At 71.5% G+C, this 104,995-nt stretch carries 96 protein-coding genes and 5 tRNA genes; 43 read left to right on the top strand and 58 right to left on the bottom strand.

The features are described 5' to 3' along the window. The coding region (locus tag Val02_RS38005) for an MEDS and STAS domain-containing protein (RefSeq protein ID WP_203904161.1) at positions 1-787 on the bottom strand (787 nt) is incomplete at its 3' end. 133 nt (positions 788-920) lie between these two features. On the opposite strand from Val02_RS38005, the gene Val02_RS38000 reads away from it, so the two are divergent. Further along, positions 921-2,222: a nitric oxide synthase oxygenase gene (locus Val02_RS38000; RefSeq protein ID WP_203904160.1), complete on the top strand. Its 1,302-nt coding sequence runs from the start codon at positions 921-923 to the stop codon at positions 2,220-2,222. 78 nt (positions 2,223-2,300) lie between these two features. Next, the gene (locus Val02_RS37995; RefSeq protein WP_203904159.1) at positions 2,301-3,953 is read left to right on the top strand and encodes a serine/threonine-protein kinase; all 1,653 of its coding nucleotides are present in this window, start codon (positions 2,301-2,303) and stop codon (positions 3,951-3,953) included. A 6-nt stretch (positions 3,954-3,959) separates the two neighbouring features. Here the strand turns inward: Val02_RS37995 and Val02_RS37990 are convergent, their stop codons facing one another. Beyond that, positions 3,960-4,820 carry an ArsR/SmtB family transcription factor gene (locus Val02_RS37990; protein ID WP_203904158.1) on the bottom strand — a complete coding sequence of 287 codons (861 nt, stop codon included), beginning with the start codon at positions 4,818-4,820 and terminating at the stop codon, positions 3,960-3,962. 107 nt (positions 4,821-4,927) lie between these two features. Between Val02_RS37990 and Val02_RS37985 the strand changes: the two genes are divergently transcribed. Next, a complete protein-coding gene (locus Val02_RS37985; RefSeq protein WP_203904157.1) occupies positions 4,928-6,646 on the top strand; it encodes an ABC transporter family substrate-binding protein in 1,719 nt (572 codons plus the stop codon). Positions 6,647-6,727: 81 nt separating this feature from the next. Here the strand turns inward: Val02_RS37985 and Val02_RS37980 are convergent, their stop codons facing one another. From Val02_RS37980 to Val02_RS37915, 14 genes are all read right to left on the bottom strand, one after another. Continuing rightward, on the bottom strand, positions 6,728-7,912 hold the full coding sequence (locus Val02_RS37980; RefSeq protein ID WP_239153645.1) for a vWA domain-containing protein: 1,185 nt from the start codon (positions 7,910-7,912) through the stop codon (positions 6,728-6,730). Between the two features lie 5 nt (positions 7,913-7,917). After that, positions 7,918-9,087 (bottom strand): AAA family ATPase, encoded by a 1,170-nt coding sequence (locus tag Val02_RS37975; protein ID WP_203904155.1) that lies wholly within the window; start codon positions 9,085-9,087, stop codon positions 7,918-7,920. Then, the gene (locus Val02_RS37970) at positions 9,087-10,634 is read right to left on the bottom strand and encodes an ankyrin repeat domain-containing protein (protein WP_203904154.1); all 1,548 of its coding nucleotides are present in this window, start codon (positions 10,632-10,634) and stop codon (positions 9,087-9,089) included. The genes Val02_RS37975 and Val02_RS37970 overlap by 1 nt, the downstream gene beginning before the upstream one ends. Next, a complete protein-coding gene (locus tag Val02_RS37965; protein ID WP_203904153.1) occupies positions 10,631-12,331 on the bottom strand; it encodes an ankyrin repeat domain-containing protein in 1,701 nt (566 codons plus the stop codon). The genes Val02_RS37970 and Val02_RS37965 overlap by 4 nt, the downstream gene beginning before the upstream one ends. After that, positions 12,328-13,470, bottom strand: coding sequence for a leucine-rich repeat domain-containing protein (locus tag Val02_RS37960; RefSeq protein WP_203904152.1), 1,143 nt, complete (start codon positions 13,468-13,470; stop codon positions 12,328-12,330). Before Val02_RS37960 ends, Val02_RS37965 begins: the two co-directional genes overlap by 4 nt. Next, positions 13,467-14,795, bottom strand: coding sequence for an SDR family NAD(P)-dependent oxidoreductase (locus Val02_RS37955; protein ID WP_239153644.1), 1,329 nt, complete (start codon positions 14,793-14,795; stop codon positions 13,467-13,469). The genes Val02_RS37960 and Val02_RS37955 overlap by 4 nt, the downstream gene beginning before the upstream one ends. A gap of 31 nt (positions 14,796-14,826) precedes the next feature. Beyond that, positions 14,827-14,900, bottom strand: a tRNA-Gly gene (locus Val02_RS37950). 89 nt (positions 14,901-14,989) lie between these two features. Then, positions 14,990-17,455 (bottom strand): M14 family zinc carboxypeptidase, encoded by a 2,466-nt coding sequence (locus Val02_RS37945; RefSeq protein ID WP_203904150.1) that lies wholly within the window; start codon positions 17,453-17,455, stop codon positions 14,990-14,992. A gap of 43 nt (positions 17,456-17,498) precedes the next feature. After that, positions 17,499-18,722, bottom strand: a complete 1,224-nt coding sequence (locus Val02_RS37940; protein WP_203904149.1) for an MFS transporter — start codon at positions 18,720-18,722, stop codon at positions 17,499-17,501. 63 nt (positions 18,723-18,785) lie between these two features. Next, positions 18,786-18,859 (bottom strand) — tRNA-Leu (locus Val02_RS37935). 18 nt (positions 18,860-18,877) lie between these two features. Further along, a tRNA-Gly gene (locus Val02_RS37930) sits at positions 18,878-18,949 on the bottom strand. Between the two features lie 4 nt (positions 18,950-18,953). Continuing rightward, positions 18,954-19,034: transfer RNA gene (locus tag Val02_RS37925), tRNA-Leu, on the bottom strand. Positions 19,035-19,243: 209 nt separating this feature from the next. Then, on the bottom strand, positions 19,244-20,089 hold the full coding sequence (locus tag Val02_RS37920) for an SDR family NAD(P)-dependent oxidoreductase (protein ID WP_239153643.1): 846 nt from the start codon (positions 20,087-20,089) through the stop codon (positions 19,244-19,246). Then, entirely contained in the window at positions 20,086-20,718 is a 633-nt protein-coding gene (locus Val02_RS37915; protein ID WP_203904148.1) for a hypothetical protein, read from the bottom strand. The genes Val02_RS37920 and Val02_RS37915 overlap by 4 nt, the downstream gene beginning before the upstream one ends. Positions 20,719-20,889: 171 nt before the next feature. On the opposite strand from Val02_RS37915, the gene Val02_RS37910 reads away from it, so the two are divergent. Together Val02_RS37910 and Val02_RS37905 are read left to right on the top strand one after the other, a co-directional pair. Beyond that, on the top strand, positions 20,890-21,792 hold the full coding sequence (locus Val02_RS37910) for a hypothetical protein (RefSeq protein ID WP_203904147.1): 903 nt from the start codon (positions 20,890-20,892) through the stop codon (positions 21,790-21,792). Then, positions 21,789-22,292: a SigE family RNA polymerase sigma factor gene (locus Val02_RS37905; RefSeq protein ID WP_203904146.1), complete on the top strand. Its 504-nt coding sequence runs from the start codon at positions 21,789-21,791 to the stop codon at positions 22,290-22,292. The genes Val02_RS37910 and Val02_RS37905 overlap by 4 nt, the downstream gene beginning before the upstream one ends. Positions 22,293-22,298: 6 nt before the next feature. On the opposite strand, the gene Val02_RS37900 is transcribed toward Val02_RS37905, so the two are convergent. Continuing rightward, positions 22,299-22,490 carry a hypothetical protein gene (locus tag Val02_RS37900; RefSeq protein WP_203904145.1) on the bottom strand — a complete coding sequence of 64 codons (192 nt, stop codon included), beginning with the start codon at positions 22,488-22,490 and terminating at the stop codon, positions 22,299-22,301. Between the two features lie 217 nt (positions 22,491-22,707). Here Val02_RS37900 and Val02_RS37895 point away from each other — a divergent pair, with 217 nt between their 5' ends. The 5 genes from Val02_RS37895 to Val02_RS37875 all read left to right on the top strand — a co-directional run bounded on the left by Val02_RS37895 (position 22,708) and on the right by Val02_RS37875 (position 26,596). Beyond that, positions 22,708-23,805 (top strand): helix-turn-helix domain-containing protein, encoded by a 1,098-nt coding sequence (locus Val02_RS37895; RefSeq protein ID WP_203904144.1) that lies wholly within the window; start codon positions 22,708-22,710, stop codon positions 23,803-23,805. Between the two features lie 45 nt (positions 23,806-23,850). Next, positions 23,851-25,173, top strand: coding sequence for a hypothetical protein (locus Val02_RS37890; protein ID WP_203904143.1), 1,323 nt, complete (start codon positions 23,851-23,853; stop codon positions 25,171-25,173). A gap of 66 nt (positions 25,174-25,239) precedes the next feature. Continuing rightward, the gene (locus Val02_RS37885) at positions 25,240-25,740 is read left to right on the top strand and encodes a GNAT family N-acetyltransferase (protein WP_203904142.1); all 501 of its coding nucleotides are present in this window, start codon (positions 25,240-25,242) and stop codon (positions 25,738-25,740) included. Positions 25,741-25,810: 70 nt separating this feature from the next. Continuing rightward, positions 25,811-26,146 carry a hypothetical protein gene (locus Val02_RS37880; RefSeq protein ID WP_203904141.1) on the top strand — a complete coding sequence of 112 codons (336 nt, stop codon included), beginning with the start codon at positions 25,811-25,813 and terminating at the stop codon, positions 26,144-26,146. Positions 26,147-26,176: 30 nt separating this feature from the next. Beyond that, entirely contained in the window at positions 26,177-26,596 is a 420-nt protein-coding gene (locus Val02_RS37875) for an SRPBCC family protein (RefSeq protein ID WP_203904140.1), read from the top strand. Between the two features lie 3 nt (positions 26,597-26,599). Here the strand turns inward: Val02_RS37875 and Val02_RS37870 are convergent, their stop codons facing one another. Beyond that, positions 26,600-28,453 (bottom strand): cellulase family glycosylhydrolase, encoded by a 1,854-nt coding sequence (locus tag Val02_RS37870; RefSeq protein ID WP_239153646.1) that lies wholly within the window; start codon positions 28,451-28,453, stop codon positions 26,600-26,602. A gap of 379 nt (positions 28,454-28,832) precedes the next feature. On the opposite strand from Val02_RS37870, the gene Val02_RS37865 reads away from it, so the two are divergent. Continuing rightward, a complete protein-coding gene (locus tag Val02_RS37865) occupies positions 28,833-29,411 on the top strand; it encodes a hypothetical protein (RefSeq protein ID WP_203904138.1) in 579 nt (192 codons plus the stop codon). Here the strand turns inward: Val02_RS37865 and Val02_RS37860 are convergent. Genes Val02_RS37860 through Val02_RS37850 form a run of 3 tightly spaced genes read right to left on the bottom strand, consistent with a single transcriptional unit; the run spans position 29,340 to position 35,582 of the window. After that, positions 29,340-31,214: a S9 family peptidase gene (locus tag Val02_RS37860; protein WP_203904137.1), complete on the bottom strand. Its 1,875-nt coding sequence runs from the start codon at positions 31,212-31,214 to the stop codon at positions 29,340-29,342. The genes Val02_RS37865 and Val02_RS37860 overlap by 72 nt on opposite strands. Before the next feature lie 40 nt (positions 31,215-31,254). Next, complete coding sequence (locus Val02_RS37855; RefSeq protein ID WP_203904136.1) at positions 31,255-33,027, bottom strand: N-acetylglutaminylglutamine amidotransferase; 1,773 nt, start codon at positions 33,025-33,027, stop codon at positions 31,255-31,257. 20 nt (positions 33,028-33,047) lie between these two features. Continuing rightward, on the bottom strand, positions 33,048-35,582 hold the full coding sequence (locus Val02_RS37850) for a carboxylate--amine ligase/circularly permuted type 2 ATP-grasp protein (protein WP_203904135.1): 2,535 nt from the start codon (positions 35,580-35,582) through the stop codon (positions 33,048-33,050). 218 nt (positions 35,583-35,800) lie between these two features. On the opposite strand from Val02_RS37850, the gene Val02_RS37845 reads away from it, so the two are divergent. Beyond that, positions 35,801-36,475 carry a hypothetical protein gene (locus tag Val02_RS37845; protein ID WP_203904134.1) on the top strand — a complete coding sequence of 225 codons (675 nt, stop codon included), beginning with the start codon at positions 35,801-35,803 and terminating at the stop codon, positions 36,473-36,475. On the opposite strand, the gene glgA is transcribed toward Val02_RS37845, so the two are convergent. Further along, entirely contained in the window at positions 36,472-37,674 is a 1,203-nt protein-coding gene (gene glgA, locus Val02_RS37840; RefSeq protein ID WP_203904133.1) for a glycogen synthase, read from the bottom strand. The genes Val02_RS37845 and glgA overlap by 4 nt on opposite strands. Positions 37,675-37,747: 73 nt before the next feature. On the opposite strand from glgA, the gene glgC reads away from it, so the two are divergent. Then, on the top strand, positions 37,748-38,980 hold the full coding sequence (gene glgC / locus Val02_RS37835; protein ID WP_203904132.1) for a glucose-1-phosphate adenylyltransferase: 1,233 nt from the start codon (positions 37,748-37,750) through the stop codon (positions 38,978-38,980). Between the two features lie 52 nt (positions 38,981-39,032). Here the strand turns inward: glgC and Val02_RS37830 are convergent, their stop codons facing one another. Together Val02_RS37830 and Val02_RS37825 are read right to left on the bottom strand one after the other, a co-directional pair. Then, positions 39,033-41,030 (bottom strand): carboxypeptidase-like regulatory domain-containing protein, encoded by a 1,998-nt coding sequence (locus tag Val02_RS37830; RefSeq protein WP_203904131.1) that lies wholly within the window; start codon positions 41,028-41,030, stop codon positions 39,033-39,035. Positions 41,031-41,161: 131 nt separating this feature from the next. Next, complete coding sequence (locus tag Val02_RS37825) at positions 41,162-42,883, bottom strand: carboxypeptidase-like regulatory domain-containing protein (RefSeq protein WP_203904130.1); 1,722 nt, start codon at positions 42,881-42,883, stop codon at positions 41,162-41,164. Positions 42,884-43,047: 164 nt separating this feature from the next. On the opposite strand from Val02_RS37825, the gene Val02_RS37820 reads away from it, so the two are divergent. Then, positions 43,048-43,629 (top strand): hypothetical protein, encoded by a 582-nt coding sequence (locus tag Val02_RS37820; RefSeq protein WP_203904129.1) that lies wholly within the window; start codon positions 43,048-43,050, stop codon positions 43,627-43,629. 6 nt (positions 43,630-43,635) lie between these two features. Here Val02_RS37820 and Val02_RS37815 read toward each other — a convergent pair whose 3' ends face one another. Both Val02_RS37815 and Val02_RS37810 read right to left on the bottom strand, forming a co-directional pair. Beyond that, complete coding sequence (locus tag Val02_RS37815; protein WP_203904128.1) at positions 43,636-43,995, bottom strand: STAS domain-containing protein; 360 nt, start codon at positions 43,993-43,995, stop codon at positions 43,636-43,638. Positions 43,996-44,158: 163 nt separating this feature from the next. Beyond that, entirely contained in the window at positions 44,159-44,527 is a 369-nt protein-coding gene (locus tag Val02_RS37810; protein WP_203904127.1) for an STAS domain-containing protein, read from the bottom strand. A 321-nt stretch (positions 44,528-44,848) separates the two neighbouring features. On the opposite strand from Val02_RS37810, the gene Val02_RS37805 reads away from it, so the two are divergent. Then, positions 44,849-45,370, top strand: coding sequence for a hypothetical protein (locus tag Val02_RS37805; protein ID WP_203904126.1), 522 nt, complete (start codon positions 44,849-44,851; stop codon positions 45,368-45,370). Positions 45,371-45,630: 260 nt separating this feature from the next. Then, positions 45,631-46,593, top strand: a complete 963-nt coding sequence (locus Val02_RS37800) for a helix-turn-helix transcriptional regulator (RefSeq protein WP_203904125.1) — start codon at positions 45,631-45,633, stop codon at positions 46,591-46,593. Here Val02_RS37800 and Val02_RS37795 read toward each other — a convergent pair. After that, positions 46,590-48,098 carry an alpha/beta fold hydrolase gene (locus Val02_RS37795; protein ID WP_203904124.1) on the bottom strand — a complete coding sequence of 503 codons (1,509 nt, stop codon included), beginning with the start codon at positions 48,096-48,098 and terminating at the stop codon, positions 46,590-46,592. The two genes, Val02_RS37800 and Val02_RS37795, sit on opposite strands and share 4 nt — an antisense overlap. Positions 48,099-48,356: 258 nt before the next feature. On the opposite strand from Val02_RS37795, the gene Val02_RS37790 reads away from it, so the two are divergent. From Val02_RS37790 to Val02_RS37780, 3 genes are all read left to right on the top strand, one after another. Further along, entirely contained in the window at positions 48,357-51,893 is a 3,537-nt protein-coding gene (locus tag Val02_RS37790) for an ABC transporter ATP-binding protein (RefSeq protein WP_203904123.1), read from the top strand. A 145-nt stretch (positions 51,894-52,038) separates the two neighbouring features. After that, positions 52,039-53,403: an Hsp70 family protein gene (locus tag Val02_RS37785; RefSeq protein ID WP_203904122.1), complete on the top strand. Its 1,365-nt coding sequence runs from the start codon at positions 52,039-52,041 to the stop codon at positions 53,401-53,403. A 95-nt stretch (positions 53,404-53,498) separates the two neighbouring features. Beyond that, a complete protein-coding gene (locus Val02_RS37780) occupies positions 53,499-56,390 on the top strand; it encodes an RICIN domain-containing protein (protein WP_203904121.1) in 2,892 nt (963 codons plus the stop codon). Positions 56,391-56,461: 71 nt separating this feature from the next. On the opposite strand, the gene Val02_RS37775 is transcribed toward Val02_RS37780, so the two are convergent. Together Val02_RS37775 and Val02_RS37770 are read right to left on the bottom strand one after the other, a co-directional pair. Further along, entirely contained in the window at positions 56,462-56,656 is a 195-nt protein-coding gene (locus tag Val02_RS37775) for a ferredoxin (protein ID WP_239153642.1), read from the bottom strand. An 11-nt stretch (positions 56,657-56,667) separates the two neighbouring features. After that, positions 56,668-57,861, bottom strand: a complete 1,194-nt coding sequence (locus Val02_RS37770) for a cytochrome P450 (RefSeq protein WP_203904120.1) — start codon at positions 57,859-57,861, stop codon at positions 56,668-56,670. A 289-nt stretch (positions 57,862-58,150) separates the two neighbouring features. Here Val02_RS37770 and Val02_RS37765 point away from each other — a divergent pair, with 289 nt between their 5' ends. The 3 genes from Val02_RS37765 to Val02_RS37755 all read left to right on the top strand — a co-directional run bounded on the left by Val02_RS37765 (position 58,151) and on the right by Val02_RS37755 (position 59,923). Further along, positions 58,151-59,383, top strand: coding sequence for a TRM11 family methyltransferase (locus Val02_RS37765; protein ID WP_203904119.1), 1,233 nt, complete (start codon positions 58,151-58,153; stop codon positions 59,381-59,383). Beyond that, complete coding sequence (locus tag Val02_RS37760) at positions 59,380-59,664, top strand: hypothetical protein (protein WP_203904118.1); 285 nt, start codon at positions 59,380-59,382, stop codon at positions 59,662-59,664. The genes Val02_RS37765 and Val02_RS37760 overlap by 4 nt, the downstream gene beginning before the upstream one ends. Before the next feature lie 103 nt (positions 59,665-59,767). Continuing rightward, positions 59,768-59,923, top strand: a complete 156-nt coding sequence (locus Val02_RS37755) for a hypothetical protein (protein ID WP_203904117.1) — start codon at positions 59,768-59,770, stop codon at positions 59,921-59,923. A gap of 11 nt (positions 59,924-59,934) precedes the next feature. Here Val02_RS37755 and Val02_RS37750 read toward each other — a convergent pair whose 3' ends face one another. Further along, positions 59,935-60,591 (bottom strand): hypothetical protein, encoded by a 657-nt coding sequence (locus tag Val02_RS37750; RefSeq protein ID WP_203904116.1) that lies wholly within the window; start codon positions 60,589-60,591, stop codon positions 59,935-59,937. Positions 60,592-60,677: 86 nt separating this feature from the next. On the opposite strand from Val02_RS37750, the gene Val02_RS37745 reads away from it, so the two are divergent. After that, positions 60,678-61,124 (top strand): hypothetical protein, encoded by a 447-nt coding sequence (locus tag Val02_RS37745; RefSeq protein ID WP_203904115.1) that lies wholly within the window; start codon positions 60,678-60,680, stop codon positions 61,122-61,124. Positions 61,125-61,160: 36 nt separating this feature from the next. Here Val02_RS37745 and Val02_RS37740 read toward each other — a convergent pair whose 3' ends face one another. From Val02_RS37740 to Val02_RS37735, 3 genes are all read right to left on the bottom strand, one after another. Continuing rightward, complete coding sequence (locus Val02_RS37740) at positions 61,161-61,934, bottom strand: SDR family NAD(P)-dependent oxidoreductase (RefSeq protein ID WP_203904114.1); 774 nt, start codon at positions 61,932-61,934, stop codon at positions 61,161-61,163. Positions 61,935-62,086: 152 nt separating this feature from the next. Then, positions 62,087-62,221, bottom strand: a complete 135-nt coding sequence (locus Val02_RS48390) for a hypothetical protein (protein WP_275415649.1) — start codon at positions 62,219-62,221, stop codon at positions 62,087-62,089. An 82-nt stretch (positions 62,222-62,303) separates the two neighbouring features. Beyond that, positions 62,304-62,375, bottom strand: a tRNA-Lys gene (locus Val02_RS37735). Between the two features lie 140 nt (positions 62,376-62,515). On the opposite strand from Val02_RS37735, the gene Val02_RS37730 reads away from it, so the two are divergent. Beyond that, positions 62,516-63,424 carry an ATP-binding cassette domain-containing protein gene (locus tag Val02_RS37730; protein WP_203904113.1) on the top strand — a complete coding sequence of 303 codons (909 nt, stop codon included), beginning with the start codon at positions 62,516-62,518 and terminating at the stop codon, positions 63,422-63,424. Continuing rightward, positions 63,421-64,179, top strand: coding sequence for an ABC transporter permease (locus Val02_RS37725; protein WP_203904112.1), 759 nt, complete (start codon positions 63,421-63,423; stop codon positions 64,177-64,179). Before Val02_RS37730 ends, Val02_RS37725 begins: the two co-directional genes overlap by 4 nt. Here the strand turns inward: Val02_RS37725 and Val02_RS37720 are convergent. From Val02_RS37720 to Val02_RS37710, 3 genes are read right to left on the bottom strand one after another with little or no spacing between them, the layout of a single operon-like run. Beyond that, positions 64,176-64,622 carry a hypothetical protein gene (locus Val02_RS37720; RefSeq protein ID WP_203904111.1) on the bottom strand — a complete coding sequence of 149 codons (447 nt, stop codon included), beginning with the start codon at positions 64,620-64,622 and terminating at the stop codon, positions 64,176-64,178. The genes Val02_RS37725 and Val02_RS37720 overlap by 4 nt on opposite strands. Further along, positions 64,619-65,980, bottom strand: a complete 1,362-nt coding sequence (locus Val02_RS37715; RefSeq protein WP_203904110.1) for a DHA2 family efflux MFS transporter permease subunit — start codon at positions 65,978-65,980, stop codon at positions 64,619-64,621. Before Val02_RS37715 ends, Val02_RS37720 begins: the two co-directional genes overlap by 4 nt. Further along, positions 65,977-66,543, bottom strand: a complete 567-nt coding sequence (locus Val02_RS37710; RefSeq protein WP_203904109.1) for an NADPH-dependent FMN reductase — start codon at positions 66,541-66,543, stop codon at positions 65,977-65,979. Before Val02_RS37710 ends, Val02_RS37715 begins: the two co-directional genes overlap by 4 nt. Positions 66,544-66,613: 70 nt before the next feature. On the opposite strand from Val02_RS37710, the gene Val02_RS37705 reads away from it, so the two are divergent. Next, positions 66,614-67,240 carry a TetR/AcrR family transcriptional regulator gene (locus tag Val02_RS37705; RefSeq protein WP_203904108.1) on the top strand — a complete coding sequence of 209 codons (627 nt, stop codon included), beginning with the start codon at positions 66,614-66,616 and terminating at the stop codon, positions 67,238-67,240. On the opposite strand, the gene Val02_RS37700 is transcribed toward Val02_RS37705, so the two are convergent. Next, positions 67,237-68,337 carry an FAD-dependent oxidoreductase gene (locus tag Val02_RS37700; RefSeq protein WP_203904107.1) on the bottom strand — a complete coding sequence of 367 codons (1,101 nt, stop codon included), beginning with the start codon at positions 68,335-68,337 and terminating at the stop codon, positions 67,237-67,239. The two genes, Val02_RS37705 and Val02_RS37700, sit on opposite strands and share 4 nt — an antisense overlap. Positions 68,338-68,404: 67 nt before the next feature. Between Val02_RS37700 and Val02_RS37695 the strand changes: the two genes are divergently transcribed. After that, a complete protein-coding gene (locus Val02_RS37695; protein WP_203904106.1) occupies positions 68,405-69,160 on the top strand; it encodes a TetR/AcrR family transcriptional regulator in 756 nt (251 codons plus the stop codon). Between the two features lie 30 nt (positions 69,161-69,190). Here the strand turns inward: Val02_RS37695 and Val02_RS37690 are convergent, their stop codons facing one another. Next, positions 69,191-69,655 (bottom strand): MarR family winged helix-turn-helix transcriptional regulator, encoded by a 465-nt coding sequence (locus Val02_RS37690; RefSeq protein WP_203904105.1) that lies wholly within the window; start codon positions 69,653-69,655, stop codon positions 69,191-69,193. Positions 69,656-69,767: 112 nt separating this feature from the next. Here Val02_RS37690 and Val02_RS37685 point away from each other — a divergent pair, with 112 nt between their 5' ends. From Val02_RS37685 to Val02_RS37675, 3 genes are read left to right on the top strand one after another with little or no spacing between them, the layout of a single operon-like run. Continuing rightward, the gene (locus Val02_RS37685; RefSeq protein WP_203904104.1) at positions 69,768-70,229 is read left to right on the top strand and encodes a redoxin domain-containing protein; all 462 of its coding nucleotides are present in this window, start codon (positions 69,768-69,770) and stop codon (positions 70,227-70,229) included. After that, a complete protein-coding gene (gene trxB / locus Val02_RS37680; RefSeq protein WP_203904103.1) occupies positions 70,226-71,179 on the top strand; it encodes a thioredoxin-disulfide reductase in 954 nt (317 codons plus the stop codon). Before Val02_RS37685 ends, trxB begins: the two co-directional genes overlap by 4 nt. Next, complete coding sequence (locus Val02_RS37675; RefSeq protein ID WP_203904102.1) at positions 71,179-71,550, top strand: cupin domain-containing protein; 372 nt, start codon at positions 71,179-71,181, stop codon at positions 71,548-71,550. Before trxB ends, Val02_RS37675 begins: the two co-directional genes overlap by 1 nt. Before the next feature lie 9 nt (positions 71,551-71,559). Here the strand turns inward: Val02_RS37675 and Val02_RS37670 are convergent, their stop codons facing one another. The 4 genes from Val02_RS37670 to Val02_RS37655 all read right to left on the bottom strand — a co-directional run bounded on the left by Val02_RS37670 (position 71,560) and on the right by Val02_RS37655 (position 74,720). Continuing rightward, on the bottom strand, positions 71,560-73,518 hold the full coding sequence (locus Val02_RS37670; protein WP_203904101.1) for an ATP-binding protein: 1,959 nt from the start codon (positions 73,516-73,518) through the stop codon (positions 71,560-71,562). Between the two features lie 34 nt (positions 73,519-73,552). Next, positions 73,553-73,807: a hypothetical protein gene (locus Val02_RS37665; RefSeq protein WP_203904100.1), complete on the bottom strand. Its 255-nt coding sequence runs from the start codon at positions 73,805-73,807 to the stop codon at positions 73,553-73,555. Positions 73,808-73,965: 158 nt separating this feature from the next. Continuing rightward, entirely contained in the window at positions 73,966-74,262 is a 297-nt protein-coding gene (locus tag Val02_RS37660) for a hypothetical protein (protein WP_203904099.1), read from the bottom strand. Beyond that, complete coding sequence (locus tag Val02_RS37655; protein WP_203904098.1) at positions 74,259-74,720, bottom strand: MarR family winged helix-turn-helix transcriptional regulator; 462 nt, start codon at positions 74,718-74,720, stop codon at positions 74,259-74,261. The genes Val02_RS37660 and Val02_RS37655 overlap by 4 nt, the downstream gene beginning before the upstream one ends. A gap of 51 nt (positions 74,721-74,771) precedes the next feature. On the opposite strand from Val02_RS37655, the gene Val02_RS37650 reads away from it, so the two are divergent. Next, positions 74,772-75,551, top strand: a complete 780-nt coding sequence (locus tag Val02_RS37650; protein ID WP_203904097.1) for a maleylpyruvate isomerase family mycothiol-dependent enzyme — start codon at positions 74,772-74,774, stop codon at positions 75,549-75,551. On the opposite strand, the gene Val02_RS37645 is transcribed toward Val02_RS37650, so the two are convergent. Genes Val02_RS37645 through Val02_RS37630 form a run of 4 tightly spaced genes read right to left on the bottom strand, consistent with a single transcriptional unit; the run spans position 75,548 to position 78,885 of the window. Further along, a complete protein-coding gene (locus Val02_RS37645; protein ID WP_203904096.1) occupies positions 75,548-76,525 on the bottom strand; it encodes an MBL fold metallo-hydrolase in 978 nt (325 codons plus the stop codon). The genes Val02_RS37650 and Val02_RS37645 overlap by 4 nt on opposite strands. A gap of 19 nt (positions 76,526-76,544) precedes the next feature. Further along, positions 76,545-77,207 carry a response regulator gene (locus Val02_RS37640; protein ID WP_203904095.1) on the bottom strand — a complete coding sequence of 221 codons (663 nt, stop codon included), beginning with the start codon at positions 77,205-77,207 and terminating at the stop codon, positions 76,545-76,547. Continuing rightward, positions 77,204-78,265, bottom strand: coding sequence for a sensor histidine kinase (locus Val02_RS37635; RefSeq protein ID WP_239153641.1), 1,062 nt, complete (start codon positions 78,263-78,265; stop codon positions 77,204-77,206). Before Val02_RS37635 ends, Val02_RS37640 begins: the two co-directional genes overlap by 4 nt. A gap of 2 nt (positions 78,266-78,267) precedes the next feature. Next, a complete protein-coding gene (locus Val02_RS37630) occupies positions 78,268-78,885 on the bottom strand; it encodes a DUF998 domain-containing protein (protein WP_203904094.1) in 618 nt (205 codons plus the stop codon). 175 nt (positions 78,886-79,060) lie between these two features. Between Val02_RS37630 and Val02_RS37625 the strand changes: the two genes are divergently transcribed. From Val02_RS37625 to Val02_RS37610, 4 genes are read left to right on the top strand one after another with little or no spacing between them, the layout of a single operon-like run. Further along, positions 79,061-79,507: a tautomerase family protein gene (locus Val02_RS37625; RefSeq protein WP_203904093.1), complete on the top strand. Its 447-nt coding sequence runs from the start codon at positions 79,061-79,063 to the stop codon at positions 79,505-79,507. A gap of 11 nt (positions 79,508-79,518) precedes the next feature. Continuing rightward, positions 79,519-80,157, top strand: a complete 639-nt coding sequence (locus Val02_RS37620) for an enoyl-CoA hydratase/isomerase family protein (protein ID WP_203904092.1) — start codon at positions 79,519-79,521, stop codon at positions 80,155-80,157. After that, a complete protein-coding gene (locus Val02_RS37615) occupies positions 80,157-80,615 on the top strand; it encodes a winged helix-turn-helix transcriptional regulator (RefSeq protein ID WP_239153640.1) in 459 nt (152 codons plus the stop codon). Before Val02_RS37620 ends, Val02_RS37615 begins: the two co-directional genes overlap by 1 nt. Positions 80,616-80,648: 33 nt before the next feature. After that, on the top strand, positions 80,649-81,203 hold the full coding sequence (locus Val02_RS37610) for an exonuclease (RefSeq protein WP_203904091.1): 555 nt from the start codon (positions 80,649-80,651) through the stop codon (positions 81,201-81,203). Here Val02_RS37610 and Val02_RS37605 read toward each other — a convergent pair. After that, positions 81,159-81,842, bottom strand: a complete 684-nt coding sequence (locus tag Val02_RS37605; RefSeq protein WP_203904090.1) for a hypothetical protein — start codon at positions 81,840-81,842, stop codon at positions 81,159-81,161. The genes Val02_RS37610 and Val02_RS37605 overlap by 45 nt on opposite strands. A gap of 79 nt (positions 81,843-81,921) precedes the next feature. On the opposite strand from Val02_RS37605, the gene Val02_RS37600 reads away from it, so the two are divergent. Continuing rightward, entirely contained in the window at positions 81,922-83,832 is a 1,911-nt protein-coding gene (locus tag Val02_RS37600) for a PA domain-containing protein (RefSeq protein ID WP_203904089.1), read from the top strand. A 73-nt stretch (positions 83,833-83,905) separates the two neighbouring features. Here the strand turns inward: Val02_RS37600 and Val02_RS37595 are convergent, their stop codons facing one another. Both Val02_RS37595 and Val02_RS37590 read right to left on the bottom strand, forming a co-directional pair. Continuing rightward, positions 83,906-85,555: a GGDEF domain-containing protein gene (locus Val02_RS37595; RefSeq protein ID WP_203904088.1), complete on the bottom strand. Its 1,650-nt coding sequence runs from the start codon at positions 85,553-85,555 to the stop codon at positions 83,906-83,908. A 20-nt stretch (positions 85,556-85,575) separates the two neighbouring features. Then, complete coding sequence (locus Val02_RS37590) at positions 85,576-86,514, bottom strand: MBL fold metallo-hydrolase (protein WP_203904087.1); 939 nt, start codon at positions 86,512-86,514, stop codon at positions 85,576-85,578. A 127-nt stretch (positions 86,515-86,641) separates the two neighbouring features. Here Val02_RS37590 and Val02_RS37585 point away from each other — a divergent pair, with 127 nt between their 5' ends. Next, positions 86,642-87,523, top strand: coding sequence for a glycoside hydrolase family 16 protein (locus Val02_RS37585; RefSeq protein ID WP_203904086.1), 882 nt, complete (start codon positions 86,642-86,644; stop codon positions 87,521-87,523). On the opposite strand, the gene Val02_RS37580 is transcribed toward Val02_RS37585, so the two are convergent. The 4 genes from Val02_RS37580 to Val02_RS37565 are packed head-to-tail and all read right to left on the bottom strand — an operon-like array spanning position 87,520 to position 94,263. Continuing rightward, on the bottom strand, positions 87,520-88,731 hold the full coding sequence (locus tag Val02_RS37580; RefSeq protein ID WP_203904085.1) for a glycoside hydrolase family 26 protein: 1,212 nt from the start codon (positions 88,729-88,731) through the stop codon (positions 87,520-87,522). The two genes, Val02_RS37585 and Val02_RS37580, sit on opposite strands and share 4 nt — an antisense overlap. Further along, entirely contained in the window at positions 88,728-91,259 is a 2,532-nt protein-coding gene (locus Val02_RS37575; RefSeq protein ID WP_203904084.1) for a glycosyltransferase family 2 protein, read from the bottom strand. The genes Val02_RS37580 and Val02_RS37575 overlap by 4 nt, the downstream gene beginning before the upstream one ends. Then, the gene (locus tag Val02_RS37570; protein WP_203904083.1) at positions 91,256-92,803 is read right to left on the bottom strand and encodes a glycosyltransferase family 39 protein; all 1,548 of its coding nucleotides are present in this window, start codon (positions 92,801-92,803) and stop codon (positions 91,256-91,258) included. The genes Val02_RS37575 and Val02_RS37570 overlap by 4 nt, the downstream gene beginning before the upstream one ends. Positions 92,804-92,805: 2 nt before the next feature. Further along, on the bottom strand, positions 92,806-94,263 hold the full coding sequence (locus Val02_RS37565; RefSeq protein ID WP_203904082.1) for a lectin-like domain-containing protein: 1,458 nt from the start codon (positions 94,261-94,263) through the stop codon (positions 92,806-92,808). Positions 94,264-94,419: 156 nt separating this feature from the next. Between Val02_RS37565 and Val02_RS37560 the strand changes: the two genes are divergently transcribed. Next, positions 94,420-95,184, top strand: a complete 765-nt coding sequence (locus Val02_RS37560) for a class I SAM-dependent methyltransferase (protein ID WP_203904081.1) — start codon at positions 94,420-94,422, stop codon at positions 95,182-95,184. Positions 95,185-95,235: 51 nt separating this feature from the next. On the opposite strand, the gene Val02_RS37555 is transcribed toward Val02_RS37560, so the two are convergent. From Val02_RS37555 to Val02_RS37545, 3 genes are all read right to left on the bottom strand, one after another. After that, positions 95,236-95,628, bottom strand: a complete 393-nt coding sequence (locus Val02_RS37555) for an SCO5389 family protein (protein WP_203904080.1) — start codon at positions 95,626-95,628, stop codon at positions 95,236-95,238. Positions 95,629-95,695: 67 nt separating this feature from the next. Then, entirely contained in the window at positions 95,696-96,691 is a 996-nt protein-coding gene (locus tag Val02_RS37550; RefSeq protein ID WP_203904079.1) for a molybdopterin-dependent oxidoreductase, read from the bottom strand. A gap of 2 nt (positions 96,692-96,693) precedes the next feature. Then, on the bottom strand, positions 96,694-97,263 hold the full coding sequence (locus Val02_RS37545) for a hypothetical protein (protein ID WP_203904078.1): 570 nt from the start codon (positions 97,261-97,263) through the stop codon (positions 96,694-96,696). A gap of 63 nt (positions 97,264-97,326) precedes the next feature. On the opposite strand from Val02_RS37545, the gene Val02_RS37540 reads away from it, so the two are divergent. Genes Val02_RS37540 through Val02_RS37530 form a run of 3 tightly spaced genes read left to right on the top strand, consistent with a single transcriptional unit; the run spans position 97,327 to position 100,201 of the window. Next, complete coding sequence (locus Val02_RS37540) at positions 97,327-97,962, top strand: TetR/AcrR family transcriptional regulator (protein ID WP_203904077.1); 636 nt, start codon at positions 97,327-97,329, stop codon at positions 97,960-97,962. Positions 97,963-98,002: 40 nt separating this feature from the next. Then, a complete protein-coding gene (locus Val02_RS37535; RefSeq protein WP_239153639.1) occupies positions 98,003-99,748 on the top strand; it encodes a CehA/McbA family metallohydrolase domain-containing protein in 1,746 nt (581 codons plus the stop codon). Between the two features lie 9 nt (positions 99,749-99,757). Beyond that, the gene (locus tag Val02_RS37530; protein ID WP_203904075.1) at positions 99,758-100,201 is read left to right on the top strand and encodes a pyridoxamine 5'-phosphate oxidase family protein; all 444 of its coding nucleotides are present in this window, start codon (positions 99,758-99,760) and stop codon (positions 100,199-100,201) included. Positions 100,202-100,204: 3 nt separating this feature from the next. Here the strand turns inward: Val02_RS37530 and Val02_RS37525 are convergent, their stop codons facing one another. Both Val02_RS37525 and Val02_RS37520 read right to left on the bottom strand, forming a co-directional pair. Beyond that, positions 100,205-101,329: an AAA family ATPase gene (locus tag Val02_RS37525; protein WP_203904074.1), complete on the bottom strand. Its 1,125-nt coding sequence runs from the start codon at positions 101,327-101,329 to the stop codon at positions 100,205-100,207. Continuing rightward, complete coding sequence (locus Val02_RS37520) at positions 101,316-102,101, bottom strand: RNA ligase family protein (protein ID WP_203904073.1); 786 nt, start codon at positions 102,099-102,101, stop codon at positions 101,316-101,318. The genes Val02_RS37525 and Val02_RS37520 overlap by 14 nt, the downstream gene beginning before the upstream one ends. A gap of 151 nt (positions 102,102-102,252) precedes the next feature. Here Val02_RS37520 and Val02_RS37515 point away from each other — a divergent pair, with 151 nt between their 5' ends. Next, positions 102,253-104,283: an RICIN domain-containing protein gene (locus tag Val02_RS37515; RefSeq protein ID WP_203904072.1), complete on the top strand. Its 2,031-nt coding sequence runs from the start codon at positions 102,253-102,255 to the stop codon at positions 104,281-104,283. A gap of 65 nt (positions 104,284-104,348) precedes the next feature. Beyond that, positions 104,349-104,939 (top strand): hypothetical protein, encoded by a 591-nt coding sequence (locus Val02_RS37510; RefSeq protein WP_203904071.1) that lies wholly within the window; start codon positions 104,349-104,351, stop codon positions 104,937-104,939. The last annotated feature ends 56 nt before the right edge of the window (positions 104,940-104,995 follow it).

The raw sequence follows: 104,995 nt of genomic DNA, 5'->3' as shown, positions 1-104,995 counted from the left end.
GGGCGACGGCGGTCATCCGCCCGCCGTTGCCGAGGCCGAGCGCCGTCTGGACGATGGCCCCGGCGGCGGCGACGTCGATGAACCGCAGCTGAGTCATGTTGAGGAATACGTGTGGATCGAGCCGGACGGCCTCGCCCAGCGCGTTCTGCAGCGGCTCGAGTGCGCGGTAGTCGAGCTCGCCGGCGAGGCGGACCCCGGGCGGGATGTGCTGGCGGCAGATCCGCAGCACCGGGTCGTGGTGGTAGGTGACGGCCGCGACGGCATGGCTGTGCGCCGCGCTGACCCCGGCGAGGGTGACGGCGTCGAAGCACTGGCGGTCGTACTGGCACACGGCCGTCGCGCCGCTGCCGGCGAGCAGCCGGGTGAACCGGCTCTCGTACTCGACGAGCTGTTCGAGGCCGGCGACGGGCCGCAGCGCCCAGCACATGTCGGCGGTGACCCGCAGGCCCGGGTAGCCGGCGGACTGGGCCTCGGCCATGTGCCGCCCCAGGGCCGCGATGACCCGCTCGGCGTCGAACGCCCCGGAGCTGACGAACGCCGCCGCGCTGGTGGTGACCTCCAGCTGCCCGCGGGCGAGCGGCTCCTGCGGGGTGATCCCGCGTTCGACCAGGACGCCTTCCAGCTCGTCGGGGGTGAGGGCGTCGGTCAGGCAGAGCACCTTGTCGCCGCGCTCGAGTCCGTCACGCACGAAGGCGGCGACGATGTCGAGGCGTTCGTCGGGGTCGGTGAAGGTGAGGCACGCGTGGTCGCCGGGCCCCAGATCATCGACCGTCACAGGCTCAGCCACGCGGATCACACTAACCAGGTCGTCGAAGTGCGTGCGACAGCATCGCGGTAGTGGCCGTACCCAGGGCAGGTGAAGGTCAACCATCGGACACGGGGTGCGACGTTCAAGAACAGGAAACCGTTCACAATCTGCCATGCACGTCCCCGGATACCGAAATGCCCCGGCGCCGGCGTGGCACCGGGACGCCGCCGTCGACCTCGCCGAGGCCGAGGAGTTCGTCCGCCGGGTGCACGCGGAGCATCCCGATCTCGGTTCTCCCGACGCCCGTCTCGCGGCGGTCCGCGCGCAGGTCGCGGCCACCGGCACCTATTGCCATACCTCGGTCGAACTGGCATTCGGCGCGAAACTCGCGTGGCGGAACGCGAGCCGCTGCATCGGGCGCCTGTACTGGCGCAGCCTGGTCGTGCGCGACCGCCGGTACGTGACGCGCGCCGAGTCGATCTTCGACGAACTGGTGCAGCACCTGCACACGGCGGGCAGTCCGGCGCGGCGGGCGATCCGGCCGGTACTCACGGTGTTCGCGCCGGCGCGCCCCGGGGTGCCGTTCGCCCGCGTCTGGAACGAGCAGCTCATCCGCTACGCGGGCTACCGCGCCGAGGACGGTTCCGTGGTGGGTGACCCGCGGTACGTGCAGTTCACCGAGGCGGTGACGGAACGCGGCTGGCGCGGCAAGCACAGCCCGTTCGACGTGCTGCCGATCGTGGTGCAGACGCCGGACGAGGGGGTGCGTGTCTTCGAGCTGCCCGAGTCGGCGGTGTGGGAGGTGCCGCTCGCGCACCCCGACCTTCCCTGGTTCGCCGAACTGGAGCTGACCTGGCACGCCGTTCCGGCGATCTCGAACATGCGCCTGTCGATCGGCGGCGTCGAGTATCCGTTGGCGCCGTTCAACGGCTGGTACATGGGAACGGAGATCGGTGCGCGCAATCTCGCCGACGCCGACCGGTACGACCTCCTGCCCGTGGTGGCGCGGCGGATGGGGCTGGACACCAGCAGTGACCGGACGCTGTGGAAGGACCGCGCGCTGGTGGAGCTGAACCGGGCGGTGCTGTGGTCGTTCGACCGGGCCGGCGCACGGATCAGTGACCATCACACGGAGTCGCACCGCTTCCTGGAGCACGTCCGCAAGGAGGAACGGGCGGGCCGCCCCACCCCGGCGGACTGGACCTGGATCGTGCCGCCGATGTCGAGCGCGGCGACGCCGGTGTTCCACCGCTACTACACCGAACTGGACCTGCGCCCGAACTTCTACCCGGACGAGGAGGCGGCGCTGCTGGCCCGGACGGGACGGCCGGAGCTGCTGCGCGACCCGGGCATTCCGCCGACGCTGCGCCTGCCCACGCAGTCCCGCCGGTCGAACGTCCCCGCCCCGGTACCCTCGCCGAGGCTCCCGCTCCGTCCGGCCTGTCCCGTCGAGAACTTCCATCGACGCAGGTAACCGAAGGGGTCTTTCACACTCCGCCGATGGGATAACGACAGGTGCCGCTGTGACGACCACCTCTTAGAGTGGTCCTCGATGAGCGTGTCACCGGCACTTCTGGCCGGGCGCTACCGGCTGCGGGAGGCGCTCGGCACCGGCGGCATGGGCCGGGTCTGGTTGGCCCGCGACGAGGTGCTGCACCGGGACGTGGCCGTCAAGGAGGTCGTGCTCCCGCTGGAGCTGACCCAGGCGGAGCGGGACGAGTTGCAGTTCCGCACGATGCGTGAGGCGCGCACGACGGCCCGGTTGAGCCACCCCAACGTGGTGCAGATCTACGACGTGCTCGACATCGAGGACCGGCCGTGGATCGTGATGGAGTACATCCGTTCGCGGTCGTTGCAGCAGATCCTCAGCGCGGACGGGCCGGTGAGCCCGCGCCGGGCGGCCGAGATCGGGCTGGCGGTGCTGGGTGCGCTGGTCGCGGCGCACCGGGCGGGCGTTCTGCACCGGGACGTGAAGCCGGGCAACGTGCTCATCGCCGACGACGGCCGGGTCGTGCTGACCGACTTCGGGCTCGCGATCTTCGACGGCGGCGAGGGTTCGGTGACGCGCCCCGGGCTGGTCTGGGGTTCTCCCGAGTACGTCGCTCCGGAACGGGCGAAGCACGGCACGTCGAGCGTCGAGGCCGACCTGTGGTCGCTCGGTGCCACGCTGTACACGATCGTCGAGGGGACTTCGCCCTTCGCGCGCAGCACCGCGATGGCGTCGCTGACCGCACTGGCGACCGAGAAGCCGCCGGTCCCGCAGCACGCGGGGCCGCTCAAACCCGTTCTCACGGGACTGTTGAGAAAGGATCCGCGGGCCCGGCTGCGGCCGGCGGACCTGGAACGCGCGCTGCGCCGCGCCGCCGAGCCGGACGGCCGTCCCAAGGGTGCGCGGCCGCCGCGACCGCTGCGCCTGCCGTGGACGAGCAGCCAGCCGTCGCCGGCGTACACGGCCGGGGCGGCCGCGGTGCCGATCGACGCCGACACGGTGCCCGAGCAGGTGACCGAGGTGCTGCCGGCGACGCCACCCGGCGCGCTCAACCCGTCGGTGCCCGCCGAACTCCCCACCGGCGGCGGGCGCCGGATGGCGGTCGCGGCGGCGGTGATCGCGCTGGCGGTGCTGGCGGCGGGGATCGCGTTCGCGGTCAACGGCCAGGGCGCGCGGGCTCCGGGGGCGAGCGTCGCGAGCCTGCCCGCGGCGCCGGCCGCCACGGCGAGCGCGGTCGGGGTGGTGCCGCCGTACGCGGCGATGCCGAGCGAGCTGGCCCCACCGGAGAACTGGGGCATGTACCGGGGCGAGACGTTCAAAATCAACGCGCCGGCCGGCTGGCAGATCGTGCGCAGCGCCACGACGACCGAGTTCCGCGAGGGGGCCAGCGGGCGGCGGCTCGCCGTCGAGGTGATCGAGGGTGCGGGCGGCAACGCCGTGGCCGGCGTGGAGAAGCGCGTGGCGGGCTGGAGCGCGGGCGGCAACGGGCCGGCGCAGTACCGGAAGGAGTCGCTGGCGCCGGTGGCGATGTTCGAGTCCGGGGCCGACTGGAAGTACTCATACCAGGACCCGGCCGGGCAGCGGCTGCGGGTGCTGTGCCGCTGGTTCATCAAGGACGGCCGGGGCTACGTGGTGTCCTGGACCTCGCCCTCGTACGACCTGAGCGAGGACTACTTCAACATCGCGATCGGCAGCATCCGCATCACCTCCCCTTAGGGCCGCTCACGCCTCGAGCAGGGCGGAGCCCAACGGCGTCAGCGTGTGCAGCATCGCGTTGCCCTTGCGGGTGCTCAGGATCAGGCCGGCCCGGCGCAGCACCGTTGCGTGCTGGCTGGCGCCGGCGGGGCTGATCCGCAGGCGGCGGGCGAGTTCGGTGGTGGTGCAGCCGTCGGCGGCGGCGCTCAGCACCCCGGCCCGGGTCTGCCCGATGAGGTGCGCCAGCCCGGCCCCGGCGACGGTCAGCGTGGCCGGCCACGACGCCGGATGAATCAGCAGCGGCGGCCCCTCCGCCGGAACGTGCACCAGCGGGTCGCGTCCGAACACGACCGGCACCACGTCCAGGCCCCGCCCGCCGAGGTGATGGTGGCCGGTGCCGGTACCGATCTCCAGGACCGGCTCCAACCAGCGCACGCTCGCGTGCAACGTGCCCAGGAGAGCGGCGACCCCGCCCTCGGCGAGCGTCCGGCTGCGCGCGGCGCGTTCGGCGTCGAGGCTCGCCTGGAGGCCGGCCCAGCGCGGTGCCACCCCGGTCCGCCAGGCGGGGCCGAGCACCTCGGCGAGCTGATCGGCGCCGGCCTCCCGCAGCAGCGCGGACGCCTGCGGCACGGTGGTCGCCGGGCGCAGCAGCGCGCAGAGCGCGGCCGTCGCGGCGTCGTCCTCGGCGAGCCACGCGGCGACCGCCTGCGCGCGGCGCGGCAGGGCGGCACCGAGCCGGCGCCGCCACTCCCCCGACGGCACGCCGTCCAGCAGGGAGCGGGCGGAACGCAGCCCGCGCAGCGCCAGCACCGTCTCCGCGAACGGCCCGACGGTGCCCCGCAACCTGACCCGCGTCAGGTCGCCTGCCGAGAAGTGCAGTCGCCGCATCACTCTTTAGATTCGCGAGCCGTCCCGAAGGATGCGTCACGGACGGCTATTCAGCGACGGCTGAAAGTCGTTGTCGGCGCACGCGGGGCGGTTCGACGCTGACGCGCATGAGGCATCGAGTCCCGTTGATCATCGGCCTGGTGACGCTGTGCGTCGCGTCGGCGTGCGGCACGGGTGGCGGCACCAAGGACCGCAACTCGGCCGGCTTCGCCGACTGCGACCCGCACCCGAACACGTGCAACACGACCCGCGTCAAGCCCGGCGGCACGTTCGTCGTGGCCATCGAGAAGAAGCTGCCCAACTGGAACACGTTCGACAGCGACGGGAACACGTTCGAGGCCGGGCAGGTGGTGGCCGGGATCGCGCCGGCGCCGTTCCCCGTGCTGCCGGACTCCTCCGTCTCGTGGAACAGGCACCTGTTCGCGGCCGAGCCGCAGGAGACCACCGGCGGCCAGGGTGCGGCGATGACGGTCGTGCTCAAGGTGCGCCCCGAGGCGGTGTGGAACGACAACACCCCCATCGGCGCGCAGGACTTCGTCTACCTGTGGCGTTCCAGCAACGGGCGGGACTGCCCGGGGTGCACCGCGGCGGCGACGGCCGGCTACGACGCCATCTCGGCCATCACCGGCTCGGACAACGACAAGACGGTGACGCTGACGTTCAGCCGGCCGTTCCCGGACTGGCGCAGCCTCTTCACGAACCTCTACCCGGCGCACGTCGCGCGCAAGGCCGGCGACCTGAGCACCCCGGACGGGCTGAAGGCGGCGTTCGACGCGTTCAAGACGACGCAGCCGACCTGGTCCGGCGGCCCCTACCGGATCACGGACGTGGTGCCGGACGTCTCCATCACCCTCGTCCCGAACGACCGCTGGTACGGCAGCGTCAAGCCGACCCTGGAGAAGCTCGTCTTCAAGATCCTGGAGGACCAGCCGCAGCAGGTACCGGCGCTGCGCAACAAGGAGGTGCACGCGCTCACCTCGCAGCCGAACGGCGACATGATCGCCGAGGTCAAGAAGCTCACCGGCGTCAACTACCGCCTCGCCAAGGGCCCCAACTGGGAGCACATCGACGCCAACACCAGGAACCGCTGGCTCGCCGACCCCGTGCTGCGCCGCGCGATCTTCACGGCCATCGACCGCAAGGAGATCCTCGACAAGACCGTCGGCACCTTCTTCGACGCCGCCGAACTGCTCAACAACCACAGCATCATGCCGGGCTCACCGGGCTACCGCGACGTCGTCACGCCCACCGGCCAGGGCAGCGGCGACATCGGGCGGGCCCAGTCGATCCTGCGCGAGGCGGGCTACAAGCTCGACGGCGGCAAGCTCTTCACCAAGGACGGGCAGCAGGTGGCGCCGCTGCGGTTCCGGTTCACGGCGGGCAATCAGCTGCGCCAGCAGACCGCCGAACTGATCCAGATCCGGCTGCGTCAGATCGGCGTCGAGATCACCATCGACCCGACCGACCGGCTCGGCCGCACGCTCGACTCGGGCGACTTCGACCTGGCGCTCTTCGGCTGGGTGGGGACCTCCTTCCTGGCCGACAAGAAGGATCTCTGGACCACCGGCGGCGGGGGCAACTACGGCGAGTACTCCAACCCGCAGGTCGACGCGCTGATCAACCAGGCGGTGGAGACGTTCGACGACGCGCAGGCGCGGGAGCTGTTCAACAGGGCGGACGAGCTGATGACGGCCGACGCGTACAACCTGCCGCTGTTCCAGAAGGCCGTGTTCCTCGCCGTCTACAGCGAGTACGGCAACGTCCGCAACAACCCGACGTCCTCCGGCCCGCTCTACAACTGCGAAGAATGGGGGATAAGAGAATAAAGATCAATTGCTTTGTTGCGACGGTCCGCCGTGGTGCGGACCGTCGCTCCCGCCGGGTCGCTTCGCTCCACGTCCGGGGGTTCACGTCCCCGGGGTGATCACGATGGTTTCGGCCCATGGCGGGGGCTCCGGCGGGGTGCCGCCGCCGAGCAGGCCGATCACCACCCGGGCCCGGGGTTCCGCCTCGGGCCAGGGGGTGTAGCCGTCGGTCAGGACGACCACGATCTGGGGCTTGTCGGGCTGGGCCATCGCCGTGTCGATGCCGACCCGCATGTCGGTGCCGCCGCCGCCGGCCAGCACCACCTGGTCGGCGCTGCTCACCCGCCGCACCGCGTGCACGTCGGCGTCGCAGGCCAGCACGGAGATCCGGTTGGTGCCGACGCCGACGCCGCGCAGCACGCCCTGCACCTCGCCGAGCGCGGCGGACAGTTCGTCGTCGCCCATCGAACCCGACGTGTCGATCACGATCGCCACCCGGGGCAGCGGCCGCCGCAGGCTGGGCAGCACGACACCGCGCATGGCGGCCGTGCGCCGGCCGGGCCGCCGGTAGGTGTAGTCGATCGCGCCGCTCGCCCAGACCACCGCCTCGCGGACCGCCCCGGCGAGGACCCGCCGCCAGTCCACGACCGGTTCGAGCACGGTCGCGGCCCAGCGTTCCCACCCCGCGGGAACGTTGCCGCGGGAGCGCCGGTGCGCCCTGATCGACTCGGCCGTCTGACGCCGCAGCGCCTCGGCCTCCGTCGGACGCACGCCGGGCCCGCCCGCACCCAGTTCCCAGTCCTCGGGAACGCCCGAAGCCCCCGACCCGCACCGGCACTCCAGCTCGACGGTCGGCGGCAGCTGCTGGAGGTACTCCTCGAACAGCCGTCCCGTCGGCAGGTTGAACAGCCCGGGGTGCACCACGGAACCGGGCAGCGACAGCCCGTCGGCCAACAGGTCGTCGTTGATCTCGCAGTCCTGGGCGATGTTGACCCGGCGGTGCTGCGACCGCACCTCGGTGGTGAGCCGGTCGGCCCGCCCGTGATGGTCCCGCAGCAGGTGCGAGACCTCGTGCACCCACACCCCGGCCAGCTCCGACACCTCGTGCGCCGCGACGAACTCCGCCGACACGTAGCACCGCCACAGCCGGTCGACCGCCATCGTCGGCACCGCGCGGCTCTCCACCACGGAGAGCGCGTAGAGCGCGGTCGCCAGGTACGGCCGGTCCCGGGCGGCCCGGAATCGCGCGGCGAGCAGCTTGGTGCGGTCGAGCCGCCGCTGTTCCACGCTCGTCACGGTAGCGCCCCGGACAGCCGCAGCACGTCCACGAACGCGTCCAGGTGCGACGGCGCGGGCCACGCCGGCTCACGCATCACCGCGAGGTCGAACGCCGCCCGCGCCGCCACGTCCGGCACACCGGCGTCGACCGCCTTGGCGAGCACGACCCAGCCGGCTTCCCAGCGGGCCCGGGACGGCTCGCTCTGCACCGCGCTAACCACCGCCGTCAGGAACGCCAACTGCCGGTCGCCCCGCTCGGGCAGGCTGAACGCCTCCGGGTCGGCCAGCACCCGGTTGGGGTCGGGCAGGTCCAGCTCCTCGAGGTAGTTGAGCAGCTCCAGCCCGGCGCCGTCGCCCACGGCACCGACGAGCGCGGCGGCAAGCGCCTCCCGGCTGGCACCGCAGGCGGTGCCGAACGCCAGCAGCCGCAGCGCCATCTCCCAGGTCCGCGGCGACGGCCACGCCCCGCCGCGCGCCTCGGCGTCGGTCGGCAGGTGGTGGGTCAGCCCCGGCCGGGCGGTCAGGAAGCCGGAGACGATCCCCCGGGCACGCGCCACCGCACCGGCCGCCCGGGCGGCGTTGACCTGCGGAAACATGATGTCCGGCCAGGTGCCGGTGAGCCCCCGCGCGACGATGCGCGGGTCGTGCGTCCAGCGCAGGTGGACGAACCGGTTGGCCAGCGGCGGGCTCAGATGCCAGCCGTCGGCCGCGCTCGACGGCGGGTTGGCGGCGGCGACGACGCGCACCGACTCGGGGAGGGCGAGGCTGCCGACGCGGCGTTCGAGCACGACCCGCAGCAGCGCGGCCTGAACGGCGGGCGGCGCCGACGACAGCTCGTCGAAGAAGATCAGCCCGCGCCCCGCCTTGGTGATCCGCACGGCCCAGTCCGGCGGCGCCATCGGCACCCCCTGAACGGCCGGGTCGGCTCCGACGATCGGCAGCCCGGCGAAGTCCGACGGCTCGTGGATGCTCGCGATCACCGTCTCCAGCGGCACGTCGAGCGCGGTCGCCAGCTGTTGCAGCGCCGCCGACTTGCCGATGCCCGGCTCGCCCCACAGCAGCACCGGCAGGTTGGCGGACACGCTCAACGCCAGCGCCTCGAGCTGCGGGTTGGCCCCGGGCTCGGTGCGCGTGCTGCGGGTCCGCTCGATCAGCTCATCGGCTGCGGTCAACGGGTCGGTCATCAACTCTCCTCGCTGGGACGGCGGTTCATTGTCGCCCGCGGCGCGCGTGCGGTCATCGCCGTTTCCGCCGCGACCAGATCGTCGATGAGCCGCTCCCGGCGCCACGCCATCGCGACGCCGATCGGCGGCAGCCCCGACGCGTCGACGGTCGTCGGGTCCAGGCCGGCGGCGAGCAGCCGCGGCAGCAGTTCCTCGTGGTCGAGGTGGGACAGGTAATGCAGGAGCGTGCTCCCGCCGTTGATCCTGGCCTTCGGGTCGAACCCGGCGTCCAGCAGCGCCAGCACACCCGCCGCGTCCCCGTGGAACGCCACGTCGAACACGTGCTGGCGCAGTTCGCGCAGCAGGCGCGGCACCCGGTGGCCGCTGTACCAGGCGGCCCACACCGCCGCGCAGCCGCTGGAGCGCGCCCCGAACGCGCTGAGTACCGCCTCGCGGCGCAGGTCGTCGTCGGAGTGCGGCACCCGCAGCCGCCCGTCGACGACCCGAACGACGTGCCAGTCCGCGCCGCAGCGCACCCGCGCCGGCGCCGTCACGTCCACCCGGAACGGCGCCATGGCGACCGGCCCCGCCGCCGGGAACAGCGCCCGGTGCACCAGCGGGTGCAGCTCCGCCGGTTCGATCATCCCCAGCCGCAGCAGGTCCCAGTCGGGCAGCCGCTGCCAGCGCTCGTCGTCGAGAACGGGCCGGTCCGCCGGGCCGGGCAGGCGCGGGCGCAGCACCGGGGTGAGCCCGTCCAGGACCGCCTCGACGCGTGGCCACGCGGGGCGGTTCACCACGTCGAGGGTGGGCGCGTCGGCCCGGGCCAGCGCGTCGGCGACCATCGGCGGGTTGAGCGGCAGGTCGATCCACTCCGGCTCGGGGTCCTGTGCGACGAGTTCGTAGGTCGCCAGCGCCGCCGCGAAGTCGCCGGCGTCCCAGCGCATCGTCGCCCACTCCAGCCGCGCCGCGGCGTCGTAGGCCGGGGGCGGGGCGGTGGGCAGTTCGGCGGCGGTGCGGCGGCGGCCGTCCGGGTGGAAGAACGCGGTCCGCCGGGCGTCGCCGCAGCGCAGCCGCAGGTCGTCCGTTCGGCGAACGTCCCAGTACTCGCGCGGCATGCGGATCGCCCACGGCCACACCGGGGTGGTGCGCCGGCGCAGCGCGATCCGGGGCACCTGCGGCGCGGTCACCCCGGGTGTGTAGGCGGCGAGCACCAGCCGGTCGCTGCCGGTGCGTTCCCGGTAGTCGGCGAGCACGACCTCGCAGTTGGGTGCCAGTTCGGCGCGGCCGCCGAGCAGCCGGGGCAGGTGCCAGCGCAGCAGGTCGGGGGCGAGGTGCTGCAGGTCGTCGAGGACCGCCGCGGCGATCCCGGCCTGGTGGGCGTCGCGCACGAGCGAGGGTTCCACGTCGAACCGCGCCGCCGCGCATGCCCGCGCCCAGTCGCCCGCGAGGCGCAGCTCCGTGGCCTCCTCGACCATCCGGGCCGGAACGGCGCACCGGCGCGCCCGCCGCCACGCCCCGAGGTGCCGGCGCAGCACCCACCCCGGCCCGCGCCTCGGATGCGCACTCATCCGGCCGCCCGCAGCGCGTCGGCGAGGCGTTCGCAGCGGAACGCCTCGGCGGTTTCCAGCGCGGTGTACCCGGCGTCGTCCCGGGCGTGCACGTCGAGGCCGGCGTCGAGCAGCCGCGGCAGCAGGTCGTGGTCGTCGAGGTGCGGCAGCAGGTGCAGCAGCGTCAGCCCGCCCGGGGCGCGGGCCAGCGGGTCCCAGCCGGCGTCCAGCAGCGCCCGCACGCCCGCGGCATCCCCGTGGAACATCCGCAGGAAGAGATGTTCCCGCACTGTCCACAGTGGACCGGGCAGCGCGCCGGTGCCGGAGTACCAGGCCTGGCGCACGCTCAGGCAGCCCTGCGCGGCGGCGCCCAACGCCACCAGCGTCGCCTCGCGGGCCAGTTCCTCCGCGGTGTGGTCGGCCAGACGCAGGGTGCCGCCGGCCGGCTCGATGCGATGGCTACCGCCGGAACAGGGCACCTGCACCGCGGCCGGCTCCGGATCCGGCATCGTCCACTGTGGACGTTCCGGCGCGTCGGGCAGGAGCGCGCGGCGCACCAGCGGATGCAGTTCGTCCGGCTCGACCAGTCCGTGCCGCAGCAGGTCCCAGTCGGGCAGCCGCCGCCACTCCGAGTCCGGCAGCTGCACGTGGGAACCCCGTTCCCCGCGCGCACCCATCGTCACGCGCCCGTCGGCGACCAGAACCTGGATGCCGAGACCGCCGGCGCCGTACCGGAGCACCGCCCAGTCGACCTCCCGCAGCTCGCGCATCGGAGGCCCGATCCGGTGCGGCGCGACGGGGAACCCGTTCCAGTGCGGCTTGATGTCGACGGCGTCGACCCCGTACGGCGCGAGGGCCTCGGCCGGCTCGCCGCGTTCCCACCGCTCGACCGCGACCTCCAACTCGGCCGCCGAGCCGGGCTGCACCGGGCCGGTGACGGGCCCGGACCGGCTCCCGTCCCGCCGGAAGAACGCCGTGCGCTCGGCGTCCCCGCACCACAGCCGCAACCCGTCGGTGTGCCCGTTGTGCCAGAACTCCCGGGCCAGGCGCGGCATGTGATCCGGCGTGGCCCGGGAATCGCGCACCAACTCCAGCCGGGGCAGCCTGGTCAGGTCGACCTGCCAGGATGCCTGTTCGAGGAACCGCAGCCGGTCCGCCGGCAGGCGCACCACCAGCCGCAGGTAGTCGCCCCGGTGCCCGTACTCCGTGAGCGTCACCACCGACCGGCGGGAGAACTCCGACCAGCCGATCGACGGGTGTCCCATGTCGTGCGGCAGGTGCCAGCGCAGCAGGTCCGGCACGAGCGCACGCAGGTCGGCACGCAGCAGCGCGGCCGACTCGACACCGGTCCAGCCCTGGACGGAACGGTCGCCGGCGTTCCCGTCCGGCGGCGGTACGTAGTCCTCGTCGACCGCGCCCAGGCGGCGCGCCGCCGCCCAGTCGGGCCGCGCGGGTATCCGCGCCCGTACCCCGGCCAGGCTCTCCTCGTACGTGTCGGCCCAGCGCTCGGCCGCCAGGAACTCCTCGGCGAAGCCGTGCCGGTAGACGCGCGCCACGTCCGGCGACACCTCGATCCGCGCGGCCGCGCACGCACCGAACCAGTCCCCGGCGAGCCGGCGCGCGGTCGCCTCCGCGATCATCGCCGGCCGTACCCCGTACCGGCGGGCCCGCCGCCAGGTGAGCAGCTCCTCCCGCTGATCCTTGGTGAGGCCACTCATCGGTAGACGCTGGCGATGGCGCGGATGTCGGGGTGCGGCCCGCTCGCCGGGTGCAGCGCCGCCGCGATCCCCCGTTTGACCCGGCGGGCCACGCCCGCGCCCAACGCCAGGAACTCCAGCCGCGTCCCACCCTCGACCGCCGCCAGCAACGCCTTCGCGCCCCGGCTCGTCACCCCGGTCTGCCGCAGGTCGAGCCGGCGCAGCGGGCTGCCCGGCAGGGCCTCGGCGAGCGTGCGCGCGCCCTCGTCGCCGACGGTGTTCGGGGTGCCGCCGAGCGCCCGTTCGGACGGGGGGCGGCCCAGGTCGAGGGTGTGCAGCCCGCCGAGCGCACCGGCGAGGGCGGCCACGCCGGCCGGCCCGATGCCGTTGCCGCCCAGCCCCAGCACCACCCCGTCCAGGTCCCGCACCGCTTCGGCCAGGCCCGCCGCGCCGTCGTCGCCCAGCCGGTTGACCGCCAGGTACAGTTCGCGCACGCCGCCGTCGCGCAGCAGCCGCACCAGGGCCGGCACGGCATCCGTACCCAAGCCGTTGCCGCCGAGGAACAGCCGGTCCAGCGGCGCCTCGCGGGCCACGACGACGTCCACCAGGGCGCGCAGGCCGTTCGTGGTCAGGCCGGTGTTGACCAGGTCGAGCGTGCGCAGGGCCGGGTTGGCCCGCAGCGCCCGCGCCACCAGCAGCGCGCCGGGGTCCCCCAGCGGGTTGCGCTTGAGCCAGAGCGCGCGCACCGTGCCGTCGTCCGCGAGGCGTTCGAGCAGGGGACGGGCCCCCTCGGCGTCGATGCGGTTGCAGCCGAGATACAGCGTCTCCACGCCGTGCTTCTCCGGCAGCGCCGCGGCCAGCGCACGCGCCCCGTCGGCGCCGAGCGTGTTGGTGCCGAGCAGCAGGTGGCGCACGTTCGGGGAGCCGACCGCGGCGGGCAGGACGCGCGCCAGCCCGTCCGGGCCGAGTCCCTGCTTGCACAGGTCGAGGCGGCCGTCGGCCTGGAGCGTGCCGGTCGGGTATTCCTCGGCCTGCGCGACCGGGCGCGGGTCGGCGAGCCGTTCCAGCAACGGGACCAGCGCGTCACCCCGCTCGGTGACGGGGAACCGGTCCGTCCCGCACCGGATCGCAGTCGGCTCGCTCCCGCCCCACGCGCTCACCAAGCCACCGCCCTGTAGTCCTTGAGGAACAGCCCGTGCACCGGCGCACCCCGCACGCCGCGCACGATCGGGTCGTACACCCGCGCGGCCCCGTCGATCACGTCCAGCGGCGGCCGGAACCCCGCCTCGCGCGCCGCCTGTTTGCCCGGATGCGGCCGCTCGTCGGTGATCCAGCCGGTGTCGACGCTGTTCATGTGGATGCCGTCGCGCGCGTAGTCGGCCGCCGCCGTGCGGGTCAACATGTTGAGCGCCGCCTTCGCCATGTTGGTGTGCGGATGGCGCGGCGTCTTGTGGCGCCGGGAGAAGCTGCCCTCCATCGCCGACACCTGCACCACGTACCGGTCCGGTGCCGGTGCGGCCGCCAGCAGTCCACGCAGCCGCGCCGTCAGCAGGAACGGCACGAACGCGTTCACGACGTGCACCTCCAGCCACTCACCGGGGCTCACGTCGCCGGTGCCGAGCATCCAGCTGTTCACGTCGCGCAGGTCCAACGGTTCGCCGCTCTCGTCGGTCCGCCCGGCCGGGAAGAGAGCGTCCATAGTGGACGGCGGCAGCGCGAGGGCCGCCCCGGAGGAGGACCGTCCACTGAGGACAACGGCCGCCGCACCGCCGGACAGCGAAAGGGTTTCCGCCGCGCGCACCGCCCGGTGGTAGGCCGGCGGCCGGTGCACCGTCTGGGCCGCGTTGTTGACCAGGATGTCCAGGTGGTCCCAGCGGCCGTGCACATGCTCCACGAGCCCGAGCACACCGGGCAGGTCGAGGAAGTCCACGCCGTGGATCGACAGCCGGTCCAGCCACTCGCCGGCGTCCGGCACCGCCGCGAACCGCCGCGCCGCATCGGCCGGGAACCGCGTGGTCACCAGCACCTCGGCGCCGTCGCGCAGCAGCTTCAGCGCCAGGTGGAACCCGATCTTGATGCGCCCGCCGGTGACCAGCGCACGCCGCCCGCGCAGATCGCAGCGGGCCGCGCGGCGCTGCGTGTTCTCCGCGGCGCACGCGGGGCAGAGCAGGTGGTAGTCGGCGTGCACCCGCCGGTACGGCTCCTTGCACACGTAGCAGTTGCGGGCGCGCCGCAGCTCTTCTTCCGACGGGGTGGCGGGCAACGCGGGGACCGGCGCCGGATTCTCGTCCACGAAACGCGTCGACCGCGACAGCAGCAGCCGGTCCGCCGACGCCGAGGCGTGCCGCCGGGACACCTTCTGCCGCTTCTTGCCGCTCTTGTACAGCGCGGCCGCCGCACGTTCGACCCGCTCGGCGGTCGCGTCGTCGACCAGGCCGGCGCGCACCCGCTCCAGCACGCGCAAACAGGTCTCGACATCGTCCACCGGCACCACCCCCGAAGATCGGTACGGGCGGTGGGACCGGCCGGATTCGCACCGGCGTCCTCCGGTTTGGCAGACCGGCGTGTCGACTTCTGCACTACGGGCCCCACCGCTGGGGTGGACCCTACCCCGCACACGCCGGAGGGCCGGCCCCACATGATCCGTGCGGCCGGCCCTCGTGACGTTCCCTCAGATGATCAGCGCTTGCGACGGCGGCAGAAGTCGCCGACGTCGACCGTCTGACCACGGCCGACGATGACCTGGCGCACGGCGGCGATGGAACCGTTGGGCCGCTCGCAGGTCAGCGTGTACGCCTCGGTGACACCGGGCACCGGCGGCTTGGGCGACTCGCCCGTGACGACCAGGCTGGTCCAGTCGTCGTAGGCCGTGTCGTCCACCTGGTCGTAGTTGACCAGCACCGCGCGGTAGTTGCCCGGGACCGGCTCGATGAGCAGGGCTTCCTCGTAGTTGGTCCCGAAGCTGGCCGCCTGGCTGACGACCTCGTCCTGCTCGTTGAGGATGAACAGGTCCCAGTCGTTCGCCGGGTCGGTCCACTCCATCCGCACGCGGACCGAGCCGTTGTCGTACTGCGGCGTGCCCCCGATCGTGAACGGCACGACCTCCCGCGGATCGCTCAACGGGTCGCCGCTGGTGTTCTCCCCGGGCTGCCCCGGCGGGTTGGCCAGCGACTGCGCCGGCTGCGGCGGAGCCGTCGGGTAACGCCCGTAGCGACCGGCGACGTACGGCCGCGTCGACGGGTTGACGTGCCACGTGAACGGCCCGACCGGCCGGATCGTGTTGTCGATGACGTCGGTGTACATGATCGGCGGGGCGGTCGACCCGTCCGGCTGGATCACCGGCGACGTCGGCGTCTGGAACTCCTTGTGCACCCGCAGCGTGTGCCCGGGCGGCGCCTCGCCCTTGATCACCGAGTGGTGCGCGCTGTCGGCGGTCGACTCGAGCATCGCGAAGTACGCCTCGCGGTTGCCGCCCTTGCCGGCGCCGGTCGACGGCGCACGGCCCAGGTACTCGCCGATCACCGCGTCGGCGAACGGCGGGTGGAAGCCGGCGTTGCCGATCTCGAACGTGTAGCCGAGCCCACCGGTCACCCAGTACGTCCAGTCCTCGGTGGTGCCCGTGGTGTCGTACAGCTGGTAGCCGGGGATGTTGGCGTAGCCGTTGTGGTCCGTCATCGACTTGCCGACGGCGGCCAGCAGCGGCTCGTCGACCGCCTGACCCGTCGCGTACACGCCCGGCGGGCGCAGCACGAGCGGGCCGTAGGTGTGGTTGGTGATCAGGTTGGTGACCGCCCGCGAGGAGACCAGTTCGCGGATGTTCTGCGCCTCGGGCTCGGAGAACGGCTCCGACCCGCGGTAGGTGTCCGAACTCCAGTTGGTGCTGGCACCGGGGCCGCCCCAGAAGCCGCCGTAGTTGCGGTTGAGGTCGACGCCGCGCAGCCGTCCGGCCGGGTTGGCCGGGCAGAGGCCGGTCTGGTACTGCGGCGGCGCGTCGTCCGGCTGGCAGTTCTTCCGCTTCATCTCGTAGTCGAACGTCGTGAAGTCGCCGAGCGGCGTCGCCTGCCGGGAGATCGAGAACCCGTCGGGGTTGACGATCGGGACGACGATGTTGCGGGTCTGCGCCACCAGGCGCGTGGTCCGGGCCTCCCGGCCGAAGCCGTTGACCAGGTCGGTCGCCCACTCCATCGCGGACTCGCCGGCCGGCCACTCACGGGCGTGGTGCACGCCCATGTTGAAGAAGATCGGCTTGCCGTCGGCCTTGTTGGCGGCGTTGATGGCGATCTCGACGCCGGTGATGTCACGCCCCTCGACCGAGCGGTGCGGCAGCGCGAACGCCTTCACCAGCAGCGGGTTGCGGCGCGCCAGTTCCTTCATCTCGTAGTCGTAGTCGGCGAGGCGCCGGTACTCGGTGCGCCCGCTGGGCAGGTCCGAGCGGGGCGTCCGCTGCCGGTAGGCCTTGTCGGCCTCCTCGGTCTTCTTCAGGTGGTCGGCCAGGTTCGGGATCTTCACGGTGAACGTGAAGCCGGCCCCCTTCAGCTTGTCCGCGTCCGCCTTCCCGTGCAGCACAACGTCCACAGTGGACTCGGTGGCGGACTCGGTGACGTCCAGCTCCTGCTTGTTGAGCTTCTGCTTCGCCTCGCGGGTCGGCGTGTCGACGGCCACGAGCTGCGCGGGGTCGCTCGCGGCGCGGGCCGTCGCGGCACTGGTGCCCACGAACGTCACCGCGGCGCTGACCGTGCGGGCGTCCCCGCGGTACCGGCAGCCCTGCACCCACAGCGTGGCGCCGGAGGTGACGTTGCCGTCGGCGATCTCGTAGCTGCGCAGCCCGGCCGAGGCCGCCACCAGCGCACCGCTCGCCTTCTCGAAGACGGCTACGTCCCAGTCCTCGTCCTTGTTGCGGGCGTTGGACGGGTCGAGCTGCACCCGCACCAGGCCGGTCGAGGGTGCCTTGATCTCGAATCCGGCGACCCCGCGCTGTCCCTTCGCGACGGCGCCGTGACACTTGCGCACCTGCGACTGGGCAGCCGTCAGGGTGCGCTGCTCCGCGGCGGACGCCTCGGTCTGGCCGGCCACCGCCGCCCCTGTGACGGCGAGCAGTGCGGCCGAGCCGGCCACCTTCCACTTGCGTAAGAACCGTTGTGCCATGCGTACCTCCCCCATACGTGACCCCACGGTTCGCGGGAACGTATCACCGGGCACCAGTGAGCGATGTGGATTTTTCCTCCGGCGAGGGCCGGGCGAGGGACAGTTTCCGGACCGCTGGGGTCAAAAGGAGCGCCACGCAGCCGCCGACGCCCACGGCCACCGAGCCGAGCAGGAGGCGTTCCGGGCCGACCGCACCGGCCACCGGGCCGCAGAGGGCCTGGCCGACGGGCAGGCTGCCGTCGGAGCCGAGGACCTCGTAGGCGGTCACCCGGTTCAAAAGCTTCGGTGGAACGTGGGTCTGCACGCTCGTCTGCCACATGATCGACCAGAAGGCCCACGCGGCTCCGTTCACGGCGGCGGCCGCCAGTAGGGGTACGAGCGCCGCGTGCAGCGCGATCGCCAGTGGAAGCAGCGCGTAGCCGAGCATCACGGCCGCGCCGACGGCCAACGGGTGGGCGGGTTTGAGCCGCAGCGCCGCCAGCCCGCCGAGCACCGTTCCGGCGCCGACGGCCGACTGCATCCAGCCGTACGCGGGGGCGCCGAGGCGTTCGCTCACGAGCACCGCCCCGAGCGGGATCAGCGGCCCGAACAGCATGATCCCGTACACCACCCACACCAGGATCACGCTCCAGATCCAGGTGCGTTCGCGGAACGCCCGCCAGCCCTCCACGAGGTCCCGCCAGGGGGAGGCGCTCCGGTCGACGACGGGCTTCGCGTCGAGCCGCAGCCCGGCCAGGCACACCGCGCTGACCGCGAACGTCGCCGCGTCCACCGCGTACACCGGCCCCGCGCCGAGAAACCCGAACAGCACGCCGGCCGTCGCGGGGCCGAGCAGTTCGGCGACGGAGTTCGCGACGCGGATGGTCGCATTGGCACGCTGGGCGTCGCCGGCGACCAGCGGCACCATGCTGTTGACCCCCGGCTGGAACATCGCCGCCGCACACCCGCTGACCGCCGAACATCCGAGCAGCAGCCACAGTGCGGGCGTTCCCACGAAGAAGGCGACGGCGACGGTGCCCTGCGCGAGCAGCCTGGTGAGGTCGGCGCCGAACATCAACGGCCGCGCACCGATCCGGTCGGCCAGCACGCCACCGAAGAGGATGCACCCGAGGAACGGCACCATCCACGCGGCCAGCACGATCCCGACGCCGGTCGCCCCGTAGATCTCCCCGATGGCCAGCGCGGCGGCGACGACCAGCATCGCGTCCCCGAACGCCGACACGGCCCGGGCCACGAAGAAGCAGACGAAGTTGCGGGACCACAGCACCGACCGAGCGAATCATGATCAAGCCCGCCCCGCACCTCGGCGGGACGGCCGGCCGACAATCGGTACCCCCGACAGGACTCGAACCTGCACTGAGCGCCCCCTCAGGACGCCGTCTCTGCCAATTGGACTACGGGAGCATCAAAACAATTGCGAAGAACGGATGACCGGAATTGAACCGGCACCGGCTGAGTGGAATTCAGCCGTGCTTGCCTTTACACCACATCCGCAAAGTACCCTGGGAGGGATTCGAACCCTCATGCCTCACGGCACGCGTTCTGAGCGCGCTGTGTCTACCAATTGCACCACCAGGGCACGGTGGACAAGAATCCGCAGATAAAAAGAAACCGCCGTCGGTCAGTACCGAGGGCGGTTGAACGCGAGGTCAGATACCTCAGCGGCCGCCCCCGGGCAGGGTCCCGAGCAATCCAAGCAGTCCGTTGGTAAGCATCTCTCGTCACCCTCCTTCAGGCCGGTCTTCCGGGGCCTCGCCCCGTGGAATGACACCACCATACAGCACGCCATCAAGACGGCGCACTATTTATTTCCGGGGACAGACCGACGGCCGTCAGGCTCGCGTCCCACAATCGTGCCGCCCGGGAGGCCCGCGTCGACCACGGCATCGCACCGAATTCGGAGCGCATGAAGTAATAGCCGCCCGGCCGCGCGGAATCCGTTTCGGCGAGCCACACCAGCGTGTCCGCGCCGCGCTTGTTGGAGCCGAAGAGCACCGGCACCGCCTTGCCGGCCCACCAGAGCGGGCTCGTCGCCGCGAACCGGCTGCGGATCAGTCCCGGGAAGTAGCAGACCGGCAGGATGCCGAGCGGCCCCCAGCGGCGCGCGGCCTCGATCGTGAACAGGATGTTCGCCTGCTTGCTGGCGCCGTATGCCAGCCAGCGGCTGCGGTAGCGGGTGAGCCGCGCGGCGGGCCGGTCGACGGCCAGCCAGCCCCAGGCCTCCGCGGCGGAGGCCGTCGTGATCAGCCGTCCCGCTCCGGCACGCAGCCGGGGCAGGAGCAGATGCGCGAGCAGGAACCCGCTCAGGTGGTTCACCTGGAGAGTGAGATCGAGCCCGTCCTCGCTTGCGGCACCCGGCCACGGCGCCAGAAGTCCGGCGTTGTTGGCCAGAACGTCGATCCGCTCCCAATCGGCGGAGATCCGTCCGGCGACCTCGCGGACCTCGTCGAGAACGGCGAAGTCGGCCCGGTACGCGGCCGGCGTGTATCCCCCGGCCTCGCGCACGGCGTCGACGGCCCGGGCGAGCCGGCCGGGGTCGCGCCCGAGGAGCGCCACGGTGGCGCCCCGCCGGGCCAGCTCCCGCGCCGCCGCCAGCCCGATCCCCGAACTACCGCCCGTGACCAGTACATTCACCGGCTGAATTCTTGCAGTGCGGCCATGATGCCGCAGGTGCCGAACGCGAGAAGCAGTACGGCAACCGAGAACCAGTAGCCGCCGCGGCGCTGACGCAGGAGCCAGCCGCCGTTGACCGCCGCGACGGCCCCGGCGGCCGCCATGAAGAAGCTCCACCAGTGCAGCCGCTCGAACTCCACCCAGCCGGACTCGATCGCCAGGAACATCACGCCGAGCAGCGCACCCACCAGCCCGAGCCCGCCACCGGTCCGAACCGCCGCCCGCATCGACGGATCCCCGGAGCGCACCAGGAGCAGCCCGGCCGGCCCGAGGCACGGCACCACGATCATGTACGCCCACAGGTCCGCCATGCGCTCGAACATCAGCAGCAGCCCGGCGGTGAGCACGACGGCACCGGCCCACACGAGGACGTACCGCGCGGCGGCCGGCAGACGCAGCGGCACGACGCCGAGCCCGACCAGCACCGCGCCGGGCATCAGGATGAAGTTGGCCCACCAGCGGTAGTTCCCGGGGTAGGCCAGCGCGTTCAGCAGGTTCAACGCGACCACCGCGGCCAGCACGGTCCACCCGAGCCGGGCGAGGCCACCGCGCCCGCCGCGCTCGACCGTTTCCGCCGTCCCGTACGTCATCGCCGTTCGCCTCCCCGCCGCGCCGCGCGTCGTTCGCGCACCTCACTTTCTCCTTTCGTCCCTCGCTTCCGCCATCCGGCTGGCCTTACCATCCGCACACCTGTTACCTGAACAGCGGCTCGACCCGTCTCCTTCACGAGAGCTGGTCCGGCGTGGCGAACGAGGGTGTGGATGGGCGAGAAGTTCCGGCTCCTGGTGGACCAGGAACTGGCCGAACACCGTCCGCCACCGGTGGGTCATCTGATCCAGACCGCGATGGCCGAGGGCCGGCGGATCAAGCGGCGGCGCACGGTGCGCAACAGTCTGGCCGGTGCGGCACTGGCCGGGGTGCTGCTGGTGGCGACGGCGTTCGCGGTGCCGGTGCTGCGCGGCGCCGGCCCGCCGGCCGCCGATCGCAGCGGCGCCGGTGCGCAGGTGGCGGCCAGCGCGGATCCGTCGGTGCTGGCGACCCCGGGCGTCGCCGCGGCGAGTCCCGTCGCCTCGCGACCGGTTCCGCGGGCGTCGCCGTCGGGCATGCCGGCGTCGGACGGCACGGGCGGCGCCACGGTGGCCGGCACCGCCGACCTGACCCCGTCCGCCGCGCTACTGCTGCTGACAACGCTGCTGCCGAACGGCCGGACGAGCAACTACGCGGGTCACCTCAGCAGCAACGGGATGATCACCGTGCAGACGTATCTGGACCGCGGCCAGGGGCCGGGGATGCTGCACCTCACGCTCGCTCCGGGCAGCATGTCCGACGCGGCGACGTGCACGGTCGGCGAGCAGGACGGGATCAACACGACCCGGTGCCGCACGTTCCCGGACGGCGCCACGCTCGAGACGTACGAGATCACCAACAACTGCGTCCAGCGCTACGGTGCGCTCTACGTCAGCAAGGACGGTTTCGCGGTCCACCTGAACACCGCGAGCTGTCTGGATTGGGACGGCACCCGTCGACCGGCCGGGCAGCGGGCGCTGACCGAGGACGAGGCGGTGGCGATCGTGACCGACCCGGCCTGGGCCGAGAAGGTGCCGCGGTCGCTGGTCACCGACGGCGCGGCCCAGTTCCCCAGCCTGCCGAGGGTGCTCGGATGAAAGACGTCGAGGATCGGGAGTTCGTGGAGTACGCGGAGTCGCGGGTGCAGCGGCTGCGCCAGCGGGCATATCTGCTGTGCCGCGACTGGCACCTGGCACAGGACCTGACGCAGGTGACGCTCGCGAAGCTGTACGCCTCGTGGCGCCGGGCCGCGAAGGCCGACAGCATCGACGCCTACGCGACCAAGATCATGCTTCGGGTGTTCCTGGACCACAAGCGCCTGCGCAGCTCGCAGGAGGTCGTGATCGCGGACGCGGCGGCGGACTCGGTCCAGCACGACGCCGCGCCCGAATTGCGCATCACCCTGCTGGAGGCGCTCGGCCGACTCAGTCCCCGCGACCGCGCGATCGTGGTGCTGCGGTACTGGGAGGACCACAGCGTCGACACGGTCGCCGAGATGCTGGGCGTTTCTCAGGGGGTGGTGAAGACGCAGAGCATGCGGGCCCTCGCGCAGCTGCGGGTCCTGCTGGGCGAGGACATCGGTCTACTGACGACGTAACCGGTTTCAGGCGGCGAGGTCCGCGAATGCGAGGACGACGCCCAGAACGACGATCATTGCGGCCGCGACGGTGAGCATGAGGATCCGGAAGAGCTGCAGAAGCAACCCGACGAACTGCGCGTAGATTTCCTTTGCGCTGTTGATCAGCGCGGCGAACGTCAGCGTGCCGATCACGATGACGAGACCTGAGGAGAACATCACCCACCTCCTTAACTTCTGGCTAAGTAGGTGAAGCATCAGCTTAGATGATCAATTGTTACCGATGCAACGGTGAATGAATCGATACTTAGGTGAATTGAACCTAATCACGCGTGGCCTGGAACTACCGCAGTCGAGGACTGTCCTCGGATCTGTGTCGGGGGATACAGTGTGGGGCGACGGTAAACATTGCCGAACTTAACCACAGGGGCCTAACGTGCAGCCCGTCACCACCCTCGGCCAGCGCCTCAGAGATCTGCGGGAGAGCCACTGGCCCGGCTTCGCACTCACGCAGGCGCAGTTGGCGCGGGTCCTGAGCTCCGTCAAGTCGATCACACCGCCGGTGATCTCCTCCTGGGAGAACGACTCGAAGCTGCCCCCGCCCGAGCGGCTGGAGGCGTACGCGACGTTCTTCTGCACCCGCCGCTCGATCGAGGAGGGCACACCCCGCCTCATCGACGAACCCGACCTGAGTGAATCCGAGCGGCAGGAACGCCGGCGCATCCACGCCGAGTTGACCGCCCTGCGCGACGACGCAAGCCTGCACCCGGCGCCCCCGCCGCCCCCCGTCGGCTCGGCTCCGGACCCGCTCGGCACGTTCTGGCAGTTCGACGACGACCTGCCGGTCAACATCGTCTGCGCACCGCTACCCGAGGCGATGTACCAGAAGATGCCGTTCAACGACCCGTCCGATCCGGAGTTCGTCGAGGCATACCGGTTCACCGACCTCGATGCACTCATCGAACTGCACGGGCACATCCGCGCGGTCAATCCGACCAGTGACGTCCGCATTCGACTGGCCTCCGAATTGACCGCCGACCGCATAACGGAGCATCTGGTCCTCCTGGGCGGCGTCGACTGGAACACCGTCACCCGCGAGGTGTTGCAACGGATCAGAATGCCGCTTCATCAGTTCGCCCGGCCGGACGACGATCCGATCAGCGGCGGCGGCTTCGAGGTGGTCGACGCCGACCCGCCGAAACGCTTCGAACCGATGCTGGCGGACGACCCGAACGCCCCGCTGGGCAAGACCCTCGCCTGGGACGTGGCACACCTGTTCCGCACCCAGAACCCGTTCAATCAGCGGCGAACGGTCACCATCTGCAACGGCGCCTTCGGTCGGGGAACCTACGGGGCGGTGCGCGCATTGACCGACGCGAAATTCCGGAACCGGAATGAGGGGTATCTGCGCCAGCGGTTCCAGGAGGCGGAGACCTTCAGCATCCTGATGCGGGTCGACATCGTCGCCAGCGTCGTGCTGACTCCGGATTGGACGAAGGGGTCCGAGACGTGCCTCCACGAATGGCCGACGTGAGTGGAATGGCGCCCCCGCCGGCCTCCCTTGTGATTAGGATGCACCGTGCTGCCGCCGATGGTGGAGCTGCCCCTTGCGAGCAGCCCGACTCAGCCCGACCCAGCCGGTGACCACCACGGAGACCATCGCGGCCTCCTCGTGCGCCGCCCCGTCGACCTCCCTCCCGCGGAGGTCGACGCGATCGTCGTGCCTTCGTACCGGACGTCTGTATATCTGGATCACGTGATCGAGTTGGCCGAGCGGCTCGGCTGCTTGCTGCTCGTGCTGTGCAGCGGGCGTTCGCGCGCGGCGGATGTGCTGCGGCGGCGTGCGGGCCGCACCAGGCACGTGCTCGCCATCGATGTGGCGGAGCTTCAGCAGTCCCTGTGGTCGGCGCTCCACACCGACCTGCTGCCCGAGGACAGGGCCCTGCGCCGCACCGGCGACACCAGTTTCAAGCGCAATCTGGGCCTCACGATCGCCAAGGCCGCGGGGTGGGAGCGCATCGCGTTCCTCGACGACGACATCTTCATCCGGCGTCCGGACGATCTGCGCGAGGCGGCCGGAATGCTCGACGGCTTCGGCGAGTACGACCACCTCGACGCGGTGGGCCTGGAAAACAGCGGGTTCCAGGACAACTCCGTGGTCTGCCACGCCTACCGCATCGGCAACGGCAGGCAGACCAGTTTCATCGGCGGGGGTGCCCTGGTCCTGGCGCCGCAGCGCAGCCGCTCGTTCTTTCCCAACGTCTACAACGAGGACTGGTTCTACCTGCTCGACGGCTCCGGCCTGGGCACCATCGGTATTCACGGCACCGCCGACCAGAAGGAGTTCGACCCGTTCGCCTCCGTTGACCGGGCCCGAGCGGAGGAGTTCGGCGACTGCCTGGCCGAGGGCGTGTACTGGCTGCTGGACAACAGAATGACGATTGCGGACGCCGACAAGAAGTACTGGGCGGGAGCGCTGGAGCGACGGAGGCTGTTCATCGCCCACGTCGAGAAGCGAATCCGCCGCACCGACCTGACAGGTGACGACAAGGCCCGTATTCTCGCGGCCCTTGCGGCCGCCGAGAGGCGGCGCCAGCGCATCAAGCCCGAGGACTGCGACGACTTCCTGACCGCATGGCTGCAGGACCGGGAGCAGTGGTCGGCGCGCTTCGCGGAGCTGGAGCCGGAGAGTTCGCTGCTGGCGGCACTGAAACGGCTCGGCCTCAACGACCACGCGATCCGTCACAAGGGCGCGGAGCCCAGGTCCTATCTGCGCTCCGAGCGATCCGACACCGAGCTGCAGGCGCCCGTCACGTCGCCGGTCCGGCCACCGATGTACCCGGCGCCGAAGGTCGGGCGCGTTCACGAGACGCCGGCCGTATTGGCGTCGTCCGGCAGCTGAGCCGTAGCGAGACAGTGTCGGCGACGACAAGTTGTCGAACGGTCACTGATAGTTCAGGGTGGATGGATGCCCACCCCCGGCCTGGACGTTCTGCCTGCGACAATCGACGATCTCGATGCGTACGAGGCGGCATTCGGGCAACGGGAGTACTTCGCCGAACGCTGCACCCGTCAGAAGAACGACCGCGGCGTCCTGCTCATCGCCCGCTTCGACGGAAGGCCCGTCGGCGACGTGTACCTGTCGTTCGACAAGGCGGATGAGATGGAGGTGCGGGAGGCCCTGCCGGGCGTACCGCTCATCTTTCATTTGGAGGTGCTCCCGGCGCATCGGCGGCGTGGGTACGGCACAGCGCTGATGACCAGGGCCGAGAGGGTCGCCCGCGACCTCGGCCATCGCCGGGTCGCGCTCGGGGTGCAGGTCGCCAATATCGCGGCCCGCCGGTTGTATGACACGCTCGCGTACCGTGAGTGGAACCGCCCGCCGATAGCGCTCGACCACCGCACCGGTGAGCGCCTACCGGATCACGAGGTGTACACGATCCTCACCAAAGATCTGCCCTTGATCTGACCGGAAGCCGGACAACAGCGGACGGACCACCCACGGTAACGTTACGCAAAGTCACACGGAAGGGCTTCTGATGTCCACGGAGATCCGCTACGGCCTGGACGCGCTTCGCGCGGCCCTCGACGCGGGGAAGACCGTCGAGGAGGACACCGTGCCGATCGGCGCGGTGCAGCCGGTTCTGCGCGCCGACGGCGCGATGGACCACGTGCGGGTGCGGCTGCCGTACCCGGTCTACCTGGCCGACCTGGCCCGTTCCTTCGGAGTCTGGCAGCTGGAGCGGACCCCGGCCGGTCCGAAGCGGGCGGTGTTCCCGCAGACCTCGCGCCGCACCACGGTCTCGGCCGAGCTGGACTCGGGCGGCCGTGCGGCGACCGTACTGCTCCGCCCAGCCGGGCGCCGCGGACAGTAACTGTCCGCGATGGCGGCTAGCCTCGTTCACATGGCGGTAGGACAGACAAAGGACGTCGGGTGGAACATCGGCGTCTCGAAAACGCTCGACCATCCCCTCGACCGCGTCTGGGAGTTCGTCGTCGGGCCGGGGCTGCCGCTCTGGCTCGGCGAGGGCGTGGCGTTCGGCCCGGACGCGGCGCCCGGCGATCCCTACGAGACGGCCGACGGCACCGTGGGCGAACTGCGCGGCTTCCGCCCCGCTGACCGGATCCGGCTGACCCACCTCGTGCGCGGCGCCGATCACGAGACGACGGTGCAGGTGGCGATGCGCGCACCCGCACCCGGCCGGACGATGCTCCGCTTCCACGAGGAACGGATGCTGGACGCCGCGGAACGCGAGGCACAGCGGGTCCACTGGCAGGCGGCGATGGAACGGGTGGCCGCCGCGCTGGACGGCCACCCGTCCTGACGATCAGGGAGCCGCGCCCCACACGAGCGTGCTTCCCGAGTACGCCGGGATCCTCGCAGCGTCCACATAGGACGCCTGAACGGCCCGGCTGTAGTCGTCCGCCTCGTTGAAGTTGGACCAGTCGGCCTTGTTCAGCCGCAGCTGGATGTCGCCGGTGTCCGCACCCGCCGCCACCGAACCGGCCGTGAAGCCGACCTCCAGGTACGCGTCGGCACCGTTGACCGGGCTGCTCAGGTTGACCACCCGCGTCGACACGTTGGCGCAGCCCGCCTGTGCCCAGTCGCAGACCGCGTTCACGGCCGACGCGCCGTCCCGGGTGAAGTAGTACCGGACCGTGACCGTGCGCAGGTCCACTGTGGACGTTCCCCGGTTGGCGACCCGGAGGTGCGGCCGGATCTGGTTGTCCGTCGCGGCGCTGTCGGTGTTGCGGTACTGCACCGCGAGCGCACCGGTCGGCACCGGCCCGTTCGACGAGGAAGGCGAGACCGACGGGCGGGGCGAGGATGCGGACGGGCGCGGGGACGATGCCGCGGGCGACGGCGAGGACGTGCCGCCGCCGTAGACGTCGGCCAGGTTGACGCCGGTGGTGGAGCCGGAGCCACCCAGGCGCACCTGGTGGTCCAGCGCCACGAACTTGCCGTTGTGCTGCCACAGCGCGGGCTTGAGCATGGCGTACTTGGTCTCGTCCCAGGTCTGCCAGTCGTCCAGCAGCAGGCCGCCGGTGTCGCCGGAGTTCGGGTTCAGCACCCAGAACGTGTGGTGGATGCGCTTCTCGATCATCAGGTCGCGCAGGGCGAACATCCACTTGTCCTGCCGCGGGTCCTGGCCGAGCCGGCCGCCCCACTCGCCGATCAGCAGCGGCGCGGTGTTGTTCTCGTGGATGTAGAGCCAGTTCGGGCGCCAGACGTCGTTCGTCAGCGAGGTCTTGTCGAAGTCGCCCTGGAACCACGGCTGGTCGAACACGAGCGGGCCGTAGTCGTGCGGCGAGTACACCAGCTGGTCCTGGTTGGCCCCGAGGTTGACCGGGTGTTCGGCGACGCCCCGCAGGTTCCCGCCCCACCACATGTTGTGGTAGTCGGTGAGGCCGGTCGACGTCCACGGCACACCGGACTTCGGGTAGACCTGGATGCCCTCGCAGAGGATCAGCAGGTTCGGGTTGATCGCGAGGATCCGCTTGCCGGCCGTCTCGCAGACGTACTTCCAGTTGTCGGGGTCCGTCGAGCCGTCCCACTTGGCGCGCGGGTTCTCGCTCTGCGAGCCGTGCGGCTCGTTCTTGACGTCCATCGCGACGATGGTGTCGTTCTCGCGGTACCGGGTCGTGATCCACTCCCAGCCCTGGTAGAACAGTTCGGCCGTGATCGAGCCCTTGTACCAGACCGGGTAGTTGTGGCCGGCGTTGTCGGCCTCCGCGCTGTGCACGTCGATCATGACCTTGATGCCGAACTGCTCGCAGAGGCCCAGCCAGTAGTCGAAGACCTGGAGGCTGTTCTTGCCGGCGAGTTCGGGGTTGGCGAAGGTGTTGACGTTGACGGTGCCGAACGTGCCCGCCTTCCACTCCAGCAGCAGCTGCGTGGAGATGGGCACCCGGACCATGTTGATGCCGCGGTCGGCCATGCTCTTGGTGACGGTCGTGATGTTGGCCGACCAGAGCCCGTGGAACACGCGCTCGGAGGCGTTGAACCCGAACCAGTTGGTGCCGGTGAGCCAGACCGGGTTGTTGGCCTCGTCGACGATCTGGTTCCCCTGGACGTGCAGCCAGTCCTTGGTCGGAACGGCGGCGACGGCGGGCTGCTCCGCGGCGTTCGCTATGTAGACACCGGGGACGGCGGCGGTGACCGCGACGACGAGAGACAGCATTAACCGCCGGGAGAGGGATCTGGACACTGAACTCCTTACTTGGGAGCGCTCCCAGCCACAGAACGTGACAGGGGTGAAGGAGCGCCCTTGATGGCGAACAGCGTAGGAGCCCATTCGTCCATCGCAAACGAGCAATGCGCTGAACGCCGTTCATTCCCGACGGAATGCCTGCGCTGGTGCGGTCTGCGCACACCGGGGGACCCCGCCCCGGAGGTGAAAGTTTCACCTTTCGGCGACCTGCGCGCGGCCTGTGCGCCCGCTGTTGATCACCGCTGACCATTACTTTCCGTGGTCAGACGCCCAAAACGGACCACGCCGCGCCGGACCCCCATTGTTCAAGCCTTTGACGAACCACGGCGTATCGGTACCGTCGCTCAGCGTGGGGGACTTTTACGAAACTCTGGCCGACGTGGAGGCCACGCCCGACGAGGCACCACACCTCGCGACCTCCGTCGTGAACTGGCTCGTGGACAGCGGTGTCATCGAGCCCCAGCGCAGCGACTGCACCTACGGCGACGCCGGTGGATACCGGCCCGGTCCCAACTACGCGATCGCCGTCGCCAAGCCCGAACCCTCGCTCATGGACCGCTACACCAACGGCGTGGAGGTGATCTCCAGCAGCCACAACGTGTTCACGTCACTGGAGGCCGCCGCCATCACCTGCCCGCTCTGCGGCTCCGTCACCGACCTCATCGACGAACACTGGAACCCGAACGCCCACTGGGACGAACTGTCCACCGTCATCAGCGGCTGGAGCAGCGGCCTCGGCGACAACCACCACCCGTGCGAGCACTGCGGCGTGCACGTGAGCCTGAACGACTGGCAATGGGCGCCACCGTGGGCGTTCGGCCACCTGGGCTTCACCTTCTGGAACTGGCCCGAACTGTCACCGCGTTTCGTCGACGCCTTCTCGCGGCGCCTCGGACACCGCGTGGTCGACGTCTTCGGAAAGCTCTGACAGACCGAGCCGTGCGGCGATCCACGACGCGGACGTCGCGATGAAGAGTTCGCGGTTCTCCTGACGCAGGAAGTCGTGCCCCTCGCCACGCAACAGGAGATACCGGTGCGGCATCCCGCGTTCGCGCAATGCCCGCACGAGCTGCTCCGACTCGTTCAGCGGAACGTTGGTGTCGTTCTCGCCGTGGGTGATGAGCAGCGGCACGCGCAGGCGGTCGATGCGGCGCAGCGGCGACAGTTCGCGCAGCAGTTCGGTGTCGCGTTCGGGGTCGCCGTACTTGCTCACCGCCGCCGAGGCGATCCACGGCTCGGTGTGCGCGAAGAACGTGAGCAGGTCCGACATGCCGCACGTCGGCGCCCCGAGCGCGAACAGCTCCGGGAACGTCACGAGGGCCGCGAGCGTCAGGTAACCGCCGTAGGAGCGGCCCATCACCCCGATGCGTGCGCTGTCCGCGAGGCCGTTCCCGGTCAGGTAAGACACGCAGTCGCGCACGTCCGTGATGGCCGCGTGCCGCAGCGCCCCGTTGTCGGCGTTGACGAACGACCGCCCGAACCCGGCGGAGCCGCGCACGTTCGGGGCGAAGACCGCGACACCGGCCTCCGTCAGCCGCTCGTACAGCGGATGGTGGCCCGGCCGCTCCTGCGCCTCCGGCCCGCCGTGCAGGCTGATCATCGTGGGGAACGGCCCCGGCCCCGCCGGCGGGTACCACCAGCCGGTGAGCCCCAGCCCGTCGGCCGCCGCGAACCGGTGCAGCACCGGCCGCACCGCGTCGGGTCGCACACGCGGCTGATCGATCGGCGCCGCCTCGGCTCCCACGACGCGCACGCGCCAGATGGTCCGCGGCGACCCCGGGCCCTCCACGCAGAACGCCATCACCCGACCGCCCCGGGCGAAGCCCACGCCGGCCACGATCTCCCCGGGCTGCGGCTCGATCGGATGTTCGGTGCGCCGCTTCGGGTCGAACAGCGTCAGCTCGCTGCGTCCGGCGACGTTCCACAGCAGGGCGAGTGTGCTGCCCTGCACGTCGACGGCGAAGTCCTCCAACTCGGCGTCGGGCCGCTCGGCGAGGGTGCGCGAGGCGCCGCCCCGCACCGGGATGGCCACCAGGCGGGCCAGTTCGCCGTCGACGTCGGTGCGCGCGTAGACGACCTTGCTGTCCGGCGCGAACGACGCCCGTTCCGTCGAACCGTCCGCCCCGGCCTTGGCTGGCAGGCGGCGCCTTCGCCCCTCCTTGAGGTCGAGGATCTCCAGGTGCCGCTTGCTGCGCGGCCCGCTGCGGAACAGCACCCAGCGCCCGTCCCGGCTGACGTCCAGCACGATGGTCAGGTCGGCGGTGAGCAGCGGGGTCGAGGCGCCGGACTCCGGCTCGATCAGCACCGACCGCCATTCCTCGGACATCTCGGTGGCGGCGAGGTAGGAGACGCCGTTGACCTCGACCCAGCCGGCGAACTCGCTGTTCCCCGCGCCGAAGCCGCCGACCTGGTGCAGCCCGGCCCCGTCCGGCCGGATGATCCACAGCTCGTGGCGGGGGGCGCCGCCCGGCGCGATCCGGCAGGCGATCCAGGCGCCGTCGGGCGACCAGGCGACGCCGACGACGGGTTCGTCGCCGGTGGGCAGCGGTGTCGCGGTGGGCTCGTCCCGGCCGAGCCAGGCGCGCGGCTGCCCGTCGCGGTCGGAGACGAAGACCATCCGCGTGCCGTCGGGCGCGAGGGAGGGACCCCAGCTCCCGAAGTCGAACGTGTCCACGTCCGGATCAACGACGGTGTGGGCCGGCCGGACAGCGGCCCCGACGGCGGCCGTCATGCTTTGCCCGCGCAAGCGCCGGACCGGCGCCAGGCCGCGCTCATACGCCCCTGCGCTGGAGCCACAGCTCCAGGAGGCCGAGCTGCCACAGCGCGTTCGCGTCGAGCGTGGTGCGGTGCTTGTTCGGGTCGGAGAGCAGCTCGTCGACGTACTCCCGGCGGAACAGCCCACGGTCCCGTGCCGCCTGCGCGCCCAGCGCGTCCCGCACGTCGTCGAGCAGCTGCCCGGACAGGTGCCGGATCGCGGGCACTGGGAAATACCCCTTGGGCCGATCGATGACCTTGTCCGGAACCACGCCCCGGGACGCCGCCTTCAGCACGCCCTTGCCCCCTTCCGCGAGCTTCAACTCCGGTGGGATCGCCGCCGCGAGCTCCACCACCTCGTGGTCGAGAAAAGGTACACGCGCCTCCAGCCCGAACGCCATCGTCATGTTGTCCACCCGCTTGACCGGGTCGTCCACCAGCATCACGGTGCTGTCCTGGCGCAGCGCCGCGTCCACCGCCGTGTCGGCGCCGGGCTGCCCGAAGTGCGCCTCGACGAACTCCCGGCTGAAGTCGCGGGCCGGTGTCCACTGTGGACCGAGCTGCTCGACGAGGTCACGGTGCGGCCGGTCGAAGAACTCGGCCGCGTAGGCGTCCACCCACCGTTCCCGCGGAACATCGGCGAGGGGCGGATACCAGCTGTACCCGGCGAAGACCTCGTCCGCGCCCTGACCGGACTGCACGACCTTGACGTGCCGCGACACCTCCTCCGACAGGAGGTAGAACGCGACGCAGTCGTGGCTGACCATCGGCTCGGACATGGCGTCGACGGCGCGGTGGACGGCCGGGATGAACCGGTCCGCACTGATCATGATCTGGTGGTGCACGGTGCCGAACTCCCGCGCGATCAGGTCGGAGTACTCGAACTCGTCCCCGGACTCCCCGCCGGCGGCGGCGAAGCCGATGCTGAACGTCGTCAGCCCCGGCTGCCCGGCCTGCGCGAGCAGGGCCACGATGAGGCTGGAGTCGAGCCCGCCGGAGAGCAGCACACCCACCGGCACGTCCGCGACGGTCCGCCGGTCGACGGCGACCCGCAGCGCGGCGAGCACCTCCTCGCGCCACTCCTCGGCCGTCTTGATGCCCGAGCGCGTGTGCGACGGCCGCCAGTAGACCTCGTCGGTGAAGGAGCCGTCCGCCCGGTACACGCGAATGGTGGCCGGCGGCAGCTTCCGGATCCCCCGCAGGATCGTCATCGGCGCCGGCACCACGGAGTGGAACGTCATGTAGTGGTGCAGCGCGACGGGGTCGATCGACGTGTCGACGTCCCCCGCGGCGAGAAGGGCCGGCAGCGTGGAGGCGAACCGCAGCCGCCCGGCCTTCTCCGAAAGGTAGAGCGGCTTGATCCCCAGCCGGTCGCGGGCCAGCGTCACCGTCCCGGACTCGTGTTCGACCATCGCGAACGCGAACATCCCGTAGAACCGGTCGACGCACCGCGCACCCCACGCGTGGAACGCCTTGATGATGACCTCGGTGTCGGAGGTGGACCGGAAGGTGTAGCCGAGGCCGGCCAGTTCCGCGCGGAGCTGCTTGTAGTTGTAGATGCAGCCGTTGAAGACCAGCGTCAGACCCAGGTCGGGGTCGGTCATCGGCTGGGTACCGGCCGCGGACAGGTCAATGATCTTCAGCCGGTGATGGACCAGCGCGAAACGCTCGTGCGCCCACTCCCCGGACCCGTCGGGCCCGCGCGCGGTCAGGCACGGGCTCATCCGGCGCACCGCCTCCAGGTCGGCCCTGTCGCCGTCGAACCTGATCTCACCCGCGAAGCCACACATGCGCTCTCCCTATCCGTCGTTCAGCCCGTCAACCAGGTGTCCTTCGAGCCGCCGCCGCGCGACGAGTTGACGATCATGCTGTTGGCCGGCGCCACCCGCGTCAGTGCGGCCGGCGCCACCACGGCCTCGCTGCCCTGGAACACGAACGCCCGCAGGTCCACGTGCCGCGGCACCAACCGGCTCCCGTCGAAGACCGGGGTGGTCGACAGGCGCACCACCTCCTGCGCGATCCACCGGTGCGGCGCCGCCTGGATCTGCTGGCGCAGGGCGTGCAGCTCCGGTTCGTCGGCCGACGGGCCGATCACCACCCGGTCGCCGCCGTACCCGTCGACCGGCTTGCACACCAGCTGATCCAGCCGGTCCAGCACCTCGGCGCGCTGCTCCGGCACCCCGCACAGGTAGGTCGGCACGGAGTTCAGCAGCGGCTGCTCGCCGAGGTAGTACCCGATGAACCGGTCGACATATGCATAGATGGCCTTGTCGTCGCCGACGCCGTTGCCGAGGGCGTTCGCCAGCGTCACCGTGCCGGCCCAGCCCGCCGCGAGGAGCGCCTGGCCGAGCGGTGCGCCGTCGGCGCCGGGCGCGTGCAGCAGGTGGTCCTCGTCGACCCGCAGGTAGAGCACGTCGATCCGCTTGCGCGACCCGCCCTTGTGCAGGTAGACGATGCGGTCGTCGACCAGGAGATCGGTGCTGCGCACCACCGGCACGCCCATCTCCTCGGCGAGGAGCTGATGTTCGAACCACGCGGAGTCGCTCGGCCCCGCGCTGAGCACCGCGAGTCTCGGCGCGTCCTGCGCCTTCGGCGGCGCCGCGTCCAGGAGCGCCTGTCGCAGCAGTTTCGGCGCCGACTCCGGATCCAACAGCCCCGGTGGAACGGGCAACTCGGGCAGCACGCTCCTCGACAGCCGCCTGTTCTGCAAGGCGTAGCCGATGCCGGAGGGCACCCGCAGGTTGTCCTCCAGCACGTGCCAGCCGCTGTGGTCCCGGACGAGATCCATGCCCGCCACGTGCGCGCGCACGCCGGTTCGGGGCATCAGGGCGCCGGTCGGCTTGAGCCCGGGCGCCGTGTCGACGACCCACGCCGGCAGCACGCCGTCGCGGACCACGTGGCGTTCGCCGTAGACGTCCCGAAGAAAGGCGTCCAGCGCACGGGCGCGCTGGATCAGGCCGGCCTGCAGGCTCTTCCACTCGTCGGCGGCCACCAGGCGAGGCACCAGGTCGAACGGGAACAGTCGCACCGAGGACTCGCCGCTGACGCTGAACGTGACGCCCCGCGCGCGCTGTTCCTCGTCGCGGGCCTGCTCGCGCTTGCGCAGTTCGGCCGGCCCGAGGCCGGAGAGCACGTCGATCACGCGCCGGTAGGCGGGGCGCGGCCAGCCGTTCGTGAACGCCTCGTCGTCGGTGCCCTCGTAGCCGGTCAGCGTGGGCGTGGCGCCGATCAGCACCTGCGCCGTGCGCTGGTCCCCGCCGGTGCCGGCGAGCAGGGTGTCGACGACGTCGGCGAGGCGGCCGCGGCGTTCGTAGGCGCGGCGCTGCCGAGACGCCCAACTGCCGCGGCCGAGCGTCTCGGTGAGCAGTTCGTTGACCATGCCCCAGTCGCCGGCGGCCTCCAGTTGGGGGCGCAGTTCGTCGACCATCCGGCGCACGGCCACCGCCGCCGGCACGGGTTTCGGCGAGGAGGGCAGGTCCAGCAGGTCCGACTCCAGCCCGGAACGGGCCGCCCGCCACATCGCCGCGCGCAGGAGCGGAGCCCTGGGCGCGGGAGGCGCAGGGCGTTCCCACGACTCGAACTCCCGGGCGACGAGGGCCCGGAACAGGCCCGCGATCAGCACCACCTCGTCCAGGCCGGGACACGCGTCGGGGACCCGCAGCTCGACGGTGGGCTTGTGCGCCGACGGCCGAACGTCGAAGTAGATCATCCGCGGGTCGCTGATGATGCCGGAGGCGATGAGGTCGTCGACGAGTTCGTCGTGTTCCTCGGCCGAACCGACGCCGCCGGTGCCGCCGGCCGTGGGCCAGCGCTGCCACACCAGCGCACGGGTGCTGGCATAGCCGCTGTCCTCGCCCATCCAGTAGGGCGAACTGGCCGACAGCGCCAGCAGCTGGTGCAGCCACGGCGTGACCCGCTCGGCGACGATCACGGCCGCCGCCCGGTCCGGCACGCCCACGTGCACGTGAGTACCGCAGATCAGCTGCTCACGCGCGAGGAGTTGGTAGTCGTCGAGCATCTGCCGGTAACGCGTCGTCGGCGTGATCCACAGCGCCTCGGCGTCCAGCAGCGGCACCGTTCCGGCGGCGATCAGGCCGAGCCCGGCCGGATCCGTCACCTCGAACGCCCGCTGCCGCAAACCGTTCAGATCGGCGCGCAACTCATCGAGAGAAGTGCATACAGCGCTGTTGCTCTCGACCACGGAGCGTTGCATCTCCGCGGCGTACGACTCGGCCGGGAGGCGTTCGAGGATCTCCGCCGCGCGCGGCACGAGCTCTCTGGTCTGACGGTCGACGACGTGGAACTCCTCCTCCACGCCAACGGTCAGCAGTCGACTCTCCGTCACAGTGTGTTCACCGCCAGGTATCGCTGTCGGGGCGGCCTTGAGCCTGACCAGTGCACGTGTCCACCGCGTTTCCTTGCTGTAGTGCTCGTGATAACTACCCAATCGAAAGGCGCGGCACTCGTGATCTAGCCGACTGCCGGCTCTTGCGCCGCGGATTGAACCGGTGCGGTATCAATCCGTTCATGAGGAGCATGCGGCGGACGATACTCACAGCAACAGTGGCGGCGCTCCTCCTGAGCGGCTGCGACGCCGAGGGCGGCGGCAAGTCGGCCGCGCCGAGCGCCACCCCGAGCGCCGCGGCGACCGGTGCGTCGGCCGGCGGCGCGGCCAACCCCGGGACCAGCGTGCCCGCGCAACTGCTCATGGCCACCGATGCCGTCAAGGCGATCGACCAGGGCGCGGCGATCCAGGAGGACAAGGCCGGCACCTACCCGATCGCGAAGCTGTGCAAACCGCTCCGGGCCGAGCCGTACCAGCACACGTCGCACCGGCGCCTCTGGACCGCCGGCACCTTCACGCTGGTGCTGACCGGACACTCGTTCACCAAGGCCGAGGACGCGCAGCTGGTGCAGAGCGCCAAGAGCGTCGCCGACACCTGCGACAGGTGGAACACCAACGAGGGCGACTTCTACAAGATTCTCGGCCCGGCCAAGGTCCCCGACGGCGTCGCGGACTACAGCAGCCACTACGGGATCTGCTACGAGACGGCGATGGAGGGCGCCCCGGACGAGAGCGTCTACTGCATGGTCTGGCTGGTCTCCGGCTCCAACGCGCTCACCGTGGAGGTCAGCGGCCCGGACGCCAAGCAGCCCTTCCTCGAGGAACTGCTCGCCAAGGTGCTGATCCCCGCGTCGAAGACCCTGGTGTCGGCGCCGGGTAGCCAGAAGGCCTAGATCTCGCTCTTTCCCAGGGCGGTTTTGTAGACGTCGAGCGTCCGCTCCGCGATCGAGCCCCACGAGAAGTGCTCGATCGCGCGCCGCCGCCCGGCCTTGCCCATGGCGTCCGCCCGCGCCGGATCCTCCAGCAGCGCCGTCAGCGCGGCGGCCAGATCCGCGGCGAACCGCTCCGGGTCCACCGGCGTACCCGTCCCGTCCGGGACCTGCTCGATCGGCACCAGCAGCCCGGTCTCGCCGTCGGCGACCACCTCGGGGATGCCGCCCGTGGCGGTCGCGACGACGGCCGTCTCGCACGCCATCGCCTCCAGGTTGACGATCCCCATCGGCTCGTACACCGACGGGCACACGAAGACCGTGCTGTGCGTCAGGACCTGGATCACCTCGCGCTTCGGCAGCATCTCCTCGATCCAGATGACGCCGTCGCGCTTCAGCCCGGCGACGAGCGACGTCACCTCGGCGGCGATCTCCGGCGTGTCCGGCGCACCGGCGAGCAGCACCACCTGCGCCGAGGCCGGCAACTGATCCACCGCCCGCAGCAGGTACGGCAGCCCCTTCTGGCGGGTGATCCGCCCGACGAACGTCACCGTCGGCCGCGACAGGTCGATGCCGAGGCGTTCGACCACGTCGGTGCCGCGGTCCGGGGCGTACTGCTCGGTGTCGATGCCGTTGTGCACCACGTGCACCCGGGCCGGATCCACCGCCGGGTACGCCATCAGCACGTCCCGGCGCATGCCGGCCGACACCGCGACGATCGCGTCGGCGGCCTCGATCGCCGTGCGTTCGACCCAGGACGAGAGCGCGTAGCCGCCGCCGAGCTGCTCCGCCTTCCACGGGCGCAGCGGCTCCAGGCTGTGCGTGGTCACCACGTGCGGCACCCCGTACAGCAGCTTCGCGACGTGCCCGGCGAAGTTGGCGTACCAGGTGTGGCTGTGCACCACGTCGGTGCCCTCGCAGCCGGCCACCATCGCCAGGTCCACGCCCATGGTGCGCAGCGCGGCATTGGCACCGGCGAGCTGCGCCGGATCCGGATAGCCGGTCACCCCCGGCTCGTCCCGCGCCCCGCCGAACGCGTGCACCCGCGTGTCGGCGAGCCGGCGCAGGTCCCGGGCGAGGTACTCGACGTGCACCCCCGCGCCGCCGTACACCTCCGGCGGGTACTCCCGGGTGAGCAGGTCGACGCGAAGCTCGGCAGCCATGGAACACACCCTACGCATTGGGAAGTTCGCCGTCCGGGTGGTGCCGTTCACCCGCTGCGTCTAGCGTCTGCTCATGGCGCCGAAGGTCCTCGCAATCGTCCTCGCCGGAGGCGAGGGCAAACGCCTCATGCCGCTGACCGCCGACCGGGCGAAGCCGGGCGTTCCGTTCGGTGGCATCTACCGGATGATCGACTTCGTCCTGTCCAACCTCGCGAACGCCGGCTACCTGAAGATCGTGGTGCTGACGCAGTACAAGTCGCACTCGCTCGACCGGCACATCACCAAGACCTGGCGGATGTCCACGCTGCTGGGCAACTACGTCGCACCCGTTCCCGCGCAGCAACGGCTCGGGCCGCGGTGGTTCGCCGGTTCCGCCGACGCGATCTACCAGAGCCTCAACCTGATCAACGACGAGCGGCCCGACCACGTGATCGTGTTCGGCGCGGACCACATCTACCGCATGGACCCCGCCCAGATGGTGGCCGAGCACATCGCCTCCGGAGCGTCGGTGACCGTCGCCGGCATCCGGCAGCCGCTGTCGACCGCCGACCAGTTCGGGGTCATCGAGGTGGGGCCGGACGGCAAGCGGATCAGCGCGTTCCGGGAGAAGCCGAAGGACGCCGTCGGGCTGGCCGACTCACCCGAAGAGATCTACGCGTCGATGGGCAACTACGTGTTCCGGACCGACGCGCTCTGCGAAGCGGTCACCAGCGACGCGAAGAACCCCGAGAGCAAGCACGACATGGGCGGCAACATCATCCCGGAGCTCGTGAAGCGCGGCGAGGCCAACGTCTACGACTTCCGCGACAACGAGGTGCCGGGCAGCACCGACCGGGACCGCGGCTACTGGCGCGACGTCGGGACGCTGGACTCGTTCTACGAGGCCCACATGGACCTCATCGCGATCCACCCGGTGTTCAACCTGTACAACTTCGACTGGCCGATCTACACGGACTACCGGCCCTGGCCGCCGGCGAAGTTCGTGCACGGCTGGGAGGGCCGGGTCGGCCGGGCGGTCAGCTCGATGGTCTCCCCCGGCGTCGTCATCTCCGGCTCGCTCGTCGAGCAGTCCGTCGTCTCCCCGAACGTGCGCGTCCACTCCTACGCCACCGTCCAGGAGTCGGTGCTGATGGAGGGGGTCGACGTCGGACGAAACGCCGTCGTGCGCCGCGCCATCATCGACAAGAACGTCCGCATCCCCGAGGGCGCGCAGATCGGCGTCGACCTGGACCGCGACCGTGAACGTTTCACCGTCTCGTCCAACGGCATCGTGGTGATCGGCAAGAACCAGATCGTGGAGGCCTGAGAAAGGGGCCGGTGCGCCCGGCCCCTTTCCCTTAGATGTTCACGATTTTCGCCTAGAGGTTCACGACGACGGTGCCGCTGCTCGGGACGGCCACCGGTGCGCCGCCCTGCACCCGCACGTCCTGCGGACCGAGCACCTCGGCGGTGTAGGTCCCGTCGACCGGCCACGCGACGCCGACGATCTCGCCGGTCGCCGCGCTGCGGATGATGACGTGGTCCTCGACCGGCGTGGTGCCGGTGACCGTGGTGCCGTCCCGCAGGGTGATGTCGTACGTCGTCGTGCCGCCCGCCGTCACGACGATGCGGGCCGCCTGATCGCGGTCGACCGCGTTGCCGCTCCACTGGCGCGGCTTGTCCTTTGCCGAGAAGAGCAGCGGCCACTCGTAGGGCCCGAGCCCACCGAACGTGTAGGACCCGTCGGCCGCCACGTCGGCCGCGAGGCCGGAGTTCGGGCCCGGCCCCGGGTGCCAGGAGGCGAAGTTGACCGCGCCGTACACCGCGGGGGTGCCGTCCGGCTCGGTGACCCTGCCGGTGATCGTTCCGGCCCGGTCGAGCCGGATGTCCGAGAGCGTGGTCACCTGGCCGACGACCGCCTGCACCACCTTCGCGGCGCGCGGGTCACCGGTGCCGCCCGACGCGCCGACCCACTGCGCGCCGTACCCGCTGTCGCGAGGCGCCCGGACGAACAGCTTGTAGTCCCCGGCCGGAACCGTGGGGATGCGCACCGTGCCGCCGCTGTCGCTGCAGAAGCGGAACGACTCGTCGGTGACGTCCGACGCCGGTGCCGTCACCAGTGCCACGCACGCGTCGGTGAGCGGCGCGTCCGTGTCGGCGGCCCGGATCACCGTGGTGAACACGGCCATCGGCTGCAGCGCGGCGCTCACGTCGACCGTGGCCCCGGCGACCGCCGTCACCGCCAGTTCGGTGAAGTCGTGCAGCCCGTCCTCGGAACTGACGTGGACCGTCGTGGGCCCGGCCGTGACGCCGGCCAGCAGCACCACGCCGGAGCCGCCGCTGCATCCGTAGATGCCCTCGTCGAGGGCCGAGGCGCAGAAGTCCGTCACGGGTGCGCCGTTCACCGCGTCGGTCGCCGTCACCCGGAGGCTCGCCGTCGGCAGCAGCGTGTCGGTGACCTCGGTGACGGTGTCGGCGGCCACGGCGATCGGCGTGGCGTCGTCCCACCGCTTGGCGCCGTAGAGGTACTGGCCGCGCGTCCAGTCCGGCGTCCGGAAGCCCACCCGGTAGGTGCCGGCGAAGGCGAGCATCCGCGCGACGCCCGAGGCGTCCGTGCTGCCCGAGACGTACGCCCCGGAGTCGGCGCTCAGCGAGACCGACGCGCCGACCAGCGCCGTCCCGTCGGTGTTTTTCGGTCGAACGGCGAGCGTGCCCGTGGGCAGCAGTCGTTCGTCCACGGTGGTGACGGCATTGGCGGCCACGGCGTAGGTACCGGCCTGCGGCTGCGTCACGACCCGCGGCGCCCACTGCGTCAGGTACTGCGTCCCCGGCACGATGAACGACAGCTGGTACCGCCCGACGGGAATGCCCGCCACGCGGTACTGTCCCGCACTGTCGGTCATGGTCCCGCCGATCCAACGCCCCTCGGGCAGGAACACCGAGACGCGGCTGCTCGCCACCGGAGCACCGGCGGAGTCCGTGAGCGTCCCCGCGAACGTGCCACTGGCCAGCAGCGCCTCGTCGACCACGGTGGTGGCCCCGTCGGCGACCGGGTACTCCCGCGCCTCGAACGGCGAGAGCTTCTGCGGCGACCACTGTTCGGCGCCGAGGCTGACGCTCTGGAAGGACAGCACGTACGCGCCCGGTGCCACGCTGAACGAGTAGCGCCCGTCCGCACCGGCGGTGGCGCGCTGAACGGGCCCGTTGGGACCGGGCCGGTAGAGGCTCACCGACGCCCCCGAGGCGGGTGTGCCGTCCGCTGTGGTGACGATGCCGCCGATGGTGCCGTTTGCCGCACGGGCCTGTGCCGGAACGGCCGGCGCCACGAGAGAGATGAACGCTACGAGTAATAGTGTGCCGAATCGCTTGCCTGACAAGGACTTCACGGTCGCCGCTTCCCCTTTATCCGCGGCGGTCGATCCACCCCGGCGAGGAGAAGATATCGATCAGGTCCGACGCGGGCCAGAGGAGAGGAGCCGATCGTGATACATCGGCTCCTCTCCGTCGGCTACGGCAGGTCGACCACGACGGTCCCGCTCGCGGGAACCGCCACCGGGTCACCGCCCTCCACGCGGATCACCTGCGGACCGATGACCCGCATCGTGTACACGCCGTCGTAGACCCACGCGAGGCCCGTGTAGTCCCCGGTTGTGGCGTTGGTCGCGACGACCCACCCGTAGATCGAGGAGGTGCCCGTGACGGTGGCCCCGTCCCGCATCACGTAGTCGTAGGTGGCCGAGCCGCCCGACGTGACCGCGACGGCCTCGGCGGCGTACCGGTCACCGGTCCCGCCCGACCACTGGTGCGGCTTGGCACCGAACGAGAAGAGCAGCGGCCAGGCGTACGGTCCGAGGCCGGACATCGTGTACCGCCCGTCGGCATCGGCCCGGACCGTGAAGCCGGACTGGTTGTCCCCACCGGAGTGCCAGGGCGTGAGACTGACCTTCCCGTTGGCGACCGGCGCACCTGCCTCGTCGGTGACGGTGCCGACGATCGCACCGGCGACGTCCAGCCGCACGTCGGGAACGACCGTCACCTGGCCGCCCGCCACGGTGACGACCCGAGCCTGCCGTTCGTCGCCCGTGCCGCCGCTCGTGCCGACGATTTGCGCCCCGTAGTCGCCGACGCCCTTCACGAACATGATGTAGTCGCCGGCCTCCCGCTGCGGAATCGTCACGGCGCCGCTGTTGTCGCTGCAGTGCGCGAAGTTTTCCCGGTAGCTGCTGAATGAGCCCTTCTCGAGCAGTGCCACGCAGGCGCCCCGCAGCGGAACACCGGTGTCGGCCGCCCGGACCACCGTCGTCACCGTGCCCACCCCGGGCAGCGGCACGTCGATGTCCACGGTCGCGCCGGCCACCACGGTCGCCGTGGTGTCCGCGTAGCCGTACGGAGCGCCGGCCGCACCCCGCACGGAAACGCCGACGGATCCGGCGATGACCCCGGTCAGCAGCACCACGCCGCCGCCGTTGCTGCACTCGTCCCGGCCGCCGTCCGCCGAGGCGCAGAAGTCCGGGACCGCCGCACCGGTGTCCCTGTCCCGCGCGGTCACCCGCAGGCTGCCGGCCCCGATGCGCCGCTCGGTCAGCTCGGTCACGCTGTCCGGCGCGACGCTGAACGGCTGCGCGCCCGCCTCGGTCCGGCTGCCCGGGACGTACTGCACCCGCCCGGTCCCCGGCTCGAGGAACCGCGCGGTGTAGGTGCCGGCGTAGACCCTGGCGCGCACGACCCCGTCGTTACCGCTGCGCCCGAGCTCGAATTCCGAGAACTCGTCCTTGGCCAGGAACTGCGCGTCGACGTACGGCTGCCCGTCGGCGGTCTGCAGGTGCACCACCAGCTCGGCCATGGGCAGGAGCCGCTCGTCGACGACGGTCGTCCCGCCGCCGTGCACGGTGTGCGCGGTGGCCTCCGCGGCCCTGCGCTTACCGGGTGCCCACTGCTGCACCCCGCGGGCGGCCGGGGGCGAGAACCGCAGCCGGTACGCGCCGGCCGGCAGGATGGACAGGTCGTACCGCCCGTCCGCCCCGGAACGACCGATGCCCCACGTGCTGCCGGTCGAGTCCAATGCGGCGACCTCGACGCCCGCGGCGGGCGCGCCGGAGGAGTCCGTCACGGTGCCGGCGATCGCACCGTAAGCGGCGGCCCGGGCCGCCGACGGCGCCACCGGTGCCAGCGACAGCACGATCGCGGTCAGCAGGAACAGGAAGAAGCCTTTGCCGGTCAAGCGTTTCAAGACGCCCTCTCCCATAGAAATCGCCACCGATCGATTCGGTAGCGAGCCTGGAACATACCGGCTCCGTACGACAGAACGCACCCGAGTTGATCGTTCTCCGGGCCGAGCGGGCGACAAGGGCGCTACGCGTGGGTAGCCTCGGCCCAGGGACCGGGGAGGCTGGCATGACTCAGGCCGACGACCAGTTCGTGGTGCGTATCGACCGACCCGCGCTTCGGCGGTTGACGACCCGGACCGCCGCCGTCGCGGTACTGCTGCACAGCATCGTGGTCGCCGTCGTCGGCGGCACCGCCGCGGTCATGGTGCTCACCGGCGCCGGCAGCACCGTGCTCAAGGCCGCCGTCGGGGCCGGGATCGCCCTGTTCGCCTACGCCGTCGGCGCCATCCACGTGGGGCTCGGCACGCTGAGCCTGCTGCGGCTGCGCCAGGGGATGGACCGGCTGCTCTCGGCCGGGCTCGACGGGCTGTGGATGGCGGTGCCGCAGAGCGATGCCGGTTCGGTGTTCCTGCCATGGACGGCGGTGGGCGTCGTGAGCGCCACCGACCTGTGGCTGCGCGTGCGCATCCAGGCGGGGACGATGAAGTTCCATCCGGGCTCGGTGGGGCTCGACGACCCGAAGATCTGGCGGGCGCTCAACGGCAACGGCCTGCTGGTCGACATGCGCGACGCCAACGCGGAGTCCGACGACATCCTCAACGCGGTGAGCTATTACCGGAAAGCGGCGATGCCGGAGAGTTCCATCTAACCGCGCCTATTTGGCAACAAGGTCCCGGTTTTCCTGGCGGCTGGCGCCCTCGACGGTCCGGTACACCGGCAGCTCGGCCAGCACCCCGCTGGCCTCGAACACGTGCAGTACCGACGGTGGCGGCGCGGCGACCGCGACGGTGACCCCGCAGTCCCGGCCGGCGCTGACGGCGGCGGCCAGCAGCACGGTGCTCGTGGAGTCGCAGAGAACGAGCGTGGACAGGTCGATGATCAGCAGAGGGTGACGGGCGCCGAGGCGCTGCGCCAGTACCCCCTCGAGCTGTCCCATCGTGGCGACGGTGAGCATCCCGGAAACGGTGATCACCGCTCCGTAGGGTTGCTCGACCACACCGACCTGTAGCCGCATACTTTCCACCGTAAAACGCCTTACATGATCCCGCTTCCTGCGGACGCGCCGACCGTACTGACCGCGCCGACGGTAACCGGATCCGACCGGCGCCGGTTGCGAGCCGAGTGGCCAGAATCCATGAAGGGTCGTTCATGAGCGCCGAGCGGTGCCCGGCGGGTGATCACGGACGGTCAGCCGGCTCGAGAAGCACGTCGACCAGACCGGTGATCATGAAGACTCGCCGGACGAGCGGCTGAGCGGCGGTCACCCGCAGCGTGATGCCGTCACGCTCGGCGATGTTGCGGCAGTACATCAGGGCGCTGAGGCCGGACGAGTCGACGAACGCGACGTCGGCCAGGTCGACCGTCACGCGCTGCGGGCGGTGCGCGTCGAGCGCCTCGACGATCGCCTCGCGCAGCTGCGGGGAGGTGCTCATGTCCACGTCACCGCTGGCGGCGATCTCGACCACGGCCGGCTCGGGCACACTCGTCCTGAGCACCAGCAGGGGACGGTCCGCGGACGGGGAACGGGCAGGCATCGTGGCGGTCATCAGCAACTCCTTGCGCAGCTCCGGGGTTCGTGGGAAGTCGGGCAGTGGGGCCCGACGCCGCGAAGGCAAAACCCCATTTGCGGAGCATCACCGACTCGACAGTCGTTCGTGCGCTTCTTGCGACGGTACGCCGATCGGGAACCGATCGCGAGCCGCCTGCCGGTGGAACCGACGCAAAGAGGACTCCTCCACGTGGCACAAAACCGGGATCCGAGGCCTCCGGCCGCTTCGTACTGTGTGTTTCAACAGCAACGCGGCACCGAAAACCCAGCAAGACGAAGACCCCTACATAAAGCGTCTTAGGACTCAGCGGAGGACAAAATGAGCGAGGACTACACCGGCTCGGAAGGCTACGAGCAGGAGCACGGCTACGAGCAGCACGACGACCACGGCCACCACGGCCACGACAACGTGATCGTCGCCGAGTACACCGACGGCACCGCCAGCGCCTACGTGGACACCGACGGCGACGGCTACGCCAACGAGGTCTACAACGACACCGACGGCGACGGGCGGGCCGACGAGGCCTGGGCCGACAGCGACGGCGACCACCGCCTCGACACCTACGTCGTCGACACCAACGGCGACGGCCACGCCGACCAGGCCTACGGCGACACCAACGGCGACGGCCGCTTCGACATCGCCGCCGCGGACACCAACTACGACGGCCGGGTCGACACCTACGCCGCGGACACCAACTACGACGGCCGGGTCGACGCGGTCGGCTACGACCCCAACGGTGACGGCGAGATCGACAAGACCGTGATCGACAGCAACTACGACGGCGTCCCGGACACCGTGGTCTACGACGACCCGGACACCAACCCCTACGCTCGCGCCTGACCTCACTCCGCGCTGATCCGTAGATAGCGAAAAAGCGGCCGGTCTCCCCCCAGGAGGCCGGCCGCTTGCTGTATTGACGTGCGGTGACTCTCGAACGTGCGGCGGATCGCACTCTCGGTTCTAGATACGCAGGGAGACGGTCCCCGGGTTCCCCTTCCACCGAACGGCGGAGAGTGGTATACCCGACAGATTCCGTCGACCGGGGCACGCAACGGATCACCGGGCTCGTCACGTCGCGGGCGTCCTGCCAGGCTGGTCGCATGTTGGAGACCTCGGCGCGCCTGCTGCGGCTGCTCTCGCTCCTCCAGACGCACCGCGAGTGGTCCGGTGCGGATCTGGCCGAACGGCTGAGCGTGACCACCCGTACGGTCCGCCGCGACATCGAGAAGCTGCGCACCCTCGGCTATCCCGTGCACGCGACCGCGGGCACCGCCGGCGGCTACCGGCTCGGCGCCGGGGCCGCGCTGCCGCCGCTGCTGCTGGACGACGACGAGGCCGTCGCGGTCGCGGTGGGCCTGCGCACCGCCGCCACCGGTTCGGTCACCGGCATCGAGGAGACGTCGGTGCGGGCGCTGGCCAAGCTGGAACAGGTGCTGCCGGCCCGGTTGCGCCGGCGGGTGGTCGGGCTGGAGTCGATGCTGGTGCCGCTGGCCGGCGGCGGGCCGACCGTCGACCCGGAGGTTCTGGTCACCCTCGCCGCCGCGTGCCGCGACCACCACCGCCTGCGCTTCGACTACCGCGACCGCGCCGACGTCGCGTCGACCCGGATCTGCGAGCCGCACCGGCTGGTCGCCAGCGGTCGCCGTTGGTACCTCGTGGCTTTCGATGTGGAACGTCATGACTGGCGCACTTATCGCGTCGACCGCCTCACGCCGATCCTCCCGACGGGGCCGCGGTTCGTGCCGCGCACCCCGCCGGAGGGGGACGCGGCGGCCTTCGTCTCGAAGGGTGTCGCGTTCGAGGTGTACCCGTTCCGCGGCCGCTTCGTGCTGGAGGCTCCCGCGGAGGCCGTGCGCGAACGCGTTCCGCCCGACACGGGTGTGGTGAACGCGCTCGACGGGCACCGGTGCGAGCTGCTCACCGGCGCCCGTTCGATGCTGGCGCTCGCCGCGCACGTGGCGGACATGGGCATCCCGTTCACGGTCGTCGACCCGCCGGAACTGGTCGAGTACGTGCGCGAGCTGGGCGGCCGCCTGGTGGCCGCCGCCCCGATCAGCGGTTAGCAGGTCAGGTCCGCCGCCGGCAGCGCGCCCGTGTCGAGGTAGGCGTTCACCGTCGCGTCGACGCACCCGTCGCCGCGGAACAGGTACACGCCGTGCGTGCGTGCCCCGTTCAACGTCACCAGCCGGGAGCCGGTCAGCGCGGCGTGCATCCTCCGGTTGAGCGCCGGGGTGGCGTCGAGATCGCCGTCGGCGTGCACGATCAGCGCCGGGGTGCCGTTGCCGATGCGCACCACGGGAGCCGGCGCCGCGGGCCAGAACGCGCAGGGGTTGACCCGGTTGAGCGTGCCGAACAGCGGATCGGCCGCGCGCCGCGAGCCGACATCCCGCCGGTACCACTCGACGCTTCGCGGCACCGCAGCGTCGGCGCACTCGATCGCTGTCTGTCCACTGTGGAACGCCGACCTCGCGCCGCCGACGATCCCGGCGACCGCCGCTTCGAGGGCCTCGTCCGGTGTGACGCGCCCGGTGTCCGCCGCAGTCCGCAGCTGCACGACGAACGAGGCCAGCTGGAGCGCGTTCTCCTCGTTGTCGTCGGCGAGGTTGTCGACCAGCAGGGCGGGCATGACGGTGTCGTCGACCTCGTACCGCCCGACCTTCAACGGCGTGCGCGCGGCGGCCGCGTAGATGCCGTCGATGACGCCGAGCACCTTCTCCGGGGTGTCGCCGAGCCCGAGCTGTCCGTCGGCGCCGGCGGCCAGCGTGGCCCACTCCCGCAGCGCGTCGCGCTTCTCGAAGCCCTGGGCGTCGCGCAGGTGCACGCCGGCGTCCTGCGGGTCGATCGCGCTGTCCAGCACGATCCGGCCGGCGTTGCGGGGGAACAGCTGCGTGTACATCGCGCCGATGTAGCTGCCGTAGGAGTAGCCCAGGTAGGAGAGCCGGGGAGCGCCGAGCACGGCCCGCACGACGTCCATGTCGCGGGCGATGTTCGCGCTGGAGGCGTGCGCGAGCAGGTCGCCGCTCGTGCGCCCGCACCGCTTGGCGAGGTCCTTCGACAGTGCCACCATCCGGTCGAACGACTCCCGGTCGGCGCCGGCCGACCGCGGGATCCAACTCGCCGGCCACCCGCAGTCGATCGGCGTGCTGCGCCCGGAGAAGCGCACGTCCATCCCGATCAGGTCGAACTTCGCACCGGTCGGCCCCATCGCCGCGGCGGCGTCGTCGATGATGTCGCGCACCGGGATGGCCGGCCCACCCAGATTGATCATCAGCGGCCCGATCCGGTGGGCCGGGTCGGTCGCCTTGATCCGGGAGACCGCCACCGTGATCGTGCGTCGACCCGGCCGGCGGTAGTCCAGCGGCACCGTGATGTCGGCGCACTGCGCGCCGGCGGCGTCCAGTTCGGTGCCGGCGGTGTCGTCGGCGTTCAGCGCGCAGCCGTGCCACTGCACCCGCTGCCCGTAGAACGCCCCCGGCCCGGTGCCCGCCTCGGCCGGCAGGGCCACCAGGGACCCACTCGTCAACGCGCCCGCGGCCACCGCCGCGATACCCCATCGCCTACCTCTCATGGACGAAATCCTGTCGGCGCGGCGGGCCGCCGTAAGTAGGGTGCGCACCCGCGCGCGATGCGGTTTTCCGCAGGTTCCCCGGGCACTCGCCGCTGCCCCATCGAGCAGGAGACCCTAGCCATAGTGCTGACCGGCTCGCGACGGCGGTCCTCGCAAGCTGCGGGCTTGCTGCTCGCAGCACGCCGTAATTGCGTTGAGTCGTGCGGGTAATCCGTCCAGGCTGGAGGTTCGTTCGTCTCTGCCGGGGGTGCCGCTCCGATGCGTCTGTTACGCGACCTCTGGGTCACCTCACCGGGTCGGACGTTCCTGGTGGCGGTGCTGATCGTGATCGGCGCACTCGGTCAGGCCGGGGCCGCCGCGCTCGCCGGGCCGGTGCTCGTCGAGCGTTCCGGCGTGCTGTTCGTGGTGCTGTCGATCGCGCTGTGCGCGACGGTGCTGAGCGACCTCGCCCAGTCCCTCGTCGCCGCCCGGCTCACCGCCGACTGGGGTGCCGACGTGCGGCGCCGGCTGTGTCGGGTGGCGTTCGGCCAGCCGCTGCCGAAGCTGGAGACGACGCCGGTCGGCGAGCTCCTCGACCGCATCGACAGCGACGTGTACGACGTCGGCAACGAGCTGCGCAACAGCGGCGTGCGGATCGCCCAGGCGCTGGCCACCGGCGTGGCGTCGATCGTCACGACGCTGCTGGTGTGGTGGCCCGCCGGCCTGGTGATGATGGCGCTGACCGCGATCGTCGTGGTGACCTTGCGCCGCCCGGTGGTGAAGATCGCTCCGGCCCGCATGGGCGAGGAGGAGGCCTGGTCCGACCTGGCCGCCGTGATGGAGGAGTCCATCCACGGCCAGGACGACGTGCGCACCAGCCTCGCCCGCCCGTACGTGCTGCGGCTCTACGCCCAGCGCGCCAGCCAGGTGCTGGCCAAGGGGCGCATCGTCTGGCGGCTCTCCGCGCGCGTGATGTCGACCGCGACCGGCATCGTCCGCCTGGGTGTCGCGCTCGTCGTGATCGGCGGGGCGTGGGCGCTGGCCACCGGCCGGATCGACGGCGCGCAGCTCACCGCCGTGTGGCTGCTCGCCATCGCGTTCGGCAGCACCGTCGAACAGGTCGGCCGGCACGTCCCCGAGCTGCAGTACGCGCTCGGCGCGTGGGGCCGCGTGCAGCTGCTGCGCGACTCGCCGCAGGAGCCGCCGGGCGGCGCCGCGCCGCAGGACGGCGACCTTCACGTGCGCGGGCTGACCTACCGCTACGCGGCCGACGGGCGCCGGGCGGCGCTGGACGACCTGCGGCTGACGTTCGCGCGGGGGCGCTCGTACGCGCTCATCGGGCGCACCGGCTCCGGCAAGTCCACGCTGGCCAAGGTGCTGACCCGGGCGGTCGACATCCCGCGCGGCACCGTCTTCCTGGGCGACACCGACCTGTGCGACCTCGACCTGGAGGGGCTGCGCCGGTGGATCGCCGTGGTGCCGCAGCGCACCGAGATCCTGGCCGGCACCCTGGCGGAAAACATCGCGCTGTTCGACCCGGCCCTGCTCGACCGGGCCGAGCGCGCCCTGCACGAGCTGGGCCTGGCCCCCTGGATCGCCGAACTGCCCGAGGGCATGCGCACCAAGCTCGGCGACGGCGGCCACGTGCTGTCGGCCGGGCAGGAACAGCTGGTGGCGTTCGCGCGGATCCTGGTGCGCGATCCGCAGGTGGTGATCCTCGACGAGGCCACGGCCCGGCTCGACCCGGTGACGGAGGGCCAGGTGCAGCGCGCCACCGCCCGCCTGCTGCACAACCGGATCGGCATCATCATCGCCCACCGGCTCTCCTCGGTGCGCCAGTGCGACGAGGTGGTGGTGCTGGCCGACGGCGTCGTCGTGGAGGCCGGCCCGCTGCGGGAGTCGCAGCGCTTCGCCCGCCTCCTCGCGACCAGCCAGGCGGCCGCCGCGTCGACCACCGGCCGGCCGGCCGGTCGGGTGGCGCTGGCCGAGCCGGCGGACGACGACGACCTGCTCCCGGTCGCCTGGGAGCCGGCCGAGGTCGAGAAGCCCGCGGGACCCGAGGCACCCGAGGCACCCGGGGCGTCCGCCGGGTCCCGCGCGGCGCCGACCAAGACCGATCCCCCGCCGCTGCCGCCGGAGCCGCCCGCGCGCACCCTGCGCGAGATCTTCCGCCTGACCACCAACGACGCCCGCTACGGCCTCGGCGCGATCGCGCTGTTCCTGATCATGGTGCTGCTCGGCACCGACAGCGCGATCTTGCCGTGGTTCTGGGCGGACGTGGTGGACGGCGAGGGTTCGCTGTTCTGGCCGGCGTTCTGGATCGTCGTGTGCCTGGTCGTGACGATCCCGACGTTCGAGTTCACCCAGCGGTGGTTCCCGGAGTGGTGGGTGCGCCAGATGCTGCGGATCAGCCTGCGGCTGGTGCACGGGCAGACCGGGCCGCGCCGGGTGAGCAAGCACACGCCGGCCGAGGTGGTGGCCCAGGGCGGCGACACCGAACGCGTCGTGATCCTCGCCGACAACCTGATCGACCAGTCGATCGCGATGATCGTGCTGATCTCGATCTACGTCGTCTCCGGTTCCGGTGCGGCGGTGGGATTCTTCGCCGGTGCGATCCTGCTCTCCGGCCTCACGGCGACGCTGTTCGCCCGGGTGCTGGCCAGCTCCGCGAAGAAGACGGTGGCGGCGCGGGCGGCGTTCGCGACGGCCCTGGTCTCCTCGCTCTCCGCGGCCCGCACGGTCAAGCTCGCCGGCGCCACCGATCCGGTGCTGCGGCACCTGGCGGGCCTCGACCGCAAGCGCAGCGACCGGCAGCGGCGCGAGATCGCGATGCAGGTGTGGGCCCGTTCGACACCGGCGCTGGCCAGCGGGCTGTTGCCGATCGGCGTGTGGGCGCTGTACCTGACGGGCGGCATGTCGGCCGGGGCGGCGCTGGTGGCGACCTCCACCCTGACCGCGGCGCGCTGGTTCGGGTGGACCACGGCGTCGCTGGTCTCCTCGATCCCGTCGGCCCGGGTGTGGACCCGGCGGACGGTGTCGATGACCGGCGTCGCCGCCTACACCGCGGCCGTTCCGGGCGTGGACATCTCGGCCGGTACCGCACCGGCGCCGGACACCGCCCCGCGCAACCGGCTGCGCCGGCTCGACCTGGTCAACTTCAGCGCGGTGCACGAGGACGGTACGGTCGGCGCGAGCGACATCGAGCTGAGCGTCACCAGCGGACAGCTGGTGCTCGTGGTCGGCCCGGTCGGCTCGGGCAAGTCCTCGCTGTTGCGGGCGTTGGCCGGCATCGTGCACCACACCGGCGACCTGCTCTGGAACGGACAGGCGGTGACCGAGCCCGAGCTGTTCCTGCGCCCCAACCAGGTCGGCTACGTGGCGCAGCTGCCCCGGGTGCTCTCCGGCACCATCGCCGAGAACATCCAGCTCGGCCACGAGGTCGACGCGGCCGGCGCGATCTCGACGGCCCAGCTGGAGCACGACCTCGCGGCGGCCGGCAGCGGGCTGGGCCTGCTCATCGGGCACAAGGGCACCCGGCTCTCCGGCGGCCAGCTGCAACGGCTGGCGCTGGCCCGCGCCCTGGCCCCGCGCACCGAGCTGCTGATCGCCGACGACGTCTCGTCCGCCCTGGACGTGACGACCGAGCTGGATCTGTGGCGGGCGCTGCGCGGGCACGGGGTGACCGTGGTCGGTTCGACCTCCAAGCGGGCGGCGCTGGCCCAGGCTGATGTGGTCGTGGTGCTGGTGGGCGGCCGGGCCGTGGCCCAGGGCACGTGGCGCGACCTGGCCGATCGATGGGGACACCTCGCCGGGTGATCCGGCGGGGGGCGGACAGCGATGTAGGTGGAACTACGCCCGGCGGGGGGAGCGGTGTACGGTGCCGTCGGGCGTAAACCAATGCGCGCCCTACAGTTTCGTTTCGGCAGAATGGGCATCGACGGTCGTGCAGGAAGTGGTCGCCGTGTCCCGGGTGCTAGGCATCGACCTCGGCTCCGCCCACTCGGTGGCGGCGGCGCTGCGCGACGGGGCGAAGCCGTTCGTCACCCGGTCCGGGCTGGTGCCGTCGTACGTGGCGTACCCGACGTTCGGGGCGGCCCTGGTGGGCGCCGCCGCGCGGGAGCACGCCGTGCGCGATCCCGCGATGACGTTGCGCCTGGACCCGCAGCGGGCCGCCGACCCGGACCTGCTCGTCCGGATCGCCACCCGCCTGTTGCGCAAGCTGCGCGAGGACGCCGAGGCCCAGTTCGGGGAACCGATCAACGACGCGGTGATCGCCGTGCCGGTGACGATGTTCCACACCGCCCGGGAGATGCTGCGGCTCGCGGCGGAACGCGCCGGCATCACGGTCCTGCGCCTGATCAGCGCACCGGCCGCGGCGGCGCTCGCCTACGGCCTGGGCCATCCCGAGGCGGAGGAACGCCTGCTCATCGTCGACCTCGGCGCCGGCACGCTGGACACGGCCGTGGTGGAGGTGGGAGACGGCGTCGTCGAGGTGCTCGCGACGGCCGGTGATCCGATGCTCGGCGGTGACGACTTCGACCAGCGGATCGTCGGCTACCTGCTGAACGCCTTCCGGGCGCAGCACCACATCGACGTGAGCACCGACCCGGTGGCCGTCCTGCGGGTGGCCGCGGCGGCCGAGCAGGCCCGGCGGGATCTCACCGCCCGGGAGGCGACGCCGGTGCGCGTGCCGTACCTGGTCGGCACGACGCCGCTGGACGTGACGGTCGAGCGCGCGCAGTTCCAGCAGGCAACGGCCGACCTGGTCGAACGCCTCGCCGCGCCGATCCGCCGGGCGATCGAGGACGCCGGCGCCGCCCCGGACCGGGTGCTCCTGGTCGGCGGCGCCACCCGGATGCCGGCCGTGGCGGCGAAGATCGCCGAGCTGACCGGCCTGGAGCCGAGCCACGCGCTGCACCCGGACGAGGCCGTCGCGCACGGCGCCGCGCTGCAGGGCGGCATCCTCACCGGTGCGATCCCGAACGTGCTGCTGCTGGACGTCACGACGATGGACATCGGAACGTCGCACGACGACGGCACGTTCACGACGATCGTGCCGCGCAACACGACGCTGCCGGCGCTGCGCACGACGGTGTACACCACGGCTGTCGACGATCAGGCCGATCTCGCGCTCACGCTGCACGAACGGGCCGCCGCCGACGACGTTCCACAGCAGATGCTGACGGCGGAGGTGGGTGACCTGCCCGGCGGCCCGGCGGGGAGTCCGCAGTTGGCGGTCACGCTCGACGTCGACGCGAACGGCGTCTTCTCGATCACCGCGCGGGACGGCGTGACGGGCCGGGAGCTACCCATCAAGCTCTCCTGAGAATCAAACAAGTTCAAACAATCTATTTCATAGAACAAACCTGCCACGCATAATCGGTCACCATCAATGCTTCCCGCCCAGGAGCAGGAGTGACCATGGAACGTCGCACCCTCGTCACGCGCGGACCGGTCGTCGTCGGGGGCGCGATCGCCCTCGGCGCAGCCATTCCCGGCACCGCGAACGCCGCCGTCCGCACGGTGAAGACCGTCACCGCCACGACCCGCACCGGCTTCTACGGCCAGAACCGCGCACCCCTCAAGGCCGTGCCGTTCCTCAAACTCCCACCCGGCGCCGTCAAGCCGACCGGCTGGCTCCGCACACAACTCAACACCGAGGCCGAGGGGCTGTGCGGGCGCATGCCCGAGGTCTCCGACTACCTCGTCTACGCCGGGAACGGCTGGATCGACCACACCCGCGACGCCTGGGAGGAACTCCCGTACTGGCTGCGCGGCTTCGGCGACCTCGGCTACGTCACCGGCAACCAGCGGATCATCGCCCTCGCCCGCCAGTGGGTCGACGGCATCCTCGCCAACCAGGCCACCGACGGATACTTCGGTCCCGACCGACTGCGCACCGCCGAGAGCGGCGGCCCCGACTTCTGGCCGCACATGCCGCTGCTCGACGCGCTGCGCTCGTACGCCGACTGGTCCGGCGACACGCGGGTCGCGCCGTTCATGCGGCGGTACTTCCAGTTCCAGAACACCCAGCCGGCGGTGGTGTTCAGCCGCGGGTGGGGCGCCCAGCGCTGGGGCGACAACATCGACAGCATCTACTGGCTGTACAACCAGAGCGGCGAGGCCTGGTTGCTGGACCTGGTTCGCAAGATCCACGCGGGCATGGCCGACTACACCAACGGCATCCCGAACTGGCACAACGTCAACATCACCCAGGGCTTCCGCGAACCGGCCCAGTTCGGCCTGCTCGACCCGGACCCGAAGTTCCCGGCCGCCACGTACCGCGACTACGACACCGTCATGGCGCAGTACGGCAACTTCCCCGGGGGCGGCTTCGCCGGCGACGAGAACTGCCGCCCCGGCTACATCGACCCGCGCCAGGGCTTCGAGACGTGCGGGATCGTCGAGTTCATGCACAGCCACCAGATGCTGGCCCGGATGACCGGCGACTCCGTGTGGCTCGACCGGTGCGAGGACCTCGCGTTCAACCTGCTGCCGGCCGCGCTCGACCCGGCGCAGAAGGGCATCCACTACGTCAGCTGCGCCAACAGCATCTCGCTCGACGACCGGCAGAAGACGCAGGGCCAGTTCCAGAACGGTTTCCCGATGCTCGCGTACATGCTCGGCATCCGGAACTACCGCTGCTGCCCGCACAACTACGGCATGGGCTGGCCGTACTACGCGCAGGAACTGTGGATGGGGACGTTCGACAACGGGCTGTGTGCCGCGATGTACGGCGGCTCCGAGGTCACGGCCCGCGTCGGTGGGTCCGGCACGCAGGTGACGATCGTCGAGGAGACGGCGTACCCGTTCGACGAGACCGTGCGTTTCACCGTCCGAACGTCCGCCGCCGTCGCGTTCCCGCTGTACCTGCGCATCCCGAAGTGGGCCACCGGCGCCTCGGTGCGGGTCAACGGTTCGCCGGTCACCGGGACGCTGGAACCCGGGTCGTTCGTGGTGCTCGAGCAGACCTGGAACAACAACGACCTGATCATCCTCAGCCTGCCGATGCGCGTGTCGGTGCGCACCTGGACGCGCAACCAGAACGCCGTCTCCGTCGACCACGGCCCGCTCACCTACTCGCTGTCCATCGCCGAACGCTGGAACCGCATCGGCGGCTCCGAGGCCTGGCCGACCAGCGAGGTGTACGCCGACTCCCCGTGGAACTACGGGCTCGTCATCGACCCGGCCAACCCGCAGGCACAGGTGATCCGCAAGGTCGGCGCGATGCCGGCGAACCCGTTCACGCGGGACGGGGCGCCGGTGTCGCTGCGGGTCACCGCCAAGCGGATCCCCAACTGGCAGGCCGACGTCGACGGGGTGGTGCGGCCGCTGCAGGGCAGTCCCGCCCGTTCGAGCCAACCGGCGGAGACCGTCACGCTGCTGCCGATGGGGGCGCAGCGGGTGCGCATCACGACGTTCCCCCGGATCGGTGAAGGCCCGGACGCGATCGACTGGATCCTGCCCGCGGACGCCTCGGCGTCGCACGTCTGGGGTGGCGACTCCGTCGCCGCGATCAACGACGGCAAGATCCCGGCGGCCTCGAACGACCACACCATCCCGCGGATGACCTGGTGGGACCACCTCGGCACGAGCGAGTGGGCGCAGCTGGACTACGCCGCGTCGGTGACCACCTCGGCGGTGGCGGTCTACTGGTTCGACGACACCGGGACCGGCCAGTGCCGCGTGCCGGCCTCGTGGGACCTCCAGTGGCGCGACACCGCCGGCCAGTGGCGGCCGGTCACCGGCGCCTCCGCGTACGGCGTCGCGCTGAACACGTTCAACCGGGTGACGTTCGCGCCGGTGACGACGACCGGGCTGCGGGCGCGCGTGCAACTGCGGGCCGGCGTCTCCGGCGGGATCCTCGAGTGGCGCGTCGAGGGCACGCCCGGCGCCGTCACCTGGAACCGCATCCAGAACCGCAACAGCTCAAAGGTGCTCGGTGTGGCCGGGATGTCCGTGGCCAACAGCGCGAACGTGGTGCAGTTCGACGACAACGGAACTCTTGATCATGACTGGCGGCTGCTTCCTTCCGGCGGCGACTGGTTCCGGATCCAGAACCGCAACAGCCTCAAGGTGCTGGGCGTGGACGGGATGTCGACCGCGAACAGCGCGCGGGTGGTGCAGTTCGACGACAACGGGACGTCGGATCACCTGTGGAAGCTGGTGCCCGCGGGCGACGGCTGGTATCTGATCCAGAACCAGAACAGCGGAAAGGTGCTGGGGGTCGACGGGATGTCCGCCGCTAACAGCGCGCAGGTGGTGCAGTTCGACAACAACGGCACCCTCGACCACCTGTGGCGGGTGATCTAGGCCCCGATGATCAGCGCGTTTCACGGAAAGGTGCACCCAGAACGCACCTTTCCGTGAAACGTAACGATCTTTCAGTCCTCCAGGGTGATGGCCAGCACGGGGCAGACCGCGGCCGCGTGCCGCACCTCCGCCACGGTGTCCGCCCCCGGGGACTCCGTCAGGAGGAACGCGATCCCGTCCTCGTCGCGCTGGTCGAACACCTCCGGCGCGGCCAGCAAGCACTGCCCCGACACGACGCACTTCTCCTGATCGAGCTGAATCTTCACGGATTCGCTCCTTACCAGGTCACCGGGAGTTCGTAGACGCCGTACACGGAACCGTCGTGCTTGAACGGAATCCGGTCGATGGAGGTCGCGAGGCGCAGGGACGGGATGCGCCGGTAGAGCGTGCCGTACACGACCTGCAGTTCCATGCGGGCCAGCGGCTGGCCGAGGCACTGGTGCGCCCCGAAGCCGAACGCCAGGTGGCCGCGCGCGTCCCGGGTCAGGTCCAGGGTGTCCGGATCGGTGAAGACGGACGGGTCGCGGTTGCCGATGTCGTTCGCCATGATGATGCCCTCGCCGGCGCGAATCAGCTCACCGGCGATCTCGATGTCCGCCAGGGCCACGCGGCGTCGGCCGCCGTGGGGGATGTTCAGGTAGCGCAGGAGTTCGTTGACGGCGCCGGCGATCAGTTTCGGGTCGTCCGTCTCCCGCAGCAGGGTCAGCTGGTCGGGGTTCTCCAGGAGGGCCAACGTGCCGAGCGCGATCATGTTCGCCGTGGTCTCGTGGCCGGCGATGAGCAGCAGTGTGGCTATCCCGGCGGCCTCGGCGCGGGCCAGCTCGCCCGCCTCGATGCGAGCGGCGAGTTGGGAGAGCAGGTCGTCGGTGGGCGCGGCCGTCTTGGCGCCGATGAGGTCGTCCAGATAGGCGTTGAATATCTGGAACGCCTCGCGGCGTTCGGCCGGCGACGCGTTGCGGTTGACGAGGTGCTTGCTGTTGTCCTGGAAGAAGTCGTGATCGGTGTACGGGACGCCGAGCAGTTCGCAGATGACCAGCGACGGCACCGGCAGCGCGAACGCCTGCACGAGGTCCACCGGCCGCGGCCCGTCGAGCATCTCGTCGATGAGTCCATCCACAATGGACTGGACGAGCGGCCGCATCGCCTCGACCCGCTTGACGGCAAAGGGTGCGGTCACCGTGCGGCGCAGCCGGCTGTGCTCCGGATCGTCCATCAGGACGAACCCGATTGAGACACGGTGGCGGTCGACCGACGCACCGGCCGGGAAACCCGGGTGCCGCACGTCGGCGCTGATCCGCGGATCGCTGAGCAGCGCACGCTGTTCGGCGTAGCGGGTCACGAGCCAGGGTGTCGTGCCGTTCGCCAACCGAACCCGCGTCAGCGGGGCCTCGCGCTGCAGTTCGTGCAGGGCGGGCGGCGGATCGAACGGACACCCCGCGGCCCGCGCCATCGGGAACTCCTGGATGGTCATGCTCTTCCTCCCACCGGTGAGGCGTTGCGGAGCAGACGTACCTGTTTGGGCATGTTCCAGCCGAGGACGGCAACCGGCCGGTCATCGTGCTGGTACGGGCCACGAAACGGTCCTCGGTGACGGAGTCGTCCACAATAGACACCCGCGCGCCGGGATTGGGAATGCCGTGCAAGTGCGGCCGGATTCCGAACTGTTCGGTCCAGAAGAGCGGGATCGGGGCGTAGGACACGTCGACGCGGCCGTCGGCCTGCTGACCGCCCCGGTCACCGTCGCATAGGCTGCGGGCACGATGACGAGCAGCCGCAACCAGCACCTCACCTACAAGGGCAACGTCGGCGTGGGCCGCCACGGCTGGCTGCGCCTGACGCCCGCCTACTCGGTCCGCATCGTCCGCGACGTCGTCGCCGCCCGCCCCCGCGAGGTCGTCGTGACAGACCCCTTCTCGGGAACGGGCACCACGGCGCTCGCCGCCGCCGAGCACGGGGGCACCGGGCAGGCGCTGGACGTCAACCCGTTCCTCATCTGGCTCGGCAACACCAAGCTGCGCCACTACGGCGACCCGACGATCACGGCGACCGAGGCGGCGCTGGCGGACGTCCTGTCCACGGCACGCGGGGTCATGCGCGACCCCGACCTGTGGCAGCCGGAGATCTTCAAGATCGAACGCTGGTGGTCCTACTCGGCGTTGACCGCGCTGAAGGCGCTGCGCGCCGCGATCGACACCGTCGCCGCCGGACCCACCCGCGACCTGCTCGACATCGCGCTCTGCCGCACGCTCATCGCGTCGAGCAACGCCGCGTTCAACCACCAGTCGATGTCGTTCAAGGCGCCGGCGCCGGAGACCCCGAGCATGCTCTACCGCGAGGAGGAGTCGGCGATCGTCCTCGACCGGTACCGCCGGGAGGCCGAGGAGATCATCGCCAGCGCCGCCCTCGACCTCCCCGGCGGCGGCGTGGTCCTCCCCGGCGACTCGCGCACCATGCGCTCGCCGGACCTGCGCCCCTGCGACCTGCTCCTCACGTCGCCGCCCTACGTCAACCGCATGAGCTACATCCGCGAGTTGCGGCCGTACATGTACTGGACAAGATTTCTGGGGAACGCCCAGGAAGCCGGCGAACTCGACTGGAAAGCCATCGGCGGCACGTGGGGCGTCGCCACCAGCCGCCTCAACACCTGGTCCACCGACGAGGAGACCCCGGTGGAGAAGGACGTCAGCGACGTGTGCGCCGCGATCGCCCGCGACGGCGGCCGCAACGGCCCGCTGCTCGCCGCCTACGTGCGCAAGTACGTCGACGACATGTGGTCCCATTTCCAGAGCGCCTACAAGAACATCCGCAGCGGCGGCGGCGCCACCTACATCATCGGCAACTCGACGTTCTACCGGCACGTGGTCCCCGCCGAGCGATGGTACGCGACGATGCTGCGCGAGGCGGGATTCGTCAACGTGAGCGTGACGACGATCCGCAAACGCAACTCCAACAAGAACCTGTTCGAGTTCGACGTGTCGGCGGTGCGCCCATGACCACGCTCCGGGTGAAGCCCAAGGTCGGGCTGAGCCTGATCGAGGAGGACGGGCAGTACCACGTCGTCCACGACGGTGCGATCGTCTGCACGACCCGCGTGCTCGCGGCCGCCGAGGTGGAGTACGACGAGTTGCTCGCCCGGCTCACCGCGGCCTCCCGCGAACTGCGCGCCCGCGAGAACGCGCACTACAACCTGCAGGCCGTGCGGTCGGACTCGTTCGGCCGGCGGGCGGCCAAGGCGCGCAAGACCGGCGGGCGGGGCGGGCGCGGCGGCGTGTGACCGGCTGTCGCGGCGCGCAAGTGGTGGGGCCTCAGGCCGCACTTGCGCCGGAGCTCCATCAGGGCGAGCGCCGTCCCGGGTCGCACCGATATCGTTCGTGATCGTGGGAGCACTCAGACCCTGGCACCTGATCCTCTGCACGCTGTGCTGCCTGTTGCCGCTGGCGATCGCGGCCGTCGCGGGTGGCGTCGCGTGGAAGGTCCGGCAGGACCGGGCGCGCAACCAGCCGCCACCGCCGCCCCCGTGGGGTCCCGCCTGAGCGCGACCGCTCTACCGCACCCGGGTCCGGGGCCGATCAGCGCCCCTCAGGCGGCGGGACCCGGTGCGCACCAGCAGCGGCGCGTTCGACGCGAGCGTGACCGCCCCGAACACCAGGTAGGCCGGAACGAGCCGGCCGGCCGGAGTGATCCCGCCCAGGCCGAGCCCGGCCACCAGATAGATCGCGCCCTCGGTGGCGTTGACCGCCAGCGCGGCCATGCTGAGGCCGGCGGTCGTGGCGCTCGTCATCCCGCTGACCAGCGCCGGAAGCGAGTACGACACCGACGCGATCCCGATCGTGGCGGCCAGCGCGGCATCGCCGTGTCCCGACGCCCACCCGCCGATCGTGACGGCCGCCGAGACCACCAGGCTCACAGCGGCCGTCACCGCGATCGTGCGGGCCTTGGGCGGGGTGACCCGGGCCGTCTCGCGCCACAGCAGGACGTGCAACCCGAACCAGACCGCCGTGGCGACGACCGCCGCCGGTGAACGGGCCGCGACCGCCGCGGCGAACCAGGCGACCACCGTTCCGCCGAGCACACCGATGCTGACCGGGCTGACGCCGTCGCTGGAACGGCTCCGCCGCACCCGCAGCCAGGCCGGCACCGAGCGGGCCAGCTCGGTCAGCACCAGGAACGCCCCGCCGACCAGCATGGGAGTGTCGATCACCGGATCAGTGTCCACGTCCGGGTCGTGATCGCACCGGGCGGCACGTCCGCGGCGACCGGCCGGGCCGGGTGCGCTCCGATGGCTTGATGCCGGTCGATACGCTGTCGCTCGTGGCGCTGGGACACGATCGTTCGCCCGCTGTCCGCATCGGCCTGCGGGCCGTGTTCGCCGTCGGATTGCTGGCCCTCGGCTCCGGCGTCTCGGCGTGCACCGGCAACGGCCCGCCGGACTCGACCGCCGGTTCGGCCCCGGCGAGTTCCGTGGCGTCGGCCGCAGCCGCGCGATCGCCGCACCCGGTCTCCAAGACGGCGTGCGACGTCTACTACAACGGGCTGGCGAAGGCGCAGAGCGTTCCCACCCGGCAGGCGCTGGCCGAGCAGGTCGCCGCGGCGGTGCAGGGCTCACCGGACGCCGACCTCGTCGCGGACGTCGCGGGGCTGTGGAGCGCCGCGCTGGACACGACGACGTGGCAGAACCAGGCGCGGCTGGTGACCCTCTCCTGCTGGGCGACGGGCTGGCGCTCGCCCGGCTGACCGGCGTGATCCGCGGTACAGGCCGGGCCGGCCGGGTCAGGTGGCGGTGTAGCCGCCGTCCACGGCCAGGATCGAGCCGGTGACGTAGGCGGCGGCCGGCGATGCGAGGAAGGCGTACGGCGCGGCGATCTCGTCCACGGTCGCGCGCCGGCCGAGCGGGGTGAACACGCCGATGCGCCGGTCCGAGGCGGGATCGTCGTGCGCGGTGACGCTGTCCATGATGTTGGCGACGTAGCCAGGGGCGACGGCGTTGACCCGGATGCCGTGCGGCGCCCACTCGGCGGCGAGGGTGCGCACGAGCTGGTTCACGCCGCCCTTGCTCGCCGCGTACGGGGCGAGGGTGGGGATGCCGACCTGCCCCGCGATGGACGAGGTCATGGTGATCGAACCGCCGCCGCCCCCGCCGATCCAGTGGCGCGCCGCCGCCTGGGCGGGCAGGAACGCTCCGCGCAGGTTGACGGCGAGGATGCGGTCCCACTCGTCCGGGCGATACTCGACCGCGGGCTTGATGATGTCGATGCCGGCGTTGCAGACCACGTGATCGAGCCGGCCGAACGCCTCCAGCGCCCGCTCGACCAGTTGCCGCGCGACGGACTCGTCCGCGACGTCACCGGCCAGGTGCGCCACCCGGGCCGGCTCCGCACCGGCGCGCAGTCGCTCGGCGGCGCGCTCGGTCTCGGCGCGGTCGTAGCCGTTGACGAGCACCCGGGCGCCCTGGCCGAGCAGCGTGCGGGCAACGGCCAGGCCGATACCGCGGCTGGAGCCGGTGACGACGGCGGCCGTGGCGCTCAGGTCGAACAGGCCGCTCATCGGTCCTCCTCGGCGATATCCACCGTCGTACAGTGCGTTCGGCGCGTTCCGCCCGCAGCCGTTCTACGCATACGTCGACGGTCAACTCGTCGCCCAGGACGTCGCCTGACGGACGCGGATGCGGCTGAAACAGGGCCAGTTGTGGACTAAGCCTAGTCCGGGTCGCCGCTCCTGCTGACGCCGTTGAAGCCCAGGACAGCGAGCGCGAACACCCACACCAGGCTGACGAACGCGCAGGGCAACAGGCAGGCGACGCCCAGGAGCAGGCCGAGCGCGCCGTTGTCCACGGGATGAGCGTAATTGCGGCCGCCGACCGAAACGCTGCGGGACGGACACCTCCGAAGGTGCTCCGCCCCAGCTCAGCATGGGTGGGCCGCGCGAGACTCGAACTCGCAACCTATGGATTAAAAGTCCACAGCTCTGCCATTGAGCTAGCGGCCCGTCGCATCAGCCTACCGGCACCCCTCCAAGCCCTCCCACAGGATTAGCCCCGTCCCGAACCCCGAGGTGAGGAAAACCGCACCCCCGTGCCGCCGCCCGCCCCACTGACCCGCGGCCGCGGCCCCGGCACCGTGGAACACATGATTCAGGTTCGCGGACTGACGAAGCGGTACGGCGGCAAGGCGGCCGTCGACGACCTGACGTTCACGGTGCGGCCGGGTGTGGTGACCGGGTTTCTCGGGCCGAACGGGGCCGGCAAGTCCACGACGATGCGGCTGATCCTGGGCCTCGAGGGTGCCACGTCGGGAACGGCCACCGTCAACGGCCGGCCGTACCGGGAGCACACGGCACCGCTGCGGGAGGCGGGTGCGCTGCTGGAGGCGCGGGCCGTGCATCCGGGGCGTTCGGCGTTCCACCATCTCTTGGCGTTGGCGCAGACGGCCGGCATCGGGACCGAACGGGTACACGAGATCATCGACGCCGTCGGGCTGCGGGACGTGGCCCGGAAGCCGGCGAAACGCTTCTCGCTCGGCATGTCGCAGCGGCTGGGGATCGCGACGGCGCTGCTCGGCGACCCGCGCACGATCATTCTCGACGAGCCGTTGAACGGCCTCGACACCGAAGGCATCCGCTGGGTGCGCCAGCTGCTGCGGGACCTGGCCGCCGAGGGGCGCACGGTGTTCGTCTCCTCGCATCTGATGAGCGAGATGGCGTTGACGGCGGAGCGCCTGGTGGTCATCGGCCGGGGGAAGTTGATCGCCGACACCGGGACGGCGGAGTTCATCGCGCGGGCGGCGCGCAATGTGGCGCGGGTGCGTACGAGCGAGCCCGAGCGGCTGGCCGCGCTGCTGACCGGGCCGGACGTCGAGGTACAGAGCAACGACGGGGCGTTGTCGGTGGCCGGGCTGACGACCGATCAGATCGGCGTGATCGCCGCCCGAGCACAGATCACTTTGTGGGAACTGGCGGCCGAGCGGGCCTCGCTCGAGGACGCGTTCATGGATCTGACCAGGGATGCGGTGGAGTACAGCGCGGGAGGTGCCCGATGAGTGTGCGGGTGGTGCGGGCGGAGTTCACGAAGCTGCGCAGTGTGCCGTCGACGGCCTGGTCGCTGGCGACGGCGGTGGTGCTGGTCGTGGCGTTCGCGGCGATGTACTCGACGCTGCGGGTGACCCGGCCGCCGGCCGATCCGGCGGCGTTCGACGCGACGGCGGTGGCGCTGGCGGGCGTGTCGTTGGCGCAGATCGCGGTGGGGGTGCTGGGCGTTCTGCTGGTCACCGGCGAGTACGCGACGGGGCTGATCCGCACGAGTGTGACGGCGGTGCCGACCCGGCTGCCGCTGCTGTGGGGCAAGTCGGTCGCGTTCGGGCTGGTGACGGCCGCGGTGGCGGTGCCGGCGGTGGTCGGGGCGTTCTTCGTCGGCCAGTCGGTGCTGCGGCGGGAACATCTGGACGTGGCGTTCGGGGCGCCGGGAGTGGCGCGGGCGGTCCTCGGCGGTGCGCTGTACCTCGTCGGCGTGGGGCTGCTCGGGCTGGCGCTCGGCGCGCTGCTGCGCAACACCGCGGGGGCGGTGTCGGCGCTGTTCGGGATGCTGTTCGCGCTGCAGATGGTGGCCGGCATGCTGCCCGAGTCGATCTCCGACGACATCAACAAGTACCTGCCGGCACCGGCCGGGTTGGCCGTCACCTATGTGGACCACGATCGGTACTCGCTGGGGCCGTGGGCCGGGTTCGGGGTGTTCTGCCTGTACGTGGGCGTGCTGCTGGGGTTGGCGGCGTGGCGGTTGCGCCGTCGCGACGTCTAGGGCGCATCCACGACGACCGGGACGCGGAGCGTCCCGGTCGTCGTGCGCACCGGACCCGTGCACTTCTTGCGGTCGGGCGCGTACCGGTAGGCGGCGCGCAGGCGCAGCACGAGGCGCTTCGGGCCGGCTTCGGCGGTCACCCGGAACGCGGCGTAGTCGGTGTCGTTCCTCTCCAGCACGGAACCCTCGTAGAGCGAGGCGTAGGTGCCCGTGTTGGCCGGGTAGTCGACGGCGAAATTGGTGACGGTCAGCTTGAAGTCGCAGACCCGCACGTCGGTGGCCCAGTGCGTCTGCAGCCAGGTGGGCTGGTCGGCGTGGAGCACGGCCGGAACGGTGTCCACCAGGTCGGGGCCGTCGTAGTGGTGGGCGGCCCGGGCCGGGGTTCCCGCGGCAAGACCGGCACCGAGAACGGCGAGCACCGTCGCCACACGAATCGCCTTCATGAAGACATATCTACCGTAACCGGACGGTCCTGCGATGCCCTTTCCGCCACTGCGAGCCAGAACGCCGCCGCCACCCCCAGCACCGACGCCCCCGTGAGCCACCCGAACGACTCCCGCAGCGCCGCGCCCGCCCCCGACGCCAGCCCACTCGCGACGATCAGCGTGAACGCCGCGCCGCCCAGCGCCCCGCCCACCCGCGTCACGATGTTGACCTGGGTAGTCGCGTCGGGCAGTTGCTCCACCGTCACCGCCTTGAACGCCCCCGTCGTGGCCGGCATGACGGCCAGCGCGACGGCGGCCCCACGCAAGAAGAGCAGCGCCTGCACCAGGACCCCGTCGGCGTTCACGTCGAGCACCGCGAACGGCACCGTGGTGCCCACCAGCGCCAGCCCGCCCGCGAGCGCCACCGCCCCGCCCCCGAACCGGTCGACGAGCCGCCCGCTCACCGGCAGCACCAGCGCCGTGCCGATGCTCGCCGACACCAGCAGCAGCCCGGCGTCGAGCGGTTCCGCGCCGCGTCCGAGCTGGAAGTAGAGCGGGAAGAGCACCGCCGACCCGAACATGGCGGCACCGGCGCAGGCGGCGGTCGCACACGCGGCGGCGTACGCGGGCGTGCGGAACAGCCGCAGGTCGAGCACGGGCCGTTCGCGGCGCAGGGCGTGGGCGACGAAGGCGCCGCCGCACAGGATGCCCAGCGCGAGCGGAAGCGGTTCGGTGAAGGCCGCCCCGTACACCACGAGCGGCAGCGCCAGGCTGAGCAGGAGCAGGCCCGCGTGGTCGAGCGGCCCGGGGCGTTCACCCGTTCCATAGGGAAGGCGACGACCGGCGAGGAGGGCGAGGAGGCCGACGGGCAGGTTGATCAGGAACAACCAGGGCCAACTGAGGTAGTGCAGGACGACGCCGCCGACCACCGGCCCCACGGCGGGCGCCAGGGTGACGGCGACGCCGAGGGTGGCCATGACCCGGCCGAGGCGCTGCGGGCCGACGGCCCGGCCGAGGATGGTCTGGCCGGCGGGGATGAGCAGGCCCGCGGCGAGCCCTTGGAGCACGCGCGCGGCGACGAGCCAGCCGATGGTGCCCGCCACCGCACACAGCCCGGAGGCGACCGTGAAGACGGCCAGCGCGCCGAGCCACAGCCGGGCCGGCCCCAGCCGCCGCGCCAGCCACCCGCACGCCGGTAGCGACGCCGCGAACGCCACCAGGTACCCGTTGGCGACCCACTGCGCCACGTCGAGCGTGGTGTCCAGGTCGCGGCCGATGGTGTCGAGCCCGACGTTGACGACTGCGGCGTCGAGCCCGCTGAGGAACGCCCCCGACGCCACGGTGATCGCCGTTCCCCAGGGAATCTGTCCCTTCACGCGCGGACGGTCCGCAGCGCGCGGCCCCAGGTGAGGAGTTCGCCGAGCATCATGTCGACGGCCTTGGCGTGGTGCGGGCGCGGTGCCGGCCGGCCGTCGGCGTCGAAGTCGTCGAAGACACCCAGGAGCACCGGGGTGCGCACGTCGGCGACGTGCACCTCGGCGAGGATCTGCCGCAGGTGCTCGACCGCGCGGGAGCCACCGGCGGTCGCGCCGTAGCCGACGAAGCCGGCCGCCTTGTCGCGCCACTCCGCGAAGAGGTAGTCGACGGCGTTCTTCAGGGCGGCCGGAATCGAGCGGTTGTACTCCGGCACGACGAAGACGAACCCGTCGTAGCCGGCGATCGTCTCGGCCCACCGGCGGGTGTGCGGGTGGTGGTAGTTGCCGGCCATCGCGGGGATCGGTTCGTCGAGCAGCGGCAGGTCGTGGTCGGCGAGATCCACGAGGTCGAACGTCCCGCCGGGGTGCCGGGCGGCCTCGTCGATGATCCAGCGGGCGACCGTTTCCGCTCGGCGGCCCGGCCGGGTGCTGCCGACGATCACGCCGATACGCAGGTCGTTCATGGGTTCTGCCCTCCCGTGATTGTAAAGTACAACGAGTACTTTACTTTCGAACGAGGGTAGGGTCCACACCGTGACCACGAGCGCCCGGCGCCTACAGCCCCAGAAGCGGGAGGCGATCCTGCGCGCCGGCCGGACGGTGTTCGGCCGCGACGGGTACACCCGGGCGAGCATCGACGCCATCGCAACCGAGGCCGGCGTCTCCACCCGCACGATCTACAACCACTTCGCCAACAAGGAACAGCTCTTCGCCACCGTGCTGGAGAGCAGCGCCACGCAGGTCGCCGACGGGTTCGTCGAGTCGCTCGAACGCGCCCTCGCCGGCGTCACCGACCGGCGCGAGTACCTGGTGCGGCTCGGCTGGGCGCTGACCCGGCAGGCCGTCGACTTCCCCGAACACTTCGCCATGGTCCGGCAGATCAACCCCGAGGCCCGGCACTTCACGCCGGACGTGCTCGACACGTGGCGCCGGGCCGGGCCGCTGCGCGTGCAGCGCGAAGTGGCCCGGCACCTGGACCTCCTGGCCGCCGACGGCAAGCTGCGCGGCGACGCCGAACTCGCGGCGACCCACTTCATGGCGCTGACCACGGCCGGACTCAACCTGCGTGACCTGTTCGAACTGCCCGGGTTCGACGACTGCGACGTCGCGCGCATCGTGGAGACCGGCGTCGACGCGTTCCTGCACGGCTACGCCGGTTAGGCGCTCCCGAAGAACTCCACCAGTTCCTTCGGTGCGAACGGGCTGAAGCACATCTCCAGGCCGGCCTCTGACATGCGGGCGGCGTTCTCCGCCCGGGGGAACATCGCCGTCTCGTACTCGTCCAGCGCCGCCTCGACGTCGTCGCCGTGGCGCACGATCGCGGCGGCCAGTTCGGTGGCGTCGAGCATCGCCAGGTTGGCGCCCTCGCCGGCGTACGGCGACATCACGTGCGCCGCGTCGCCGAGCAGCGTCACGCCGGGGACCCGTGCCCAGCGGTGCCCGGTCGGCAGCGCGTAGACCCGGCGTGCCACGAGGTCGTCGTCGCACCGCCGCACGAGGTCGGTCAGCGCGGGATCCCAGTCGGCCAGTTCCTCGAGCAGCGCCGCGCGGGCCCGCGTCGCGTCCGCCCAGTCGACCCCGGCCGACCACGCCTCGGGGACCCGCAGCGACACGGCGAGGCGGGCGTCCGGACCGCCGTGCCCCAGGATCGCCTTGCCGTCGCTCAGCGCGAAGAGCACGCCGGGGCCGACGACCGCCGCCGAGTCCGGGTACCGGCCGGCCACGTCGGTGATCGTCAGTTCGACGTGGGAGATCCCGACGTAGGCCGGCTGCGCGTCGGAGAGCAGCGGCCGCACCCGCGACCAGGTGCCGTCGGCGCCGACGATCAGGTCCGCCCGCACCGCGCCGCCGTCGGCGAAGGTCACCTCACCCGGGCGGGCCGCCGCGACCTTGCGCCCCCAGACGATCCGTTCCGGTGCGAGGGAGGCGAGGAGCAGGGCCCGCAGGTCGGTCCGGTCGATCTCGGGCCGTCCCCCGTCGCCGGCCGGTGCCGGTTGCTCATGTCGGACGGCGTTGCGCTTGTCCAACACCCGCGTGTGCTCACCCTGCGGATGCACGTGCCGCAGGAACTCCTCGTGGAGGCCGGCCTCGCGCAGGGCCCGCTGGCCGGACTCGACGTGCATGTCGAGCGAACCGCCCTGGGTGCGCGCGTCGGCGGAGGAGTCCGCCTCGTACACGGTGGCCGCGATGCCGTGGTGCTGCAGGATCCGGGCGAGAACGAGCCCGCCGAGCCCGCCTCCGGCGATGACGATGTCCATCTGCGCTCCTTCGATACGGCGTATTGTTCAATACACCGTATCGCGCTATACGCTGTAAGCTGTCAACGTGACGAATCTCCCCGTCTGGGAACGCCCCGAGCCGCCCGCGCGCCCCACCCCCACGCCGCTCAGCCGGGAGCTGATCGTTCGGGCCGCCGTCGCGCTGGCCGACCGCGACGGCCTCGGTGCGGTCTCGCTGCGCAAGGTCGGGTCGGCCCTGGACGCCGGACCGATGCGCCTCTACGGCTACGTGGCCAGCAAGGAGGAGCTGCTCGACCTGATGATCGACGAGGTCTACGGCGAGGTGGCGCCCGAGGAGGACCCGACGGACGGCGTCGACTGGCGGGGGTCCGTACGCCGGCTGTCCCTGGGGCTACGCGCCGCCGCGCGCCGGCACGAGTGGTTCGTGGACCTGCTCGGCAGCCGCCCTCACCTCAACGGCCCGCACTCGCTCGCCTACCTCAACCGCACGCTCGCCGCGATGGACGCCGCACCCGGCCTCGACGACATGGTGGCCGTCCTGACTGCCGCCCGGACGGTCGACGCCTACGTGGTCGGCGCCATCCGCTCGGAGATCACCGAGGCCCGGACCGTCCGCGCCACCGGCACCGACGTCGAGGAATGGCAGCGCTCGGCCGCCGGGCATCTCGGCCGGATGACCGCCGACGGCCGGTTCCCGATGCTCAAGCGCATGATCAACGAACCGAGCCCCGAGCTCGACCCGGAGGTCGCGTTCACCCTAGGGCTGGACTGCGTGCTGGACGGCATCGCCGTCCGGCTCCCCACGACACCCGCACTGCGCTGGGCCCTGGACGGCGCCTGATCCGCTTCCGGTCGCGACGCCGCTGGGCGGTCAGGCCACGGTCGGGTAGGCGATCAGGGCGTGCAGCGACCTTCGCAGGTGTTCCAGTTCGGGGTCGCCGAGGTGTCCGGCCCACTCGGCCCCGAGCTGGCTGATCACGGTGGCCGCGTCGTTGCAGAACTTCTCGCCCAGGGCGGTGAGCCGGACCAGTGCGGCGCGGCCATCGGCCGGGTCCGGGCTCACCTGGAGGTAACCGGCGGTTTCGAGTTCACGGACGAGGTTGCTCATCGCTTGACGGGTCATGCCCGCGCGCTGCGCGAGCGTCACGGCGCGGGTGCCGTCGGCGTCCAGGTTGGTGAACACGGCCGTGTGCGGGCCCCTGACATCGGGGTGCCCGAGTGCGGCGAGCCGCCCGATGATCTGCTCGTTGACCGCTCGCACGGCCCGCAGGAGCAGCCGACCCAGTTCGTCGCTGCCGGCGTCGGCAAGTCGCTGGAGCGCTGATTCCTCGGCCACCGGGCACCCCTCCACGACGAAAATAGGCAGCCTTGTTGACAACATAGGCAGCTTACTTGACTATTGAGGCCACCGCACCGGTTCCGGTGCGACGACCCCTCCGGAGGACATCATGCCTACTGCCACGACGGTTCCCGACATCGGAACACGCATGCCCGATCTCGCGCTCGTGTCGCCCGGCGGCGACCGCACCACGCTGCACGCCGTCCGCGACGGCCGGGCGGCGGTCGCCTACTTTCTGCGCTCCGACAGCTGTCCGGCCTGCCTCAAACACGCGCGATCGCTGGCCGAACTGGCCGACTCCGGCGGTCTCGGAGGAGCGTCGGTCATCCTGATCGTCCCCGGCGACGCGGACGAGGCCGGCAAGGTCGCCACCAGGGTGCCGTCGGCCGCGGTCACCGCCTGGGCATCCGGCACCGGCCACGCGGCCGCGGGGATGGGCACCTTCCTCTCCGTCCAGCACAGCGGGACCTTCCTGATCGCGCCGGACGGCACGGTCGCGTACCGGCGCACCGCGGCGCTGCCGCAACGCAGCATGGACCGCGGCGAGTTGCTCGAGGCGATCGCCCGATGAACCCGGACCTTCTCGATTCCCCGGTCGTCGTCCTGGGTGGCGGCCCGGCCGGCTACGCCGCGGCGATCTATCTGGCGCGCGCGGAGCTCCGCCCGATCGTGGTCGAAGGCGCGCAGGCCGGTGGTGCCCTCATGACGACCACCACCGTCGCCAACTACCCCGGCTTCGCCGACGGCATACTCGGGCCCGACCTGATGGAGGCGATGCGCCTCCAGGCGGCGGGCTTCGGGGCCACCTTCGTCGACGAGGACGCCACCGCGGTCGACCTGACCGGCCCGGTCAAGAGGGTCCACACCACCGACCGGGCGCTGGGGAGCCGGGCCGTCATCCTGGCCACCGGCTCGCGCTGGCGCCGGCTGGACGTGCCCGGCGAGGAGGACTTCGTGGGCCGCGGCGTGGGCAGCTGCGCGACCTGCGACGGCGCTTTCTTCCGCGACCAGGACGTCGCGGTCGTCGGCGGTGGGGACAGCGCCCTGGAGGAGGCGACGTTCCTGACCCGCTTCGCGCGCTCGGTGACCCTGGTGCACCGCCGCGACACCCTGCGCGCCAGCAGGGCCATGCAGAAGCGGGCCGCCGCCGACGCCAAGATCACCGTTCTCTGGAACCACGAAACCGTCTCGGTCGTCGGCGAGGACACGGTCTCGGCGCTGCGGGTGCGTCACACGGTCACGCACGAGGAGCGGGCCCTGCCGGTCACCGGGGTCTTCGTGGCCATCGGGCACGACCCCGCCAGCGATCTCTTCCGCGATCAGGTCGAGGTCGACCGGCACGGCTACGTACTGACCCTCGGCCGTTCGACCCGGACGAACGTGCCGGGCGTCTTCGCCGCGGGCGACCTGGCCGACCCGACCTACCGCCAGGCCATCACCTCGGCCGGCACCGGAGCCGCCGCAGCTCTCGACGCGGAGCAGTGGCTCGCCGCCGCGCACCCCTTCGACAAGGAGACCTGATGCCGCTCACCAGACACGACGAGGCCGTCGAGCAACCCCTGCACGGATTCACCTTCCGATCGCTGGCCCGAACCGATCGAGGATCGAGCGCACTCGCGGTATGGCGGATCCACGCACCGGCGCACGCGGCCTCCCCCGCCCACGCCATGAGCGAGGAAGAGGTCGTCGTGGTGCAGCGCGGCCGGTTCGTGGCCACGATCGGCGACGAACAGTGGGAGGCCGGGCCCGGTGACGCGCTGATCGTTCCGGCCGGGACGCCGTTCCGGCTGACCAACCCGTTCGACGAGCCGGCCGAGGCGCTCGCCTGCACCCGTCTGGGGATGGCGGCCACCATCGACGGCGCGAGCGTGACACCCCCGTGGACCCGATGAGAAGCGGTTTCACCCCGTCTCGCGGCGCCACAGCCAGTCGGTCACCCGGTCCACGCCGGCGGCCAGATGGCGGCGGAACGTCCCGAACGGCACACCCGCCCGTTCCGCCGCCTCCTCCTGGGTGGCCGCCCCCTGGAAGTACGCCGCCACCACGGCCCGGTGCAGGCGCGCGTCCCGCGGGGCGGCCCGCAGCGAGTCGGTCGCCTCCACCAGCAGTCCCCGTAACGCCTCCACCGGATCCGGCGCACCGTCGACCAGCCGGCTGCGCCGCAGCGGGCTCGCGGCCAGGGCCGGTGCGCTCCGCCACGAACGGAGTGCGACCCGCACCGCCCCGTCGAACTCGCTGCGCGACAACGCGACCCGGCCGGCGTCGCGCAGCGCACGCGTGCCGTCCAGTTCGATGGCGATGGTGCTGCTCAGCCAGTCGCGCACCGGCATCGCACGCCAGTCGTGCGCGAACAGCGTCCCGCCGATCGGGTCGTGCAGCGCGTGCGCCATCAGCGGCGCCCAGAAGTCGGGCTCGAAGGCAAGGAACGACCAGCCGAGACGTTCCCCCTGAATGAACTCGGCGACGATCCGCATCAGCATCAGATCCATCACCGGCGACGGACGCTGGTAAGCGGGCGGGTACACGAGGAACCGCGCGACCGCGAGATGCTCGCCCCGCCCCAACGGCGCCACGCGGCGGGCGTGCTCCCAGGCGGCGTCGACCACCGGGTCACCGGTCGGGATGTCCACCCGGGACTGGTGCAGCCGCAGCCACGCCATGAACCCGACCGCCTCGTCCGTCCCCGAGTGCCGGTACACGTGGAACGCCGTGGGCGCCTCGTCCAGCCAGTACTCGACCAGCCCGCGCAGCTCCTCCGGCGCCAGCCGCAGCACCGCCTCCCGGTCGCCGTCGCGGTACTCGTCCTCGAACGCCGCCCCGTCGCCGTTCCAGGTCATGAAGTCCGCGGCGAAGCCGCCCTGCCGGTGCAGGTAGTGCACGGCCGCCAGCGCCGGCAGCAGCGCGTCGGAACCGGCGGCCGCGTCGACCCGTTCGACGAGATGCGCCCGGATGCGGGCACTCATCGCCCGGTACCCCTCCGGGTCCCGCCAGCGCAGGTCGGTGTCGAGCGCCTCGCGCACGACGTCGTGCGGATAGGCCCCGTACCGCCCCGAACTCACGAACGGCAGCTCCCGCAGCCACGCGAAGATCGGTACGGGGTCGACGTCGAGCACCGCGCCGAGGAGTTCGACGGTGGTGGTGCGGGCGTGCGCGCACACCTCGAGCGCCTGCCGGTGCGCGGGCGACGGCACCTCGCCGACCAGCCGCGCGAGCAGGGTGGCGATGACGTCGCGGGTCGGCGCCCAGCCGTCCGGCCCGACGTCGCCGGCGACCGCCACCTCGGCGGCGAGGCTCAACGCCAGCGGATGCCCGCCGGCGAACCCCAGCAGCGCCTCGCGCGATCCCGACGGCACCCCGCGCAGGCTCAGCATCCGGGTCGCGTCCTCGGGCGACAGGTCCCCGAGCGCGACGACGTCGCCGCGTTCGGCCCACGCGGCGTCCGGTGCCCGCCGCCCGGCCACCACGGCGAGCACCCCGTCCGGCAGCCCCGGCAGGAACCGGTCCCGCAGCCAGCCCTCGAGGCCCTGGCAGCGTTCGAACGTGTCGACGAGGAGCACCGCGCCGGTGGCGCCGGGCGGGAGGGCGGCGGCCGCCGAGAAGCCGGACGGCGACGGTTCGACGCTGCGGCCGTCGACCCAGACGACCGGGCGGCCGGCGGCGCGGGCCTCGTCGGCCAGGCGGCGCAGCAGCGTGGACTTGCCGATGCCGCCGGGGCCGTGCACGAAGATGCGCGCCGCGGGGGCGTCCAGCGCCGCGCGGAAGAGGTCCAGCTCAGCGGCCCGGCCGACGAAGGCGCGGCGGCGTGCCGCCCGGAGGCGTTCCTCCAGGCGTCGCGCCGGTGCGTCGGGGCCGTGGGCCATGGCCGTTGACCTTACGTCGGCGCGTGTGCGGTTCTCATGCGTCCTCGGTCCGCTCCGGTTCGTCGAACGGGTCGATCTGCTGGAGATCGCGCCATTTGCCGGGCTGGGTCATGCATCGCTCGGCGAAGGCACGGGCCTCCTCCTCCGAGAGGAACCGCCAGATCCGGGAGCGCCCGTCGGCGCCGCCCTCGCGGGCCTCGACCTCCCACAGCGTGCCCACGCGGAGGAAGACATCGCGTCGGGCCAGCCGACCCCACGTGCCGTTCCACCACTTCCCCACGGTTTCCATCCGGCGACCATATCGAACACCCGTACGATGATCGCCGCGTTCCCCCAGGTTGGCACGGGCCTGCCTGAGCTTTTCCGGGCCGGAAGGCATAGGCCCGGACAGAATGTCGCGTAGCGTGGATCAGGTCCGCACGCAGCGCGCACCGCGCGGACCGGCGCTCAGAGTCCGTCCACGTACGTGCCGTCGGGGTGCATCCGCCCCTGCCGGAGCACGGAACGGCTGAACAGCCCGCCGCCGGCCCGCTTCACCTTCACCGTCATGACCATCGCGGGATCGCCCTGCTCGCGCCACACCGTCGCGCTGACCCGGTAGGTCGTCCCACCCTCGGTCACCTCGGAGTCGACCGTCGAGCGGTGCAGATCACGCTGAACGAGCTCGCCGTAGGTGGTGCCCGTGCGCCAGCGGCGCAGGTGCTCGTCGGCGATCCTGCCGGCCGCTTCCCGGTCGAGACTCATGCGCAGCGCTCCGCATGCGTGATGATGGCCCGGCAGATCTCGGCCATCTGGGCCACCTGCCGCGGTTCGAGCGCGTCGAAGACGAGTTCGCGGACCTTTTCGACGTGCCCGGGTGCGGCCTCGACCACCTTGGCATATCCGGCGTCGGTCAGAACCGCCATAAATCCGCGCCCGTCGTCGCCGGCCCGCTCGCGCCGCACGTAGCCCGCCCGTTCGAGCTTGGCGACCAGGTGCGACAGCCGCGACTGCGAACCGTTGGCCCGCGCGGCCAGCTCGCTCATGCGCATGGCCCGCTCGGGCGCCTCGGAGAGCATGGCCATCACCCAGTACCCGAAGTGCGTGATGTCGGAGTCGCGCTGCAGCTGCCCGTCCAGCGCGGCCGGGACGAGCGTCAGCACGGCGGCGAACGTCCGCCACGCCGCCTGCTCCTCGTCGGTCAACCACCGGGTGGACTCCATCCGACGACGGTAGCATCTGCTTGAACCCTCAAATACCAAGGAAGGAACCAGATGACTGCGGATCAGGTGATCGCGGCACTGCGTTCGGGACACGACGACCTCGTCGCCTTCGTGCAACGGCTGGCGCCCGCGGACGCGACCAAGCCCAGCGGCGCCGACGAGTGGGACGTCTCCCAGGTGCTCAGCCACCTCGGCAGCGGCGCGGAGATCAGTCTCGCCACGCTCGAGTGGGCGCTCGCCGGCGAGAAGCCGGTCGAGGGCTTCAACCAGGGCGTCTGGGACCGCTGGAACGCCAAGACCCCGGCGGAACGGGTCGCCGACTTCCCCGCCGCCAACCAGGTGCTGATCGAGAAGTTCGAGTCGCTCGACCCGGCCACCCGGCGGGATCTCCGCATCGACCTCGGCTGGATGCCGCAGCCGGTCGACGTGGCGACCGCCGGCACGGCGCGGCTGAGCGAGTTCACCCACCACACGTGGGACGTGAAGGTGGCGTTCGATCCGGCGACGCCGCTGGCGGCCGACGCGGTGCCGCTGCTGTTCGCCCAGACCGCCTTCACGTTGGGGTGGCTGGCCAAGCCGGAGCGGCTGGGCAAGGAGGCCACGCTCACGGTGCACACGACCGGGGTCGAGAAGACGTTCGGGCTGGTGCTGGGCGAGAAGGCGGAGCTGACCGACGCGCCGGAGCGGGCCGACGGGGAGCTGCGGCTGCCCGCCGAGGCGTGGCTGCGGCTGGTCTACGGCCGGCTCAAGCCGCCGTACATCCCGGCCGACGTGGCGCTCACCGGACCGTTCACCCTCGACGAACTGCGCGTCGCCTTCCCCGGGTTCTAGAGAGCGAACTGGCTGCCGACCGCGTTGGGGCGAAACGCCTCCGGCAGGCCGGCAGCCAGTGCGTGCTGCGCGCTCCAGCTGGTGCAGTGCGCCGGCACCAGCACGCTCAATGCCTCGGTGGCCAGCGCCGCCACGGTCGCCGGGACGGCCTTCCCGCCGCGCAGGTGCAGGCCGCCGAGCACCGCGTGGACGTGCTCGATGCCGGTGAGCCGCTTGGCGTGGCGCACGATGTTGACGATGCCGGCGTGTCCGCAGCCGGTCAGGATCACCAGGCCCTTGTCGCGGACGTTCAGGACGACCGCCTGGTCCTCGTGCACCAGCGGGTCGTGCTCCCAGCGGTCGCCCCGCCACGCCTCGTGCTCCGCCGGCATGCCCGTCTCGAACGGCGTGACCCGTTCGACCTCGCCGGTGACGAGCAGCATCCCGTCGAGCAGGAACGACGGCTTCCGGTCCTCGATGACCACGAAGCCGGCGCCCTCGATCGCCGCCCGGCTGGGGCTCGGCAGGTCGAAGACCCCGTCGGGTCCGGCGATGCGGCGCCGGGTCCAGAAGTCGGGGTGCAGCAGCACCGGGAGCCCGCTGCGGCCCATCCGTCTGGCCAGCCCGTCGAGGCCCATGACGTGGTCGAAGTGGCCGTGGCTGAAGACGATCGCCTCGAAGGTGGCGGGGTCGAGGTCTAGCCGGTCGAGGTTGCCGATCAGCCCGTCGGTGGTGATCCCCGTGTCGAAGAGCACCCGCCGGCGGCGCCCGTCGGTCTGCACCTCCACCAGGGCGGAGTACCCGTGTTCGGCGCGCAGGAAGTCGACGCTCGCCCCGCCGATCGCCATCCCGTTGGGCACCACGGGCATCGGTCCGGCCGTGCCGGCGAGGCCCCACCGGCGCACGAGCCCCTCGTCGGGCATGAGCACGTCGGCCGAGTTGTCGACCAGGGTCGTCACCGTCACGCCATCGACAGGACTGAGTGTGACCGCCATGTCACGGACGGTACTCTCGTCAGCCCGGCACCCGTAACCCCGTTTCGTAGGCCAGAATCACCAGCTGCACCCGGTCCCGCACGCCGAGCTTGGTGACCGCCCGCTGCACGTGGGTCTTCGCCGTCAACGGGCTGATCACCAGGCTCGCGGCGATCTCGTCGTTGGACAGCCCGGCCGCCACCAGCCGCACCACCTCCAGCTCCCGCGCGGTCAGCACGGACAGCCGCGCGTCCGGGTCGCCCGCCGGCACCGGCCGGTGCGCGAACTGGGAGACCACCCGCCGGGTGACGCTCGGCGAGAGAAGCGCCTCCCCGGCGGCCACCACCCGCACCGCGCGCCGCAGCTCCTCCGGCTCGACCTCCTTGGTCAGGAACCCGCTGGCGCCGGCGCGCAGCGCGCTGAAGACGTTTTCGTCCGTCTCGAAGGTGGTCAGCATGACGACCCGACAGCCGCTCAGCGCGGGGTCGCCGACGATGCGTGCCGTGGCCGCGATCCCGTCGAGCCCCGGCATCCGGATGTCCATGAGGATCACGTCGGGCCGGGTCTCCCGCGCGAGCCGCACCGCCTCGTCACCGGTCGACGCCGCCCCGACCACCGTGATGTCGCGGGCCCGCCGCAGCAGGCTGCCGAAGCCCTCGCGCACCAGCGTCTGGTCGTCCGCCAGCACCACCCTGATCGTCACGTGGGGATCATCGCCTTCACCACGAAGCCCGGGTGGCCGGCGCCCGCCGTGCAGGTCCCGCCGAGCGCGCTCACCCGTTCCTTCATGCCGATGATGCCGTGCCCGGTGCGCTCCCCGCCGGGCCCGCGGCCGTCGTCGGTCACCGTCACGGTCACGAGCTTCCGGTCGAACGTCACCAGCACCCGCACGCTCGTCGCACCCGCGTGCCGGACCGTGTTGGTCAGCGACTCCTGCACCACGCGGGCGACCGCGAGCCCGACCGGCGCCGGCACCCCGCTGCGATCGCCCTCCTCGACGAACGTCGCGTCGAGCCCGGCCTCGCGCACCCGCGCCACCATCTCCGGCAGGTCGTCGAGCCCCACGGCCGGCGGAGCGACCCCCTCCTCCCGCAGCACCCCGACCAGCGAACCCAGGTCGGTCATCGCCCGGCTCCGCACCCGCTGGGCGAGGCGCAGCGCGTCGCGCGCCTCCGCGGGCTCGGCGGCGTCGAGCGCGTCCGCGGCGACATTGAGATGAACGCCCACCACCGCGAGCGTGTGCGCGACCACGTCATGCACCTCCTGCGCGATCCGCAGCCGCTCGGCCGTCCGCTGGGCGGCGACCACCTCCACCCGCCAGCGCCGCCAGTTGAGATAGGCGTTGGTCCCCGCCAGAACGGCCGCCAGCCACAGCGTCTCCACGCCGACCGCGGCGACGGCGTCCGGGAACGGATGGCCGGCCGCCGACTGCTCCCAGCTCAGCGCGTACGCCACCGAGAACAGCCCGATACCGATCGCCCATCCGAGCCTCCCCCGGAGCACAGCCGCCACATAGAGGAACGTCGCCGGCCAGACCCAACCGACGTCGGTCAAGCTACTGCTGCGGTACGACAGAATGCTCGCGGCGCCGCCCACCAGCACCCACACCGGCCACCGGTGCCTCAGGAAAAGAAGCCCACCCAGCAGGACGGCCAGCGGGAACGCCCCTTCGTAGCTGACCCGCCCGCCGAACAGTGCCGTGCCGGCCAGCACCCCGAAGAAGGTGAGGCCGGCGAGCAGGCCGTCCCGTAGGTAGCGCACCGCTACATCCTCCCGGCCGGGCGCCGCAGCACCACGCACACCGTCGACAGCCAGATGAGGTCGGCCCACAGCAGCAGCCGTTCGGTGAGCCCGGTGACCTTCTCGAACCCGCCGAACGTCAGCGTCGGCCCGTCCAGCACGTCGACCCAGGTGACCAGGTAAAGCGCCGTCGCGACCACCGATGCCGCCGCGGCGAGCACGAGCGCCCGCGACCGCACCCGCACGCGGCGGGTGACCAGCACCGCGGCGCTCGGCAACAGCACGAACGCCAACATTCCCGCGATGCCGTGCACCAGCCCCGCGGTGGACGGCGGCCGGTCCCACTGCCCCGGCGGGTCGGCCGGGAACACCGCCGCGACCAGCAGCCCGAGGCTCCAGCCCGCCATCAGCCACACACCCGTCGCGGAACGCCCCGGCGACCCGAGCACCACGGCGGTGACCGTGGCCGACGCCGCCCCGAACAGCACCAGCGCCGTCGGGATCAGCCAGCCGGCGGTGCCGTTGACGAAGTGGCTGGCCATCTCCTCGACCCAGTTCCACTGCGGGTTGAGCGCGTCGGCGACCCCGACCAGCACCACCCCGGACACGAATGCGGCGATCACCGCGTATGTCGTTCTCATGGCGACAAACGCTAGAAATCACCGGCGTCGACGTCGTCTGCCGCGCGCAGTCACTTCGCCGTACTTCGTGGCGAGTACGGCGTGGTCGGATCGGAGCAGAGGGTTGTGCCCGGGCCGGGGCTCATCCTAGGTTGGGTCCAGGTTTTGGACTCAAGTTGGACCGCAGGAGGCCGCCATGCCGAGACTCGACCTGACCATCTCCCACGGAGCCCTCTCCGCCGACGCCAAGCGCACCCTCCCGGCCCGGCTCTCCGCCTGCATCCTGCGCTGGGAGGGCGCGCCGGACACGGCGTTCACGCGGTCCATCTCGTGGACCCACGTGCACGAGCTGGCCGAGGGAGCCACCCACGACGCCGACGGACCCACCGACGCGCCGCACTTCATCCTGGACGTTCACATCCCGGCGGGTGCGCTGTCGCAGCGGCGGCGCGGGGAGCTGATCCGCGAGGCGACCGAGCTGATCCGGGACGCGGCCGGGCTGGACACCAAGGGGGCCGACCAGATCTGGGTGCTGGTGCACGAGGTGCCCGAAGGGTTCTGGGGATCGGCCGGGCAGGTGGTCCGCTTCGCGGAGCTGCGCGCGGCCGTCATGCGCGAGCCCGCCCCGGCGGTCGCCCCGTGAGCGTTGTGCGGATGAAGTTCGACGGCGACATTCCCGTCGTCGTCATGGACAGCGGGGAGAACAGGTTCCACCCCGACCTGCTCGACGGGGTGGAGAACGCGCTCGACGAGGTCGAGAAGTCCGGGCGGGCCGCCGTCGTGCTGACCGGCACGGGGAAGTTCTTCTCCAACGGGCTGGACCTCGAGTACCTGGCGAACGGCGGCCCGGCCTACCTGACGCGGGTGCACCGGCTGTTCGCGCGGCTGCTCGGCTTCCCCGGCTACGTGGTGGCGGCGATCAACGGGCACGCGTTCGCGGCCGGGGGCATGCTCGCCGTCGCCGCCGACGCCCGGGTGATGCGGGCCGACCGGGGATTCTTCTGCCTGCCGGAGGTGGATCTCGGGCTGCCGTTCAGCGACGGGATGAACGCCCTCCTGACCCGCAAGCTGACCCCGGCAACGGCGCACGAGGCGATGGTCACCGGCCGGCGCTACGGAGGCGTCGAGGCGGCCGGGAAGAGCATCGTCGACGCCGCCGTCGCCGAGGATCAGGTGCTGGCGACCGCGCTGGAGCGGGCGCGGGAGATGGCGGGCAAGCAGCCGCCGGCCGTCGCGGCCATCAAGCGGCGCATGTACGAACGGGAGATCGCCGTGCTGGAGGCGACGGGATAGTGCGCGCCGCCGACCTCATCCACGAGCCGTGTTCGATCGCGCGCCCGGTGGCCGTGCTCGGCGACCGCTGGACGCTGATCACGCTCAAGCAGGCGTTCCTCGGGATCCGGCGGTTCGACGACTTCCACACCTCGACGGGGATGTCCCGGACGCTGCTCGCCGACCGGCTCCAGGTGCTGGTCGACGCGGGGATCCTGCGGCGGGTGCCGTACCGGGACGCGATCCGCACCCGGGACGAGTACCGGCTGACGGAGAAGGGCATCGACCTGTATCCGGTGCTGCGGGCACTGGCCGCCTGGGGCGACAAGTACCTCGCGGAGGACGGGCCGTTCGTGCACTACCCGCACCGGGACTGCGGCGGGGAGACCACGGTGTCGTTGCGCTGCACGGGATGCGGCGAGGAGGTGACGGCGCGGGACGTGCGCCCGATCCCCGGGCCCGGCCTGAAAAGCAGCTGAGCGGCGGCCGGCGAGGCAGCACACTGGGGGATCATGTCCGATCTTCCCGAACTCTATGTCGCCGTGGACGTCGAGGCCGACGGCCCGATCCCCGGCCCCTACAGCATGCTGTCGTTGGGCATGGCCGTCGCCGGCCACCCCGAGCTGAGCTTCTACACCGAGCTCAAGCCGATCTCCGACGAGTTCGTGCCGAAGGCGCTCGCCGTCTCCGGGCTCGATCGCGAGCGGCTCATCCGCGAGGCGCCCGCGCCCGAGGTGGCGATGCAGCACGCCGCCCGCTGGGTCAACGGGCTGCGCGAGCGGGGGCGGCCGGTGTTCCTCGCCGCGCCGGCCGTCTGGGACGGCATGTTCGTGCACTGGTACTTCGTGCGCTTCGTGGGGCACAGCCCGTTCGGGGCGACCGGGTCGGGAGTGGACCTGCGCAGCTACTGGATGGGGCGCACCGGCTGCGAGTGGGTGCAGACGCGCAAGGGCCACATCAAGCACGCGCTCGGCCTGACCGGCCTGCCGCACACGCATCACGCCGGCGAGGACGCCGCCGAGCTAGCCGCCGTTTTCGACGCGGCGCGACGCTACCAGGACGGGTAGGAAGCGCAGCACGACGAGCACGACCATGATGTACGGCAGGTCCTCGACGGGTGTGCCGTACGGCAGTTCCCACGGGCTCTTCATGGCCTCGTCGTGCGCGAAGCTGCCCATGCCGTTCATCAGAATGTCCATGGGAAGGAACAACAGGAACCCGATGGCGAAGAACGCCTGGGTCTCCCACCTGCGGAACTCCACAGTGGACAGTGCCAGCCCGACGGCGAGCGGCAGCGCGAGCGCGCAGACGTAGACGGTCCTGGGGCGGTCCCACCAGACCAGCCCGTAGGCCACGCTCAGCACCGCGACCACGCCCCAGAAGGCGCGCGCGTCCACCACACCGCGAAAGAAGCCGGCCAGCACCCAGACCAGGCGCACCCCGAACACCGCCCCCGCGAAGAAGAACGGCCACTCCGCGGGCGGAAGCCCGAGGAAACGCGAGGGCGGAAAGCGCAGATCGGTGAACTCCCAGAACCCGGCCGCCGCACTGAACACCCCGTCGACGGCGAGCAGCGCCGCGCCGAGCAGCATCCCCGGCAGCCACGAACCCGTGCGTTCCCAGTAATGCCGCCGAAACAACGGCCAGAGCGAGAGCCCCGCGACGACGAGAACCGGCGCCGCCACGATGATCCAATACGCGAGCACCCCGCCATCCTGCCCTTTACATAGGTAGACCTCAGTCAAAACCCTTGACGCCCGAAGCGACGGCCATCAAATTCTGGTCATGCAGAAACGGCGGTTAGCACTGACCGCCCCTCTGGTGTTGCTCGTCGCGCTGATCGCGCCGGCAACACCGGCGTCCGCCCACCCTGACCACGGTGGCGGCGGCCGGGAGATGTTCCCCGGTGAAGGGGTTGTCCGGGACAACGAGAAGAGCAGTCCGCAACAGCACGCGGGGCTCAACCCGACCAGCAGGGGCGTGAAGCTGGTCGGGAAGGCCGAGGTGACCAATCCGTCGGGGACCGGCAACCTGGGCCGGATCGCGGATGTCTCGGCGTACGGGAACTACGCGTTCCTGACGGCGTTCCGGGAGCCGACGTGTGAGAACACGGGCGCCCACGTCATCAACATGAAGGACCCACGGCGGCCCTACGAGGTCAAGTCGGCGTTCATGCCGACCGATGCGGGCAACTACGCCGGCGAGGGTTCGGACGTCATCTCGATCTACAACCGCTACTACAAGGGCCCGCTGTTCATCCACCAGAACGAGACCTGCCCGACCGCGGGGGCGCCCACGGCTCCGCGGACCCGCGGCGGGATCAACATCTGGGACATCAAGGACCCTGAGCACCCGAAGTTGATCGTCGCGCACGCGGGCGACTACACGGCCGCCGACGGCGTGACGATCGAGGACCAGGCCAACCAGGTGCACAGCCAGTTCGCCTGGACGAACATCTTCAACGGCCGCACCTACGTGGTGCTGGTGGACGATGAAGAGGCCACCGACATCGACATCCTGGACATCACCGACCCGTACAACCCGGTGCTGGTCAACGACACGCTCAACCTCGACGCGGAGCCGTTCAACGTCGGGCAGCCCGAGCCCAACAACCTCCAGTCGGTCTTCTCGCACGACATGATGGTCCAGCGGGTCGGCGGCCGGTACGTCATGAACATGTCGTACTGGGACGGCGGCTACGTGATGCTCGACGTGACCGACCCGACGCCGGGCAACGTCTCGCTGATCACGGAGTCGGACTTCGCGACGGTCGACGAGGAGCAGCGCAAGCGCGGCAAGACCATCTCCCCGGAGGGCAACGGGCACCAGTCCGAACTCTCCCCGGACACGAAGTTCCTGGTCGCGGCCGACGAGGACTTCAACCCGTACCGCGTGGTGGCCAAGGTGACCTCCGGTCCCTACGCCGGTACGGACTTCACGGCGACGCCCGGCCCGGGTGCCGCACCGGTGAGCGCGGAGACGAGCATCATCGGGACGCCCACGTTCGTCGGGCTGGCCTGTGCGGGCACGGTCGCACCGGGCACCGGCATCGCGCTGATCGAACGCGGGGTGTGCAGCTTCCAGGAGAAGCTCGACACCATCGTGGCGGCCGGCTACACGGCCGGGATCGTGTTCAACGCGCAGCGGGACGACTGCCTCGGCCAGGTGAGCATGTCGGCCAACGGCACCATCCCGTTCGTGTTCGCCAACCGGCTCGCCGGGCTGCAGCTGCTCGGCGTGCAGGGCGTCACGTCGGCGAACGCCTGCACCACGGCGACGCCCACCGGTGCCACCGCGCAGGCGGCCGACATCAAGGCCGTCTTCGACGGCTGGGGCTACCTGCGGCTGTTCAAGACCGACATCCCGGGTAAGCGCGGCGCGAAGGGTTCGATCCGCCAGATCGACACCTACGCCATCCCGGAGGCGCAGAACCCGTCGTTCTCGTCGGGCTACGGCGACCTGTCGGTGCACGAGGTGGCGTTGGACCCGGACAAGCAGCTGGCGTACGTCAGCTACTACGCCGGCGGTTTCCGCATCTTCAAGTACGGCAACAACGGCTTGAAGGAGGTCGGGAAGTTCATCGACCAGGGCGGCAACAACTTCTGGGGCGTCGAGGTGCACAAGATCGGCGCCAAGCGGTACGTCCTGGCAAGTGACCGCGACTTCGGCCTCTACATCTTCCAGCCGGACGTGTAGTTGATCTTCTAGTAGCGAGTGGCGGGTCCTTCGGGGCCCGCCATCTTTTCTTTATTTACGCGCGTCCGTCGGCTCAGGCGCGGGCGAGGGTGCCGTTGGCCAGGGCGACCTCGTGGGTGCGCTTGGCGCGATACATCGCCTCGTCGGCCGCCGCGATCAGGGCGTCCGCGTCGAGGTCCCCGGGGAGCGACCAGGCCACGCCGACGCTGCCCTCCGGCCGGACGGGTTCGCCGTTCAGGTCGACGGTGCCGGCGGAGATCGCGGTCGCGAGCTTCTCGGCGAACATCCGCGCGTCGGCCGGGCTCGCCACGTCGCGCGCCACCACGAGGAACTCGTCGCCGCCGAGCCGGCCCACCAGATCGGCGTGGCGCGCGGCTGCCCTGAGGCGGTTCGCCACGTGCACCAGCAGCGCGTCGCCGGCGGCGTGCCCGAGCCTGTCGTTGACCTGCTTGAACTTGTCGAGGTCGACGAAGACTGCCGCGACGCCGGAGTTCTCGCACGCGGGCAGGTCCAGGTAGCCGGCGAGCCCGCCGAGGATCGACGCCCGGTTGCGGCAGCCGGTCAACGAGTCGAACATCGCGCTGTACTTCAGTTCCTCGCGCATCCGCACGTCCTCGGTGATGTCGGCAAGGCTGATGATCGCCCCGGTGACGGCACCCGAGGAGCCGGAGAGCGCCCGCAGGCTGACGGTGAGCCGCCGCGTCCCCCTGAACGGGTGCACCAGACCGACCTCCAGATCGGCGTCGACCCCGTCGGCGAGAACGGCGCGCAGCGCGTCGTCGACCTCCGTCCGGTCACCCGGCGCCACGGCGTCGCGGTACTGCTCGACCGGCCGGCCGAGCAGCCGGTTGGCGCGCTCGTTGTGGTAGACCACGCGGAGATCCTGGTCGATCTGCACGACGCCGACCGGCAGCGACTCGGTGAGCCGGCGCAGCAGCTGTTCGCTGGCGCGAAGCGCCTCCTGGGCGGCCATCTCCTCGGTGATGTCGAGCAGTTCGGCGAGCACGTAGCCGTGTTCCGGGTCGGCGAGGCGGTTGTGGTTGGTCACCTCGAACCAGATCCACCGCCCGTCCCGGTGCCGGTGCCGCAGGCGGATCCGGCCCGTGCCGCCCGGCCGGGTCAGCATGCTCACCCAGCTGTCGATGGCGACCTGGTGCTCGTCGGGGTGCACGAGGTCGAGCGTGCGGCGGCCGAGGAGTTCCTCCCGGGTCCAGCCGAGGATGAGCGTCGCGGCGTCGTCGACCTCCTGGATCACCGCCATACCGTCCTTGCGCATGACCGCAACCTTGGGCCTGATCGGCGCGACCCCGTCGAGGTCGGGCCCGTCGTCCGCCGCTTCGAACCCGGTCAGGAAGCCGAGCAGCACGCCGTGGCGGTGGGTCATGTCGATGAAGTGGAGGCGCACCTGCTGCGCGGGGTCGGCGAGCGGTCGGACGAGGAGGTTGACCGCGCCGGTGCGGAGGGTCCGCTCCCAGGCGTCGATGACCAGGATGTTGTCCTCGGGAACGACGAGAGCCAGCGCGGACGTCGGGCCGCTGATCAGCTGCCACGTGCCGAGCGCGACGTCGGCCGGCATCGGGACGAACAGCCCACTGGGTGCGATCGCGACGACGTGCGCTCCCGGGCAGTCCCGGCGCAACGCGTCGAGAACCGCGTCCCGCGCGGCCTCGTCGATCCTGCTCTCTTGACCCATGCCGGCCAGATCGACGGCAGGAGCCCGCACTTGAGCGCTCGGCAGCGGCCTCAGGCGCGGCAGGTGAGCGGCCTGCCGCCGTTGTAGGTGACCATGTCGGTCAGCACCGCCAGAATGTCCAGCGGCACCCCGCGCGGCTTCCCGTCGATCTCCGCGTAGGCGCGGTGCAGGTTGCCGACGATGCGTTCGCTGTCGTGCCAGCCGGCGTAGTCGCCGAGGTCGGTCTCGCGGGCGGCCTCCAGCGGGGTGAGCCCCGCCGCGTGGGCGCCCTTCGCGGTCTCCTGGACGAACCGCAGGTAGGCCAGCGTCGGTTCGATCAAATCCGGTCCGGTGAGCTCCCCGTGGCCCGGCACGATCGTGGTGGCGCCGAGCGGCGCGATCACCGTCTCCAGCACCTCGATCGCGCCCGACAGCGACCCCGACACGAGGAACGGCGTCCCCCCGTTGAACAGCAGGTCGCCCGCGTACAGCACACCGCGCTCCGGCACCCAGATGATCGAGTCGTTCGTGGTGTGCGCGGGCGTGCCGACGTACTTCACCTCGACGCGCAGGTCGTCGCTCCACAGCGTCACGCCGTCCGTGTACGTGAGGAACGGCGGCGCCGGGGTGGTGTCCCCCATGTCGAACGGCTCGAAGATGCCCGGCGCCATCGGGAACGGCACCAGCGTCTCCCGGCGGGTCTGTTCGTGCCCGACGATCGTGGCCGTGCCGAACTGGTTGTTCCCGACCGTGTGATCCGGATGGCTGTGCGTGTTGACCAGCGTGCGGATGGGCTGCGGCGTGACCCGGCCGATCGCCTCCCGGTACGCGATCGTGCGCCGCGTCGTCGAGCAGGCGTCGACGCTGATCACTCCCGTGCGCGACACCAGGAACCCGGTGTTGTTGATGAACCACGTGCCGTTCGGCTGGATGTAGGCGTACAGCCCACCGCCGAGATCCTCCACCTTCGGCGGCGCCAGCGGTTCGCGGTCGTCGTGCGACGTACTCACAGCCTGTGCTCCTGTCGTCGACGGGCGGTTTACCGGCACAGAGTAGACCGGAGACATTCAGGATTGTCGGTTAGGCTGGCCGCGCAGATTCTCGCCGAAGGGAGGCCGGGTGCCCCGCAGGATGCGCTTGGCTCTCCTCCTCCTTCCGCTGTCGCTGCTGCTCGGCGCCTGTGGCGAGCCGCCGGTCGTGACGGGCGCGCAGGAGATCCCGGACATCCAGGTGCCGGCCGCGCCGGTGACCGGCGGGATGTCCTTCCGGGAGGACTTCGAGGGGGAGTTCGGCTCCGCGCCGGACCAGACCCGCTGGAGCTACGACGTCGGCAGCGTCGGCTGGGGCAACAACGAGTCGCAGTTCTACACGTCGAGCCGGGAAAACACGGCCCTGGACGGCAACGGCAACCTCGTCATCACCGCGCTGCGCACCCCCGACCGTTCGCACGAGTGCTGGAACGGCCCGTGCGAGTTCAGCTCCGGGCGGCTCAGCACGGCACGCAAGTTCACCCAGCGGTACGGGGTCTTCGAGGCGCGCATCAAGGTGCCGCCGGGTCGCGGCATGCTGCCCGCGTTCTGGCTGGTCGGCGACAACATCCACGACGTCGGTTGGCCCGAGTGCGGGGAGATCGACATCATGGAGTTCCCCGGCAAGGAACGCGGGGTGATCTACGGCAGCATCCACGGGCCCGGGTACGGCCGCGGCGGCAAGTACACGCTGCCCGACGGACGCTCGTTCTCCGACGACTTCCACGTGTTCACGCTGCACTGGGGCCCGGACAGCCTGGCCTACTCGGTCGACGGCGTGCAGTACAAGAAGATCACCACGGCCGACACCGACGGGCACCGCTGGGCGTTCGACCGACCGTTCTTCATCGTGGTCAACCTGGCGGTCGGCGGAAAGTGGCCGGGGTATCCGGCGGCGGACGCGGTCTTCCCGCAACGCATGCTCGTCGACTACGTCCACGTCCACGACTGGGACACCCGCCCCGGAGCGAGCCCGACCCCCTCCGCCTAACGGCGGGTGGTCGTCGGTGGGCGCCTGGTCGGGGACTTCGTCGGGTTGGCCTTCGGGGACGACGGCGGGGGCGCCGACGACGGGGGTGGCGGCGGGGGCGGCGGCGCGGGCTGCGGGGCCTCCAGGCGGGCCGCCGAGTCCGGCGTCCACGTGGTCGCGTAGCGAACGTCGTCGGCGCCACCCGCGTACGCCTGCGCGGCACCCGGGTTGGTGCCGATGCGCCAGTCGGCCTCCCGCACCGCCTCGAACCAGATCGTGCCCAACACGTCCGGATACGACGGCAGCGTCGCGAACATGTCCCTGATCCACTCCGCCTTGCGCGCGTCCTTGTCGGTGGCGCTCAGTTCGGTGATCACGATCGGCTTCGACGCGATGGAACGCAGGATGTCCAGGCTCGCCGCGAATGTGTCCGCGAAGCTGCGGTACCCCTCGGTGCCCTCGGTGCCGTAGTAGCCGGACAGGCCCATCCAGTCGACGTACTTGTCGCCGGGGTACAGCGGCGGGATCGGTGTCGCGCCGGTGTAGGTGACGTTCGGGCTCCAGATCCACAGCACGTTCTGGGCGCCGACCTGCTCGAAGATGTCGTGCACGTGCCGCCACATCTGCACGTACTCGCCTGGCGTGTTGCCGTTGGACTGCTCCGACCAGGGGTACCAGAAGCCGTTCATCTCGTGGGCGAGGCGCATGCCCACCTGGTACGGCAGGCCGGCGACACCCCGCGCCCAGTTGCGGATGTAGCCGTCGTACTCGCCCGCGATGATGCGCTTGAGCTGGTACTTCGGCTGGTTCTTGCGGGAGTTGTCGGACTGCACCGGCGCGGACGGGTCCCACGGTTCCCAGCTGATCACCGGCATGACGCCCCGGGACGCGATCCGGTCGATCCCCTGCCGGTCGAACTGGTCCGACGCCCACCCGGCGGTGAACATCAGCACGTTCGGCTTGTGCTTCGTGGCGGCCGCGAACTCGTCGAACACCTTGAAGTCGTGGTAGCCCGCAGAGGTGGCGATGCCCAGGAAGGCCCTGTTCACCGGCGGGAACTGCGGCCGCTTGGCGGGCTGGTCCGTCGGCTCCGGCACCCACGCCGGACCGGCGAGGGCCGGTGTCTCACCCGGAAGCCCGGCGATGCGTGGCGCCAGGAAGAACGTGTACCCGGCGAGCAGCAGCATCACGAGGAGCGCGGCGACGCGCGGCAGCGTCAGCTTGGTCACGGCGTGGCCCCCGTCCCGGAGCCCGTCGGCTGCGGTGTGGCGCTGAACCAGCCACCGACGGTCGGTTCCGCATCGTCCTCGGGGCCGGGCGGCGGCACCGGCGCCCGCAGCCGAACGGCCGGCAGCACGGCGGTGATCGCGTCGGCGACCCGGGGCATCTCCTGGGTGGCGTCCTCCGGCTCGACGGGCGGCCGCGGCGCCGACTCGAACCAGGTGCTGCGCACCGGCGACTCGCGCTCACCCGAGAGCCTGACCTCCGGCTGGCCCGCGCCACGCGACCCGGCCTCCGGCCGGCCCGCACTGGGCCACCCCGCCTCGGGACGGCTGCCGCCGCGCAACACCGCCTCGGGCTGGCTCGCACTGCGCAACACCGGCTCGGGAGCCGCGGGGTCGGTCGCGACCGGCCCGGACACCGCCAGGGCCGCCGCCTCGAACACCGCCGCCGGCACCCGCTGCGTCTCCTCCGCGGGCGCCGGCTCCGGCACCCGCTGCGTCACCTCGGAATCCACGGGGTCCTCGGAAGCCGAAAGGGCCGAGGAAGCCGAGAAGTCCGCGGAAGCCGGGGCCGCATCGGGCTGATCCCCCGGCGACGACCCCGGCGCCCCACCGAGCGGCACGATCGTCGCCAGGTCCGGCGCCCGCCGCTGCTGCGGAATGAAGGCCGTGCCCCGCACCGGCACCGCCGGCACCTCGAAGACCGGCTCCGCACCGGGCCCGCCCGGCCCGATCTCCCGCCCGGCCTCGTCCAGTTCGGGCACGACCACCGGCTCCTCGACGGTGCCGCGCCGCCGCCACCAGGCCCGCACGCCGGAGCAGAGCGCGATCACCGGCGGCGCGATCCCGGTGAACACCGTGAGCCCGCTCCAGATCCGCAGCGCCGCATGGTCGTGGTGCAGCCAGAAACTGGCCCCCAGCATGGCCCCGCCCACCACGGCCCACAGCAGGTGCAGCCGGAACGTCCCGATCGACTCCGCCGAGCGCATGTGCCCCTTGGGCGTCACCTTGAACGTCAACGGCCGGCGCAGGATCGCGCTCACCGCGGCCGACAGGTACACGGGTCCCGCGAAGAGCGACAGCGCCATGCCGAGCATGCCGACCTCTTCGCGTTCGTGCTCGGCGATGTTGTACCGGCGCAGGAAGAACCAGAGGCAGAACCAGCTGCCGAGGCTCAACGCCCACAGCGTCAGCCAGGTCTCCGGCGGCGCCTGCTTCATCGCGCCCTGCCCGAAGAACATGTACACGGCGGTCGCGACGTTGCTGAGGAAGAGGCTGAACCCGACGCTCGGGTAGTAGAACTGCAGCAGCCCGTAGAAGAAGCGCTGGCGGAACTTCAGTTCGCGCGGCATCCCCCGCTTGCGGCTGAGCAGGATCTCCCAGATGCCGGTGGCCCACCGGGTCTGCTGGCTGAAGTAGTCGGCCCACGACGCGGGCCCCTCCCCGATCGCGACCACGTCGGGCGTGTAGATGCCCTTCCAGCGGTTGCCGGTGGCGGGGTTGTCGGTGGCCTGCACCCGCATGCTGGTCAGGTGGTCCTCGATGATCGAGTCCTGGTACCCGCCGATCTGCCGCCACGGCTCCGGGCGGTACAGGTGGTTGGTGCCGATGAGCATCGGGGCGTCGAGGCCGTTGCCGGCGCGTTCGATGATCCCGTTGAACACGTACTGCTGGGCCGAGGCGCCGTGCACCACCCAGTTCTCGTACATGTTGCCGTAGACCTGGGGCGCGACGACGAACGCGACGTCGGGGTCGCGGAAGTAGCCGAGCGTGCGTTCGAGGAAGTTCGGCAGCGGCACGTGGTCCGGGTCGAGGTTGACGACGACGTCGTAGTCGTCCTCGTGCTGCGCCCGCCACGAGTTGTGGTTGCCGGACTTCATCCGCGCGCGGAACTGGCCGGACTCCTGGTTGTACTCCGGGATGCCCTTGCGGCTGAAGTGGCGCACGCCCAGTTCGGCGGCCATCTTCTTGACGTCGGGGTCGTCGCCCTCGTCGAGGATCCAGACGTCGACGTGCCCGCAGTAGACGATGTCCTTCATCCGGCGCAGGGTGCGCGCGACGACCTCGATCGGCTCGCGGGACGGGACGATGGTGGTCAGTAGCGCCACGCGCAGGGCGATCGGGGGATCCATCGGGATCGGGTCCTTCGCGAAGTACGCGAAGATCCACACGGTGATGTTCTGGATCAGCCGCACGATCTCGACAGTCACCATCAGCACGAACGCCACCCGGGCGACCATGATCGACCAGCCGGCCCACGGCCCCTGGCCGGCGCCGGGGATGTGGTGGGGCAGCAGCAGCCAGCCGACGAAGAGCAGCCCGGTGCCGGTGCTCAGCAGCACGAGCAGGGTCAGCACGATGCGCGAGGACCAGTGCGCGACGTGCCGCATGCGCACCGGCTGCTGTTCGTCCTCGGGGGTGCGCAGCGGCCCGGCCGTCTCGGCACAGTCCACATACGCGAACCGCGCACCGAGGTTGAGGCGCTCGCGGGTGTTCTCCCGGTTGCGGCGGCTGACCCCCGCGACCGCCCTCATGAGCTGTTCCGCACGACGAGGGCCAACGTGAAGCCGGCGGGCCGCCAGGTGCGCTCCTCGCGGTACTTCGTGCGCAGCAGGCTTTCCTTCTCCTCGCCGACGCCCTGCACGGCGTCGTTGAGGTAGCCCAGGCGCAGCACCCAGATGCGCGGCGGCAGGATCTCGGGCAGGCAGGCGGCCTGCGGGCACTCCTTGGCGAGCAGGGTGCCGTCGGTGCGCGGCGGCGCGATCATGAACACGTCCCGCGGCCGTCGGGCGGTGGGCACGTAGTGGGCCACCGTGTCCCGGGGCAACCAGCCGCTGCCCACGAACGCGTCGCCCTCCGCGTAGACGATCGCGTCCCCGGGCCGGTATCCGTCGGTGATCACCGACGCCAGCTCGCGGGTCGCGTCACCGTGCCCGTCCACCTCCCGGATTTCCAGGTGAACGGGCACCGCCAGGCCGGCCACCAGTGCGACACCGGCGATCGCGGCCAGCGAGTGCGGCCGGCTCAGCGCGGTGCCCGCCAGCAGCGCGAACGCCGGCAGCGTGAACATGAGGTACCGGGGCAGCAGCAGCGGCATGTACTCGGAGAGCCCGAGCAGCGCGACGAGCGGCACGACGGCCCAGGCGGTGAAGATCGACGACGGGTAGCGCAGCGCCAGCGCGAACAGCGCCATGACCCCGATCGCGACGGCCACCCACGCGTTGCCGAACCCGGTCTCCAGAAACGCCTCGGGCGTCAGGTAGAACGACCCGATCCAGGCGACCTGGGACTTCTGCGTCTGCCCGAGGTACAGCAGCGGCGCGGCCGGCAGGATCCCGATGAACGCCGCGAGCCCGAACCAGAACCACCGGTCCCGCCGCCGGGCCAGGATGACCCACGCGTGCGCGGCGATCAGCAGCAGCGCGATGACGTGCGCGACGCCGAGCAGCGCGATGCCCGCCGTGTACGCCGCGAACCAGCGGAACCGCCCGCCCTGCAGGATCCGCACCAGCGCATAGGTCGCGACCGCGGCCCCGAGCACCGTGAACGCGTAGGGCCGCGCCTCCTGGGCGAACCGCGACGCGCCCGGCAGCACGGCGAAGATCGCACCGGCGAGCAGCCCGACCCGCAGCCCGTACACGCGGTTGCCGATGGCGCCCACGAGCGCGGCCGCGAACGCCATCGCGATGACCGACGGGATCCGCAGCGACACGTCGGAGTTGCCGAACGCGTCGGTCCACGCCTTCATCAGCCCGTAGTAGGGGCCGATGACCGCGTCGACCCAGCGCAGCACCTTGAGCCCCTCGGACCACGACACGGTGGTCATGCCCCAGGTGGCGAACTCGTCGGCCCACAGCCCCGGCCGCTGGACGCCGGCGGCGCCGATCCCGCCCATGAGGAGACCGGGGACCAGCCACGCCAACCCGGGCCACCGGTACGCGCGGTGGCTGCCGACCTCCTCCTCGGTGGGGTCGGCCGACTCGGCCCACGGATCCCGGCGCGGGGCCGGGTCGCGGACCGCCGGGATCAGCGAGGTCGCCGCGTTCGAGGTCGCCTCGTCCTCAGTGGTCTGCTGCATGCTCAGTAGCTGAAATCGACCTTGCTGACTTCGTGGAGATCGGTCCGTCCACCGGTCGCGCCGGAGAAACCGACGTACGCGTTGGCCGGCACCGCTGCCGCCCCTTCGAGCGCCTTGGTCTTGTCGATCGTGACCGTGATGACGCCGTTGGCGATGACCACCTCGACCTCGTGCTCGCCGCTGCGCAGGTCCGGGATGGAGGTGGAGGTCACGAGGTAGGTGAGGTTGCGGCCGTTGCCGGCGGTGGAGATGCCGACGAAGGCGCTCTTCGGCCCGTCGGCCTGTGGGTAGGTCACGAACGCCACGGCGACACCGGCCTGGCCGGAGAAGCCGAGTCCGCCGCCGCCCTGCCCGAGCGCGTTGTCGGGCTTGGTCTTGCCGGCGTCGAGCAGCAGGAACGCCACCCCGTCGCCGCCGTCGCCGTCGGCGCAGCGGATCGTGAACTTGGCGCGCAGCCCGGCCGTGACGATCGGCGTCTGGTAGATGACCGCGCCGGTCTTCTCCTTCTCGGCGGGGGTGAGCACGAGCTTGCCGCCCTCGATCTTGGCGTCGCCGCTCTGCTTCCAGCCGGTCGGCGGCGCGCTGACGTTGGCGCTCTTCGTGGCCGGCGCACTGGAGGAACTCGGTCCGGCGGCCGCGGCGGGCGTGCCCTCGTCGCCGCGTTCGGTGCCGGCGAGGTAGCCCACCGTCCCGAAGATGATGGCGCCGACCAGGAACCCGGCGAGCGCGCCGATGAGCAGCGGCCCGCGGCGGGACGGCTCCTCCGGGGACGGCTCGATGCGCCGCTCCCAGCCGCCCTCGGGCTCACTCGAACGCTCGTCGGAGTAGCCGGTCCAGGAACTGCCCGTGGCGGCGCTGCTGACCGGGGTGTCCCAGTTGCCGGGGCCCATGCCGGGCGGCGCGGAGGCGGGCGACGCCGGCGTGTCCCAGCTGCCGGCGCCCGAGACGGGTGCGCGCTGGGCGGGCGGCCCGCTGGCGGGCGGCGACGACATCGGCGACACGGGTGCGCCCCAGGGCGGCGGCACCTGCCCGCTGCCCGGCTGCGAGTGGTACACGGGCGGCTGCGGCGGCATCGGCTGCACCGGCGCGGGGTACCCCCCGGCCTGCTGAACGGGCACCGCGTAGGCCCCCGACTGCTGCTGCGGCGGAACCGGGTAGGCGCCCTGCTGCGGGTGCGGGTCGGCCGGCCGGTAGACATTCGGCGGCGTGGATACCGGCCCGGGGGCGGGCGCGGGGGCCCACGGCGCCTGGCCGGGCGCGGTCACGGGTGGCGGCGGCAGCGGCGGAACGCCCGGCCCGGGCTGCCCCTGGACGGGCGGCACCGGCAGGGGCGGCGCACCGTTGATCCCCGCCTGCGGCGGGCCTGCCGGATGACTGCCCCACGGCGACTGCCCGGGGTGCCCCTGCGGCCCTCCCGGGTTACCCGCCTCGTCCGGCCCGTATCCCCCATGCTGCGTCACGTGGCGCAGGCTACCAGCGCTGTGCGACAGCGGCGAATAGCGATTTGGCGACTTTTGATGAACAAGGGCAATCCGCCCACCGCCCCGGAATCCTTCTTGCAAAAGATGTGCAACAAGCCTCGACAGGTTCTCGGAACGTAAGTAGCGTGCTGGAACATGAGTCCTTACATCACGCAGGTGCCGGATCCGCAGGCGTGGCAGGAGAGCTGGGATCGGCAGCAGGAGGCGTACATGCCGGACCGGGAGCACCGGTTCGCCGCGATGCTGGACGCCGTCCAGGCGGTCGCCGACGGGTCGGTGACGCTGCTGGACCTCGCCGGCGGGACCGGTTCCATATCACTGCGGGCGCTCGACCGGCTCCCCGACGCGGACGTGACCGTGCTCGACCTGGATCCGGTGACGCTGGCCGTGGCGCGGGCGAGTCTGTCCGGGCGGGCGACGGTGGTGAGCGCCGATCTCGGGGACCCGGGCTGGACGGCGGCGCTTCCGCACCGGCGGTACGACGCGGTGTTGACGGCCACCGCCCTGCACTGGATCGAGGAGACGCGGCTCGCGACCCTCTACTCGGAGATCCACGGGCTGCTCCGCCCCGGCGGCATCTTCGTGAATGCCGACCGCATGCCCGACGACGACCTGCCCGGCCTCACCGCGCGGTTGACCGGCCGGGCGGACCGGGTGCGCGACGCGCGCTACCGGGCGGGCACCGTGCTCTCGTGGCAGGACTGGTGGAAGCGGGTCACCGACGACTCGGTGCTCGGCCCGCTGGCCGCCGAGCGGGAGAAGCTGTTTCCCCGGGCCGACCACAACGAGACGCTGGTGCCGATCGGCTGGCACCGGGAGGCGCTGCGCAAGGCCGGGTTCGCCGAGGTGGGCACGCTGTGGCGGGGCGGCGCGGACGCGGCCGTGGTGAGTGTGGCCTGAGACGGCACGAGGCCGCGCCCCGGCACGTCGGGACGCGGCCTCGCGGGACGTTCAGCAGTCGCGCAGCTCGGGCGACTGGTTGAGCAGCTGACCGCGCGGGGAGATGAAGCGGCGGTACCGCTCGCTGTCCACCGCGGACGGCCGGAACGCCGCCACGCGGTGGCAGTTCTGGAAGGCGAGCTTCACGCCGAAGTGCCGTTCGAGGCCGCCGCGGATGGCGTCGCTGGCGAGCGCGCGCAGCAGCTGGCCACGCTCGGTCTCCGACGGCGGAGGGACTTCGTTGTCCGCGAAGTCGGCGGCGTTCGCGTCGAGGTCGGCGGCCACGCCACTGATCACCTGCCACGCGTAGGGCAACGAGTCGCGCACGCACGCGACGAACTCCGCGTCGGAGACGTCACCGCGTTCGGCGGCGGCGAGCAGATCGTCGGAAACGGTCAGGGACATGTGCAGCTCCTCGCTGTCGGGAAGATCCGTTAACGCACATGGTAACGGTTTCCATTAGCGGGAAGGGTCATGTCACCGGGAAGGGTGGCCGCCACCAGGCCGGCGCGTCCGAGAGTTCGACGCGGTCGACCCACTTGACCCACCAGAACCCGCGCCGGCCCGGACACACGAGGCGCACCGGGTAGCCGTGCCCCGGGGAGAGCGCCCGCCCGCCCACTCCCGTGGCCAGCAGCAGGTGCGGCAGGTCAGCGACGGGCAGCCGCACCCGGTACCCGGTGTGCGAACGCACCACCACGCTGCGGGCACCGCGCCCGGACAGTAGATCCGGCGCCAGGAGCGCGGCGAGCGGCACGCCGGTCCAGTCCTGTTCGGCGTACCAGCCCGACGTGCAGTCCAGCAGCGCCCGCCGGGTGACCGCGCCGGACTCCAGCTCGGACAGGGTCAGCACCCGGTCGGGCAGCACCAGGCGGTAGTCCGCGGCGTCGATGTCGGGGACGGTGTCGTTCAGCCAGATGGTGTTCGGCATCGCGCGGGGCTCGAACGAACCGCGCTCGTAGGAACCGGTGAACCGGCGGCGGGCGCCCGGCAGCACCGGCAGGTTCGACACCGTATATATGGCACCCGCGGCGAGGGCCAGGCCGCCGAGGCGCAACGCCGACCGCCGGGAGACGTCGGTGCGCCGCGGCGCGAACCGGCGCGCCACCAGGTGCCACAGCAGCAGTGGCACCAGCGCCAGGGCCGTCGCGATGTGCAGGTACAGCACGTCGAGGCCGGCGACGGTGCGCGGCGCGCCCAGGGCGTTCGACACACCGAGGACGAGAGCGGCGATCACCAGGAGCATCAGGAGCAGGGAGAACCACCGACCCGGCCGGGCTCGGCGCAAGCCGGCCCGGACCACCCGCGCCTTGGCCGGGGCGAGCGCGACCAGCAGCAACCCGGCGACGCCGTGGGCGATCACCACCCAGCGACCGCGCGCGGTGCCGCTCGCCACCGCCCCGACGCCGGTGGCGAACGTGATCACCAGCGTCAGGAGCAGCGCGAGGTTGGTGGTCCGGGCCTTCATGTTCAGGCCGGCGCGGGTGCGCGGTAGAGGGCGAGGGACATCCACGCGACCCCGACGGCCGCCGTGCAGAGGCCGCCCAGATAGACGATCTCGGGAACGGCACCCGCGAGCGAGCCCGGCACCAGCCCCAGGGAGTAGAGGAGCACGGCCGGGCGCGGATAGGCACCCGCCCGCCAGCTCGCCACGCCGAAGAGCAGCGCGCCGACGATCAGCGTGAACGCCGTCGCCAGGAACGCCGTGCGCGTCGAGCCGCCCGCCACCAGGGCGTCGACGGTCGACCGGTCGAGGTTCGGGAAGACGAAGTGCCGGATGTACTCGATCGCGAACGCGCCGGCCAGCCCGGCGGCGTTCAGTGCGTACGCCACGGTGCCGAGTGTGCCCGCCTTGACGCGCTGATAGAGGTACAGCCCGCTGAGCGCGAAGATGCCGGCCAGTGCGCCGAACGGGGCGACGGTGTGGGTGAGGCCGTTCTCCGGGATGGCCCCGCCGCGGCGGAACGAGTTGAACACCAGGATGACCGCGCAGGCCACCCCGGCCACGGCGGCGATGCGGTAGAGCGCGCCGGTTCGCATGTGCTGATCCCTCCAGCTCCGATGACATCTGTGATAACGCACGTTATTGGGTACGTTTGCAGCGTGGCAAGGCCGGTAAGGACTTCGTTAGATTGCGCCGACCTGCGCGAACGCTTCATCGCGGCCGGGTTGCGGGTGCTGCACGGGCACGGCGCCGCGGAGCTGACCGTGCGCCGCGTGGCCGAGCAGGCGGGCTCCTCGACGATGGGCATCTACAGCCGGTTCGGGGGGCGTAACGGCATGCTCGAGGCGGTGTACCGGCGCGGGTTCGAGCAGCTGCGGGCCGCGCTCGTCGACGTGCCGGCCGGCGAGGACCGCATCGTGGGGCTGGCGCTCGCGTACCGGCGCTTCGCGCTCGGCAGCCCGGCCCTCTACGCGCTGATGTTCGAACGGCCGCTGCCCGACTTCGACCCGTCGCCGCAGCTGCGCGCGGACGCGCTCGGGATGACGTTCACCCTCCTGGTGGACGAGGTGCGACAAGCGCAACAGCGGGGCACCCTCCCGGGGGACGCGCCCGACCGCCCGGCCTACCTGCTGTGGACGGCCATGCACGGCCTGACCAGCATCGAGTTGACCCACGCCGACCACCGGCCACTGCCCGGCTGGCTGATCGACTCCACCGAATCGGGCGAAAAAGTGCTCACCGAGGGGGTACGGGCGGTACTCTCCGGCCTCGGCGCAACGGTGCATTTTCCGTAAATCCGCCCGTTCCGCCCCGCCCTGGCGGATGGTCGAGAGCGTGGACTCTCCCTCCGAACTCCTCCAGGGCGCGGCGAGCAGGCGCACCCTCCTCGTCGCCGGCGCGCTCGCCCCCGCCGCCGCGCTCACCGGCGCCGGTCCCGAGCCCGAGGCGGGCGGGCTCCGGGCGATCAGCATGGCCACGCACATCCACGGGCCGTTCAGCGAGGGCAAGGCGAGCTTCGAGGCGCACCTCGCGCAGGCCCGCAAGAACAAGGTCGACGTCGTCTGGTGGACCGACCACGACTTCCGCGTCGCCGCGCACGACCACCGGCAGGCCGTGCACTTCACCGGTGCCGGCGAACCCGACGGGATCATGGCGTTCGGCTGGACGAAGAAGCTCGACGGGAAGATGGCCGGCGACAGGGTGGAGTTCGTCGACGAGCCGCGTTCGCCCTACGACCAGAAGCCGGCGCTGCGGCTGTCCGCCGACGGCGGGCCCGGCACCCTCTGGTACGCCGCCAAGGCGTGGAACGACACCTACAACGCCTGCATCGCCGACACCACGCTCAGCATCGACGTCCGCCCCGAGGAGAAGGGCGGGACGCTGCTGCTCCAGGTCGACCTCTCGCACCACCCCGCCCGCAAGGGCCGCTCCGCCGGCGTCTACGTGCTGCGCTACCGCATCGGCGGAACGGGATCGCCGAAGTACAAGGCCGACGGGATCACCGGCTACGTGGACCTGCCGGCGGCCCCGGGCCAGTGGAGCACGATCACCCTGTGGCTGACCCAGGACGTGCAGAAACTCTGGCCCGACCTGGTCGCCGGCGACAACGCCCTGCGCAATCTCAAGCTGGGCGTGACCGCGAAGGAGAAGGAGAAGGTCTCCTACGTCGTCGACCGGCTGCTCTTCGTCCGGTCCCGGCGGCGCGGCCAGGCCGGCGAGGACCTGCGCGCCGAGGTGCTGGCGGCCTACGCCAGGGAGTACGCCGACGTCGTGCAGTACCGCGCGTACGAGGTCTCCCTGGTCCGCCACCTGAACTGGTACGGCGGCGACCAGACGATGCCGGCGTTCACGTCGCCGCCGGTGCGCGACAACGACCCGGGCAGGACCGCCGCGATGGTCGACTTCCTGCACGGGCACGGCGGGCTCGTGTGCTGGAACCACCCGCTGGACGTGGAAAAGAAGGAATCCCTCGCCACGCTCATGCGCGAACGCCGCATGCTCGGCACCGACCTCGTCGAGATCGGCCGCAAGGAGTGGGCCGAGCTGCTGTGGGCGTTCGACGTGGCGGCCCGGCACGCGCTGTTCTGCACGGCGATCGGCGGCTCCGACGACCACGACGGCGTCGACTGGACCGCCGCGGACGAGCCGTATCTGACGTACGTGTGGGCCGCGTCGACCACCCGCGCCGACCTGCTGGCGGCGTTGAAGAAGGGCGCCGCGTGGTGGGTGAACGCCGCGAAGTACCGCGGCTCCCTGGACCTGCGCGTCGGCGGGAAGCCCGCCATGGGCGCCGCGATCGTCTCCTCCGCGGCGGTGCAGGTGGAGTGTTCGGCCACGTCGCTGCCGTCCGGCGCCAAGCTGGAGATCGTCACGGGTAGGGCCGATCGGGACGGCGACTCCCCGTCGGTGTCGACGGCGGTCGCCTCCGCGGGCAAGAAAACCGTCACCGTGCGACCGGACACCTACGTGCGCACCCAGGTACGGCTGGCGGACCGGGTGGTGGCGGCGTCCAACCCCGTCTGGGTACTGACGCAGGCCCCGCCCACCGGCATCCCCGCCGATCGGCGCAGAACACCCTAATGTGAGCGCATGACCTCGTGGCAGGACGTCGAGCGGGCCGTTCCCGAGTTCGCGCAGCGGGTGCGGGAGCTGTTCGAAGCGCACCGGCACAAGACGATCGCCACCCTGCGGGCCGACGGGTCGCCGCGCATCTCCGGCATCGAGACGGTGTTCGAGGACGGGCAGCTCGTCTTCGGCTCGATGCCGGGCGCCCGCAAGGGTGCGGACCTGCGCCGCGATCCGCGGTTCGCGCTGCACAGCGCCACGGTCGACCCGGTCGACGGCAAGGAGGGAGCCTGGCCCGGCGAGGCGAAGATCGCCGGGCGGGTCACCGCCCAGCAGACGGAGAACGGCGATCACTTCGTCGCCGACATCGCCGAGGTCGTGCACACCCACCTCGACGAGAAGGCGACCGTGCTCGTTGTCGAGTGGTGGACCCCGACGCAGGGGCTGCGCAAGGTCGAGCGCGCCTGAGGCTCAGCCCGTCCGGATCCACTCCACCGTGTGGGCCTCGGTGAGGTCGGGTGTCTCCCAGCGGCCCGCCATCCGGTCGATCACCGCGTCCGGCACCGGATGCGCACGGCTGCCGTTGCGACGCCGGATCACCTCCGGCGGCGCCTCCAGCGACACCAGTTCGACCCGCGCGCCGTAGTCGGCGGCGAGCCCCACGCAGCGGTCGCGCAGCTGCTTGGACAGGTTGGTGGCGTTCCACACGAACGAGCGCCGCGCCCGCAGGTGCTCCCGGGCCTGTGCGCGGGCGGCGTCGATCACCGGCCCCTGGCCGTCGGTCGGCCTGACGCCCAGCGCCGAACGCAGCGCGTCGAGGCTCACGACCGGCAGGGCCGCGCGGTGCGCGGCGATCCAGGTGTCCTTGCCGGAGCCGGGCAGTCCCGACAGGACCGTCACGGTGCAGCGGGGATCCTCGTACGGCGCGTACCCCGGGTCCCGCCCCGGCGCGCGGAACCAGGCGAACCGCGCGTGATCCGTCGGGAACGTCCGGGGGCCGTGCAGGCAGTCGCGTTCGGCGCAGTACTCGCGGAACAGGGCGATGTTGTCCAGCACCTCGTCGGCGTCGGAGCAGATCCGCCCCAGGATGTCGGCCGTCGCGAGCACCGCCAGATCCTCGTTGGACGCCACCAGGCTGCACCGGAAGGCGATCGCGTCGAGGTCCGGGCGTTCGAGGGCCCAGAACGGGACCTGGTGGTGGCGCACCAGCGCGGCGACGTGCTCCCGCCAGGCGATCGGCGCGCCGGCCTCCCACAGGATGCGCCGCACCAGCAGGTCGCCGCGGCGCGAGTGGCCGGCCGCGGTGATCCGGCCGTCCGGCTCGTGCCGGGTGCAGTCGGGCTTGGCGACGTCGTGCAGCAGCACGGCCGCGAAGAGCCGGGTCCGCTGGTCCGCCGGGCGTGATCGCCACTCGGGCAACGACGCGAGGGCCTCCGCCGCCATCCGGGTGTGCGTCTCGACGTCACCCTCCGCGTGATGGATCTTGTCCTGGGGAACGCCCGCCAGCGCGCGGATCCACGAAAAGGCCTCCCGGACGGCCGCCCAGTCGAGTGTCCACTGTGGACCCGTCGGGCAGAGCGCCTCAAACCGTTCCATAGAGCACCCCGGGATCGGCGAGCCGATTGGGGACGATCGGCCGGTCCCGCCAGTGGCTGCCCGAGTCGAGAACGGCCGTGAGAAAGCTCGGCCGCACCCACTTGAACCGCCCGCGCACCCGCCCGCCCTCCTCCAGCTTGAGGTAGAGCCCTTCCATGTCGTCGCTCGCGTCGGACTCGGCGGCGGCGCGGGCCGGGTCGACGCCGGCCGCACGCGCGGCGTCGGCGAGCGCGTCGCGCCACCCCGGCGTGCGCACGGTCGACGGCCCGACGTGCGCGGTCAGCTCCTTGACGTGCGAAAAGCGTCCGGCAGCGAGCACCGGCACCGACACCACGCCGGTCCCGTCGAGCAGCTCGCCCCGTCGCCCGGTGGAGAGGAACGCGTCCTCCTCCCGGTCGTACACGTCGAACTCGCAGAAGTAGTGCGGCAACGCGTCGTAGAACATCGTGTGCTTGGCGTACAGCCACTCCCCGTACAGCACGTAGCGCGCCCCGAGCCGCGGCCGCAGCGCGCCGGCGACCACCGAGGCCCACGCCTTGAGCGGCGCGAACTGCCGCTCCCGCGGCCCGCCGGTCAGGTAGTGGCCGCGGGACTGCAGCCGCAGGGTCCCGTCGTCGTCGAAGCTCACCGCGGCGTTGGCCCCGTCGAGCTTCTCCTCGACGACCAGCTGCCGACCGGCGATCTCCACGAACGGCACCTGCGCGAGATCCGCGTCGCCCGGCTGGAGCCGCGAGCCCTCCAGGTGCGGGGTCCTCGGGTACTTGCGCAACATGCACCCGATGTAACCAGTACATAAACCGGTTGCACGAACTCAATAAGAGTTCCCAGATCAGTCTTAGGTTTCCATTAACGATCGTGACTGCCCGACAGAGTGCGAACTACCTTCACCTCCGCCCCTTTTTCCCGTCCCGGAGGACCGCACTGTGCCTGGCAAGCCCGGCAAGCGAAGAAGCCGTCGCGTCATCGTCGCGGGTTACGTCACCGCGCTGACGCTCGCGGCGGCCGTACCGGTCGGCGGTGGCCTGCTCTACTCGTACTTCTCGTACGACGGCCCCGAACCGATCAAGGCCGCCCCGGCGAACAACCCCGAGCAGGGCCTGATGTACACCGGCCTGCAGCCGGCGCCGAAGGGCGACCCATGCGTCGGCGCGTACAAGCTGCCCGACGGCAGTTGCACGCACGGCCCCGACGCCCCGCCCCCGGGCGTCAACTTCAAGGAGACGCCGGCCCCCCTCGCCGCCGCCGCGGACACCCCGACGGTTCCGGCCACTGACCAGGTCGCGGGCCCGAAGGACACGGACATCGCGGGCGAGAGCGCCGCGGACAACGGCGTCTCGCTGGCCCCCGCCTCCGACGGAGACCAGGCGGTCGAACTGGTCAACGGGATCGCCTGCGACGGCGACGGCGTGAGCGGCAAGCGCGTGCAGGTGCTGTACGTGCGCGACGCCAGCACGCCGAGCCAGTTCGCGAAGTACGTCGAGACGTTCCGCACCTGGGCCGCCGGCGTGGACGCGATCTACAACTCCAGCGCACAGGACACCGGCGGCGAACGCCACGTCCGCTACGTCACCACGTCGGACTGCAAGGTCGACGTGCAGGAGGTGGCGGTGCCGGACGGCTCGATGGCCGACTTCGGCAAGTCCGCCGACGCCCTGAAGAAGCTGGGCTACGGGCGCACCGACCGCACGTACATGATGTTCGCCGACTCCAAGGTGTACTGCGGCATCGGCTACTTCGCCGGTGACACCCGCAAGGGCTCGGTCAACCGGTCGAACACCGGCCCGTGGTACGGGCGTTCGGACACCGGCTGCTGGGGCGCCCACACCGCCGCCCACGAACTGGGCCACAACCTCGGCGCGGTCAACAACAACTCGCCGAACAGCAGCAAGGCCGGTCACTGCAACGACGAGTACGACGTCATGTGCTACCAGGAGAACGGCCAGACGATCGTCTACAAGTGCAACGACCGCAACAAGTTCGAGCAGAAGCTCGACTGCAACCACGACGACTACTACAACACCAACCCGTCGGCCGGCAGCTACCTGGCGAACAACTGGAACGTGGCCGACAACGAGTTCCTGATCAAGGGCTCCGGCTCCGGCGGCAACCCCGACCCGAGCCCGTCGCCGTCGACGCAGTCGCCGTCCCCGAGGCCGCCGTCGCCGTCGCCGTCGAAGAGCCCGACCGGTGGGCCGACCTCGCCGACCGCCGGCCCGTCGCCGACCGGTGGTTCGCCGAAGCCGCCGTCGCCGACCGGCAGCCCGAGCCCCACCGACGGCACCGGCACGCTCAAGGAACTGAGCGCCACGGCCACCACGTCCACGCAGACCCGGCTGAGCTGGCCGGCCGCCCCGAACCGCGCCCGCTACACGCTGGTGGTCAACGGCGGCAGGTACAACCTGGGTCGCCAGGCGGGTGTGGTCGTCGCCGGGCTCCGGCCGTCGACGGCGTACACGTTCCAGGTGCTGCTGAGCAACGGCACGCCGTGGACGAAGACGCTGACGGTCACCACCCCGGCAGCGGCCAACACGCCGGCCGCCGGCCAGTGGTTCAACCTGACGAACGCGCTCAACGGCAGCGTGGCGACGTTCTTCGGCGGTAACCGCGGTGACGGTTCGCCGCTGCTCGCCGGTCGCTCGTCCGGGGTGGCCAACCAGCAGTGGAAGCTGGAGAAGGTGGACGGGACCGAGAAGTTCCGCCTGCGTTCCAAGGCGACCGACCGCTGCATCGGCGCCTACCAGGGCAAGCCGGCCGCCGGTACGCCGCTGGTCCAGACGGACTGCGCCGGTGCGACCGAGTTCACTCTGACCTCGACCGCGTTCGGCACGTCGCTGACCACCGGCGACGGGCTGGTGATCGGTGTCGGCCACGGCCAGTACTGGCAGCAGCGCCTGCTCACGCTCCAGAAGTCGAGCGGTGCGCGGCACCAGAGCTGGACGTTCGCGAAGGCATAGAATCGCGGCAATTGCGCCCCCGGTCACCTGGTGGCCGGGGGCGCTTCCATGCGAAGGGAAGTGACGTGCGACGTCTTGCCGGAGCGGTCGCGGCGGCGGCGTTCGTCGGGGCCCTGGCGCTGCCGGGGGCGGCGGGCGCGCACGGCGGGGCGGTGCTCACCGTCCACGGCGACGGGCTCGGGTCCGTCTGGGTCACCGCGGCCTACGCCGACGGTCACCCGATCACCAGCGGCACGGCCGCCACGGTGTTCGCGGTCGCTGCCACGGGGGAACGGGTCGGGCCGGCCCCGCTGCGCCCCGTGGCGGCGGGCGAGGCGACGCTGAGCTATGCCGGCGTGCTGCCGCCCGGCGACTGGACGGTGACCGCGCAGATGGCCGCGCCGGCGACCGGCAACTGCGAGGCCCCGATGCAGGTCGTCCCCGCCGGCACCACCCCGACCCCCACCGAGAAGCGCTGCGGCGACTACAACTCCGCCTCCCCCGAGCCTCCGTCGGACGCCGCCCCGCCGGCCGACGACGACGGCGGCCTCAGCCCCTGGTGGATCGCGCTGCCCGCGCTGCTCATCGGCGCGGCGGCCGTGGGGGCGTACCGCCTCCAGCAGTCCCGCCCGGCCGCCCCGACCCGCCCGCGCAAACGGCAGCCCCGCAAGGGATAGCCGGACGCGGATCCGGCAGCGGAGTGGTCGGTCACGCCGCAGGCGGATCGACCCGG

The organism is Virgisporangium aliadipatigenens, from assembly GCF_016863615.1.
Taxonomy (GTDB): Bacteria; Actinomycetota; Actinomycetes; order Mycobacteriales; family Micromonosporaceae; genus Virgisporangium; species Virgisporangium aliadipatigenens.
The sequence above is the reverse complement of the archived record's forward strand: the minus strand, read 5'-3'. Positions and strand labels throughout refer to the sequence as shown.

Excerpts from the sequence above, each read along its gene's own strand:
- Val02_RS38000 (WP_203904160.1), top strand. The coding sequence starts at position 921 with ATGCACGTCCCCGGATACCGAAATGCCCCGGCGCCGGCGTGGCACCGG.
- Val02_RS37995 (WP_203904159.1), top strand. The coding sequence starts at position 2,301 with ATGAGCGTGTCACCGGCACTTCTGGCCGGGCGCTACCGGCTGCGGGAG.
- Val02_RS37990 (WP_203904158.1), bottom strand. The coding sequence starts at position 4,820 with ATGCGGCGACTGCACTTCTCGGCAGGCGACCTGACGCGGGTCAGGTTG.
- Val02_RS37985 (WP_203904157.1), top strand. The coding sequence starts at position 4,928 with ATGAGGCATCGAGTCCCGTTGATCATCGGCCTGGTGACGCTGTGCGTC.
- Val02_RS37975 (WP_203904155.1), bottom strand. The coding sequence starts at position 9,087 with ATGACCGACCCGTTGACCGCAGCCGATGAGCTGATCGAGCGGACCCGC.
- Val02_RS37970 (WP_203904154.1), bottom strand. The coding sequence starts at position 10,634 with ATGAGTGCGCATCCGAGGCGCGGGCCGGGGTGGGTGCTGCGCCGGCAC.
- Val02_RS37965 (WP_203904153.1), bottom strand. The coding sequence starts at position 12,331 with ATGAGTGGCCTCACCAAGGATCAGCGGGAGGAGCTGCTCACCTGGCGG.
- Val02_RS37945 (WP_203904150.1), bottom strand. The coding sequence starts at position 17,455 with ATGGCACAACGGTTCTTACGCAAGTGGAAGGTGGCCGGCTCGGCCGCA.
- Val02_RS37915 (WP_203904148.1), bottom strand. The coding sequence starts at position 20,718 with ATGACGTACGGGACGGCGGAAACGGTCGAGCGCGGCGGGCGCGGTGGC.
- Val02_RS37910 (WP_203904147.1), top strand. The coding sequence starts at position 20,890 with ATGGGCGAGAAGTTCCGGCTCCTGGTGGACCAGGAACTGGCCGAACAC.
- Val02_RS37905 (WP_203904146.1), top strand. The coding sequence starts at position 21,789 with ATGAAAGACGTCGAGGATCGGGAGTTCGTGGAGTACGCGGAGTCGCGG.
- Val02_RS37900 (WP_203904145.1), bottom strand. The coding sequence starts at position 22,490 with ATGTTCTCCTCAGGTCTCGTCATCGTGATCGGCACGCTGACGTTCGCC.
- Val02_RS37885 (WP_203904142.1), top strand. The coding sequence starts at position 25,240 with ATGCCCACCCCCGGCCTGGACGTTCTGCCTGCGACAATCGACGATCTC.
- Val02_RS37880 (WP_203904141.1), top strand. The coding sequence starts at position 25,811 with ATGTCCACGGAGATCCGCTACGGCCTGGACGCGCTTCGCGCGGCCCTC.
- Val02_RS37875 (WP_203904140.1), top strand. The coding sequence starts at position 26,177 with ATGGCGGTAGGACAGACAAAGGACGTCGGGTGGAACATCGGCGTCTCG.
- Val02_RS37870 (WP_239153646.1), bottom strand. The coding sequence starts at position 28,453 with ATGCTGTCTCTCGTCGTCGCGGTCACCGCCGCCGTCCCCGGTGTCTAC.
- Val02_RS37860 (WP_203904137.1), bottom strand. The coding sequence starts at position 31,214 with ATGACGGCCGCCGTCGGGGCCGCTGTCCGGCCGGCCCACACCGTCGTT.
- Val02_RS37855 (WP_203904136.1), bottom strand. The coding sequence starts at position 33,027 with ATGTGTGGCTTCGCGGGTGAGATCAGGTTCGACGGCGACAGGGCCGAC.
- glgA (WP_203904133.1), bottom strand. The coding sequence starts at position 37,674 with ATGGCTGCCGAGCTTCGCGTCGACCTGCTCACCCGGGAGTACCCGCCG.
- glgC (WP_203904132.1), top strand. The coding sequence starts at position 37,748 with ATGGCGCCGAAGGTCCTCGCAATCGTCCTCGCCGGAGGCGAGGGCAAA.
- Val02_RS37820 (WP_203904129.1), top strand. The coding sequence starts at position 43,048 with ATGACTCAGGCCGACGACCAGTTCGTGGTGCGTATCGACCGACCCGCG.
- Val02_RS37815 (WP_203904128.1), bottom strand. The coding sequence starts at position 43,995 with ATGCGGCTACAGGTCGGTGTGGTCGAGCAACCCTACGGAGCGGTGATC.
- Val02_RS37810 (WP_203904127.1), bottom strand. The coding sequence starts at position 44,527 with ATGACCGCCACGATGCCTGCCCGTTCCCCGTCCGCGGACCGTCCCCTG.
- Val02_RS37805 (WP_203904126.1), top strand. The coding sequence starts at position 44,849 with ATGAGCGAGGACTACACCGGCTCGGAAGGCTACGAGCAGGAGCACGGC.
- Val02_RS37800 (WP_203904125.1), top strand. The coding sequence starts at position 45,631 with ATGTTGGAGACCTCGGCGCGCCTGCTGCGGCTGCTCTCGCTCCTCCAG.
- Val02_RS37795 (WP_203904124.1), bottom strand. The coding sequence starts at position 48,098 with ATGAGAGGTAGGCGATGGGGTATCGCGGCGGTGGCCGCGGGCGCGTTG.
- Val02_RS37790 (WP_203904123.1), top strand. The coding sequence starts at position 48,357 with ATGCGTCTGTTACGCGACCTCTGGGTCACCTCACCGGGTCGGACGTTC.
- Val02_RS37780 (WP_203904121.1), top strand. The coding sequence starts at position 53,499 with ATGGAACGTCGCACCCTCGTCACGCGCGGACCGGTCGTCGTCGGGGGC.
- Val02_RS37770 (WP_203904120.1), bottom strand. The coding sequence starts at position 57,861 with ATGACCATCCAGGAGTTCCCGATGGCGCGGGCCGCGGGGTGTCCGTTC.
- Val02_RS37765 (WP_203904119.1), top strand. The coding sequence starts at position 58,151 with ATGACGAGCAGCCGCAACCAGCACCTCACCTACAAGGGCAACGTCGGC.
- Val02_RS37760 (WP_203904118.1), top strand. The coding sequence starts at position 59,380 with ATGACCACGCTCCGGGTGAAGCCCAAGGTCGGGCTGAGCCTGATCGAG.
- Val02_RS37745 (WP_203904115.1), top strand. The coding sequence starts at position 60,678 with ATGCCGGTCGATACGCTGTCGCTCGTGGCGCTGGGACACGATCGTTCG.
- Val02_RS37740 (WP_203904114.1), bottom strand. The coding sequence starts at position 61,934 with ATGAGCGGCCTGTTCGACCTGAGCGCCACGGCCGCCGTCGTCACCGGC.
- Val02_RS37730 (WP_203904113.1), top strand. The coding sequence starts at position 62,516 with ATGATTCAGGTTCGCGGACTGACGAAGCGGTACGGCGGCAAGGCGGCC.
- Val02_RS37725 (WP_203904112.1), top strand. The coding sequence starts at position 63,421 with ATGAGTGTGCGGGTGGTGCGGGCGGAGTTCACGAAGCTGCGCAGTGTG.
- Val02_RS37720 (WP_203904111.1), bottom strand. The coding sequence starts at position 64,622 with ATGAAGGCGATTCGTGTGGCGACGGTGCTCGCCGTTCTCGGTGCCGGT.
- Val02_RS37710 (WP_203904109.1), bottom strand. The coding sequence starts at position 66,543 with ATGAACGACCTGCGTATCGGCGTGATCGTCGGCAGCACCCGGCCGGGC.
- Val02_RS37700 (WP_203904107.1), bottom strand. The coding sequence starts at position 68,337 with ATGGACATCGTCATCGCCGGAGGCGGGCTCGGCGGGCTCGTTCTCGCC.
- Val02_RS37685 (WP_203904104.1), top strand. The coding sequence starts at position 69,768 with ATGCCTACTGCCACGACGGTTCCCGACATCGGAACACGCATGCCCGAT.
- trxB (WP_203904103.1), top strand. The coding sequence starts at position 70,226 with ATGAACCCGGACCTTCTCGATTCCCCGGTCGTCGTCCTGGGTGGCGGC.
- Val02_RS37675 (WP_203904102.1), top strand. The coding sequence starts at position 71,179 with ATGCCGCTCACCAGACACGACGAGGCCGTCGAGCAACCCCTGCACGGA.
- Val02_RS37670 (WP_203904101.1), bottom strand. The coding sequence starts at position 73,518 with ATGGCCCACGGCCCCGACGCACCGGCGCGACGCCTGGAGGAACGCCTC.
- Val02_RS37665 (WP_203904100.1), bottom strand. The coding sequence starts at position 73,807 with ATGGAAACCGTGGGGAAGTGGTGGAACGGCACGTGGGGTCGGCTGGCC.
- Val02_RS37660 (WP_203904099.1), bottom strand. The coding sequence starts at position 74,262 with ATGAGTCTCGACCGGGAAGCGGCCGGCAGGATCGCCGACGAGCACCTG.
- Val02_RS37655 (WP_203904098.1), bottom strand. The coding sequence starts at position 74,720 with ATGGAGTCCACCCGGTGGTTGACCGACGAGGAGCAGGCGGCGTGGCGG.
- Val02_RS37650 (WP_203904097.1), top strand. The coding sequence starts at position 74,772 with ATGACTGCGGATCAGGTGATCGCGGCACTGCGTTCGGGACACGACGAC.
- Val02_RS37645 (WP_203904096.1), bottom strand. The coding sequence starts at position 76,525 with ATGGCGGTCACACTCAGTCCTGTCGATGGCGTGACGGTGACGACCCTG.
- Val02_RS37630 (WP_203904094.1), bottom strand. The coding sequence starts at position 78,885 with ATGAGAACGACATACGCGGTGATCGCCGCATTCGTGTCCGGGGTGGTG.
- Val02_RS37625 (WP_203904093.1), top strand. The coding sequence starts at position 79,061 with ATGCCGAGACTCGACCTGACCATCTCCCACGGAGCCCTCTCCGCCGAC.
- Val02_RS37620 (WP_203904092.1), top strand. The coding sequence starts at position 79,519 with ATGAAGTTCGACGGCGACATTCCCGTCGTCGTCATGGACAGCGGGGAG.
- Val02_RS37610 (WP_203904091.1), top strand. The coding sequence starts at position 80,649 with ATGTCCGATCTTCCCGAACTCTATGTCGCCGTGGACGTCGAGGCCGAC.
- Val02_RS37600 (WP_203904089.1), top strand. The coding sequence starts at position 81,922 with ATGCAGAAACGGCGGTTAGCACTGACCGCCCCTCTGGTGTTGCTCGTC.
- Val02_RS37575 (WP_203904084.1), bottom strand. The coding sequence starts at position 91,259 with ATGAGGGCGGTCGCGGGGGTCAGCCGCCGCAACCGGGAGAACACCCGC.
- Val02_RS37570 (WP_203904083.1), bottom strand. The coding sequence starts at position 92,803 with ATGCAGCAGACCACTGAGGACGAGGCGACCTCGAACGCGGCGACCTCG.
- Val02_RS37560 (WP_203904081.1), top strand. The coding sequence starts at position 94,420 with ATGAGTCCTTACATCACGCAGGTGCCGGATCCGCAGGCGTGGCAGGAG.
- Val02_RS37555 (WP_203904080.1), bottom strand. The coding sequence starts at position 95,628 with ATGTCCCTGACCGTTTCCGACGATCTGCTCGCCGCCGCCGAACGCGGT.
- Val02_RS37550 (WP_203904079.1), bottom strand. The coding sequence starts at position 96,691 with ATGAAGGCCCGGACCACCAACCTCGCGCTGCTCCTGACGCTGGTGATC.
- Val02_RS37545 (WP_203904078.1), bottom strand. The coding sequence starts at position 97,263 with ATGCGAACCGGCGCGCTCTACCGCATCGCCGCCGTGGCCGGGGTGGCC.
- Val02_RS37530 (WP_203904075.1), top strand. The coding sequence starts at position 99,758 with ATGACCTCGTGGCAGGACGTCGAGCGGGCCGTTCCCGAGTTCGCGCAG.
- Val02_RS37525 (WP_203904074.1), bottom strand. The coding sequence starts at position 101,329 with ATGGAACGGTTTGAGGCGCTCTGCCCGACGGGTCCACAGTGGACACTC.
- Val02_RS37520 (WP_203904073.1), bottom strand. The coding sequence starts at position 102,101 with ATGTTGCGCAAGTACCCGAGGACCCCGCACCTGGAGGGCTCGCGGCTC.